Below are 112,034 nucleotides of genomic sequence, written 5' to 3'. Positions count from 1 at the left end.
CCGAGCAGAAGGATGAATCTCTCGACGTCGGGCACACTCACTGTTTTAGGGAGAGCCGCGAAAACAGCAGGCATCGCAAAGAGGACAGCATAGGCCGCCGCCGTCGCGAAGGAAATGATCGCCCCTCGCCTGAACGCGGCCAGGTCCGAACCTCCGGCAGGCCCTTTTCCGGCTGCTTTCCAGGCTGCTATCAGTCCGACGATGCCAACAGGGGCGATGAGGACCAAAGCGAAGAGTTGCATGAGCGTCTATCCATCCTTCCCTTTTGGGGTGCCGCGCGGGCTGCTCAACTGGTCGAGCAGGACCTCCATCACCCCGCCCGGATTTACGCCCACGTCCGCATTCCAGAACCGCAGCACGGCGAAGCCCTGAGCGCGAAGCCAATCGTCGCGGATTTGATCGCGCGGCCCACCATGACCGCTGCCGTCCACCTCGATCACGAGCTTTCGGCCGAAGTCTGCGAAATCGGCGATGTAGGGGCCGATGGGCGCCTGCCGGCGGAAATTCGTGCCAAGCCGACGGTTGAGATCACGGAGCTCTGCCCAGAGGCGGCGCTCCTGCGGCGTCATGGTTGCCCGCAACGCGCGGGCTCGGGCGCGCGTATGAGCGGCGACGCGCGTCATCTCTGCGCGCCGCCCCCCGCCCCCATCCCCTCCCCACGAGGGGGAGGGGAGGCGTCGGTTCGTCCACGACAGGCTGTCCGCCAACCGTTCAAGCGCTTCCCCTCCCCTTGTGGGAGGGGAGAGGGGAGGGGGCACGCGCCAAGGTGCTGGGGAAGCTATGCGTCAGCAAGGGCTTCGTTTTCTGTCCCGGCTCTCGTTTCACCCCTTCCCCTCCAGATACCGGCGCTTCGCCTCTTCCATCCGCCGCATGTCCCGCACCGCCCCCTCGATCGCCGCCTCGTCGGACTTGTCGGCATAGCGGAATTCGCTGTCGGCGTAGCGGTTGATCTCCTGCACCACCATCTCGACGGTGATGGGCGTGCGCAGATCGGCGATCATGGCTTTCTTCGTGTCGTAATCCTTGAAGAGGAAGAGGTCGGGCTTTTCCATCCATTCGTCGGGCAGTTCGAAATCCATCGCGCGGACCTTGACCGCGTCGGTGATGTTCTTGATGGCGCGGCCGGTGAAGCGCCCGTCGGCCTCCTGGATCGCTTTCAGATAGCTGCCGAGTTTCGCCAGCGTGTCCAGGGGCCCGATCTTCCCGGCCACCGCCGCCCAGACCGCCTTCAGCCCGTCCTCGTGCGGCTGGGAGTGGCCCTCGAAGCTCGCGGCCACTGCCTTGCGGATTTCCTGTCCGGCATAAAGATCATGTTCCCCCACCGGGATCGCATGGTTCTTGCCAAGGAGGAGGGCGAGGATGTCGATGTAATCCTCGCGGCTTTGCGGCCCGTCCACCAAGAACCGGGCGCCCGCGCGTTGGCGCAGCGCGTCATCGACCATCTCGGGATAGTTCGAGAACATGCCGAAGGTCGCATTGCCGCGCACCACGGTGTTGGCGCCCGCGAAAGCCTCCATCAGCACGGCGGTGATCTCCTGCTGGCCCGCCGACGAGCCGCGCTCGCCGCGCTTGCCCGCCACCTGGTCGATGTCGTCGATGGTGCCAAAGCCGATGACGGCGGGGTCCATCACGCTGGTGATGAAGGCTTTCGCATTCTGCCCCGACTTGCCCTGATAGCTGTCGACATTGTCGATGGACAGGTTCTGGTAGCGGAACGGGTAACCCGCGATCTTGCAGTAATCGTTGATCATCCCCGCCATCATCTGGATGAGGGTCGTCTTGCCGGTGCCGGGCTTGCCGTCGCCCATGAAGGTGAAGATGAAGCCGCCGAGTTCCGCGAACGGGTTGAGCTTGCGGGAGAAATCATAGGCCATCAGCATCTTCGCAAGCCGCATCGCCTGATATTTGGCGATATGGTTGCCGATCACCTCCTCAGGCTTCTTGAAGGCCATGGTCAGCGTGGTGCCGCGCGCCTTGCGGGCGGGGGTGAATCCGGCGAGCGTGAAATCGTCGGCCTCGACGCGGTATTTCGCCTCGGCGAAGGGCTGGACGCGGGGGTGGGTTTCGGCCCTGAGCGCCACCTTCGCCATCAGCTGTTCGGCATAGGCGAGGACGGCAGAAACGAGAAGGTCGTCACTCTTGGCATGCAGGCCGATGATCTGGTCCAGTTCCCACAGCGCGCCGTGAAGGGCGAGGGGTGCATTGTCGGTCAGAACCTCGTCGACGCTGCCGACCTCGACCGTCTGCTCGCTGGCCTGCGGCGCCAGGAGGAAGGCGAGCGCATTGCCGAAGGTGAAAAGCACGGCAAGCGCCTCGGCGCCCAGAAGCTCGCCGAACTCGCCCTGACGGGCGGCGGGCAGGCGCGTCTCAAGGTTGGCCTTCTTCAGTTCACCAAGGCCGGTGCGGTCGGCGAAGGCAGCGCCCGCCGCGAGCGCGATCGACAAGGCCCGGCGCAGCGCATGGGTGACAGCGGCCTGTTTGGCCGATGTCAGAGGATCGTCGTCGTCGCTTTCGGCGATCCGGTCGATCAGCCGCACTCCGTCGGGTCGCGCCATCTGCCGCGTGATCATCCCCGGCGTCGTCGAGCGGAAGCGGCGGTTCATTGCCGAGATTTCGGGCGAGCGTTCCGGCGCCGCCAGCGTCAGCCGCGCCTGCGCCAGACGGGGGGCATGGTCGATCCCCATCAGCATCTCCGCTGCCGCCGCATAATGGCTGCGGATATCTTCTTCGCGCAGTTCCATCTCGCTTGCTGACTGGCTCATCGTCTCATCCTTCTCGATAGGCTTGGGGCCCCGCGTCTCAGCCGCAGGTGCGCCGGTAATAGGTGAAGATCAGCGGATAGGGCTTGTCCGGGCCGAGGGCGAACCGGCGTCGGTCATAGGCGATTTCGGCCGTGTCGCGCCGGTAGCAGCGCTGAAATTCCGCCGCGCTTGCCAGTTCGACATCGCTGAGGAACCAGCCCTCCTCGACGGGCGACCCTTCGGCGAAACCGGCGATGATGAAGTCTGGCTGCCGCGACAGGACATAGGCGCCGTCGCCCTTCGCATGGCCGGGAAAGCCCTGAAAACCGCCGGTTTGCGGATAGTCCGACCGCAGCGCGATGGTCGGGTCATTGAGGCCGAGCATGTCGATATAGACCATGTCCGGCGCGAAATAGGGGGTGGAGCCCGCCGTGTGCAGCGCAACAAGGCTGCCTGGTGGCCAACTCTCGCGGATATGCTCGGCCACGATTTCGCCGACCACTGCCGCGGGGTCGGCGGAACTCTTCGGCTGCAGGATCGCCGCGGCGAGGCTTGCGGCTGCGGCGAAGGCGGCGAGGGACAGGCGCGGTCGTGTCGCGGCATGGCCGCCGGACACCAGAAGCAGCATCGCCGTCGGGAAAGCTGCCGCCAGCAGCAGCCGCCCGGCCAGCATGTGATCGCCACCGGCCCAGAGGACGAAGAGGATCTGCACCGCGAAGGCAGCCGATGTCAGAGCAAAGGCGAACCCCGCTCCGCGCCGGATGCCGAGCAGAGCGGCTGCAGTGCCGGCAAACAGAATGGGCAGCCACGCCAGCGAGATGAGGAAGTAGCTGATGCCGTTCTGCAGGCGCAGCGTGATCGGCACGCCGGTCTTGGCATAGAAGGGCAGCGGAAAGGCGAGGTCGTAATAGGCGAACCGCACCGCCATCTGGGCGAAGGCGACCGCCGCCGGGATGCCGGTGACGAGGACGGCGAGAAGAAGGCGGCGCGACAGGGCTCCCGGCCCGGCGATCAGGGCGACAAGGCCCGCCGCCGCGATGACCGGGGCATTGTCGAGCCGCGTGAGGATCGCGAGCGAGAAGCAAAGCCCCGCCAGCGCCGCACTGCGATAGGTGCGAGGGTCAGTTGCGGCGCGGAGCAGGCAGGAAAGCCCTGCAGCCATGAGCACTGCATTCAGGACCGTTTCCAGCCCGCCCGCCGTCCAGACGGCGACGGCGGGCGTGGCCAGCAGCGAGAAGACCGCAAGGCCGCGCGCCCGCGCGGTCTCGGGCCCGGGCGCGACAAGACGTGCGGCGCGGAAGGCGACGATTGCCAGCAGCAGCGCGGCGGTCAGCGCGATGGCGAAGGCGGCCGTCGCCGGCGGCAGACCTGCGCGGATGAGGCCGCCAAGGATAACGACATGCAGGAAACTGGTGTAACCTTCGCTCCGTTCCCCGAGATTCCAGGCAAGTTCAGTATGTTGCGCGAGGTTTCTCGCGTAGATCAGGGTGATGTAGGTGTCATCCGGCATATAGAGGAAATGGCGGCCGAGCGACCAGAGGAACAGGCCGAGACCCGCGAAGAGCCCGATCCAGTCGGCGCCCAGACCAGTGCTTCGGGAGCGCGCGGGGCTGGCGTCAGTCATGCTGGATGATCCGTCCCTGCCGATTGGCCACATATTTCCGCACCGCGCGGAAGCCCGACGGGTCCTTTTCGGCCAGCGACTGGAAGACCCGTTCGGGCAGCAGCATGTTGCGGACGATCCGGCTCGCGCCCTGATCGGGGCCGCCGGTCAGCGGGTCGAGGCGGAAGACCTCGCGCTCGGCCCTGGAGAACCAGCCGTTCTCGACCTCGGTCCGTTCGCTTTCCAGCTCCTCCACCGTCCAGGCGAGCGCCCAGTCGTCGCCTTCGCTGGCCTTCGCTTCCAGAAGCACGTCGCGGATCGGGCCGGTCTGCAATGTATAGGCAGAGGAATACATCGGCCCGAGGAAGAAGCGGCGCAGCCGCTTGGGGTGCAGGTCGGGAAAATCACTGTCGAAGCCCCTGGCGATGGTCAGAAGCTTCAGCCCGCCCACCGATTGCGCCAGAAGATGGGCCTGGGCGGCGGGCCAGCGGCCTTCGTCCTTCGGCAGGGCGCGCCGCCCGCTGTCGTCGCACTCCATCAGATAGACGACCGGAACGTTCATCTGGCTGTCATAGACCGCCCAATGGAGCAGGAAACGCCGCCGACCGTTCGGCTGATCGCCGGTCCAGCGCGCCTCGGGGTGCATCTGGGCGAAGAAGAGCCCGCCCTCTGCCAGCCGCTGGAAATAAAGCCGCTGCGACATGGCATATTGCAGTTCGACCGGCGGGCGGCGTTCGGAAATGATGATCTTCACCATCTCGTCCTTCAGCCGGTCGGGGTCGGGCAGGGATTTCAGATGGGTCGCGGCCTGCGCGGCGTCGTTCGCCAGCGTGACGATCTCCTGAAAGACCGGAAAACCGCTTTCATGAAAGTCGATGGTCAGATGGCGCGCGCCGGATTTCAGCCGCCCCGACACCAGATATTTCATCGACAAGGCCTTGAAGGTCGCGGCGATGGCCGAGGCGTAGCCTTCCAGCACCTCCTGATCGAGCGCAGAAAGCCCGCCATCGCCCCGCATCGCTCCGGCAGCGCCGATCATCATTTTGGTGATGCGGTCGAACTTGCGGAAATAGCGCCGCGCGGCGAGATCGTCGTCGAGCAGCTTGTGATCGTCGGTCAGGTCCGTTTCGGGCACGGATCACCCGCCATACAGATTCTTGTCGTGCTTCTCGACGATCGCCTGGAACCGCCGGGCGAACCGCTCGTCGGCCTTGGCCTTTTCCTCCAGCACCTTGCGGGCAAAGACCATGTCGCCCTCGTGGCGTTCCAGCATGTCGGCCATCCGGTCGTTGGTGGCCGCGCCGATCGCGGCCATCGCCGCCTGCGCTTCCTTGTCGGTCTCGACCCCGATCTCGTTGATCCGGTGGGCCACGTCCTGCTGCTGGGCGGTCTTCAGCGATTTCGTCAGCGCGTCATAAAGGACCACGCGCTGCTTTGTGTCGGTCTGCAGCTTGTTGATCAGCACCATCTGGGTCGCCGCCTGGTTCTGAAGCGAATCCACCCAGGTCTTGCCGGTCTCGATATAGCGCTCCAGCGTCTGGGATTTCGCGACCTTGACCTGTTCTTCCTGCACCAGCGCATTATGCTGCTTGTTCAGTTCGGCCAGATCGCTTTCCAGCCGCGTGCGGGCGGCGGCGTCGGTTTCCACGGAAATCTTGTTCTCCAGCTCGATGATCCTGGGGTCCATCCCCTGCAGCATCGCGCGCACCTGCTCCAGCTCGCCCACGGTCGTTTCCCGGTCGGTCAACGTCTCGGTCAGGTTCTTCTCGACGCGCGCCTTGTGGTCGTTCAACGTTGCAAGCTGGTTTTCCAGAAGCTTCACGATCGTGTCGGACTTGGCGATCAGATCCTGCAGTTTCTCATCCACGCTCGCCGTGCGCAGCCGTTCCTGGCGGAGCGATTCCGATTTGGCCGAGGAGAAGATGCCGATGAAGCTTTCCCACCCGGTTTTCGACCGCATCGCGTCGAAATCCTTGGAAAAGCCTGCCGTCACATCGTCAAGCCCCATGATCAGCTCGGCGATATTGGCGTTCATCACATCGACATGCTTGTGGACATCCTCAAGCGTCGCATTGGCGATGTCGATGGCCTGACCGTTCGCGACATTGCGGCGCGCCGCGTCGATCCGCGCGGTCAGGTCGGAGATTTTCGATTGGGCCTCGGCGACCTGCTTCTGGCTTTCGAGGATCTGGGCGTTGAAGTCGGCCATGGGGCTCCCTCATGTTAAACGTATTCACAATATCGTCGGGACACGGCGCAATTCCAGACCCGTCGGGCGAAATCTTATGCCAGATGCAATCGGCCCGTCACCCGCTTTTCGTGCGGCTCAGGCGAGTTTGAGAAGGATGGCGAGCAGAGCCTGTCGCTCCTCTTCGCTCAGGGGGGCGAGGGTGCGGGCGGTGATCGCATGGGCAGCGGGCAGGGAGCGTTCGAAAAGCGCGCGGCCCGCCTCGGTCAGGCTGACAGTCAGGCGGCGGCGGTCGTCGGGATCGGCGGTGGTTTCAATAAGGCCCTGCTTTCGCAGCCGGTCGACGACACCCTTGATGGTTGCGGCATCCATGGCCGTCAAACGGCCGAGAAGGTTTTGCGACAGGGGGCCCATTTCGGCCAGTTTCGCGAGGGTCGCGAACTGGGTGGTCGTGACCTCGGGGATCGCATCGGTGAAGATCGCCAGATGGCGCTGGGTCACGCGGCGCAGCACGAACCCGATCTGGTCGTCGAGGATGTAGCTCTTTTCCGTCGCCATGGCAGGGGCATAATCGCTCGCGGTCTTGCGCGCAAGCTTTCCGCGGGCGAGGGTAGGGGAAGCGTGCTCTTCGATCATTGACAGAAGGGCAGGGTCGGCGCAGGATAATTTGCATGCAAATGATCCGGGGCCCGGGGAGGGGCTGAACGGATGGCGGGCGAGGCGGCATATGAACGGCCAGAAAGCCTGACCGGCGCGCTGCAGCTTCTGGCGCGGGGCGGCTGGACGCCTCTGGCCGGAGGAACGGACCTTTATCCGGCCACGGGCGGCCGCTCGCTGGGCGGCAATATCCTCGACCTGTCTGCCATCGAAGACCTTTCCGGCATCATCTCGGGTCGCGACGGTCTGCGGATCGGCGCCGGAACCACCTGGGCCGAGATTGCAACCGCCCGCCTGCCGCCCGCGCTTGCGGCTTTGCAGGAGGCCGCGCGCGAGGTCGGGGGACGGCAGATACAGAACGCGGGCACGATCGGCGGGAACCTGTGCAATGCCTCGCCCGCCGCCGATGGCGTGCCGCCTCTCCTGGCACTGGAGGCGGAGGTGGAGCTTGCGTCGCAGGCGGGCGTGCGCCGCCTTGCGCTCGGCGATTTCATCACCGGCCCGCGCCGCACCGCGCGCGCGTCCGGGGAGCTTCTGGTGGCCGTCCAAATCCCGCGCCCCGCGCTGATGGGGCGGTCGCACTTCCTGAAACTCGGCGCGCGGAAGTACCTTGTGATCTCGATAGCGTCGGTTGCCGTCCGGCTTCTGGAACGAGAGGGCCGTATCGCGCTTGCGCGGATCGCGGTGGGTTCCTGCGCGCCGGTGGCGCGGCGCCTTCCCGCGGTCGAGGCGGCGCTGGAAGGTGCAGCGCTCGCCGGGGCGGCGGGACAGGTGCGGGCCAGCGATGTCGCGGCGGCGCTCTCGCCCATCGACGATGTGCGGGCAACGGCGGCCTATCGGCTGGAAGCCGCGACCGAACTGGTGCGCCGAACGGTGGGCGCGCTTGCGGGAGGGCCGCATGGCTGAGGTGCGCTTTACCCTCAATGGTGCCCCCGTCGCCGTCGCAACCGCACCGACGCGGCGCCTGTCTGAGGTCCTGCGCGAGGACTGCGGCCTGACCGGCACCAAGGTCGGCTGCGACGCGGGCGATTGCGGCGCCTGTACGGTGCTGATCGACGGCGCGGCGCACTGCGCCTGTCTCACGCCAGCCGCACGGGTCCGGGGCAGCGACGTGCAGACCGTCGAGGCGGAGGACCCGGTCCTCGACCGGCTGCGCGCCGCCTTCCTGCGCCACGGCGCGGCGCAATGCGGCATCTGCACGCCTGGCATGCTGATGGCAGCCCGCGCGCTTCTCGCCGAGCGAGCCGCGCCGGGAAGACCGGAGGTCGAGGAGGCGCTTGGTGGTGTGCTCTGCCGCTGCACCGGCTATCAGAAGATCATTGCCGCGGTCCTTGACGCCGGAGCAGGTGGAGGCCGGGAGGCCCCGGATCAGGTCCGGGGCGGGGTTGGCGAGCGGACCTTGCGGCTGGACGGCGGCCCGAAGGTCGCGGGAAGCGACCGGTTCGGCGCGGATATCTGGCAGAGGGGCGGGCTTCTTCTGAAAGCCGTGCGCTCTCCCTTTCCCCATGCGGCCTTCGCCTTTGGCGATCTTGCGGCCTGGCTGGCCGCACGGCCGGGCGCCGCCCATGTCTTCACCGCCGCCGACATACCGGGCCGCAATGCCTTCGGCGTGATCCCGGCCTTTGCCGACCAGCCGGCGCTCGCCGAGGGGACCGCGCGTTTCCGGGGCGAGGCGGTCGCGCTCGTGGCCTTCGAGGATGACGGTTCCGATCCCGATCTCTCGGAGTTTCCGATCCACTGGACCGAACGGACTGCGCTTACCGATCCGGTCGTGGCGATCAAGGGCGCGCTTATCCATGGCGCCCGCCCGGGCAACCAGCTGACGCAAGGCTATGTGCGGCGCGGCGATGCCGGGGCCGCGCTCGCCGCCTCCGCCCATGTGGTCGAGGGCCATGTCGAGACCGCCTTCGTCGAACATGCCTATATCGAGCCGGAGGCGGGTGCGGCCTGGATGGACGGCGACATACTCGTCATCCGCGCCTGCACCCAGGCGCCCTACATGGACCGCGACGATACGGCCGCAATCCTTGGCCTGCCGCCCGACCGGGTACGGATCATCCCGTCTGCCGTCGGCGGTGGCTTCGGCTCGAAACTCGATATCTCGGTGCAGCCGCTTCTTGGCCTCGTCACACTGAAGACCGGTCGACCCTCCCGGATGATCTACAGCCGGACCGAAAGCATGGTGTCGACCACCAAGCGTCATCCGGCCTCGATCTCCGCGCGCCTCGGCTGCGATGCGCAGGGGCGCATCACCGCGCTCGACTTCGATGGCATCTTCAACACCGGCGCCTATTCGAGCTGGGGGCCGACGGTCGCGAACCGGGTCCCGGTCCACGCGACCGGCCCCTACCGCACTCCGCATGTCCGTGCCCGGGCGCGGGCGATCCATACAAATGGCCCGGTATCCGGCGCTTTCCGGGGCTTTGGCGTGCCGCAGGCGGCGGTGATGCAGGAAACGCTCTATGACCGGCTTGCCGAGAAGGCGGGCATCGACCGGCTGGAGTTCCGGCTCAGGAACGCGCTCTGCGACGGTGACCTCTCGGCGACCGGCCAGGTGATGGAGGCGACGGGCATCCACGCGTGCCTCACGGCCCTTCGCCCGCACTGGACGCGCGCGCTGGCCGACGCCGCTGCGGCCCCGGATGGCCAGACACGTCGCGGCGTCGGACTTGCCTCCTGCTGGTATGGCTGCGGCAACACTTCGCTGCCGAACCCCTCGACCATCCGCATCGGCCTGACGCCCGAAGGGCGCCTCGTCCTGCATCAGGGCGCGACCGACATCGGGCAGGGCTCCAATACCGTCATCACCCAGATCGCGGCCGAGGCGCTCGGCCTGCCGGTCGGGAAATTCACCCTCGTCGGCCCCGACACGGCGCTGTCGCCCGACGCGGGCAAGACCTCGGCCTCGCGCCAGACCTATGTGACGGGTCGCGCCGCCGAGGCGGCCGCCCGCACGCTCCGCGCCCTGATCCTGCGGCTTGGAAACTGGGGGGACGATGCGCGCCTGAGCCTCGACGGCCCGCTGCTCGGGTCCGCCAGCGGCAGCATCGACCTCTCGCGCCTGCCCTCCGATGCGCGGGGCTATGTCCTGTCGGCGGAAGAGACCTACGATCCGCCCACCACGGCGCTCGACGACAATGGGCAGGGCAGGCCCTACGCCGTCTACGGCTATGGCGCGCAGATGGTGGAACTCACGGTCGACACGGGCCTCGGTAGGGTGAAGCTTCTCAAGATCACCGCCGCCCATGACGTCGGCCGCGCCATCAACCCCACCCTGGTCGAGGGCCAGATCGAGGGCGGCATCGCCCAGGGCATCGGCATGGCGCTGATGGAGGATTACATCCCCGGCCGGACCGAGAACCTGCACGACTATCTCATCCCCACGACCGGCGATGTGCCACCGATCGAGAGCCTGATCGTCGAGGTCGCGCACCCCGAAGGCCCGTTCGGCGCCAAGGGCCTCGGCGAACATGTGCTCATCCCGACCGCGCCCGCGATCCTGAACGCCATCCGCCATGCCACCGGCGCCCTGCCGTCCCGCCTGCCGGTCCTGCCGCACCGGCTTCTGGCCGCCATGAAGGGAGAAGACGCATGATCCTTCTTCTTTGCCCAAATACTCCCGGGGGTGCGGGGGCGGCGTCCCCGCCCGGCGGACAGCGCACGGGACACCTGGCATGAGCGACCCCGCCGAAAAGATCCGCTGCGATGCCTGCCCGGTGATGTGCTACATCGCGCCCGGTCAGACCGGCGCCTGCGACCGCTATGCCAACGACCGGGGCCGGATCGTGCGCTGCGATCCCGTCACGATCCTGTCGAGGACGCTGGAACAGGGCGGCCGGATCGTGCCCTTCGCGGGCCCCGCCTGGGACGGCGAGATCATCCGCCCGGCCGACGCCTTCGTGACCGGCATCGGTGCAGGGACCACTTACCCGGACTACAAGCCTGCGCCCTTCATCGTCTCGTCCCGCATCGAGGGGGCCGACATGGTCACGGTCGTGACCGAGGCGATATTTTCCTACTGCGGCGTCAAGGTGAAGATCGACACCGACCGCTTCCTCGGCCCCGAAGGCGCCACGGTCCGGGCCGACGGCGAACCCATAGGCCATGTCACCACCGCCGAATACGGCAGCCAGATGCTGTCGCTCGGCGGTGTCCACCACCTGACCGGCGGGTCGAAGCCCGAGGGCCGGGTGACCTGCGCCGCGCTGCTGGCGCTCTGCAACGGCGAGGCCGTGACGCTCGCCATCGACGGCGGCTCGACGGTCATCGTCCAGGCGGGCCGCGCGCCCGTCGTCGACGGCAGGGAAGAGCACCGGATGCGGGTCGGCTGCGGGTCCGCGACCATCGGCATGTTCGCCGCGCAATGGCAGGGGCTGGTCGACGAGGTCGTCGTGGTCGACGACCATATCACCGGGGTCGTGTCGGAACATCAGGCGGGCAAGGTTCTGGGCTGGCAGGCCACGGGCATCAGGGTCAAGGGCCACAGATCCACCCCCGGCCGCTATTTCCGCGTCTCCGAACCCGGCCTCGGCTGGGGCGGCACCTGCATCACCGACCCATTGGAAATCCTCGGTCCCTGGGAGGCCAAGCGCGGCGCGCGGCCGGGGCTCACGCTCCTCATGGTCTCCACCACCGGCGAGGAATATGCCTATTACGTCCTGGACGCGGCGCTGCAGCCGGTGCGCCAGCCTCTGCCCGAAACCCTGCAGGCGACGGTGCGGCTCATTGACGAGAATTGCGAACCCTCGCTTTGCACGGTTCTTTTCATGGGCGGGGCAGGCGGCTCGCTCAGGGCCGGCGTCACGCGGAACCCGGTGCGCCTGACCCGCTCGGTGCAGGGCCGCGAGACGCGGCTGACCTCGGGCGGCGCGCCCTGCTTTGTCTGGCCGGGCGGCGGCATCACCTTCATGGTCGATGTCACCCGCCTGCCACGCGGCGCCTTCGGCTATGTGCCGACCCCGGCCCTCGTCGCGCCGCTCGAATTCACCCTCGCGCGCGAGGCCTATGTGGCGCTTGGCGGGCACGAGGGCGCGATCCGCTCGCTCGAAGAGATTGCCGAGACCGGGGGCGAATATGCCACGGCCGGGCGCCTTGAAAGCTGGCCGGGGGGCGACGAATGACCGCCACCGCCCGCCTTCTGCCTGATGGTCGCCTGCACCTGCAGCACGGGCCGATGGATCTGATCGTCGAGGCCTGGGGCGCGCCGGATGCTGTCCGCGCCGCCTACACCCGGGCCTGGGCCGCGTTCGAGCCGCTCCTCGCCCTGCTCGTCGCGGAACTTCCGGCGCTTCGCGCCTCGGACGGGGCGCCTGTGAGCGGGCGGGTCGCCCGGGCGATGGCGGCGGCCGTCCGGCCCTACCGGCCCGCCTTCATCACGCCGATGGCCGCTGTCGCGGGCGCGGTCGCCGACGAGGTGCTCGCTTCGCTCGCCGGGCCGGGCATCACCAGGGCCTATGTGAACAACGGCGGCGACATCGCGCTTTACCTCACGCCGGGCGAGAGCCTGACTGCCGCCATCGCCGCCCGCGCGGGCCTGCCGGACCGCGTCACGATCAGCCATGACGATCCGGTGCGCGGCATCGCCACCTCGGGCTGGCGGGGCCGCTCCTTCTCGCTCGGCATCGCCGATGCGGCCACTATCCTTGCACCCACCGCAGCGATGGCCGATGCCGCCGCCACGATCATCGCCAATGCCGTCGACCTGCCCGGCCATCCGGCGATCACCCGCCAACCGGCCGCCCAGATCAAGGCCGACAGCGATCTCGGCACCCGCCTCGTCACGACCGGCGTCGGCAGGCTTGGCGCGACCGACTGCGACAGCGCCCTGGAAAACGGCCTGCGCTGCGCCCGCGCCCTGCAATCCCGAAGGCTGATCATAGCCGCCGCGCTCTGCCTTCAGGGCCGGATCCGGACGCTTTCCCCTTCCGTTTCCCTCTCTCTTTCGTTCACAAATATCCCGGGTGGGGTCCGGGGAGGGCAGCGCCCTCCCCGGCGGATCGCCGCCAAAGGCGGCGAAACCCTTGCCCGAAAGGAGCTGACCCTTGCCTGACTTCGCCCTGCGCAAACTCTCGATCCTGATCGAGGAAGTCCACCATGACGGCGGCCCGCCCGCCGACCCGCCGCGCGGCCGGGCGGCGATCCTCGCGCTCTGCGCCAACCCGTTCTCGGGCCGCTACGCGCCCGACCTGCAACCGGCGATGGAGACCCTCAAGCCCCTCGGCCTGATGATGACCGACCGGCTGATCGCCGCGCTCGGCGGGCCGCAGGGGATCGACGCCTATGGCAAGGGGGCGATCGTCGGCGCGGGCGGAGAGGCCGAACATGGCGCGCTCTGGCATGTGCCGGGCGGCTATGCGATGCGCGAGCGCCTCGGCGAAAGCCGCGCCATCGTGCCCTCGGCGATGAAAGTGGGCGCGATGGGCGCCACGCTCGACGTGCCTCTGGGCCATATCAACGCCGCCTATGTGCGCAGCCATTTCGATGCGATGACCGTCCAGATGCCGGACGGTCCGCGCGCCGACGAGATCCTCTTCGTCCTCGCCATGGCGAAGGGCGGACGGGTCCATTCCCGCATGGGCGGGCTCGAGGTCTGGCAGGTCAAGGGCGAGGACGGGTTGCGGTGAGGGGCAGGGCGACAGCGGCGGCGGCAGCGCTCGCCCTCGTGCCGGGGGCGGCGCTCGCGCATGCCTCGCAGCGCGCCGTCCTCCTGACCCTGCCGACCAAGGGGTTCGTCTGGGCGGCGGCGATCGTTGTCGCGTTGACCGCGCTCCTCTCGGGCGTGACGCGCCGTGGCCCCGCCTTCGAGGCGCGAAGCCTCTTCAGCCGCCCACGCCTCTGTCCCGATGGTCTGACAAGCTGGCTGTCGGCTGCCGTCCTTCTCCTCCTCGTCTATGCGGGCCTTTACGGCACACATGATCCTTATCGAAATCCCCTGCCGCTCTGGATCTGGACGGTACTCTGGGTCGGCCTCACCGCCCTTCAGGCGTTTTTCGGCAATCTCTGGCGCGACCTCGATCCCTGGCGCGGGCCGGTCCGCGCCTGTCGCGCGCTTCTGGGCCGGACCGGCGGCATGGGTCTTGCGCGCCTTGGCCAATGGCCCGCCGCCCTCGGCTTTCTGGCCTTCGCCTGGTTCGAGATCGTCTCTCTCTCGCCAGACGATCCGGCGGAACTGGCCCTCATCGTCGCGTTTTACTGGCTTGCAATCTTCCTTCTCGCCGTGGCCGAGGGTGAGGGTTGGCTGAGGCAGGGCGAGTTCCTGACGGTCTTCTTTGCCAATGTGGCGCGGATCGCACCCTTCTGGGCCGACTATGAGGGCAGGAGAGTGACGGTGAAGGCCGGACTGCCGGGCGCGCAGGTGGCGGGGCTGCCGCCGCTTTCCGGTTCTGCCATTGCCTTCCTCATGCTGATGATCGCCTCGGTCAGCTTCGACGGGCTGCATGAAACCTACCTCTGGGTGGCGGCCATTGGCCTCAACCCGCTCGACTATCCAGGGCGGTCGGCGGTCATGGTGGTGAACACGGCGGGCCTTCTTGCCGCCTGGGCGATCATGGCCGGGCTGATCTGCGGGGCGGTGGCGCTCGCGGTCCGGGCGGAACGCGTGACGCTTGCACAGATTCTGGGTCCGCTGGCGCTCTCATTCCTGCCTATCGCTGCGGGCTATCATGTTGCCCATTATCTGACCGCTCTCCTGACCCAGGGCCAATATGCGATCGCCGCGCTTTCCGACCCGCTGGCGCGCGGCGACGACCTCCTCGGGCTCGGGCCGCATTGGGTGGGTTTCGGCTTCCTGACCGACCACGATGCCGTCTGGCGAATCTGGATCCTGCAGTTCGCGATCATCCTCGGCGCGCATGTGGTGGCGGTTCTCTTGTCGCACCGGATCGCGGCGAATGCCGGGCTCCGGCTGACGCCATGGCGCGAAATGCCGCTGACGCTCTTGATGGTCCTTTACACCTGCTTCGGCCTGTGGCTATTGGCCACGCCCGCAATTGGTTGATTTATAACGGTTTTTATATGCACACACGCAAACCGGAAAACAGGCGCGGGCACAAGACCCGCGTCCCGACAGAGAGGAGACGGACATGACCAAAGGACTGACCCTCACGCCCACCCGCCGCACGGTGCTTGCGGGCATGGGCGCCGCCACGGCGGCAAGCTTCTTCCCGGGCTACACGAACGCCCAATCGTCCGAGCCGATCCGGCTTGGCTTCCAGCTGCACCGCACCGGCATCGGCGCGGCTTATGGCCGCTGGTACGAACGCACCGCGACCGCCGCGCTTGCCCGCATGAACGCGGCAGGCGGCATCGGCGGGCGGCCGGTCGAGATCCTGTTCGAGGATGACGGCACCGACCCGGCGCGGGGCGCCGAGGTCTTCGGCAAGCTTGCCACGCAGTCGAACTGTGACCTCGTCTTCGGTGCGCTCTTCAGCCATGTCGTGATCGGCACCGCGCCGCGCGCGGCGGAACTGAAAGTGCCCTATCTCGTCTGTTCGGAGGGCCACCATGTCGCCTCAGGCATGCTGAACCGCTGGACCCTGCAGCCCGGCATCACCGACGTGAAGAGCCAGGTGCAGGCGATGGCGCCCTTCGTGACCTCGAACCTCGGCAAGAAGGTCACGATGATCTTCCCGGACTTCGCCTTCGGTCATGACCACCGCGACTATTTCACCGCTGCCTGCACCGCCCAGGGCGGCGAGGTCATCGCCCAGATCGCGATCCCGCCGACGGAAACCTCGTTCACCCGTTACTTCCCGCAGATCCCGGCGGAGACCGAGGTGATCTATCACGTCATGGTCGGCCCGGCGGTCCTGACCTTCGTCAAGGAACTGGGCGAATTCTACGGCTCGGGCGCGCGGCCCCAGCTTTTCGGCTTCATCGATTCGCTCGAGGCGGTGGACATCAATTCGGCGGGCCTCGAATTCCTCGATGGTTCGCACTTCTGGGAAGCCCATCCGCGCTACAAGCAGGCCGATGCGTCCGAGGCCGAAACCGCCTATCGCGCGGCCGTGGGCGTCGATGACAATGGGGCTTCGGTCGGCGACGCGGCCGATGTGGCGACCTACAGCCACATGTTCTCGGTCTGGGAGACGCTTTCCGTCATCAAGGCGGGGATGGAGGCTGCAGGCTATACCGGTGCCGCCGACCGCCAGAAGCTGGTGGAAGCCATCGAGGCGATGACCGGGTTCGAGGAAGGCGAGGATCATCCGCAGGGCGCCAAGACCTTCAACGGCAAGACCCACCAGGCCTTCGGCATCCAGAACATCACCAAGGTCGAGGGCGGCAGGCTGGTGGTCGCGCACACGGCCTCGGTCGAGGACGGGATGTATCCCGACGAGGTCGACTACACCTCGCAGAACTTTTGAACTTTTGGGGCCGCCCCATGGGCGGCCCTGTCCGACCCGCTATTTGCCCTCAGATTTCAGCGTGGCCAAGGCCGACAATGAAGAACATGTCCATTTCATTTCACTTTGGGGCCAACGCCCCGCTCCGAGGGTGGAGGTGCTTCCCCGGCGAGGAAGACTCCAGCACAGCTGTGCTGGTTCACGAGGATGGAGAGCAGTGGGTCAGGAAGGGAAGTTCGCGCCGTATCGAGGAATTGTTTGATCCGCATATCAAAGCGGGTCGAAATGAATGGGCACAACTCTCCGTGCGGCTTGATGGCGTTGCACTCTATTTCTGGCTTCCAGAAGAGCTTGACCATGTTTGCTCCGTGTTTGCGATGCAGCCGTTTCCTACCGCCCTCGGCCTCACGCGAGGTGAAGAATTCGAAACCACATTGAACAAGCATTGGCTGAGTAGCCTACCTGCCTGCGCAAAAAAAGCTAAGTTTCGAGGTCGGTTCCTGAAGCTCGTTCGCTCCCAGCCGGTGGCGCTACAGTCGTTCAAAGCTTTCTACGAGCGGCACCAACCGGTTGATGGAACGGAGCGCTAGCAAATGGATTTCGGGCCGCTTCTTCTGCTGGCGATCCTGGAAGGGACAGTGACGGCCGCGGTGCTGGCGCTGACGGCGGTCGGCCTTTCGCTGACCTTCGGCATCATGCGGGTGGTGAATGTCGCGCATGGCGAGTTCTTCATGCTCGGCGCCGTTCTCGCCTGGTTCGTCAGCCAGTGGTTTCCCGACGCGCCGCTTCTGGCTTTCCTTCTGGCCATGGTCATCTGCCCGCTGGTCGTTGCGGGTGTCGCGGTGCTGGCGGATGTGCTGATCCTGAAGCGGCTGAACTATGAACCCGAGGCGACCATCGTCGCCACCATCGGGCTTCTCTACATCTTCCAGCAGGCGGCGCTCAGCTTCTTCGGCCCGAACGCGCGCCCCGTGGCGCCGCCCTTCAACTTCCGCGTCCAGCTGCCCTGGTTCGGCTATTCCGGCTACAAGCTTTTCGTGATCCTCGCCGCAGGGGTCCTGCTGCTCCTCGTCTGGCTCCTGATCGCGCGCACGAAGATCGGCCTCGTGATGCGCGCGACGCAGATCGACCGGACGACGGCGCGGGCATTTGGCATCAATGTCGACCGGGTCTATGCGATGACATTCGGCATCGGCGCGGGGCTGGCGGCGATTGCGGCGGTACTGGTCGTGCCGATCCAGCAGGCACATTACCTGATGGGCGGCGATCCACTGCTTTTGTCCTTCATCGTGGTCATTCTCGGCGGGCTTGGCACTCTCAGGGGGACGCTGATTGCCGCGCTGCTCATCGGCCTTCTCGACGGACTGCTCTCGACCGCCTTCTTCTTTCCGCCGACCTTCGCGAAGATCATGGCCACGCTTCTGGTGGCCCTTGTCCTCGTCTTCCGGCCCGAGGGCCTTTTTGGCAGGCGGACCGCATGACGGACCGTGCGCTTCTGTCCCATCTCGGGCTTCTGGCCGTTCTCTTCGCCGCGCACTGGCTTCTGCCCGCCTACCATCACGATGCGGTCGCGAAGGTGCTGGTCCTGTCGGTCTATGCGATGGGCTACAACATCGCTTTCGGCTACACCGGTATGCTGTCACTCGGGCATGCGCTTTTCTTCGCGGCCGGGCTTTATGGCGCGGCGATGCCACTGACGCTTTGGGGTTGGACGGGCGGAACGGCGCTGGCGGCGGGCTTGGTCGCGGGCACTGCGATGGCGGCGGCGGTGGGGCTCTTGGCGCTTCGGACGCGGGGCGTGTCCTTCATGATCGTGACCCTGATGTTCGCGCAGGCGTTCTATCTGACCATCCTTTATCTTGGCCGCTGGACGCGCGGCGACGAGGGGATCGTCATCGCCCAGCCGCTGCGTCAGGTCGCGGGGTTCGATCTGTCGAACGGTGCGACCCGCTATCTCGCGGCGCTTCTCCTCTTCGCGTTGGCTCTTCTTCTTTGCCTGCGCCTCGTCCGCGCGCCTTTCGGCCGGGTGATGGTGGCGATGCGCGAGAATGAGGAGCGTGCGCGGATGCTGGGTTACAACCCCTTCACCGTCAAACTCGCGGCGCTGACCCTCTCGGGCCTATATTCCGGGGCGGCGGGGGCGGCCTATGCGCTGATGTTCGGCTATGCGGGCGCCTCGCTTGCAGGCGTGCAATATTCGATCCTGCCGATGCTCTGGGTCCTGCTCGGCGGGGCGGGGACGGTGGCGGGGCCGTTCCTTGGATGCCTGCTGATGTTCTACCTGATCGACTATGCCTCGGCCCTCACCTCCGCCACGCTTCTGGTGGTGGGCGTGGCGCTTGTCGCACTGGTCCTCTTCGCACCGAAGGGCGCCCTTGGCGCGCTGCGCGAGCGGCTCGGGAAGGAGGGGCGCATATGGCTTCCCTGACCCTTCTCGAAGCGCGCGGCCTCGTCCGGCATTTCGGCGGGCTGAAGGCGGTCGATGGCGTGGATTTCGACCTGGCAGAGGGCGAGATCCATGCGCTGATCGGGCCGAACGGCGCGGGCAAGACGACCTTCGTGAGCCTTCTGTCCGGGCGCACCCCGGTGCAGTCCGGCACGATCCGCTTCGAGGGCCGGGACATCACGCGCCTGCCGGCCCATGTCCGCGTTCGGCAGGGCATCGCCTATACGTTCCAGATCACCCAAGTCTTCGCCAACCTTACAGTCTTCGATAATGTGGCCCTGGCCGTGCAGGGCAGGGGCGCATCGAAGCGGCTTGCCCGCGAGACCCGCGCGGCGCTCGACCGCGTCGGCCTTGGCGACCGTGCCGACGACGTGGCGGGCACACTTTCCTACGGCCATCAGCGCCTGCTTGAGATTGCCATGGGCCTTGCGCTCAACCCGCGCCTGCTCATCCTCGACGAGCCGACGCAGGGGCTGGCGATCGGCGAGATCGAGGCATTCAAGCGGCTGATCGAAGGGCTGGTGCCGGAACGGACGGTGCTGCTGATCGAGCACAATATGGATGTGGTGATGGACCTGGCCCACAGGATCACCGTCCTGAACTTCGGCCAGGTGCTGGCGACCGGCACGCCCGAGGCGATCCGCGCGAATGCCGCCGTTCAGGCCGCCTATCTCGGGGGGCAGGCATGAGCGGGCCTTGGTCGCGATGGGTGCGGTCATGCTGAGGGTCAGCGCCATTCATGCGGGCTACGGCCCGGTGCAGGTCCTGAACGGCCTGACGCTTGAGGTGAGCGAGGGCGAGGTTCTCTGCCTCATGGGCCGCAACGGCGCGGGCAAGACGACGCTTCTGAGGGCAATCATGGGGCTGATCCCGCTTACAGGCGGTGAAGTGATGCTGGATGGGGAAGTCATTTCGACGCTGCCCGCCCATGAGGTCCCCAAACGCGGCGTGGGCCTTGTCCCGCAAGGACGGCGGCTTTTCGGCGATCTGACGGTGGCCGAGAACCTAGAGGTCGGGCTGATGACAAGGGGCCGGGGCGCGCGGGTGCGCGACCATGTGCTGACACTCTTCCCGCGTCTGCGCGAGCGTCTCTCCCAGGTCTCGCGCACCCTGTCGGGCGGCGAACAGCAGATGCTGGCCATCGCCCGCGCGCTATGTCTTGAGCCGAAGGTGCTTCTTCTCGACGAACCGACCGAAGGGCTGCAGCCCTCGATGATCGCGCTCATCCGCGACACGGTGCGCGACCTGAAGGCGACGGGCGTAGCCACGATCCTGATCGAACAAAGGGTGGATGTGGCGCTGTCGGTCGCCGACCGGATCGGTTTCGTTTCGGCGGGCGCGGTCGCCGAGGTGGCGGAAGCAGCGGCGCTGACCGCAACCGCGCCGCAGTTCCAGACCTATGTGGGGGTGTGATGGCGGGGCTGGTCGCGGGTGTGGACGTCGGCGGAACCTTCACCGATCTGGTGATCTTCGATGCAGTAAGCGGCGGCGTAAAGCTCGCCAAGGTACCGACGACGCTCGACAATCAGGCGTTCGGCGTGCTTGGTGCCTTCGACGAGGCGGGGGCAGACCTCGGCGCACTCGACCTGATCGTCCATGGCACCACGACGACAACGAACGCCGTCCTTGAACGCAAACTCGCGCGCACCGGCCTGATTGCGACGGAAGGGTTCCGCGACGTGCTGGAGTTGGGGCGCCGCACCCGCCCGCAGCCCTATGGCATGACGGGCCGCTTCGTTCCGGTCATCCCGCGCGACCTGCGGCTGGAAGTGCCGGAACGGATGGACGCGCGGGGCAGGGTACTGACCCCCCTTGATGAAGAGGCACTCGCCACGGCGGTGCGGCAGCTTCTGGATCGGGGCTGCGAAAGCCTTGTCATCCACTTCCTGCATTCCTATGCCAATCCGGCGCATGAACTGCGCGCGGGCGAGATTGCCGCGCGGCTCTGGCCCAACCGCTATGTGACGCTCGGCCATGCGCTCCTCTCCGAAAGCCGCGAGTTCGAACGGGGCGTGACAGCCGCCGTCAATGCCTCGGTCCAGCCGCTTCTGGAACGCTACATGGCGCGGCTCTCGGACGAACTCACCGCACGCGGCTACGGGCGCGAGCTTCTGGTGATGAACGGCAATGGCGGCATGGTTTCGGCCCGCTCCGTCGCCCGCGAGGCGGTCAAGACGGTGATGTCCGGCCCAGCCTCGGGCGTGATGGCTGCCGTCTATACCGGGCGGCGGGCGGGGATGGACAATCTTGTCACCTACGACATGGGCGGCACCTCGACCGATGTCGCGATGATCCGGGCGGGCAGGGCGCCCGTGTCGAACGAGATCGAGGTCGAATATGCGATGCCGATCCATGTGCCGATGGTCGATGTCCGGACCGTGGGCGCGGGGGGCGGGTCAATCGCCCGGGTCGATCAGGGCGGCATGCTGCGCGTGGGCCCTGAAAGCGCGGGGTCCCAGCCAGGACCGATCTGCTACGGGCGCGGCGGGACGGAGCCGACGATTTCCGACGCGAATGTGCTTCTTGGTCGCCTGTCGCCCACGCGCTTCGGCCATGCGCTTGACCGGGTTCGTGAGGCCTTCGCCAGGCGGATCGGCGCGCCCCTGGGCCTGTCGGCCGAGCAGGCGGCAGAGGCGGTGCTGACGCTTGGCAATATCCATATGGCGGGCGCGATCCGCATGGTCTCGATCTCGGTCGGCGCCGACCCGCGCGATTTCGCGCTTTTCGCCTTCGGCGGCGCGGGACCTTTGCACGCCACGGCGCTCGCGCGCGAACTGGCGATCCCGAAGGTTCTGATCCCGGCGCGGCCCGGCATCACCAATGCTTTGGGTTGCGTGGTGGCAGACCTGAGGCACGATTTCGTGCGCACCCTGAACCGCCCGCTTGATGGCGCCGACATGGACGAGGTCCATGCGATCTGGGCCGCGCAGGAGGCCGAGGGTCGTCGGCTGATCGGTGACGAGCGGATCGAAGTCCGCGAACTGCGGACGGAATTCACCGCCGACATGCAATTCATCGGCCAGACCCATCTTCTGCGCGTCCGCCTGCCGGACGGCGCGCCCACGCGGGAGGCGCTGCAAGCGGCGTTCGAACGCGCCTATTTCGACCGGTTCCGCGTCGATCTGCCGACGATCCGCGCCAATCTCGTGAACCTCAATTGCTCGGTCATCGGCGAACGTCCCGCCATCGACCTTTCCACCCTCATCGACCCCGCCGGGCGCCGCCAGACCCTGACCGATGCCCGGACCGGCACCCGCCCCGTCTGGTTCGGCGGCTGGGTGGAGACGCCGGTCTACTGGCGCGACCATCTGCCAGCGGACGCACGCCTTACCGGCCCCGCGATCATCGAGCAGATGGACACGACCATCGTGATCGAGCCCGGCGACCGGGTCGAGACCGATGCCGAGGGCAACCTGATCGTGACGGTAGGAGGCACACATGCTTGACCCGGTCACCCTCGCCGTCATCCAGGCGGGCCTGCAACAGGTCTGCGACGAGATGGACCTGTCCTTTTCCCGCGCCGCCTTCTCGCCGGTGATCGCCGAAGCCGACGACCGGTCGGACGGGATCTACGACGCAGTCGACGGAAGCCTGATCGCGCAAGGCTCGCGCGGCCTGCCCGTCTTCGTCGGCACCATGCAGTTCTCGACCCGCCATATCATCGAACGGATTGCGTCGGGCCTTACCAAGCCGCCGGAAGAGGGCGATATCTACATCGTCAACGACCCCTATCTTGGCGGCACCCACCTGATGGATGTGCGCTTCGCCATGCCTTTCTACCGACAGGGCGAGATCTTCTGCTGGCTCTCCAACACCGGCCACTGGCCCGATACAGGCGGCGCGGTGCCGGGCGGCTTTTCGGCAAGCGCGATCAGCGCCGAACAGGAGGGGCTGCGCCTGCCCCCGGTCAAGCTTTTCAAGAAGGGCGTGCTGCAGGACGAACTCTGGCAGGTCATCTGCTCGAACATCCGCGTCAGCGAACAAAGGATCGGCGACGTGAAGGCGCAGGCCGCGGCGCTTCTCGTGGGCGCCGAACGGCTGACCACGATTCTCGACCGCTATGGTGACGGGACAGTGCGCGCGGCGATCGCCGAAATGCGCCGCCGCGCCGCGCGCCAGATGGAGGCGAACCTGCGCCTGATCCCCGAGGGCCTGTGGACCGCGCGCGCCCATATCGACAGCGACGGCGTGGTGAACGAACCCCTGACCATCGCGCTGGCCGTCACCCGGCAGGACGGCCGCCTGACCTTCGATTTCGCGGGCACCTCGGCGCCCTGCATGGGGCCGATGAACTCGGTCCGCGCCACCACCTTCTCGGCGGTCTATCTCGCCATGCGCCATATCTTCCCAGACGTGCCGATGTCGGCTGGCGCGTTTGAGCCGTTCGAGATCGTGAATATCGAGGGCACCTTCCTTGACGCCCAGTATCCGCGCCCCGTTTCGGGGTGTGCCGCAGAAGTCAGCCAGAGGATCGCCGAAGCCGTCTTCGCAGCCCTTGTCGCGGCGCTGCCCGACCGCGTCACCGCCGCGCCCGCCGGAACCTCGGGCAATTTCGGCCTGGGCGGCCACGATCCCGAACGCGGCCGCGACTATGTGATGTATCAGATTTCCGGCGGCGGCTATGGCGGCAATGCCGACCACGACGGGCTCTCGAACGGCTGCTCGACCATCGGCATTTCGAAGGCGCCGCCGGTCGAGATCATGGAACAGACCTATCCGGTCCTTTACCGCCGCTATGCGTTGCATGAGGGCTCGGGCGGGGCAGGCGAACATCGCGGGGGCTTCGGCCTCGATTACGAGATCGAGCTCCTGCGCGGCAGCGCGCGGGCGAGTTTTGTCATGGACCATGGCCTCACCGGCCCGCAAGGCGCGCTTGGCGGCGCGGACGGCGCGGTGAACCGGGTCGAGATCATCACGCCCGAAGGCACGATCGTACCCGAGCATCTCTCCAAGGCGCAGGACATCCCGCTCAACCCCGGCGATCGGGTCCGCGTCCGCACCCCTGGCGGCGGCGGCTATGGCGATCCGGCCCGGCGCGACCCGGCGTCGGTGGCCGAGGATGTGCGCCTTGGCCGCTACAGCGCCACCGACGCGCGCCGCCTCTTCCCCGGCCTGCACCGCTGAGCCGCAGGCGCGCGCCTTCCATGCCTCACTTTCTGTCCGGAAATACTCCGGGGGGTCGCGGGGGGCAGAGCCCCCCGCGCGGATCGGCCCGCGCGAAGCGCGGGGCGAAATACCTCACATCCCATGCTGACGCCGGGTAAAATAAAGTTGCGCGAATCTGTGAATAAATTTACCAATTGATAAAAATAATCACTGCCAACCAACGGGGACCAGAATGAACAGCAAGACACCCTTCGCCGGCCTGACCCGGCGCATGCTTCTCGCCTCCGCCGGGGCCGCGACCGGCCTCGCATTCCTCCCGCACCGGGCGCTCGCCGCGGACCCTGTGAAGGTAGCGGGCATCTATACCGTGCCGGTCGAACAGCAGTGGGTCAGCCGCATCCACAAGGCGGCCGAGGCGGCGAAGGCCGCGGGCCTGATCGACTACAGCTACACCGAGAACACTGCCAACACCGATTATCCGCGCGTGATGCGCGAATATGCCGAGGGCGGGGCCAAACTGATCGTGGGCGAGATCTTCGGCGCCGAACAGGAAGCGCGCGAGGTGGTGCTCGATTACCCCGAAGTGGCCTTCCTTCTGGGGTCGTCCTTCATGCCGGACGTAGCCTATCCCAATCTCGCCGTCTTCGACAACTACATTCAGGACGCCTCCTATCTCTCTGGTATCATTGCCGGTTCCATGACCCAGTCCGGCAATATCGGCATGGTCGGCGGCTTCCCCATCCCGGAAGTGAACCGGCTGATGAACGCCTTCATGGCAGGCGTCCGCGAAACCCGTCCCGACGCCAGGTTCCAGGTCTCCTTCATCGGCTCCTGGTTCGACCCGCCCAAGGCCAAGGAAACCGCCTTCGCCATGATCGACGCGGGCGCCGACCTTCTTTACGCCGAACGGTTCGGCGTGTCGGACGCCGCCAAGGAACGCGGCGTCCTCTCGATCGGCAATGTGATCGACACCCAGGCCGACTATCCCGACACTGTCGTCGCCTCGGCGCTTTGGCATTTCGAGCCGACCTTCAACAAGGCCTTGGAAAACGTCATGGCCGGGACCTTCAAGGCCGACAATTACGGGGTCTATTCCTTCATGAAGGAAGGCGGCTGCTCGCTTGCGCCGCTCGGCACGTTCGAGGGCAAGGTGCCGGAAGCGGCGGTGAAACTCGCGGCCGAACGGGAAGCGGCGATCAGGGACGGGTCCTTCACCGTCGCCATCGACGATGGCGAGCCGAAATCCTCGTGACTGACCGGGAAAGGGACGGGGCGGAGGTTGTCCTCCGCCTCTCCGGCATCACCAAGCGCTTCGGCGCGCTTCTGGCCAACGACGCGATCGGGTTCGATCTGAGAAAGGGCGAGGTCATCGCCCTTCTCGGCGAAAACGGCGCGGGCAAGACCACGCTGATGAACATCCTTTTTGGCCATTACACGGCCGATGAAGGTACAGTCGAGGTCTTCGGACAGCCCCTTCCGCCCGGCCATCCGCGCGCGGCGCTCGCCGCCGGTGTCGGCATGGTGCATCAGCATTTCACGCTCGCCGACAACCTGTCGGTCCTCGACAATGTCCTTCTCGGCACACGGCCGCTTTTTTCGGCCAGCCTCGGCAAGGCGGCGGCGCGGACGCGTGTGAACAGGCTTGCGCAGGACTTCGGCCTCGCCGTTCACCCCGATGCCCGGGTCGGTTCCCTCTCGGTCGGCGAACGCCAGAGGGTGGAGATCCTGAAGGCGCTTTATCGCGACGCGCGTATCCTGATCCTGGACGAGCCGACAGCGGTCCTGACCCCGCAGGAAACCACCGCGCTTTTCGCGACCCTGAAGAAGGCGGTGGCGCTTGGCCTCTCGATCATCTTCATCTCGCACAAGCTGGGCGAAGTGATGGAAATCTCCTCCCGCGTACTCGTCCTGCGCCATGGAAAACTTGTGGGCGAGGTCGAGACGGCGCGGACCGACCGGCACCGGCTGGCCGAGATGATGGTGGGGGCCGAGATTGCCGCGCCTAAGGTGGCCGACCGGGCGCCGGGGCCCGCGCTTCTGACGTTGAAGGCCGTGGATACCGCGCGACGAGGCAATGCGCCGGGGCTGAAGGGCGTCGACCTTGACCTCAGGGCTGGCCAGATCATCGGGCTGGCGGGCGTGTCGGGCAATGGCCAGTCCGCGCTCGCCGCGCTGATCGGCGGGTTGGAAAGCCCGGTCGCCGGGCGGATGGAACTGGACGGCGGCCAGAATGCCGACTGGTCGCCGCGTGCCGCCATTGCCGCCGGGATCGCCCGCATTCCCGAGGATCGCCACCGCAGCGGAACCGTCGCGGATTTCTCGCTTGCCGAAAATGCGATTCTTGAAAGCTACGCCCGCCAGCCGATGAGCCGGAGGGGCTGGATGGACTGGCGCGCCGCGGACATGTTCGCACGGCGGATCATCGACACCTATGACGTGCGCTGCCCGGGGCCTTCGGCCCGCATCCGGCTTCTGTCCGGCGGCAACATGCAGAAACTGATCCTCGGCCGGGTTCTGGAAGCGGGCCCGCGGATCATTCTGGCCAACCAGCCGGTCCGGGGCCTTGATATCGGCGCGGTGACTTTCGTCCATAACCGCCTGATCGCGGCACGCGACGCGGGTGCGGCGATCCTTCTGATTTCGGAAGACCTTGACGAGGTCACGGCGCTGTCGGATGTCATCCATGTGATCTACGAGGGGCAGCTCTCGCCGGGTTTCGCGCGGGGCACGAAGACGCCTGCCGAGCTTGGGCTGTGGATGGCGGGGCAGGGGTTCGGGGGGGCGCATCATGCGGCTTGAACCGATCGCCAATCCCACTCTGGCGCGGCGGATCGGCCTGCCCGCCGTCGCCTTGGTGCTCACGGTCATCGCCGCCTCGCTTCTGGCGCTTCTCGCTGGTGCCAATCCCTTCGCGACCCTCGGGCTGATCGTTCAGGGCGCGGCCGGGTCGAAATTCGCGCTGCTGGAGACGCTGAACCGGGCGACGCCCTTGATCTTCACCGGCCTTGCCGCCGCCGTCGCCTTCCGGGCGCGGTTGTGGAACATCGGGGCGGAGGCGCAGCTTTACGCGGGCGCGGTCGTCACCGTGCTTCTGGGGACCGGGGCGCTTGGCCTGCCCGCGCCGCTGCTTCTGCCGCTTCTGGCGCTTGCGGCGATGCTTGCCGGTGCCGCGATCCTTCTGGGCCCGGTGCTGCTGAAGACCCGCCTCGGCGTCGACGAGGTCGTGACCACGCTTCTCTTCAACTTCATCATGCTTCTCTTCGTGTCCTATCTTCTGGAAGGACCGATGAAGGATCCGATGGGAATGGGCTGGCCCAAGTCCGCCGCGCTGATCCCCGAGGCGCGGCTGCCGCGGATCGTGACCGGCCTCAGGCTGCATTGGGGCTTTGCGCTCGCCCTTCTGGCGGCGCTCGCGGTCTGGGTGATCCAGACCCGCACGACCTTGGGCTATGAAATCCGCGCCGTGGGGCTGAATGCCGAGGCGGCGCGTTTTGCGGGCATTCCGGTCAACCGGGTGATGGTGAAGACCGCGCTTCTGTCGGGCGGGCTTGCCGCGCTTGCTGGCTTTTCCGAGGTGGCGGGGCTGAAGGGCAACCTGACGCTCGATCTCAGCCCGGGCTTTGGCTACGCGGGGATCATCGTCGCGATGCTGGCGCTCCTCAACCCGCTCGGCGTGATCCTCTCCGCCCTCTTCGTCGCGGGCGTCTTCGTCGGCGCCGACAGCATGAGCCGCGCCGCCGCCGTGCCCACCTATATCGCCGACATCCTGACCGCGACCGCGCTTCTGACCATGGTGCTGGCGCTCAGGCTCACCCACGCCCGCGTCCGCTGGAGGTAAGATGGATCTCTTCGACATCCTCCTGAATGCGAGCTTCTGGGCCGCCGCGGTGCGCATCGCCTCGCCCCTGATCTTCGCCACGCTTGGCGAGTTGATCTGCGAACGCGCGGGCGTCCTGAACCTCGGCATCGAGGGGATCATGGTCGCGGGCGCCTTCGCGGGCTGGATGACGGTCTATCTCGGCTTCGGCCTCTGGACCGGGGTGCTGGTCGCCATGCTGGTGGGCATGGCCTTCGGTTTCCTGCATGCGGTGCTCACCGTGCCGTTTGGGCTGTCGCAGCATGTGGTGGGGCTCGGGGTCACGCTTCTGGCCACAGCTACGGCCTATTTCGCCTATCGGCTGTCGCTGCCCGAGGTGACCTCGCCGCCGAAGATCGAGCCCTTCCAGCCGCTCGAGATACCGCTTCTGGCGAAGCTTCCGCTGATCGGGCCTGCCTTCTTCGCCCAGACCGCGCTGACCTATCTGGCTTTCGCGCTGATCCTTGCGGTCTGGCTCCTCCTTTACCGCACGCCCCTCGGTCTCGCGATCCGGGCGGCGGGGGAAAACCCGGCTTCGGTCGAGGCGCAGGGCCTTTCCGTCACTGCGATCCGCATGGGGGCGGTCATCGCCGGATCGGGCCTGATGGCGGTGGGCGGGGCCTTCCTGACCATGTCGGCCTTTTCGTCGTTCTTCTTCGAGATGGTGAACGGGCGCGGCTGGATATGCATCGCGCTGGTAGTTTTTGGCGCCTGGCGGCCGGGAAAGGCCGCGCTCGGCGCGCTTTTGTTCGCAGCCTTCGATGCGCTTCAGGTGCGGCTGCAGCAGACGCCGATGGGCGCGGTTGTACCCTATCAGCTCTTCCTGATGGTACCCTATGTCCTCTCCATCCTCGCGCTGATCCTGATGTCGCGGCGGGCCGAGGTGCCGGCGGCGTTGATGATGCCGTTCAACAAGGGGGAACGCTGATGTTCGATCTTCTGATCAAGGGCGGGACCCTGCCAGACGGCACGGCCAGCGACATCGGGATCAGGGGCGACCGGATCGCCGCCCTGGGCCGGATCGAGGGCGCGGCGCGCGAGGTGATCGATGCCACCGGCGATCTCGTCTCGCCGCCCTTCGTCGACCCGCATTTCCACATGGATGCGACACTCTCCTACGGCACCCCCCGCGTGAACGCTTCGGGCACGCTGCTGGAAGGGATCGCGCTGTGGGGGGAGTTGCGGGAAATCGCCACCGTTGACGAGATGGTCGACCGGGCGGTGACTTATTGCGACTGGGCGGCCTCGATGGGCCTCTTGGCGATCCGCACGCATGTCGACACCACGCCCGACCATCTGCGCGGCGTCGAGGCGATGCTGGAAGTGAAGGCCCGCGTCGCGCCCTATATCGATCTGCAACTGGTGGCCTTTCCCCAGGACGGGCTGTACCGCACGAAGACGGGCCGCGAGAACGTGATCCGCGCGCTTGACATGGGTGTCGATGTGGTGGGCGGCATCCCGCATTTCGAACGGACGATGGAGGAGGGGACGGAGAGCTTGCGCGACCTTGGCCGGATCGCCGCCGAACGGGGCCTGATGTGGGACGTCCATTGCGACGAGACCGACGACCCGATGTCCCGCCATGTCGAGGTGATGGCGCGCGAGGTCACGCGCCACGGGCTTGGGGGCAGGGCGGCGGGAAGCCATTTGACCAGCATGCATTCGATGGACAATTACTATGTCTCGAAACTCCTGCCGCTGATTGCCGAAAGCGGGATGACCGCGATCCCCAACCCGTTGATAAATATCACTTTGCAAGGCCGCCACGACACCTATCCCAAGCGCCGGGGCCTGACCCGGGTGAAGGAGATGCAGGCCCAGGGCATCACTGTTGGCTGGGGCCAGGATTGCGTGATGGACCCCTGGTATTCCTTGGGCACCGCCGACATGCTCGACGTGGCTTTCATGGGGCTCCATGTCGCGCAGATGACCCATCCCGAAGAGATGGCCCGCTGTTTCCGCATGGTGACCGAGGACAATGCGCGGATCATGAACCTAGAGGGCTATGGGCTGAAGGTCGGCGACAAGGCCTCGCTTGTGGTTCTCGACGCTGGCAACCCGACCGAGGCGCTGCGGCTCCGGGCCGAACGTCTGGCGGTCGTGGCGAACGGCAAGGTCATCGCCCGGCGGCACCGAAACGACACACGGCTGACGATTGCAGGGCGGCCCGGCACGGTCCGGCGGCGTCATCCCGACCGCTGATCCGTCCGGCCTCAAACCGCTAAGCCCCGATTTTCCTTGCTTTGTGGACAAATAGGGTCCATATCGGCATGGCGACGTTACTTTATCGACCCTGTCTCCGACTTCGGCCTCAGCTTTCGATTCTGCCTGACTGCGCCGAGCCGCCGCATCCTGCGGGCGGGTTTTATAGGAGACACACGATGGCCACCGGCTCCGTGAAATGGTTCAATGCCACCAAAGGCTTCGGCTTCATCGCCCCCGATGGCGGCAAGAAGGACGTGTTCGTCCACATCACCGCGCTTGAGCGTGCGGGCATCCGCGAACTGAAGGACGGCCAGAAGGTCACCTTCGACATCGAAGCGGGCCGCGACGGCCGCGAATCGGCGACGAACCTCCAACTCGCCTGATCTCAGGCCTGACGGACTGAAAGACGGGGCCTCGTGCCCCGTCTTTTGCTTTTCGGGGCCGTGATTGGTCGCCATCCGGCAACCTGTGGAGAAATAAAGCTTTACAGCCCCGACCCCTGCGTTCACCATATCTGGTAAGGGGAGGCGACAGGCAACGCCGAACCTTGTAGGAACACCGAGCATTTGGGGGTAGCGTCCCATCTGCCAATAAAGCAAGGGCCGGGCATGTCGATTTCCGAAGAATTCCTCGGATCGGACGAGATCCATCCGATTGATATCGTCGAGACTTTTGCCGAATCGCATCAGTGGGACTTCGACCGCGTCACCGACGATCAGATCGCGATGACGGTCGAGGGACAGTGGCGCACCTATTCCATCACCCTCGCCTGGTCGGGCCATGACGAAACGCTGCGGCTGATCGCGACCTTCGAAATGGATCCGCCGTCCGAGAAGCTTCCGGCCCTCTACGAAGTCCTGAACCGGGCCAATGACATGGTCTGGTCGGGCGCCTTCACCTTCTGGGCCGAACAGCGCCTGATGGTCTGGCGCTATGGCCTGGTTCTGGCGGGCAGCCAGATCGCCACGCCCGAACAGATCGACCGGCTGATCACCCAGGCGGTTCTCGCTGCGGAGCGTTTCTATCCCGCCTTCCAGCTGGTCGCCTGGGGCGATGATGCGCCGGAACGCGCGCTCGACGTGGCGCTGAACGAGGCCTACGGCCGCGCCTGACCCCTTTCCTCTGCCGCGCGCGCCTGTAATGTCGCGGGCGATGGAGGATCATTCATGTCGATGACGGAACTGGACCGCCGCGGCCTCGTGCTGATCGGTTGCGGCAAAATGGGCTCGGCCATGCTTGCGGGCTGGCTCGAACGTGGGCTGGCGCCGGGCGCGGTCTGGGTCAGCGACCCGAACCCGAGCGACTGGCTGACAGGGCAGGGGGTGCGGATCAATCAGGGACTGCCGCCAGACCCGGCCATTGTTCTCATCGCCGTGAAGCCGCAGATGATGGCGGAGGCGCTTCCCGGTCTTGCAGCCCTTGGCGGCGGCGGGACGCTTTTCCTGACCGTCGCGGCAGGGACGACGATTGCGACCTATGAGCGGGTGTTGGGCAGGGCGACGCCGATCGTGCGGGCGATGCCCAACACGCCCGCCGCCATCGGCAAGGGCATCACGGCGATCTGCGGCAACACGGCGGTGACCGGCACGCATCTGGCGCAGGCGGAAGAGCTTCTGTCGGCGGTTGGTCAGGTGGTGCGGCTCGAGGGCGAGCATCAGATGGATGCGGTCACGGCCGTCTCCGGCTCCGGCCCGGCCTACGTGTTTCACTTGATCGAAACGCTCGCGGCGGCGGGTGCGGCCGAGGGCCTGCCGCCCGCGCTGGCCATGCAGCTTGCCAAGGCCACGGTCGCGGGCGCGGGCGCGCTGGCCGAGGCGGCGGCCGAGGCGCCGGATCAGCTCAGGGTGAATGTCACCTCGCCGGGTGGCACCACGGCGGCGGCGCTGAAGGTGCTGATGGATGAAGGGCGCGGTTTCCCGGCGCTCTTGAAAGAGGCCGTCCATGCCGCGGCCAAACGGGGCAGGGAGCTTGGGCGATGACCATTACCTTCGACGATTTCCTGAAGGTCGATATCCGTGTCGGCCGCATTACCCGCGCCGAACCGTTCCCTGAGGCGCGCAAGCCTGCTGTGAGGCTCTGGATCGATTTCGGACCGGAGTTGGGCGTGAAGAAATCCTCCGCCCAGATCACCCGGCACTACACGCCCGAGGCACTGATCGGGCGGCAGGTTCTGGCGGTGGTGAATTTCCCGCCCCGCCAGATCGGCCCGGTGATGTCCGAGGTGCTGACGCTTGGCGTGCCCGATGCCGATGGCGAGGTGGTGCTGATCGGCCCGGGCCATGACGTGCCCTTGGGCGGACGGCTATACTAGCGCCCGCCCTGTGGGATCGCTCAGGCGGAAAGCGCCGTGCCTTCGGGTTTCGAGAGGCCGATCACCGTCACCACGGCCGCGCCGTTCAGCCAGTAGTAGGCGGCATCAAGCCCGCTGAAGCCGAGGACGAAAGGCAGGGCGAGGAAGAGGAGCCCCACACACAGATCCACCGCCAGATGGACCTTGTAGGGCAGAACCCGGACCAGGCCGGTCTGATGATCGGTGAAGATGGTCAGCGCGAAGGCCGCAAGTCCGACGACCGGCGAAATGGTCAGGGCAAGCGGGTGCGATGTGCCGAGGCCCAGCAGGAAGGGCAGCGCGATGAGGGCGAGGGCGACGGGATAGTCGATCCAGGCATGGATGGTCTTGGTAACGAAGCGCATTTTGTGTCCTTTCGTGAGGTTGGCGTCTGGCGGCGGTGCCGCACTTCCGCCTTCCTAGACCCAATGTCCTGGACGATTAAGTTCAGATCGTTCGCATGACCTGCCTGATCGTCCGAAAGGGTGGACGATGATCAGGCCGCTTCCAGATCGGCCTGCGCATGGCGGAAGGCGGCGGGCGGCATGCCGATCTCTTTCTTGAAGACCCGGCTGAAGGCCGATTCCGAGCCATAGCCCGACAGTTCCGCCGCCTCGGCCACGCTCAGCCCGCGCGCTGACAGCGCGTCGCGCGCGATCTGCATCCGCCAGGACGTGACATAGGCCATCGGCGTGACACCCAGCCGGCCGGTGAAGCGCTCGGCGAAACTGGTGCGCGAGAGGCCCGCCTCGCGGGCGAGATCCGCGACGGTCCAGCTGCGCGCCGGGGCGCGGTGAAAGGCCGACAGGGCGCGCGACAGATGCGGATCGGCGAAGCCCGCGATGCCGCTGTCGCCAGCCGCCGCCTCCTCGACATGGGCGCGGATCGCCTGGGCAAAGATCGCCTCGGACATCTTCAGGGCGATAAGGTCGCTGCCCAGACGCGCCCGTCCGGCCTCGGCCCCGATCACCTTCAGCGTCGCTTCCAGCCAGGGACCCGTCTCGGCGCCGTAGCCGCGCAGATGAATAACCGGCGGCAGCCGTTCGAAGAGAAGATGGCGCGAGCCCTCGGCCAGCGAGAAATGCCCGCATATGAGCTGGATGTCGCGCTTGCCGCCATCGCCACCCCAGACAAGCACGCCCTCGCCGCGATAGCCGGACCGTTCCAGCACGGAATCGAGTTCCATCGCCTCGGGCGGCAGGGTCTTGGGGCAATGCAGCACATGGGCGGCGCCATGCGGTATGATCGCCAGATCGCCCTGCGCCAGCATCAGGGTCTGCCCGGTCTCGGGCACATGCACCAGGCAATCGCCGCGATGGGCGTAATGGAAACGCGCGACATTGCGATAGGGCGGCACCTTGACCCCCCATGGCTCGGAAAAGCTCGTGCGGAAGTACAGCGTGCCGCGCAGCGAGAGGCGGGTGAGGATGTCGCTCAGAAGGTCCAGCATGAGGCGACCCTACACACATGAATGCCAGTCGTCCAGACTTCCGGACGATCTGCAATGTATGCCGGACAAAGGGGCATTAATACAACGAAGGAAATGGGTTCAATTGGCACTGCGCTTCGATCGACGTCAGGTGCAGAGACGCCTTTCCAGATGACGCGGCGCGTCCGGTCCGCTTGGGCCGGACAGGATCAAAACCGACCGAAAGGACCAACCATGTTTCCCAAACTCACTCTGGCCGCCGCGCTGTTCGCGTCGCTTTGCGCCCTTGGCCCGGCGATGGCCGCCGACGAGGTCAACGTCGTTCCCGGCCTGACCGCCGTCGGCGCGCCCCTTGGCCTGCACGGGGCCGATCCCGTTGCTCTGCTCGATGACGGAAAGAATGTCGAAGGAGTCGCGACGCAGACAGCCGTTCACGAAGGGGTCGCCTACTACTTTTCCTCCGAGGCCAACCGCATGGTGTTCGAGGCCAATCCCGATCGCTACAAGGTCCAGAATGGCGGCTTCTGCACCTTCGGTGTCTCGGTGAACAAGAAATTCGACGGCGATCCGAATTTCGCGGCCGTTGTGGACGACAAGCTCTATGTCTTCCTCAGCGAGGAAATCTATCAGGCCTTCCTCAAGGACAAGGCCGGGACGATCGCCAAGGCCGCCGAAAACTGGAAGTCGATCGAGCATACGGCCGCGCGGGACCTCTGAGCGCGCCTGAAAGGTCCGGGCCGGTGCGCTGCGTGCGCCGGCCCGGAAAATGTCAGGCGCCGGGTGACTCCTTTGGCAATTGCGCTATCTGTGCGGCTCGCCGATCTCTTCCCGCCAGTGGCGGCGGCAGAGCGACACATAGGTCTCGTTCCCGCCGATCTGCACCTGCGCCCCGTCGCGCAGCGCCTTGCCGTCCGGCCCGCGCCGGACGACCATCGTGGCCTTCTTGCCGCAATGGCAGATGGTGCGGACCTCGCGCATCTCGTCGGCCAGCGCCAGAAGCGCGGCCGAGCCGGGAAAAAGCTCGCCCCGGAAATCGACGCGCAAGCCGTAGCACATCACCGGCAGGCCCAGATCATCGACGGCGCGCGCCAGTTGCCAGACCTGGTCGCGGCTGAGGAACTGCGCCTCGTCGAGGAAGATGCAGTCGATTGGCCCGGCGCCGAGGCGGCGGCGGATCAGATCGAACAGGTCGGTTGTCGCGTCGAACATGTCGGCCTCTTCGCCGATGCCGATCCGGCTGGCGATGCGGCCCGTACCCGCCCGGTCATCGAGGCGCGCGGTCAGAAGGTAGGTCGTCATGCCGCGCTCGCGGTAATTGTGGGACGCCTGCAGAAGCAGCGTCGACTTGCCCGCGTTCATGGTCGAATAATGGAAATAGAGCTTGGCCATGGGCTTCATTAGCCCGGCACCCCCATCTGCGGCAAGGTCGGCGGGGGCCGGCCTTCCAGGACGGTCCCTCCCGCCGCCAGCGGGCGACGGGAGAGGCCAATGTCCTAAATCAACTCGCACCACCAAACGCCAGAGCCGTACCCCGGCCAGCCCCCTATTGGCTAAGACGCCCTGCTAAAACCCGCCAGAGGCGGTCACATGAAAGGTTCCGTAACGTCCGGAACGGTTAATGAATGACAAAGGCCCGCCGCGGACTTAATGGGAAAGAGACTGGCCCTTTCCCCGCACAAAAATGTCGCGGACGGGCCTGACTTGCGGGGGGCGGGACGTGGCAAGGACGGCGACGAATTATCTCAAGCGTCATACCGAGGCGCTGGTGAAGGATGTGGGCATCGAGGCCGCCGCCGCCCTTTCCGGCAAGTCCAAGGCGACGCTTGGTCGCTATTATTCCGACGATCCGGAGCATGGTGACCGGTTCATGCCGATCGACGTGGTGGCGGCGCTCGAAGCCGCTTCGCGCTTTCCCCATGTCACGGCCGCGCTTGCCGACCTGCGCGGCATCACGCTTTCCTACGACCAGGACCGCAGGGGCGACGGCAAGGGGGGCGTGAATTCGGATGTCGTGGCCCTCAGCCAGCGGTTCGCGATGCTGATGGCGGAATATAACGCCTCGATCGAGGATGGCCGGATTTCGATCAACGAGGCCAAGCGGCTCTTGAACGAGACGCTGGCGATCCAGAAGGTGCTGATCGACATGAAGCTGCACCTTGAAGAAGAGGCGACCTGACCTTTCGCGCCGCTTTCGCCTCTTGCCCTCTCCCCCCTGCGCGCATAAGAAGCCCGCGGTTCGATCAGCGGAACCCGTTCCGGGACAAAAGGGGGGCAGATGCCGCTTCTTGTTATGAAATTCGGCGGCACGTCGGTGGCCGACCTGGAGCGGATCGAGAATGCTGCCAAGAAGGTCCGGAAAGAGGTCGAGCGTGGCTATTACGTGATCGTCATCGTCTCGGCCATGTCGGGCAAGACGAACGAGCTGGTGGGCTGGGTCGAGACCACTTCGAAGCTGTATGATGCCCGCGAATATGACGCGGTCGTCGCCTCGGGCGAGAATATCACCGCCGGGCTGATGGCGCTCAGGTTGCAGGAGATGGGCGTGCCGGCGCGGTCCTGGCAGGGCTGGCAGGTGCCGATCAACACGACGTCCGCCCATGGCTCCGCCCGCTTCGTCTCGATCCCGCGCGACAATCTCGACGCGAAATTCGCCGAAGGGTTCAAGGTCGCCGTGGTCGCGGGTTTCCAGGGCGTCAGCCCGGAGGGACGCATTACCACGCTCGGCCGGGGCGGGTCGGACACGACCGCAGTGGCCTTCGCCGCCGCCTTCGGGGCCGAGCGCTGCGACATCTACACCGACGTGGACGGCGTCTACACGACCGATCCGCGCATCTGCGCCAAGGCGCGCAAGATGGACAAGATCGCCTTCGAGGAGATGCTGGAACTGGCATCCCTCGGCGCCAAGGTCCTGCAGACCCGCTCGGTCGAGCTTGCCATGCGCTACAAGGTGCGCCTGCGGGTGCTATCGTCCTTTGAAGATACCGATGAAACGTCCGGCACCCTGGTGTGCGACGAGGAGGAAATCATGGAATCGAAAGTCGTCTCGGGCGTCGCCTACAGCCGCGACGAAGCCAAGATCACCCTCGTCACGGTCGAGGACCGGCCGGGCGTCGCCTCGGCGATCTTCGGGCCTTTGGCCGACGCGGGCGTGAACGTGGACATGATCGTCCAGAACATCTCCGAGAAGGGCCATGACGATGCCCATCCCGGCGCCGTCACCGACATGACCTTCTCCTGCCCGGTCAACCAGGTCGAACGCGCCAAGAGGGCGGTCGAGGATGCCCGCGCTGCCGGGTCGATCGTATACGAGGATCTGGTCGTCGATACAGATGTCGCCAAGGTCTCGGTCGTCGGAATCGGGATGCGCAGCCATGCGGGCGTCGCCGCCAAGATGTTCTCGGCACTCGCGGCGGAGAATGTGAACATCAAGGTCATCGGCACGTCCGAGATCAAGATCTCCGTCCTCATCGACCGCAAGTATATGGAACTGGCCGTGCAGGCGCTGCACGACGCGTTCGAACTGGAAAAGGCCTGAGGCGCGCACCGGTCAGCCGACGGGTTCACGCGCCGGTCCGGGACGACAAGACCATGAACCGCCGGTGGCCTCGGCCCCGGCGTTTCGCTTTTTCGTCAGGCGATTGCGCGTGCCCCCTGTCCGATTCGAACGGACGACCTACCGCTTACAAGGCGGTTGCTCTGGCCAGCTGAGCTAAGAGGGCAACGCCCCGCCTGTTTAAACGAGCGCTGCCGCCCCGGCAAGAAGGGAAGGGCGGTTTGTCGGGCGGGTGAGTCCCTTAGGTCACCAGATGCCTCAGGCCCTGCGTCACATCGGTCCGGACCGCGAGCCTCAGGCCGGGCTCGTCGCCCGCCTTGAGCGCTGCGATGATCATGCGGTGATGTTGCGGTGGTTCGCGGCGAACGAGGCGCGCGTAAAGCGCGCGCATGGTGGGGCCCAACTGCAGCCAGACGGTTTCGGCAACCGCAAGGATCGCGGGCGACTGGGCGCGCAGGTAGAGAAGCCGGTGGAACTCCAGATTGGTGCGCAGATAGCCCACCGCATCGCGCCGGAGCGCCGCCTCCTGATTGGCGGCATTGATCGCCTGCATCCGCTCGACCAGCGCCATATGGACGCGGGGCAGGGCGCGGCTGGCAAGCTCGGGCTCGAGGAGCGCGCGGAGCGCCGCCAGCTCCTCGATCCGGTCGTTGGTCAGTTCCGGCGTCGCGACCCGGCCCGACGCCGACAATGTCACCGCACCTTCGGCGGCAAGCCGCCTCAGCGCCTCGCGCACCGGCGTCATCGACAGGCCGAACTGCTCGGCCAGTCCCCGGATCGTCAGGGCCTGTCCGGGAGGCAGTTCGCCATGCATGATCTGCTGGCGCAGCGTCCGGTAGACGCGGTCATGCGAGGCGAGGCCGGGATCGAGCGTGCGCGGGGCGATCATGGCGCCATGTGATCACGGGCGCAGAAGCGGGTCAACGGGCGTCGAACCGGTAGCGGTGCAGCCCGGCGCCCTCGCGTTTCAGCCAGCGGCGGTGACGCTGATAGTCGGGCATCAGCCGCGCCACCACCGCCCAGAAGGCGGGCGAGTGGTTCATCTCGACGAGATGCGCCACCTCGTGCGCCGCGACATAGTCGAGCACCTCGGGCGGGGCGAGGATCAGCCGCCAGGAATACATGAGCGCCCCGTCCGCCGCGCAGGAGCCCCAGCGCGAACGGGTGTCGCGCAGCGTGATCGGGCCATGCGCGCGCCCGAGCTGTGCGGCGTAACGCGCTGACGCCTCGACCAGCCGCGCCCGCGCCCGGAACTTGAGCCAGGCCGCTGCCCGCGCCGCCGCCTTGCCCGGGTCGCGGGGCAGGAGGAGGTCGCCCCCCTCGATGCGCGGCGACCGGACATCGGCGGGCTCAAGGGTCAGGGGCTGGCCCTCCACCGGCAAGACCGTGCCGAAGCCCACATCGACCGCGCTGCCGATCCGGGCGCGGGCCTTGACGATCCAGTCGGCCTGTTCTGCGGCAAAGGCCAGGGCATCGCCCTCGCGCGCCCGGGCGGGCAGCGACAGGGTGACCTGACCGTCGAGCCCCGAGACACGCAGCGAAAACCGCCGCGCCCGCGCCGTGCGGCGCAGAACGAGTGTTACGCCCGGATGGCCGGGAAGATCGCGGTGGTTCATCTCTGCCCTTTCCTCGGCCACATTCTCGCCCGTCCGCCACGCCGGGGAAAGGGCCGATTTCCACCGGGGACGGCCGCGCGAGCAAAGCGTTTGACAGCCCCCGGCACTTGTGACATTTGGCTGCGACTCTGAGATAGACGCGCACGGAAGGAGAGTTCCATGCCAAAGGACGAATGGGGCACAAAACGCCTCTGCCCGCATTGTGCCAGCCGCTTCTACGACCTGAAGCGCGACCCGATGACCTGCCCGGAATGCGGCCACAGCTTCACCGCTGAAAGCCTCGTGATGACCCGCGGCCGGGCGATGATCGCCGAGAAGGCGGTGGTGAAGGAACGCGATCTCGACCTCGACGATCTGGCCGACGATACCGATCTGGACGAGGCGGGCAACGACAGCGACCTTGACGACGATCTCCTCGACGATGACGAGGACGACAATGTCTCGCTCGACGATATCGCCGATGTCGGCGGCGGCGAAGACGAAGTCTGATCGCCTCTGCAGAGGATGTTTCCACCGAACGCCGCGCCGGTCCGCCCGGGGCGGCGTTCGCCTTTTCGGGGCGCGCCGAAGGCGGTGCCGCGCCGCCGCAGAAACTCCGCCAGGACCCTCGTTTTCCTCTTGCGCCCGTCGGCCCGACTGCCTATAGCACAGCCCACGCGGGCCGGATGGCCCGGACCTCCGGTGGGGCCATAGCTCAGTTGGGAGAGCGCTTGAATGGCATTCAAGAGGTCAGGGGTTCGACTCCCCTTGGCTCCACCAAATAAATCAGTTGCTTGCAGATCGAACTGAAGACCGACAGGCGGCTTGGCTGCTTCATGATCGGTCGCTGCCGGGCAATTCGCTGAATCAACTGGGGCGGGCGCGTGACCTGCCCAAGCGGTTCCGATATTGTTTGGTCCCCAATCCTCAGGCGACCGCCCGCTACATGAACCCCAGTTCCAGCCGGGCCTCGTCGGACATCATGTCCATGCCCCATTGCGGCTCGAAGGTCATGCTGACATCGACGTCCCGCACGCCGTCGACCGCCTCGACCGCGTTCTGCACCCAGCCGGGCATCTCGCCCGCGACCGGGCAGCCGGGGGCGGTCAGCGTCATGATGATGCCGACGGCGTTCTCGGGCGAAATCTCGATCGTGTAGACAAGGCCCAGATCGTAGATGTTCACCGGGATTTCGGGGTCGTAGACCGTGCGGCAGGCATCCACGACATTGTCGTAGAGCGGATGGTCGGTCGAGGACGGCTTGATCAGCGGCGTGCCTTCGATCGGTTCGGTCGGTTCTGCGGTCATCTCATTCCCCGGATTTCCCGAGCGAATATATAGGAATTGTGGCGCCGAGGTCCAGAGCGCCATCGGAAAGGGCGCCCGGGTGCCGCATCAGCCTCGCCGCCGCTGGTAACGGGTGGCGGTCAGCCGGGCCGAGACGGCGCAGCTTTTGACATCGACGAAACCCGCCGCGCGAAAGACCTCGCGCACGCGCGCATCCGGCGGCTCTGCCCCCTTGCCCTTGGGAAAGAGGCACCAGATCGGCGGCGCTGCAGGAGCTTCAGCAGCGGCAAGCGCGGCCTCCAGCCCCGCGTCCGACTTCAGCTCCGCGATCAGGAAGGCCGCGCCCGCCGCTTGCGGCGCCAGGGCGCCCGAAAGCGCGGCGATCACCGCCTCGTCGGTCAGGGGCGTCAGGGCGAAGGCCCGCGCGCCGCACCCGACCCCGAGCTTTTCGGCGAGCGTCGGCGGCCCCTTGAGGATCGCCTTCCGCCAGCTTTCCGCCGCCTTCGCCCCAAGGTCGAGTTCCAGCCAGCTGCCCGCAGTCAGAAGCCGCAGCCCCTCGCCATCGACCTCGGCCCGCGTGATCGCGGCGCGCGGAATGCGGGCGCGGATATCGCCGCGCAGGACGATTTCTTCGCCCTCCAGCAGCGCCTTGCCCTCGGCGGCCTCGCCCTGCCAGCGGATCGTGCAGATCGCCTCGCGTCCCATCTCTCCTCCGGTCTGCGTCCTGGTGCAGGCTACCCCGGCTCGCGCCTCCGGGGGAAGCTCGATCCCGCGCCTTGCGGGGCAGGGGCATCTGGCCTATAGGGGCGGCAAGCCGGGTGCCGCCGAGGCAGGCGCCCTGTCCCGAGGGTTGAAGGGAGACGCCATGTCGCGCCGGAAGAAAGTCTACGAAGGCAAGGCCAAGATCCTGTACGAAGGCCCCGAACCCGGCACGTTCGTGCAATATTTCAAGGATGACGCGACCGCCTTCAACGCCCAGAAGAAGGCGACGATCGAGGGCAAGGGTGTCCTGAACAACCGCCTCAGCGAATTCTTCATGCAGGGGCTGACGAACATCGGCATCCCGAACCATTTCATCCGCCGCCTGAACATGCGCGAGCAGCTGATCCGCCAGGTGGAGATCATCCCGCTTGAGGTGATCGTGCGGAACTTCGCCGCAGGCTCCATCGCCAAGCGCCTTGGCATGGAGGAGGGCACTGCCCTGCCGCGCCCGATCGTCGAATACAGCTACAAGAATGACGCGCTCGGCGATCCGATGGTGAGCGAGGAATATATCGTCGCCTTCGGCTGGGCGACCCAGCAGGACCTCGACGACATCATCTCGCTGGCGCTCCGCGTCAACGATTTCCTCTCGGGCGTCTTCTACGGCGCGGGCATCAAGCTTGTCGACTTCAAGATCGAGATCGGCCGCATCTGGGACGGCGATTTCATGCGCCTGATCGTGGCGGACGAGATCAGCCCCGACTCGTGTCGGCTCTGGGACATCAAGACCGGCCAGAAGCTCGACAAGGATGTCTTCCGCCGCGATCTGGGCAGCCTGACGGATGCCTATTCCGAGGTGGCGCGGCGTCTGGGCGTGCTGCCCACGCAGTCGACGCCGATGACGAAACCCACGCTGATCAACTGAGATGACGCCGAAGTCAGGGCTTCTGACGCGCCTTGCGGCCTATCTGGTCGTTCAGGTTCTGCATTGGCAACTCGGCTCCGCCGCGCGGCGGATGCTGCGGTTCGGCTGGATCGTACTCGGCCTCGCGCTCGCCCTGGCGGCTGCTCGCATTTATTCGGCTGGCGCCGATGCGGCCGTCTCCTTCTGGGCGCACTGGCCGTCTGTGGTACTCGCTAGTCTTGGCGCTGTCGGCCTTTACACTGGTACCCGCTTCCGCAAGCTCGTCGACGGGCTCGCGACGGCGACTGAGGGCTATGCTGCGCGCGTGGCAGCGCCTGACGACGCGCGAGGCCCGCAGAGGTGAGCAGCGCCACCCACAGGGGTTGCGGCGTCTCAGGCAGGGCGCTATGGGACGCGCGAGCCCGACAGCGAAGGAGCCACCCATGAAAGCCCGTGTCCATGTCATGCTGAAGGACGGCGTCCTTGACCCTCAGGGCGAGGCGGTGCGCCATGCGCTCGGCACGCTCGGTTTTCAGGGCGTGAACGGCGTACGGCAGGGAAAGGTGATCGAGCTCGACCTCGTCGCGACCGACCGTGCCGCCGCCGAGGCCGAGGTGAAGGTCATGTGCGAGAAGCTCCTCGCCAACACCGTGATCGAGAAATACTCGGTCGAGATCGCCTGAAACGCCCCTCCCGGGCTCGACCCGGGAGCTCTCCGTCGCGGCAGGAGGTCCCGGGTCAAGCCCGGGACGGGGGTGTGGGGGTACATGCCATTCCCGACATGCCCCGTCGCGCTTGCGCTTGCCTTTCCCGCAAAACCCGCGCCCTGTCTGTCCAGCGACGAGGGAGACTTGGGATGCGCGCGGCGGTCTTGGCGGAATTCAACCGGGATCTTGATGTCACCGACGTTCCCATGCCGGACTGTCCGGCCGACGGGGTCGTCCTGAAGGTCCTGGCCTGCGGCGTCTGCCGGTCGGACTGGCACAGCTGGACGGGCACCGACCCGGACGTCCATCTGCCCCATATCCCTGGCCATGAATATTGCGGCATCGTCGAGGAGTGCGGGCCGCTCGTTCGCGGCTGGCGCCCCGGCGACCGGGTGATCGCGCCCTTCATCCTCGCCTGCGGCACCTGCCCGGCCTGTGCAGCCGGAAACCAGACGACCTGCCCGACGCAGGCCATTCCCGGGTTCAACCGGCCGGGCGCCTTCGCCGAATATCTGGCGGTGCCGCATGCCGACGCGAACCTGACCGGCCTGCCCGAAGGCATGGACCCCGCGCTTGCCGCCGCCCTTGGCTGCCGTGTCACGACCGCCTGGCATGCGCTGACCGGGCGCGCCGCCGTGAAGCCCGGCGAATGGGTGGCGATCTTCGGCGGCGGCGGGGTGGGCCTGTCGGCGATGCTCCTGGCCCGCGCCATCGGCGCGCGGACCATCGTCGTCGATGTCGTCGCGGAAAAGCTCGCCCAGGCGCAGGCGCTGGGGGCCGACGCGGTGATCAACGCAAGGACTGAAGATGCCCCCGCCGCGATCCGCGCCCTGACGGGCGGGGGCGCCCATGTGGCGCTCGAGGCGCTCGGGATCGAGGAGACGACGGCCAGCGCGCTGCGCGCGCTCGGCAAACTCGGCCGCATGGTCCAGATCGGCATGCCGGCCGGGCGCCATGTCAACATGACGCTGCCCTGGGACACGGTCTATTCCGGCCAGCTGGCGATCTTCGGCACGCGCGGCATGCCCGCCTGGCGTTACCCGAGCCTTCTGTCGCTGATCGAGGCGGGCCGGGTCGATCTCTCTCCCCTCATCGCCCGCCGCGTCCCTCTCTCCTCGGCCTCGGCGGAACTCGCTGCCTTCAACGGCCCGACCCCGCCGGGTGTCGCGGTGATCACGGACTTCACATCCTAACCCGCTGACCCTCTTTCGTTTCGAAATATCCCGGGGGTTTGGGGGCAGAGCCCCCATTCTCTCTGGCACTCCCACCGCCCTTGCGCTATGGGGCGGCCAACAGCCATCTACCCCGAGGAGACGCCGATGAAAGCCGCGATCATCACCTTCCCCGGATCGAACTGCGATCGCGACCTGGCGGTCGCCTTCGAACAGGCGGGGGCCAAGGTCGCACGTGTCTGGCACAAGGATCACGACCTGCCCGAGGGCACCGATATCGTGGGCGTCCCGGGCGGCTTTTCCTACGGCGACTATCTGCGCTGCGGCGCCATCGCCGCCCAGTCGCCGATCATGCAGGCGGTGCGCAAACATGTCGAAAAGGGCGGCTACGCGCTCGGCATCTGCAACGGTTTCCAGATACTGACCGAAACCGGCCTTCTGCCGGGCGCGTTGATGCGCAACGCGGGGCTGAAGTTCGTCTGCAAGACCGTGACGCTCAAGGTCGCAACCTCGGACAGCGACTTCACCCGCGGCTGGAATGCCGGGGACGTGGCAAATATTCCGGTCGCCCATCACGACGGCAATTACACGATCGACGCCGACGGCCTTGCGCGGCTGAAGGACGAAGACAGGATCGCCTTCACCTATCGGGAAGATGTGAACGGCGCGACCGAGGGCATTGCCGGTGTCCTGTCGGCGAACCGCCGGGTCCTGGGCATGATGCCCCATCCTGAGCGTGCGGCGGACGCCCGGCTTGGCGGCACCGACGGATCGGTGCTTTTCCGCTCGCTCGCGGGGGCGCTGGCCCTCGCCTGATCCCTCCGGCTTGCCGGGGCGCCGGGCGCGGCCTAGATTGTTCCCATGGCGAGTGACGACGAAACCAGCCCCGCCCTGGCCCGGCCGAACGAGGCGCCGCAGCCCCGTGGCCGTCGGTCGCTCTGGGCGATGCGGGGAATTCTGGTGGCATTCATCGCCACGGCCGTCGCCTCGATCTGGGCGACGAATGCCCTTCTGACCGACCGTCTGACCGAGACGACGCGCACGCGCGCCGAGGTCCGCCAGGCGCTTTACTCCGGCCAGCTCATGTCGGAACTGCAGCGCACCGCGATCGTGCCACGGCTTCTGGGCCGCGACGCGGAGCTCAGCCGCGCGCTGGCCGACAAGAGCTATTCGCTCACCTCGCAGCGCCTGATGTCGGTCCAGCGCGAGATCGACGCCTCGACCATCCTTCTGCTCGATCAGGGCGGGCGGGTCGTCGGCGCGACCGACCGCAACCGGCTGGGCCAGAATCTCGGCAAGAACCAGGCCTTCATCCTGGCACAGCGGCAGAGCGGGACGGTCTTCACCGTCCATGAGCTTGACAGCGGGCGCTTCGAATTCTCCTTCTCGCGTGCGGTCTATGCCGAGGCCAAGCGGGTCGGCGTCATCCTTGTCACCGCCGACCTGTCGCGCTTCGAACGGGCCTGGGCGGGCGAGGTCGAGGCGGTCGCGGTTCTCGACACGACGAACCGCATCATCCTCGCGACCGAACCGCGCTGGCGCGGCCTTGCCATCGACGATGCGCTCGCCGTCAGATCGGCGCCCTCGGCGGTCCAGCGCGCCCTGCGCGTCACGGCCGATTGGGCGAACGACCCGCCTGACGCCTATGTCCGCGGTGTGGGTGTGATGCGGTCCGAGCTGCGCATTCCCTTCCAGGGTTGGCGCATCGTCAGCTTCACCACATACGATTCGATCCGAGACCGGGTGAATGCGGTTCTGGCGCTGGAAATCATGGGGTTCGCGCTGGTTCTGGCGCTGGCCTTCTACCTGGTTTCCCGCCGCGCCCAGCTGCAGAGCGCGCTCTTCCGCCGGGAATCGGCGGAACTTCGCCAGTTGAACAGCCGCCTTCAGCAGGAGATCGCCGAGCGGGAAAAGGCGCAGAAAGAGCTGGCGGTGGCCGAACAGACGCTGGCGCAATCCTCCAAACTCGCGGCACTTGGCGAGATGTCGGCCTCGGTCAGCCACGAACTGAACCAGCCGCTCGCGGCGATGAAGACCTACCTGGCGGGCGCGCGCCTGCTTCTGCAGCGCAAGCGCCCGGACGAGGCGCTGTCTTCCTTCCAGCGCATTGACGATCTGATCGAGCGGATGGGGGCGATCACGCGGCAGCTGAAGAGTTATGCGAGGAAGGGCGGCGAGGCGTTTGAGCCAATAGATGTTCGCTCTTGTGTCTCGGGCGCGCTGTCGATGATGGAGCCGACGCTCAGGACCCGTTCGGTCAAGATCACCCGCGCCATGCCGCGCCTGCCGGTGATGGTGATGGCCGACCGGATCCGGCTGGAACAGGTGATCATCAACCTCCTGCGCAATGCACTGGACGCGACCAAGGATGTGGCGCTGCCGCAGATCGATCTTCTCCTGACGGCGGGCGAGATGGCGATCCTGACCGTGCGTGACAACGGCACGGGGGTCACCGATCTCGATAACCTGTTCGAGCCTTTCTACACGACGAAGAAGCCCGGCGAGGGTGTCGGCCTGGGGCTTGCCATTTCGTCCGGTATCGTGAACGACCTTGGCGGACGGCTGACGGCGCGCAATGCGCCGAAGGATGCGGCCGGTGGGGGCGGCGCCGTGTTCGAGGTGCAGCTTCCCATCCTGAACCAGAAGACCAGAGCGGCGGAGTGAATGATGGCCCGTGCGATGAAAGTGGCGATTGTCGATGACGAGCAGGACATGCGCCAGTCGATCAGCCAGTGGCTGGCCCTGTCGGGCTTCGATACCGAGACCTTCCCCAGTGCGGAGGACGCGCTGAAGACCATCGGCGCCGACTATCCCGGTGTCGTCGTCTCAGACATCAAGATGCCCGGCATGGACGGGATGGCCTTCCTGAAAAAGCTGATGAGCGTCGACAGCGCGCTGCCGGTGATCATGATCACCGGGCACGGCGACGTGCCGATGGCGGTCGAGGCGATGCGGGTGGGTGCTTTCGATTTCCTTGAGAAGCCCTTCAATCCCGACCGGATGACCGAACTTGCCAAGAAGGCCAGCCAGAACCGCCGCATGGCGCTCGACAATCGGGCGCTGCGTCGCGAGCTTTCGGATGGCGCGACGATCATCAAGAAGCTGATCGGCGCCTCGCCCGCGATGGAGCGGCTGCGCGAGGATATCCTCGACCTTGGCCAGGCCGACGGCCATGTGCTGATCGATGGCGAGACGGGCACCGGCAAGACGCTGGTCGCGCATGCGCTGCATGCGGTCGGGCCGCGGGCAGGCCGCAAGTTCGTGGTGGTCAGCTGCGCGGCCTATGCCGAGGAGATGCTGGCACAGCGCCTGTTCGGACCGATGAATGATGGCGGCGCCATGCCGCTTGTCGAGGAGGCGAGGGGCGGCACGCTAGTGCTTGAGGATATCGAGGCGCTGAGCCAGGCGCTGCAGGCCCGCCTTCTGACCTTCATCAACGAACAGGGCACGCCGGCCGAAACCCGCATCGTCGCCATCTGCAACGATCACGAACAGGGCCGCTCGGCCGAGGAGGCACTGCGCCCCGACCTCTATTTCCGCCTGTCGGCGCTGAAGATCGTGCTGCCGCCCCTTCGGTCGCGCGGCGAGGATATCCTCACGCTCTTCACCCGCATGACCGAGCAGTTCGCCGAGGAATATGGCTGCGACGCGCCGCAGGTCACGGCACAGGAGGCGGCCCAGCTTCTGCAGGCGCCCTGGCCCGGGAATGTCCGCCAGCTGATCAACGTGGCCGAGCGCGCCGTCCTGCAGAACCGCCGCGGCTCGGGCTCGATCGCCTCGCTCCTGATGAGCGACAATGAAGAGGCGGCGGCGACGGTGACGACCGAGGGCAAGCCCCTGAAGGAATATGTCGAGAGCTTCGAGAAGATGCTGATCGACAATACGATGCGCCGTCACAAGGGCTCGATCTCGGCGGTGATGGACGAGTTGTGCCTGCCGCGCCGGACGCTGAACGAGAAGATGGCAAAATACGGGCTGCAAAGGCAGGATTATCTCTGATCCCGTTATGGCCGGACCGGGCCGCTCGTCGTGCCCTTTTCGTGCACGCCTCGCCGGGAAACCCGAGGCGCGCGCGCAAGGGCTCGACAAGGGGCCCGGGCTGGCTAGGGGCGATCTGCCAAAAAGCCCATTGTCATTGCTGCCCCAAGACCGCTAATGTCGGTTTTGTGACGGGTCGCGCCGATCAGGCGCGCCGTCCGTGAGTTTCGCCGCCGCGCGATCCCAGGCCCCCACCGGTCGGGACGCGCGTTTGCGGATGAAGGGCCGGAAGGCCCAAGGCATTGTCCGGGCGCAGGTCCGGGCGGAAGAACAGGAGGGTCTAAACCCTCCGGGAAATGAGAACCGCGATGCAACGCGCGCTGATCGGGCAGGAACTTGGGGGACGGCGAGAGGCCGCCCCGAACCTGTCTGCGCGCGCCATCGCCTTAGCAAAAACCGTCGATCGCCGTCCGGCCCCGCCAGGGGTGGGGCGGCTGTTGGCGTCTGGAACCTACAATGGCAACGAAAATGCTTATCGATGCCACCCACGCGGAAGAGACCCGCGTCGTGGTGGTGGACGGCAACAAGGTCGAAGAATTTGATTTTGAGACCGTAAACAAGCGGCAACTGGCCGGAAACATCTATCTGGCGAAGGTCACGCGGGTCGAACCCTCGCTGCAGGCAGCCTTCGTGGATTACGGCGGAAACCGTCACGGCTTCCTCGCCTTCTCGGAAATCCATCCCGACTACTACCAGATCCCCGTCGCCGACCGGCAGGCGCTCCTGGCCGAGGAAAAGGCCTATGCCGAGGCGATGGAGGCGGAGGAGCACGGCCGCTCGCGCCGTCGCCAGCGGGGCGGGGCGAAGGCGCAGGCCGCCGATGCCGGCGACCTCAAGCGGTCCAGCGATGACATCCCCGGCATGACGGTCATCGACCTCGGCGAAGACGAAGGCGAGGCGCAGGTCCGCGCCGCCGACGAGGCCGACGAGGCCGTCGGGGCCGTCGGGGCGCAGGACGCCGTCGAACCCGCGAACGGCAACGGCGAAGAGCCCTATGTCGCGGCCGACCACGCGGCCGACAGCGACCCCGAGATCGAATCGGTCGCCGAAGAGGATGTGGCCGAGGAAATCCGTCAGCCGAGGAAGCCGCGCCCGCGCCGCTACAAGATCCAGGAAGTGATCAAGGTCCGCCAGATCATGCTGGTCCAGGTCGTGAAGGAAGAGCGCGGCAACAAGGGCGCAGCGCTGACCACCTACCTGTCGCTCGCCGGCCGCTATTGCGTGCTGATGCCCAACACCGCGCGCGGTGGCGGGATTTCCCGCAAGATCACCAATGCGGCCGATCGGAAGAAGCTGAAGGACATCGCGGGCGATCTGGAAGTGCCGGATGGCGCTGGTCTCATCATCCGCACCGCCGGATCGCAGCGCACCAAGGCCGAGATCAAGCGCGACTATGAATATCTGATGCGGCTGTGGGAACAGGTCCGCGACCTGACGCTGAAATCGATCGCGCCCGCGCCGATCTACGAGGAGGGCGACCTGATCAAGCGGACGATCCGCGACCTTTACAACAAGGATATCGAGGAGGTTCTGGTCGAGGGCGACAAGGGCTATCGCGCCGCCAAGGACTTCATGAAGATGATCATGCCGTCCCACGCCAAGAACGTGAAGCTCTACACCGAACAGATGCCGCTTTTCGCGCGCTATCAGGTGGAAAGCTACCTCGGCGGCATGTTCAACCCGGTCGTCCAGCTGAAATCGGGCGGCTATATCGTCATCGGCGTGACCGAGGCGCTTGTCGCGATCGACGTGAACTCCGGCCGCGCGACCAAGGAAGGCTCGATCGAGGAAACCGCGCTCAAGACCAATCTTGAGGCGGCCGAAGAGATCGCCCGCCAACTGCGTTTGCGCGACCTTGCGGGCCTTATTGTCATCGACTTCATCGACATGGAGGAGCGGAAGAACAACGCCTCCGTCGAGAAGCGGCTGAAGGAAAAGCTGAAGACCGACCGCGCCCGCATCCAGGTCGGCCGCATCTCGGGCTTCGGGCTTCTGGAAATGTCGCGCCAGCGCCTGCGGCCGGGCATGCTGGAATCGACCACGCAGCCTTGCGCCCATTGCCATGGGACGGGGATCATCCGCTCGGATGACTCGCTTGCCCTGTCGATCCTGCGCCAGATCGAGGAAGAGGGCACCCGCAAGCGGTCACGCGAGGTTCTGGTCAAGGCGCCGGTCGCGGTCGCCAACTATCTGATGAACCAGAAGCGCGAGCATATAGCCCAGATCGAAGCCCGCTATGGCCTGTCGGTCCGGATCGAGGCCGATCCCTCGCTGGTCAGCCCCGATTTCAGCCTCGAGAAGTTCAAGACCGCGACGCGGGTCGTGCCGGAAAACCTCTCGCCGGTCGTCTCGGTGAACACGACGGCGATGGACGAGCCGGAGGAAGAGCCGGAGGAGGATGTCGAAGACGAGGCCGCCGAGGCCGTGGCGACGACCGAGAGCCGGGGCGAAGCCCGGGCCGAGGCACGCGGCGGCGATGGCGATGGCGAACCCGGTCGCAAGAAGAAGCGCCGCCGCCGGCGCCGCCGGCGCGGGGGTCGCGACGGCGAGGCCGAGGCGCAGGGCGCCGAGGCGGGCGCTGGTGATGACGAGAGCGGTGAGGATGCCGATGATGGCGCTGGCGAGGAGGCCGAAGGCAACGACGAGCCCGCCGCCGAGGCAGAGGCCTCAGTTGCCAAACCCAAACGCAGCCGCAGCCGCGGCGGCCGTTCGCGCAAGTCCGACCATCCTGCCGAGGCGGAAGTGAAGGCGGCTGAGGCTGCTGAGACGGCTGCTGCCGAACCTGCGATGGCCAAGGCTGAACCTGCGGCTGAACCTGCGACCGAGGCTCCGGCGGAGGCGGCGGTCGAAAAGCCGAAAGCGCGCCGGACGCGGGCGAAGAAGGCCGAGGCTGCGGTTGAACTAGCCCCCGAGGGCTCGACCGAGGCTTCGCCCGCGGCAGCGGCTGAGGCACCTGCGGCCGAAGCTCCGGCGCCGAAGGCAAAGCCTGCGCGCTCGCGCGCCAAGAAGGCGGCGGTTGCGGAAACGGCACCTGCGGTAGAGACGACCATCGAGACCCCGCCCGCAGCGCCTGAGCCGACGCCGGTTCCTGAACCGCAGGTGGCGCTTGCCACCGAAGGGCTTCAGCCCGATCCGGTCGCGGCGGAAACGCCAGCCGACAGCGACGAGCCGAAGCAGAAGAAGCGCGGCTGGTGGTCGCTCGGCCGCTGACGTCACCGGCAAACGAAACGGCAAACGAAACGGCAAACCCCGGCGCCATGCGCCGGGGTTTTGCTTTTCGGTCTCAGTCTTCGGAAGACCCGGGACCGCGCTCGATCAGATAGGTCTTCACGCCCCCCTGGTCGGTCGCCTCGATCAACCGGTGACCGGCGGTCGCGCAGAAATGCGGCACATCCACCCAGGAGGCCGGGTCTGTCGCCTGAAGCCGCAGCACTTCGCCCGGCGCCATCGGCCTGAGGCGCTTCTGGGCCTTCAGGACGGGCAGGGGGCAAAGAAGCCCGGTCGCATCGATCTCGGCGTCTTTGGTCATGCCTGCCGGTTAGGCGGGATGCGGCGAAAAGTCCACGGGCTTGTGATAGCCAGTCAGCGAAAGGCGGCGTGACGGCGGGCACGGCCTCGGCTATGGCAGAGACATGTTTGACACGTCGATCATGGACGCAGGTTTCGGGCTTGGCGCGCTCATCGCGCTGGCGGCGGGGATACTGTCGTTCCTCAGCCCCTGCGTCCTGCCGGTGGTGCCGCCCTATCTGGCCTATATGGGCGGGATCAGCATGGGCGATCTGACCGGCGCCTCGGGGCGCAGGCGCTCGGTCGTCCTGCCCGCGCTTTTCTTCGTGCTCGGCCTTTCCACGGTTTTCCTTCTCATGGGCGCCGCCGCCTCCGCCTTCGGGCGCGCTTTCCTGCAGTATCAGCCCGTGCTCACCAAGGTTTCCGGTGTGGTGGTCATCCTCCTCGGCCTGCATTTCCTGCGTGTCTTCCGCATCCCCTTCCTCGACCGCGAAGCGAGGCTCGATGCCGGCGACAGGGGCGGGTCGGCCTTTGGCGCCTATGTGCTGGGCCTCGCCTTCGCCTTCGGCTGGACGCCCTGTATCGGCCCGCAACTGAGCGCGATCCTGTCGATCGCCGCCTCCGAAGCCTCGGTCGGGCGCGGCGCGACGCTGCTGGCGATCTATGCGATCGGCCTCGGCCTGCCGTTCCTTCTGGCCGCGCTTTTCATCGGACGGGCGATGGATGCGATGGCGCGGGTTAAGCGCCACATGGGTCTGATCGAAAAGGCAATGGGGCTTCTTCTCATCATCGTCGGGCTGGCGCTGATCACCAATTCCCTCTCGCGCTTCTCTTACTGGCTTTTGGAGACCTTCCCGGGCCTTGAACTGCTTGGCTGAGAAGAAGCCTTCGGCCCTTGACTTCGCGTCCCCGCTCGCCGATAAGCCCCCGGTCCGGGCAAGTCATCCGACTCGCCCGGCCATTTCTTTGCAATGACGCCTTCGAGAGAGGGCGCGCTGTCCGAGGCGGCGACAAGCCGACAAACGCCGGAAACGGGGCCGAAGGGCGCGGAAACCGATGAAGGAAAGACCCATGTTCGCGGTCCTCAAGACGGGCGGCAAGCAATACAAGGTTCAGGCGGGCGATGTGCTGCGCGTCGAACTGATTGCCGCAAATGCTGGCGACAAAGTCCAGTTCAACGAAATTCTGATGATCGGCGGCGACGCGCCCGTTCTCGGCTCGCCCCTGGTGGCCGGTGCCGCGGTTCAGGCCGAAGTCATCGACAATATCAAGGCCGACAAGGTCATCACCTACCACAAGCGCCGCCGGAAGCATTCCTCGCAGCGCACCCGTGGCCACCGTCAGAAGCTGACGCTGGTGCGTGTGACCGAGATCCTCGCCAAGGGCGCGGACAAGTCGGATGTCGCAGCTGCGACCGGCACCGCGATCGCCCGCCGCGCCGCGCACAACAACGCCCCCGCCGCTGCCGCCGAAGCCCCCAAGGCCAAGCGCGCGACGAAAAAAGCCGACGCGTAAGAGGAGACTGACCCATGGCACACAAGAAAGCAGGCGGTTCCTCCCGTAACGGCCGCGATTCCGCGGGCCGTCGCCTTGGCGTGAAGCTCTACGGCGGCGAAAAGGCCGTTCCGGGCAATATCATCGTGCGCCAGCGCGGCACCACCTGGTTCCCGGGCGAAGGCGTCGGCATGGGCCGTGACCACACGATCTTTGCCGTCACCGAAGGCCACGTGACCTTCAAGAAAGGCCTCAAAGGCCGCACCTTCATCTCGGTTCTCCCCAAGACGGAGGCGGCCGAGTAAGCCGACAAACCGAAAAGAACCGAAGGTTCAGAAGGGGGATCGGCAGACAAGCCGGTCCCCCTTCCAGTTTCGACGGACGGGGTCCCGGCGCAAAGCGCCAAGCGAAAGGGACCATCATGACCAAGCACATCTCACGTGAGACCCGCATCACCGGCATCGAGTCGATGCTTGCCGCCCGCGGCTGCGCTTGGGCTTTCGCTTTCCCGCTTGAACTTCGTCACCAATCCGACCTTGCGGAAGAGATTGTCCAGGAACGCCTGGCAATGCGCCCCATGGCAGACCTTCGCCAGCGCCTTGCGGGCCTTTGGCGCCGCGCCGCCGAAAGGCTGGCGCGACCGTCTGTAGGCCTTGCCGCCCAAGCGCAAGACTTTATTGAGCTTTCGGGCGCAGGCTTCCCGCCTGCCTCCAGAACGGTAGGGGCCGGACCGGCAGCGGACAGAGAGATTCTGTCATGCTCCTGACGAAATCCGCGACCAGACTGCACGACGCCCTTGCGCCCGCGCCCCGTGGCGCCCACCTTTATTCCACCGGGTCCATTCTGGCCCGGGAGGATCACGGTTTTCGGAGGAGTGAAGACGTGAGACCTGAGACGATTGCCCTGCAACCCGTTATCGAAGCAGAGCGTTTTGATCTTCGCCCGATCCGGGCCTCCGACGTGGGCCTCATCGCGCTTTACACGTCGGACAAAAGGCTGGCCGAGGGTACAAGGGCCATTCCCCATCCGCTGCCGCCCGGCGCGGCCGAGGCGTTCGTCGCGCGCGCCCTCTCGGAGAAGCGTGACGAGGATATCTGGGTGATGGACGGCGCGGCCCATGGCCAGGCCGAAGTCCTCGGCCTCGTCAGCCTGATGCGGATGGATCGCGACCAGTCCGAGATCGGTTTCTGGGTGGCGCCGGGCCTGTGGAACACCGGCCATGCGTCCGAGGCCGTGCAGGCCATGGTCGCGGCCAACCCGCATGCCTCGCGCACGCTCTTTGCCGAGGTCTTTCAGGACAATCCCGGTTCCGCCCGGGTGCTGGTGAATGCGGGCTTCGACTATCTCGGCGATGCCGAGGCCTGGTCGGTGGCGCGCAGTGCCAAGGTGCCCACCTGGACCTACATGAAGAAGATGGGATGAGGTGAGAGATGCGCCGCCCCCATCTTCAGACGGGGCGGCTCACCCTCCGCCCCCTTGAAGCCTCGGACGAGGCCGCCGTCGTGGCCGGTCTGAACGACTGGGACGTGACACGCTGGCTTGCGGTCGTGCCCTTTCCTTACGGGCCGGCCGATTTCCGGACCTTCCTGTCCATCGCCGAACCGGGTGAAACCTGGGCGATCGAGGATCGCACGGGTTTCGTGGGTGTCATCGGCAATGAAGGCGCGCTTGGCTACTGGTTTGCGCGCCATGCCTGGGGCCGGGGCTATGCGACCGAAGCCGCCCGCGCCGTTCTTGCCGCGCATTTCGAAGAACCTGAGGCCACGATGATCGAGTCCGGTTACTTCGACGGCAATTCCCGGTCGGCGAATGTCCTGACAAAGCTCGGTTTTCGCATCGCTGGCTACAAGATCAGACGCACCGTGGCGCGCCCGGATGAAGATACGCTGTCGTGCCGGATGGAACTGACGCGGGAAAGCTGGTCGGCCGCGCGACCTTCCTGAAACCGCCTCTTCATCTTGGCTCAAATACCTCGGGAGGGTCCGGGAGGGCAGAGCCCTCCCGGCGGATCGCCGCCGAAAGGCGGCGAAACTCCTCGCCACTTGATCCTGCGCTCCGAAATCTCTATCGCCTGACCGACCCAGCCCGAAAGCCGTGCCCCATGAAGTTCCTCGACCTTGCCAAAGTCTATATCCGTTCGGGTTCGGGTGGAAACGGCTGCGTCTCGTTCCGGCGCGAGAAGTTCGTCGAATTCGGCGGGCCGGACGGCGGCGACGGCGGTAAGGGCGGCTCGGTCTGGGCCGAGGCGGTCGATGGCCTGAACACGCTGATCGACTTCCGCTACCAGCAGCATTTCTTTGCCCAGAACGGCCGGGGCGGCATGGGCCGGCAGATGACCGGCGCGGATGGCGACGATATCGTCCTGAAGGTCCCGGTCGGCACCGAGATCATCGACGAGGACGAGGAAACGCTGATTGCCGACCTGACGAAAGTCGGTCAGCGCGTGTGCCTTGCGAAGGGCGGCAACGGCGGCTGGGGCAACCTGCGCTTCAAGTCGGCCACCAACCGCGCGCCCGCGAACGCCAATCCGGGGCAGGAGGGGATCGAACGCACGATCTGGCTCAGGCTCAAGCTCATCGCCGACGCGGGCCTTCTGGGGCTGCCGAATGCCGGCAAATCCACTTTCCTCGCCGCCGTCTCGAACGCGCGGCCGAAGATCGCGGACTATCCGTTCACAACGCTCCACCCCAATCTCGGCGTCGTCGGAATTGACGGCAAGGAGTTTGTCATGGCCGACATTCCGGGCCTGATCGAGGGGGCAAGCGATGGCAGGGGCCTCGGCGATCTCTTCCTCGGCCATGTCGAACGCTGCTCGGTGCTTCTGCACCTCGTCGATGGGACCTCCTCGACCATCGCCAAGGATTACAAGACGATCATTGCCGAGCTGGAAGCCTATTCCCCCGAGCTCGCGGCAAAACCCCGCATCACAGCCCTGAACAAGATCGACGCGCTCGACGCAAAGACACTCGCGTCGCGCAAGCGCTCGCTGGAAAAGGCCAGCGGCAGCGAGGTGATGCTCCTGTCCGGCGCGGCGAAGAAGGGTGTCACCGAGGTCCTGCGCGCGCTTTGGGCAGAGATCACACAGAACAAGCGCAGCGACGCGGCCGAGGATATCGCATCGTGGCAGCCCTGACGCCCGATATCACCAAGGCGCGCAGGCTGGTCGTCAAGATCGGCTCGGCCCTGCTTGTCGACCACGCCAAGGGCCTCAAGCGCGACTGGCTGTCGGCCCTCGCCCTCGACGTGGTCGAGGCGAAGTTGCGCGGCGCCGACGTGATCCTCGTCTCTTCGGGTTCCATCGCGCTCGGCCGGGGCGTGCTCGGCTGGCCCACGGGCGCGCTGGCGCTGGAACAGGCGCAGGCCGCCGCCGCCGTCGGGCAGATCAGGCTCGCCCGCGCCTACGAGGAGGTCTTGGCCCCCCATGGCATCACCACCGCCCAGGTCCTGGTGACGCTGGAAGACACCGCCGACCGCCGCCGCTATCTGAACAGCCGCGCGACGATGGAAACGCTTCTCTCCGCGGGCGTCGTGCCGATCGTGAACGAAAACGACACGGTCGCGACCGACGAGATCCGCTTCGGCGACAACGACCGGCTGGCCGCCCAGATCGCGGTGACAGTAGGGGCGGACCAGCTGGTGCTGCTGTCCGACGTCGACGGGTTCTATTCGGCCAACCCCAAGGAAGACCCGGCGGCCGAACGGTTCGACCTCGTCGAGAAGATCACCCCCCGGCTCGAGGCGATGGCGGGTGATCCGGTCTCGGGCCTGTCGAAGGGCGGCATGAAGACGAAACTGATGGCCGCCAAGACCGCCGTTCAGGGCGGCTGCGCGATGGCGATCATGGAAGGGTCGGTGATGCGGCCGCTGAAGGCGCTTGCTGGCGGCGCGAACCGCACCTGGTTCCTGCCCGACGGCGATCCTCAGGCGGCGCGCAAGCGCTGGATCGCGGCGATGAAACCCAAGGGCGAGATCACGGTCGATGCGGGCGCGGTCGCGGCGCTGGAACAGGGCAAGTCGCTCCTGCCCGCCGGCGTCCGCGCGGTTGCAGGCACGTTCGGGCGCGGCGAGCCGGTGGCGATCCTCGGCCCCGCAGGCGAGGCGCTGGGGAAGGGGCTCATCCGCTATACGGCGGCCGAGGCCAAGGCCATCGCCGGTCATAAATCGTCCGAGATCGCCACGATCCTCGGCTATCAGGGCCGGGCAGCCCTTGTGCATCGCGACGATCTGGTGATGGATTTCTAAAGACGCGCGGGCCGGGGGTTTCACACCCCCGGACCCCCGTGGGATATTTGGGAACGGAAGAGATGCAGGCGGATCAGGGCAGGATGGATATCGCGGCGCTGATGGCGGGCATTGGCGCCCGCGCGAAAGCGGCGGCCGGGGAGCTTGCCTGTGCCTCGTCCGAGCGCAAGCATGCCGCGCTTGTCTCGGCCGCCCAGGCGGTCTGGGACCGGCGGCAGGAGATTCTCGACGCCAATTACATGGACCTCGCCTATGGCGCGGAAAAGGGCCTCACCGCGGCGATGATGGATCGCCTCACGCTTGACGAGAACCGGATTCGGGCGATCGTCGACGGGCTGAAGGCGGTTGCGGCGCAGAAGGACCCGGTGGGCGCGGTGATCGCCGAATGGAACCGGCCGAACGGGCTGAATATCAAGAGGGTGCGCACGCCCCTCGGCGTCGTCGGCGTGATCTTCGAAAGCCGCCCCAATGTGACGGCGGATGCGGGCGCGCTTTGCCTGCAGGCCGGGAATGCGGTCATCCTGCGCGGCGGGTCGGAAAGCTTCCATTCCTCGGAAGCGATTCATGACTGCATGGTTCAGGGTCTGAAGGACGCAGGCCTTTCACCGGATGCGATCCAGCTTGTCCCCACCCGCGACCGGGCGGCGGTGGCCGAGATGCTGCGCATGGTAAACCATATCGACGTGATCGTGCCGCGTGGCGGCAAGGGGCTCGTGGGTCTTGTGCAGAAGGAGGCCCGGGTGCCGGTCTTTGCCCATCTCGAAGGCATCTGCCATGTCTATGCCGACCGTGACGCCGACCTTGAGAAGGCCCGCGCCGTTGTCCTGAACGCCAAGACCCGCCGGACCGGCATCTGCGGCGCGGCGGAATGCCTGCTGATCGACTGGCAGTTCTATACGAAGCATGGCGCGGTCCTCATCGAGGACCTGCTGAAGGCGGGCGTCGAAGTCCGGACCGAGGGCGAGCTTCTGAAAGTGCCTGGCACCGTCAAGGCCGCGCCGGACGATTTCGGCCGCGAGTTCCTTGACAGGATCATCGCGGCGAAACTCGTGGACGGCGTCGACGAGGCCATCGCCCATATCCGCCGTTATGGCTCGTCGCACACCGAGGCGATCCTGACCGAGAATGACGCGACCGCCGACCGTTTCTTCCAGCGGCTCGACAGCGCGATCCTGATGCGCAATGCCTCGACCCAGTTCGCCGACGGCGGCGAGTTCGGCATGGGCGGCGAGATCGGCATCGCCACCGGCAAGATGCATGCGCGCGGGCCCGTGGGCGCCGAACAGCTGACCAGCTTCAAATATCTGGTGACCGGCGACGGGACCGTCCGGCCCTGAGGTCAGAAGCTCACGCTGATCCGGTTTGCAGCCATCTCGACCCCGAGGACGCGGCCGAGGCGCTGCGCTTCGCTTGCGAGAAGCGCGAACTGGATGAGCGCGGGGGGCAGGTCCCTTATCTCTCCGGCGGCGCCGAGCCGGGCCCAGAGCGGATTGTCCTGGCGGATCATCTCGGCCTGGCCGGTCACGCGCCACTGGCCGCCAGCCTCGACCGCCACCTTCCCGCCGCGCGGCATCGCGCTTTCGAGGCAGAGAATGGCGAGAAGGGCAAGCTTCGCCGGTCCGCGTTCGGCGCCATCGGGCGCGACGGTCCAGTCGATTGCCAGGCGGCTGGTGCGGCCTTGCGCGTCGACCGCGGCCTGCAGATCGGCGCGCGCGATCCGCTGATCGGCGTGGGCCTGCCCGAAGGCGATGCGGAAGAAACGGATACGGTCGTTCGCCGCCGCGACGCTTTCGGAGATCAGCGCGAGCTCGGGTCCCGCGGCAATGCCGGACATGGCGAGCAGCTCCAGCCCGTTGGCGATGGCGCCGAGGGGGCTGACGAGGTCATGACAGATCCGGGAGGCAAGGAGTGACGCCATGTCCGGCTTGGCGTCGTCGGCGACTGCGGCTAAATGCATCGGGTACCCCCGGAACGGAGTGAAAGGTGAACGAATTTCTGGAGCCCGGAATGATCGTCGCCCATCCGCGGGAACCGGACTGGGGCCTTGGTCAGGTGCAAAGCCGCATCGGTCTGAAGATCACCGTGAATTTCGAACATCGCGGCAAGGTGGTGATCGACGGCAATCATGTGGTGCTCAGGCTGGTTTCGGGACGGTCCGTACCGCAGGAATGATGCCGAATGGTTAATGCAGCTTTAACGCGAGTCAACGGCGAGCATGTTGCCGAATCCCGCGCCTGCCCGTAAAACCGCCACCGCGAAGGTAAAGACCCGAGGCTGATGACAGGATGCCGATGACGGCCGAGACATCGCAATACCAGGTGCGGCTGGCCCAGGGTGAGGCCGACCTTCTGGCAGCGCAGCGGCTGCGCTACCGGGTTTTCGTCGAGGAACTGGGCGGTGACGGGCCGTATGTGGACCATCTCGGCCGGTTCGAGCGCGATGAGTTCGACGATATCAACGATCATCTGGTGCTTGTGGATCTGACACGCGGCACGGGCGCGCTCGATCATGTCGTGGGCGCCTACCGGCTTCTGCACGGCGGCCGGGCCGAGGCGTTCGGCCGGTTCTATTGCGACGGGGAATATGATCTGGCGCCGCTCAGGCGGTCGGGGCGGCGGCTCCTGGAACTGGGCCGGTCATGCGTCGATGCCGGGCATCGGGGCGGGGCAGGAATGTTCCTTCTGTGGAACGGGCTTGCGGACTATGTGCTGGAGAACGGGATCGAGATCATGTTTGGCGTCGCCTCGTTTCACGGCACCGACATACATGCACTGCGGCGGCCGCTGAGCTGGCTTCATCATCACCATCTGGCGCCACCGGACCTGCGGGTGCGGTCGCGCCGGTTCGAGAGCATGGACCTGATGCCCGCGGCAGAGATCGACCGGCGCCAGGCCATGGTCGAGATGCCCGCGCTGATGAAGGCCTATCTGCGGCTTGGCGGATTTGTCGGCGAGGGGGCCTTTGTCGACCATGTCTTCAACACGACCGACGTCTGCCTTCTGATGGACACCCAGGCGATGAGCACCCGCCATCGCGATTTCTACACGCGCAAGCATGAGGCCAAGGTGTGACCACCTGGCGCCCGGAAGAGGAGCCGACCTTTGCCGCGCCGACAGCGGCGGGGTGGGTCAGGGCACTGGTGCGCGCGATCTCGCTGGGATTTCTGACCTCGCTCGGGCTCGTGGTGATGCTCCTCTCCCGTCTGCTCGAGGCACCGCTTTGCGGGCAGGCGCGGCCGGTGACGCCCTTCATCACCCAAGCTGTCTGCCGTCTGGCCTTCCTGATCCTCGGCATGGGCTATGTCTGTCGCGGCCAACCCATGGCGCATCGCGGGGCGACCGTCGCCAATCACTCCTCCTGGCTCGACATATTCGCGCTGAACGCCTGCCAACGGGTCTATTTCGTCTCGAAGGCGGAAGTGTCGGGCTGGCCCTTCATCGGCTGGCTGGCGCGCGCGACCGGTACGGTTTTCATCGAGCGCGACCCGCGGCGGGCCCGTGCACAGCAGGCGGAGTTCGAGGCGCGGCTTCGCGCGGGCCATCGGCTCCTGTTCTTTCCCGAAGGCACGTCGACCGATGGCATGCGGGTCCTGCCGTTCAAGTCAACTCTCTTTCAGGCCTTCTATACCCACGGGCTGGAACATGTGATGCAGATCCAGCCGGTCACGGTCGCCTATCATGCGCCTGCGGGCGCCGACAAACGGTTCTACGGCTGGTGGGGCGAGATGGACCTCGCGCCGCACCTTATGCACACGCTGGCCGCAAAACGGCAGGGGCGGGTCGAGGTGATCTTTCACCCGCCGGTCAGCGTCGACGCTTTTGCCTCACGCAAGGCGCTGGCGCTGGATTGCGAACGGTCGGTGCGGGCGGGCCTGGTCGCGGCCCTCGGCGCGGCAATCGACCCGTCGGATCGCTGACTGGAGGCGTCAGCGCAGGAAGGCCATCCAGATCAGGAAACCCCACAGCGGCAGGGCCATGACCATCACCGGCAGAAGCCACCAGCCGGAAGGGAGCCGCTCGTCGCCCGCCTGCGCCCAGTCATCCTCGATGCCCTGCTGGCGCTCCTGTTCAAGCCAATAGTCCAGCGGGTCGTTGCCGCTGCCGCTTTCGCGCGCTGACCTTCCCGTCGCTGCAATACGTCCCATGGTCCTTCCCCTCTCAACCCGGGGAAAGGCTAGGCACCGACAGGTTGAGAAAGGATTACCCTGCCGTTACGCGGTGATCCGCCAAGGCGCGGGCGATGAGGGCCGGGACGGTGGGATGGGTGCCAAGCGGGGCGAGCAGTTCGCCCCCGAACCTGGCCTCGGCAAGCGCGGTCGGGATATCCGTCTGCACATGACCCCAGCGCGCGACGAAGAGCGGCAGGCAAAGCGCGCGGGGGCCGAGGTCGCGCGCCGCGTCAGCAACATAAGGCGCCTCCTCGACGAAGCCAACATGAACCGAGGCAAAGCCCGTCAGTCTGGCGGCGATGGCCCGCGTCGCTGCCGCCGAAGCGCGGCTTCGGCCAGAGCCGTGCGCGGCAAGGAGGACACTGGTACCCGCCACCACCCAGCCGTTGGCGGTCGCCGCCTCTCGTGCAACCTCGGCGGCGAGCGTGGCGATGCCGGGCAGAAGGCCGAAAGCGGGCAGGATCGCGAGGCTGGAATGACCCGCCGCCGCCAGCCGACGCGGCAGCTCGCTGCGGGTGAACCAGCCGTCGGCCATGAAGAAGGGGAAGACGAGCGGATCGCTAAGGTCTTGCAGGGCCTGCTCAAGTGTGCGCGGGGCGGCGAGGGTTGCTCCGGCGATCCGCCATCCTGGCAGCAACGCGCCGACGGCAGCCGCAAGCGCGGCGATTTCCGCCTCGGGTGGTTCGGGGTCGGAGGGCTGGCCGTGCGCGACGATGAGGGCGGAACCTGTCATGTGCCGAACATAGGGCGGTGCGCGCAAAAGAACAGCCGCCGGATTGATCCGGCGGCTGGCAGTGGCAAGATGGGTCGCGCTTACTTCTGAAGCTCGGTCCAGATCGCGGTGATATATTCCTGGGCCTGGGGCGAGCAGGTCGGCAGGAAGTGGCCTGATGCCTTGAACTGTTCGGGAATGACCACTTCCGGAGCGTCCTTCATGTCGTCGGGCATGAATTCCTCGGACCCGGCAATCCCGTTGGCATAGCGGGCGAAGGCCGAAATCAGCGCGGCGTTTTCCGGCAAGGCGATGAAGTCGAGAAACTTGTAGGCCTCGTCTACATTCTGGGCGTCCTTCAGAAGGGCGACCGAATCCATCCAGATCGGGTAGCCCTCGACCGGATAGCCATATTGCACGTCGCCATTGGTGGCGAGCCGCACCCGCATGGTCGAACCGTTCCAGTTGACCGAGGCCGCCCAGTCGCCGTTCGACAGATGTTCGGTCGCGCCATAATCCATCGACAGCCAGTCGGGCTTGGCCGCGACCAGCGCGTCGCGCACCTTCTTCAGCACTTCCTTGTCCTCGGTGCAGGGCTCGCCGCCCGCCCAGAAGATCGCGAGGTTGATGATGTCGTTCATCTCGGGCACGACGTTGATCTTGCCCTTCAGCTCGTCCGGCACGTTGAGGAAGACGTTCGACGTGTTGATGTCGCCGCCGTAGATCTTGGTGTTAACCGCGATGCCGGTCGTGCCCCACTGCCACGGAACCGTGAATTTTCGACCCGGATCCCAGGCGACATCCATCCATTCCGGCGCGATATTGCCGTGATTGGCGAGTTTCGACATGTCCAGTTCCTGGATCAGCCCTTTCTCGACCCAGATCGGCACATAATTGGCTGATGGCACCACCAGGTCGAACCCGTGACCGCCCGCCTCGACCTTGGCCAGCGCCGCGTCGTTGCTGTCATAATCGGTGACGGTGACCTTGATGCCCGTCTCCTTCTCGAACTTCGCCAGAAGGTCGGGGTTCGTGTAATTGCCCCAATTGTAAAGCTGCAATTCACCCTCCGCACTGGCAAGACCGGTGGTCGCGAGAAGAAGGGCGGTTGCCGTGAGTAGTCTCTTCATGTCGATACTCCCTGTTTCAGTTTGTTTTCTTGCGCGTCAGTAGGAAGAAGGCGGTCAGAAGCGCCACGGTCAGCGCCAGAAGCATCGAGGAGACCGCGTTGATCTCTGGCGTCAGCTGGCGGCGCATCTGGCCGAGCATGTAGGTGGGCAATGTATCCTGCCCGCCCGATTTCACGAATTCGGTGATCACCACATCATCAAGAGAGATGACGAAGGCGAGCATCGAACCGGCGATGATGCCGGGGCCGAGCAAAGGCAGCGTCACATGCCGGAACGTCTGCCAGGGGGAAGCGTAAAGGTCGGCGGCGGCGGTTTCCAGGCTGAAATCCATCCCCTCAAGGCGCGCGCGGATCGGCAGATAGGCGAAGGGCACGCAGAAGGCGGAATGGGCGAGGATCAGATAGCCGAGGCCCTGATAGCCGGTGGCGATCTTGATCGAGGCGAAGAAGATCAGCAGGGCGACGGCGGTTACGATCTCCGGCACCATCAGCGGCTGATTGATCATCACATAGATGAAGGTCTGGCCCTTGAATGGTTTCCGCCGCGTGGTGCCGAGGGCGGCGAGCGTGGCGACGGTTGTCGAAATCAGACTGGCCGAAACCGCAATGGTCAGCGACCGCAGGGTCGCGTCCTTCACATGATCGTTTGCCCAGGCCTTGCCATACCAGTCGAGTGTCAGCCCGCCCCAAACCGCGACCGACTGGCTCGCGTTGAAGGAATAGGCGACGAGTGTCAGGATCGGCAGATAGAGGATCGCGAAGACCGCGAGCGCGGTCACGGTAAAGCCCGGCAGGCGCGAGACCGAGAAGGCGCGGTTAGCCATGGCTCGTCTCCCGGTTCGCGTAGCGGACATAGATGAGAAGAGCGATGGTGACGACCACGAGAAGCAGCATCGAGAGCGCTGCGCCCAGCGGCCAGTTGCGGCCCTGTCCGAACTGCAGTTCGATGAAGTTCGAGATCATCATCTGCTTGCCGCCGCCCAGGACGCGCGGTGTCACATAGGCGCCGAGCGAGGGGACGAAGACGAGGATCGATCCGGCGATGATCCCGGGCTTCACCACCGGCAGGATGATGCGGCGCAGGATCTGCCAGCGCGTGGCGTAAAGGTCGTAGCCGGCTTCCAGAAGCCGCATGTCGAACCGGTCGATGGCGGCGAACATGGGCAGCACCATCAGGGGCAGGTAGACGTATGTCATGCCGATGAAGACCGCGAAATCGGTGTAGATGATCCGCAAGGGCTCGGTAATGAGCCCGAGCTTCAGAAGGATCGTATTCATCAGCCCCTCGATGCGGATGACCTCGTTGATCGCATAGGTGCGGATCAGAAGGTTGGTCCAGAAGGGGATCGTGATGAGGAAAAGCCAGAAGGGTCGGGCGCGCGGCGGGCGGGTGGCAATGAACCAGGCGGTGGGGAAGCCGACCGCGAAGGTGAAGATCGTCGTCAGGAGCGAGAGCTTGATCGAGCGCCAGAAGATCGTCAGATGCGCGTCCGCGAGTTTCACCGTGTCGTCGAATATGTCGCGGGAAAAGAGGATGCCGGTCCAGCCGTCGGTCGAGAAGCCCCATTCCACATTGCCGTACTTGCCCGGCACCAGGAAGGAATAAACCAGCATTATGAAAAGCGGCCCGACAGCCGCGAGCGCCAGAAGCACCAGCGCGGGTGTCGACAGGAGCCAGCCGTTCCGGGCCGAGCGCGCATCCTGCCGGTCTTCTAGATTTGCCATCTCAGTCCCCCAGGACCTGCGCCGCACCCGGCGCGAAGCTGAGGCCGACCTCTGCGCCCGGTTCAAGCCCGACATCGCCTGAGGCCGGGCTTTGCAGACGCACCACCACCTCGGACCCGTCGGCGAGCGTGAGGTAGCAATGGGTGTCGGTGCCGAAATAGACGAGATCGCGCAGGGTTGCGGGCAGGCTGCCCTCGCCCGGCGCGCCGATCCGCACCTGTTCGGGGCGGATCGCGACCGTCACCGCGCCGCTGCGCCCGCTCTCGACCGTCGCATCCGTCGGACCACCGCCCTTGAGCGTGACGCGGCCGTTTGCGGCTTCGGCCGCGAGGAAGTTGGTCTCGCCGATGAAGCCCGCCACGAAGCGGTTGACCGGGCGGGTGTAGATATCCCTCGGCGCGCCGATCTGCTGGATCTTGCCCGCGCTCATCACGGCGATCCGGTCCGACATTGTCAGCGCTTCTTCCTGGTCGTGTGTGACGAAGATGAAGGTGATGCCGGTTTCGTGCTGCAGGCGCTTCAGTTCGATCTGCATTTCCTTTCGGAGCTTCAGATCAAGCGCGGAAAGCGGCTCGTCCAGCAAAAGCACGCGCGGCGCAGGGGCCAGCGCGCGGGCCAGCGCCACCCGCTGCTGCTGGCCGCCCGAGAGTTGGCTGGTCTTGCGTCCGGCCATCTGGTCGAGCTTCACCAGCGCCAGCATCCGATCCGTCGTCTCGGCGACCTCCGCGCGCGGCTTGCCCAGCATCTGCAGCCCGAAGGCGACGTTCTGGGCGACGGTCAGATGGGGAAAGAGCGCGTAACTCTGGAACACCGTGTTCACCGGGCGCTTGTTCGGCGGCAGTTCGGTCACATCGGCGCCGTCGAGCAGGATCTGTCCGCTGGTCGGGCTTTCGAACCCGGCGATCATCCGCAGGAGCGTGGTCTTGCCGCAGCCGGAGGGGCCGAGGAGGGTGAAGAACTCGCCCTGCGAAATCGAAACGCTGACATTGTCGAGCGCCCGCACGGCCGCCTCGCCCTGCCCGAATATCTTCGAGATATTCCGGGCCTCTATCGCATCGTTTGGCACTCTGATCCCCCGGCTTTTGATCAGATTTCAGCAGAAGGGGATTCGGCGCAATCGAAAAGTGACCTGGGGTAATATGTTAGTATGCATTTGAAGGTGCGGGCGGACGTCGCGCCATCCAGGGTTGAGCGGCCTCCAGTTCCGCCGCGAGCGAAATCAGCATCTCGTCCGCGCCGAAAGGGGCGGCGAGATGCACGCCGATCGGCAGGCCGTCGCCATTCCAGTGGAGCGGCAGCGAGGCAGCGGGCTGGCCCGAGGCATTGAAGACCGCGCAGAAGGGCGAATAGTCGAAAACCATTCCGGGGCCGGTGCGGTAGTGGACATAATCCTCGGTCGCATGGCCGAAGCGGCCGACGCGGGCAGGGGGCTCGGCCAGGGTCGCAGACAGAAGAATGTCGTGGGGCTGGAAGAAGGCCGCCATCTCTCGCCCGAAGGCATGGATCTTGCCGACCGCCTCAAGATAATCCGCGCCTGACAGGGTGGCGGCATAGTCCATGGCGCCGCGCGTCACGCCCTCGACCTCGCCTTCCTCAAGCGGCCTTCCGCGCGCCGCGACGGTCTTCTGGACCGACAGCGCCGTGCCGCAGGCGACGATCCGCGTCCAGGCGCGCATCATGCCCTTCACATCCGCCGTGGGTCTTGCGGGTTCGACATGATGGCCGAGGCTTTCCAGAAGCCGCGCCGCCGACAGAACCGCCGCGCGGCAGTCGGGGTGGATCGGCTCGCCGGTGAAGGTCGTGTCGCACAGCGCGACGCGCAGCCGCCGGGGTGGGCGGGCGATGGCGGCGGCGTGGCTCTCGTGCAAGGGCGGCGCCCAGTAGGGCGCGCCGGGGTCGGCGCCCTGGCAGGCATCGAGGAAGGTCGCGGTATCGCGGACGGACCGGGTGAGGAAGCCGTCGATGGCCATGCCCGCCCAGCCTTCGCCGACATAGGGCCCGTCGGGCAGGCGGGCGCGGGTCGGCTTGAAGCCCACAAGCCCGCAGGACGAGGCCGGGATGCGCACCGACCCGCCGCCATCGGACCCGTGCGCGGCGGGCACGATCCCCGCCGCGACCGCCGCGCCCGCACCGCCCGAAGAGCCGCCGGATGTGCGCGATAGGTCCCAGGGGTTGCGCGTCGGCCCGCCATAGACGGCCGACTCGGTCGCCGGGCCGATACCGCCCTCGGGCGAGGTTGTGCGGCCGAAAGTGACGACGCCGGTCGCGCGGATACGCTCATAGATCGCGCTGTCGCGGGGATAGCGGGTATTGGCGTGCAACCGCGAGCCATTGTGCGAGGGGAAATCGACCGCCTCGCAGCCGAGGTCCTTAAGAAGGAAGGGCACGCCCTTGAAGGGGCCGTCAGGCAGGCCCCGGGCAATGGCGCGGCGGGCCACGTCCTCTTGCAACAGCACGACCGCGTTCAGCGCCGGGTTCAGCCGCTCCACCTGCGCAAGCGCCAGATCGAGCAGTTCTTCGGCGCTCGCCTCCCTGCGGGCGACCAGTGCGGCCATGCCGGTTGCATCGAGTCGCTCGTATTCCATCAGATTCCCCTGTCCGTGCTTCCGGCATGCTGCCTCGGGAGGCGCGCTTTGAGAAGGGCCTTGGCGGCGCCCCCTCGGCTGGCGGTCACATCAGGTCGGACGCGCCCTTGCAGCCCCCGTCGCGCGCCACTAAGACTTGTGTAAGCAAAGGCCCATAAGACTAGACACCGGAATGAGCGCGAGGCGGCAGACGATGAAAGACCCGTACGATCTCTATATGAACACTCTCGTGCCGATGGTGGTCGAACAGACCTCGCGCGGCGAACGGGCATATGACATCTATTCGCGGCTTCTGAAGGAGCGGATCATCTTCCTTGCCGGTCCGGTTCATGACGGCATGTCGACGCTCATTTGCGCGCAGCTCCTGTTCCTTGAGGCGGAAAACCCCTCGAAGGAAATCGCGATGTATATCAACAGCCCGGGCGGCGTTGTGACCTCGGGCCTGTCGATCTACGACACGATGCAGTATATCAAGCCCAAGGTCTCGACCCTGGTGATCGGGCAGGCGGCCTCGATGGGGTCTCTGCTTTTGACGGCGGGCGAGAAAGGCATGCGCTTCTCGCTGCCGAACAGCCGGGTCATGGTCCACCAGCCCTCGGGCGGCTATCAGGGCCAGGCGACGGATATCATGATCCACGCCCAGGAAACCCAGAAGCTGAAGGACCGGCTGAACCAGATTTACGTCAAGCACACCGGCAACCCGATCAAGAAGGTCGAGGCGGCGCTGGAGCGGGACAATTTCATGTCGGCCGAGGATGCCAAGGACTGGGGCCTCATCGACGAAATCCTCGAAAGCCGCCCGAAGGTCGAGGACTGAACGTAACGTTCGGCCACAAGAATGTGTGGCCGGGCAATTAGACGTTGTGATGACCCGGTTGCTGCCCTAATCTTGCCGAAAAGGGCGGCTCTAAATGAGCGCTAATGGCCGGGGGCAGGCCGCAGAGGTGACGGATGGCGAACAATTCAGGCAGCGACAGCAAGAACACGCTTTACTGCTCGTTCTGCGGCAAGAGCCAGCATGAGGTCAGAAAGCTGATTGCTGGCCCCACGGTCTTCATTTGCGACGAATGCGTCGAGCTTTGCATGGATATCATCCGTGAAGAGACGAAGACCACGGGTCTGAAATCGCATGACGGCGTGCCGACGCCGCGCGAGATTTGCAAGGTTCTGGACGATTATGTGATCGGCCAGCAACATGCCAAGCGCGTGCTGTCGGTCGCGGTCCATAACCATTACAAGCGCCTGAACCATGCGGCGAAATCCTCCGACATCGAGCTGGCGAAATCGAACATCCTGCTGATCGGCCCGACGGGCTGCGGCAAGACGCTGCTGGCTCAGACACTCGCCCGTATCCTCGACGTGCCCTTCACCATGGCCGACGCGACGACGCTGACCGAGGCGGGCTATGTCGGCGAGGATGTGGAAAACATCATCCTGAAGCTTCTGCAGGCCAGTGAGTACAACGTCGAACGCGCGCAGCGCGGCATCGTCTATATCGACGAGGTCGACAAGATCACGCGGAAGTCGGACAATCCGTCTATCACCCGCGATGTGTCGGGCGAGGGCGTGCAGCAGGCGCTTCTGAAGATCATGGAAGGCACGGTCGCCTCGGTGCCGCCGCAGGGCGGCAGGAAGCATCCGCAGCAGGAATTCCTGCAGGTCGATACGACCAATATCCTCTTCATCTGCGGCGGCGCCTTTGCCGGGCTTGAAAAGATCATCGCGCAGCGTGGCAAGGGATCGGGCATCGGTTTCGGTGCCGACGTGAAGGACCCCGATGCGCGCGGCGTGGGCGAGCTTTTCAAGGAGCTGGAGCCTGAGGATCTCTTGAAGTTCGGCCTGATCCCGGAATTCGTCGGCCGTCTGCCGGTACTGGCGACGCTTGAAGACCTGGACGAGGATGCGCTGGTCACCATCCTGACCGAGCCGAAGAATGCGCTGGTGAAACAGTACCAGCGGCTCTTCGACATCGAAGGGGTGAAGCTGACCTTCACGCCCGACGCGCTGACCGCGATCGCCAAGCGCGCGATCAAGCGCAAGACCGGTGCCCGCGGCCTTCGGTCGATCATGGAGGATATCCTGCTCGACACGATGTTCGAACTGCCGGGCATGGGCTCGGTGCAGGAAGTCGTGGTCAACCAGGAAGCGGTCGAGACCGAAGGTGCGCGGCCGCTCCTGATCCATGCCGACGCCAAGAAAGAGGCCACGAGCGGGCGCTGAGCCTGACGGGGACGAAGTTCAAGGGCCCGGACGGTACCGTCCGGGCCTATTCTCTGCGCGGCAGCTCGTCGAAGCACTTCGTGCACTCCTCGCGCGGAGAGCCCGACGAGACATGAAATGTCCGAGGAGGTCGCCCGCCTTGCGCGGCCTCAGCGCGTCTTGCCGATCTCTGAAAGATCGAAGGGCGTCGTCTGGTAAATCTCGTTCACCCAGTTGCCGTAGAGCAGATGCGCATGGCTGCGCCAGCGGTTCATGGGCTGCCGCGCCGGGTCGTCGTCGGGATAATAGTTCATCGGCACATTGATCGGCGTGCCGTTCGAGACATCGCGGTCATATTCTTCCTTCAGCGTGCCGCTGTCATATTCGAAATGGTTGAAGATATAGAGCGCGCGGTGGCCCGGGTCCTCGACCAGGCAGGGTCCGACCTCGTCCGAGCCGAGAAGCGTCCTGAGGCCCGGAGCAGCGTCGATCTCTGCCTGCTTCATCTCGGTCCAGCGGCTGACAGGAATGACGAAATCGTCCGAGAAGCCGCGCAGATAGGGCGAGGCGGGCAGGCGGTTCTGGTGGCGGAAGCAGCCGAAGGCCTTGTGGTCCAGCATATGCTTCTTCACACCGTGGAAATGATAGATCATCGCCATGCCGCCCCAGCAGACGCCGAAGGTCGAATGGACATGGCTCTGCGTCCAGTCCATGACGCGGCAGAGCTCGTCCCAGTAGGTCACCTCCTCGAACGGAAGATGTTCGATCGGCGCGCCGGTGATGATCAGCCCGTCGAACGTCTCGCCCGAGGCCGCGACGTCGGCGAAGGGACGGTAGAAGGCCGCCATATGTTCGGCTGCTGTATTCTTCGTCTCATGCTCGGTCATGCGGATCAGCTGGAAGTCGATCTGCAAGGGCGTGGCGCCGATCAGCCGGGCGAACTGGTTCTCGGTCTGGATCTTCTTCGGCATCAGGTTGAGAAGCCCGATCCTGAGCGGCCTGATGTCCTGATGGCTGGCGCGATCCGGCGACATGACCATCACGCCTTCCTTGGAAAGGACACCAAAGGCGGGGAGGCTTTCGGGCAGGGTGATCGGCATGAGACGCTCCTTCGCAGGTTGATCTATGCCGCCTGGCCGCGACGCTCAAGGGCGGTAGCGATCAGATCGGTGAAGGCCCGGGGCGAGGACACGCGCGCCACGTCTTCCGCCGTGACGGTGACACCCCGGCGCGCCATCGCGCGGTAGCGCGGCTGACGGTGGTCGAGAAGGCGCGCATAACCGAAACGCAGGAAGGCGTCGGGATCGACCTCGGCCTCGGACTTGCCTTCGGCTTTCAGGTAGTCCGCCCAGAGCGCTTTCAGGAAATCGGGCTGATAGTAGATCGGCTTCGGCGCCCGGTCGAACCGGCGGATCAGTTCGGCCCGGTGCGCCTCGCCGCCCTCGATCCAGACGAGCAGCAGGTTCTCCTCGAGCGCCGTCAGGACCGGATCGGCCGGATCGTCGGGGTCCACGACCTCGCAGATCGAGCCGCCGGAATCGCAGACGAAATTCGGATAGCCATACAGACCCTCGGCGCGTTCGATGAAGGCGGGCGTATCGAGAAGGGCGGCCACTTCCGCCACCCGATGCTGTTCCTGGCGGCGCAGATATTCGGCGAAGGGCACGCCGCCTCTGGCCGGATCGCCCGGCTTGCCGAGATAGGTCGAAAGCGGCGCCAGATTGTTGAAGGTGATGTTCGAGGTGATATGGACGGAATCCGTCATCAGAAGTTCCCGCAAAAGCGGCACCTTCATCGCCTCTCGCTTGAAATTGTCGGCGATGTGCTCGCCCATGTAGCGCGTGCCGATCCGGTAATCGACGGAATAATGGAACCAGTCGCCCGCATCGCGCAGGAGGTTCGAGATATGGGTCTTCCCAAGCCCCGACATGCCAAAGAGCAGCACGCGCTTGCGGCGCGCCGCCTGCCATTCTCTTGCGGACTGATAGATCATCGCCGTTCCGTCTGAATATCCCCCAATCCCCTTAGCCCGTCGGGCGGCAAGATTCACCCGGATTCTTGCGGCGTTGATCCGAAACGAAAAAGGCCCCGCGGATCGCGGGGCCCTTCCGAAAGGGTGAAGCCGGATCAGAAGCTGAAGCCGACCCGCATGCCGAAGCCGACCGCATGGTTGTCGGTGAAGTTAGCCGAAGGCGACACCGGGCCGAGCTGCACCTGCGCATCGCCGATATCGACATAGCGCACGCCGGCCGAGATCTTCATGTTGTCCTGGGTGTAGGTCGCTCCGAGACCGATGCTCTTGTAGCCGTCGGTCGGGCCGAGGTTGGAGGCAATGCCGCCATCCTGCTTTTCATAGCCGAGCGTCAGCGCCGCCGACCAGTGCTCGTTGAACTTGCGGCCCACGCCGATCGAGTAGCTGACCGTGTCATTGTCATAGGACACGAGCGACCCGCCGCTGGTCAGGACGCCGTATTGGGCGGGCGATATGTCGAAGTTCGACCAGTCGACCCAGCGGATCGAGCCGAAGACCAGCGTGTCCTTTGCGACGCCGGATTGGAATTCGAGGTTCACCGACTTCGGCGAGTTCACTTCGGTCACTGTGCTCAGGGCTCCCAACCCGGAAGCCTCGGCCGTATCGATCTCATGCTTGATCTTCGAATTGTAGGTCAGGGCGACGCGCAGCGCGATCTCGGGCTTTTCGTAAGCGATACCGACGAGATAGCCGAGCGCGCCATCCTTGGAACCGGTCGCGGTGTAACCCGCAACGAAGGGGATCGAGGCTTCGGCCGACATCGTCTCATAGCGCAGACCGCCATAGACGCTGACATTCGAGGGCATGGTGTATTGCAGGACGCCGGTGATCGCCGTGGTCTTCAGCGTAGCGGTCGAACCGGTCGCGTAATAAGCGGTTCCGGCCGGGTAGTCCACGTTGGCGCCATAGGGCTGATCGAAGATCAGCGCGCCGTCGAGAGTATCGGAGAACTTGTATTTGATCGCGCCGCTGAACTGGGTGTAGCTCGCGGCCATGTCGCCCGAAAGCGCACCGTTCAGACCCGGCGCCGGGATCGCGACTGCCTGGCCCGAGACCGACGGGCTGACGCTGCCCAGGCTGAATTCGGCATAGTTGCCGTTCTCGAAGATCACCGCGACCGACTGGCCCGAGCGGTCGATGCCACCGGCGAATGCGCCGCTCGCGCCCATGGCGATGACGCTTGCCGTCAACAGAATACGTTCCATTTCACTCATCCCCATGAGTTGTGTTCCTGTCATGCGCAAGGGTAGGCGCCGCTCTGCCCACCGGTCAACGAATGACGTTGCGTCGCGAAAACGTGATCGAAGAGATGCGACATTCCCGCACTATGCGGGGCGGGGATGGCTGTCTTCCGACGAGATGTTGAGCCAGTTCGCGGCAAAGATGATCGCGCCGCCGATAAACACCCACAGGTCAAGGGCTTCGCCGTACCAGAGCATGCCGACGACGCCAATGAGCGGCAGGCGCAGGAAGTCGAGAGGGGTGACAAGCGAGGCGGGCGCGAGCGACAGGGCCTTGGTCAGGCTCAGGTGCGCGCCGAGCCCGCCCAAGCCGATGGCGAGGATCCAGGGCCAGAGACCGGGCGCCGGCCAGGCGGGGCCGCCGCCGAAGGCGGCGCCGACAAGGCCGAACAGGGTCTGGGTGACGGTCAGCCAGAAAAGGATTGCCAGGACGCTCGTGACGCTCGTGAGCTTCTTGGTGATGACGGCTGCCCCCGCGAAGCCCACCGCACAGAGAAGCGCCGCGCCAAGTCCGATGGAAAGACCCGTGCCCCCGAACGGCCGCGCCACGATGAGGATGCCCGCAAAACCGATCGCCGCCGCGACAAGGCGCCGGGGCGGCAGGCGCTCGCCCAGGAAGAAGGGGGCGCTCAGCGCGACAAGGATCGGGTAGGAAAATTCCAGCGCGAAAAGCTGGGCGAGCGGGATCAGCGTGAGGGCGTAGAGCCACAGGTTCTGCCCCGCGAAATGGAAAAGGTTGCGCAGGACATGGGTCCTAAGGTGCCGGGGCCGCAGATCTGCCGTCTGGCTTGTCGCAAGCGCGAGCGTCACCACCAGAAAGACCCCGACGATCGAGCGGTAGAACATGATCTCGAACGTATCGAGCCCGGTGCTGAGCGCGCGACCGGCGATGGCCACCAGGCAGAAGCCGGTAATCGAACCGCCCATCCAGAGCGCGGCGGTGACGGGACGATGGACCTGTGTCAAGAAGGGCTCCGGCAGTGTCGCCGCGACAGTCCGACGCGACGGGGCAATTGTCCATCCTGAAACCGGTGCTGTGCGCGGTTATCGGTCGCAGGTCGTGGTTTGTGGTTCTGCGCGCGGGCGGAGTGGATATCATGTGCCGCCGCCAGGAGGTTCGCATGAGATTCGTCGCCCCGACGCCCACGCCAAAAGGCTTCGCCCGCCGCACGCCGCCCGCCGTCTTCCCCGCGATCCTGGGGCTTCTCGGCCTTGCCGTCGCCTGGCGCCGCGCAGCCAGACAGCTGGAGGCGGCCGCGCCGCTGGCCGATCTGCTTGCAGGGGCGGCGGTCCTTGTTCTTGGCGTGGCGCTCGTGGCTTATGCGGCGAAGCTCATGCGCCGGATGTCGGTCCTGTCCGACGATATTGCGGTTCTGCCGGGGCGGCTTGGACTGTCGGCCCTGTGCGGATCGCTCTATCTCACGGCCATGCTCACCGGCCCGGCGCACCCTGTCCTTGCCGCGGTCGTCTTCCATGTCGGCCTAGTGTTCCATCTGCTGGTCATCGGCCTGATCCTGCGCCAGATTGCGACCGCGCCGCCCGAGGCGCGCCGCTATTCCCCGGCGGGACAGCTTTACTTCACCTCCCCGATCGTGGGCGCGCTTGCGGCCGCGAGCCTCGGGTTCGGTCCGCTCGCGCAGTTTCTTTTCTACCTTTTCAGTGCGACCGGCCTCGCGATCGGCCTCTGGGGCGTGCTGGATCTGGTGAAACGGCCGATGCCCGCCCCGTTGAGACCGCTTCTGGCGCTGCATCTCGCGGCGATCTCGGTCTCGGGCAGCACCGCAAAGCTTCTGGGATACGACGAGATAGCGCTCGGTGCGGCGGCGCTTGCCGCGGTCGTTCTTCTCTTGCTGCTCCCGGCGCTGAGACCGACGCTGGGAAGCGGCTTTTCCGCGCTTTGGGCGGCAATCACCTTTCCGTCGGCCGCGACCGCCAGCCTGTGGCTTCTTGTCGGCACGGGCTGGACAGTGCCGGGACTCCTGCTGCTGGCGGCGGCGAGCGGGATCAATCTGGCGATCGCCTACCGGATCGGGCGGCTCTGGCTGGGCGGCCAGCTTGCGGTGAAGACCAACGCCGCGATTGCCTGAGATCAGATCAGCGCGACCCAGGCACGGGCGATGGCAAGACCCGCCGCGTCTGCCTCCGGCCCATGTTCGGCGGCGAGGCGCGGATAATCCGCGAGCCAGCCCGGTCTGATCCGTTCGACCGTGTCGGGGAAATCGGCATTCCAGTCCTCGACGACCTTGCGGCTCGCCTCGAAGTGAAACTGCATGCCATAGCTTGCCCGGCCGATCCTGAAACACTGGTTCGCCACCACGCGGTTGCGCGCCAGCCGCACGGCCCCGTCGGGCAGCGTGAACGTATCGCAGTGCCATTGGAAGATCGGGAAATGACCCTTGATCACCGAAAGGACCGGGTCTTTGAGCCCGTCTTTCGTCACGCGGACCTGGTGCCACCCGAACTCCGGCGCGATGCCCAGAAGGTTTCGCCCGCCCCAGGCACGGGCCAGAAGCTGGCAGCCGAGGCAGATGCCCAGCACTGCCTTGTCGGCCTGCCCCATGCGCCGCATCAGCCGCACCAGATCGGGCAGGTAGGGGTGGGTCTTGTCGGCGCGCGCATTCTGCTCGCCGCCCAGCACCACGAGCGCATCGTGATAGCTGCCGTCGGGCAGCGCCTGGCCTGCCCAGGCACGGTAGGTCTGTATCTCTGCATCCGCCTCGCGCAATGCAACACCGACCTGCCCGAGGTGAGATACTTCGGTATTCTCGATCACAGCAACGCGCATATCCGCCTCGTCCTTCCCCGACGGCAGAGAGAGCACGGACCGCTCGGAAGGGCAAGGGTGGCATCGGCGCATTTGCCCTTGCGCTCACCTGACGGGCGTGAAAGAGCGAAGCGCCAAACGAACGTGCCGATGGAGATATCCCATGCAGATTCGCGAGGCTCTCACCTTTGACGATGTGCTCCTGGTGCCCGCGGCATCGAGCGTCCTGCCGTCGGACGCCGATACGGCGACATTCGTCACCCGCGCGATCCGCATGAACATCCCGCTGCTGTCTTCGGCGATGGACACGGTGACAGAGGCCCGGATGGCGATTGCCATGGCGCAGGCGGGCGGCATCGGCGTCATTCACCGCAATCTGGACCCCGAGGCGCAGGCGCGTGAGGTCAGCCGGGTGAAGCGGTTCGAATCCGGCGTCGTCTATGCACCGATCACGCTGACGCCCGACCAGACGCTTGCCGACGCGAAGGTGCTGATGGATCGCTACAATATCACCGGTTTTCCGGTGGTGGATGAGGCGGGCCGCGTGGTGGGCATCGTCACCAACCGCGACATGCGCTTTGCCTCAGACGACAAGACGCCCGTGCGCGTGATGATGAGCGCCGACAATCTCGCCGTGCTGAAAGAGCCGGTGGACCGCGAACAGGCGATCAGCCTGATGAAGGCGCGGCGGATCGAGAAGCTTCTGGTCACCGACGGCGCGGGCAAGCTGACGGGTCTGCTGACGCTCAAGGACACGGAAAAGAGTGTGCTGAACCCCCATGCCTGCAAGGACGATCTCGGGCGCCTGCGGGTTGCCGCAGCCTCGACCGTGGGGGACGCGGGGTTCGAACGCAGCCAGGCGCTGATCGACGCCGGTTGCGACATGGTGGTGATCGACACGGCGCATGGACATTCCGAAGGGGTGGCTAGGGCCGTCGAGCGGATCAAGAAACTGTCGAACGCGGTGCAGGTGGTCGCGGGCAACGTCGCCACGGCCGAGGCGACGCGGGCGCTGATCGGCGCGGGCGCCGATGCGGTGAAAGTGGGGATCGGCCCGGGTTCGATCTGCACGACGCGGATCGTGGCGGGCGTGGGCGTGCCGCAATTGACCGCAATCATGGACGCGGCGGGGGCGGCCGGCGACATTCCGGTGATCGCCGACGGCGGCATCAAATATTCCGGCGACTTCGCCAAGGCCATCGCGGCGGGCGCCTCCTGCGCCATGGTGGGATCGGCCATCGCCGGGACGGACGAAAGCCCGGGTGAGGTGATCCTGTGGAATGGCCGATCGTTCAAATCCTATCGCGGCATGGGATCGCTCGGTGCCATGGCGCGCGGCTCGGCCGACCGCTATTTCCAGAAGGATGCGGCGTCGGACAAGCTGGTGCCCGAGGGGATCGAGGGGCAGGTGCCCTACAAGGGATCGGCAGGCGCGGTCGTCCATCAGCTGGTGGGCGGTCTGCGCGCCGCGATGGGCTATACCGGCAACCGGACGGTGGCAGAGATGCGGGCCAACTGCGAGTTCGTCCGGATCACCGGCGCGGGGCTGAAGGAAAGCCATGTCCATGATGTGCAGATCACCCGCGAAAGCCCGAACTACCGGGTGATGTAGGGAGGGGCGCATGACCCCCGCCGCGCGTGTCCAGACCGCGATAGAGCTTCTCGACCGTATCCTCGCGGGCGAACCGGCCGAACGCGCGCTGACGCTTTGGGCGCGCGCCTCTCGCCATGCGGGGTCGGGCGACCGGGCGGCGGTACGCGACCTCGTCTATGACGCGCTGCGCTGCCAGCGAAGCCTGGCCGCGCGTGCCGGGGCGGCAGAGCCTACGGGCCGGGCGCTGATGATCGCGCTCGCCGGCCCGGCGGATCTCGACGCACTTTTCGCCGGTCTGCCCTATGGTCCGTCAGCGCTTGAGGAAGCCGAAAGGGCAGCTCTGGAAGCGCCCGGCGGAGAGCCGCCCGATCCGGTGCGGCTCGATTATCCTGACTGGCTGGATGCCCCGCTCCGCAGCGCGCTCGGACAGGCGTTCGAACCGGTGCTGGCCGCGATGCGCGACCGCGCGCCGGTTTTCCTGCGCGTGAATCTGGCGCGCGGCACACGGGTCGAAGCGATGGCTCTGCTTGCCGCGGACGGGGTGGAATGCCGCGAGGCACCGAGCTGCGACACGGCCCTAGAGGTTATCGGAAAGTCGAACAAGATCAACGGCTCGCGCGCCTATCTTCAAGGATTGGTCGAACTGCAGGACCTGTCCTCTCAGGCGGCCGTCGCCGACCTGCCGCTGGAACGCGGCATGAAGGTTCTCGACTATTGCGCGGGCGGCGGCGGCAAGGCGCTCGCCATGGCGGCGCGGACGGGCGGGCGGGTCGACGCCCATGATGCGAACCCCGGCCGGACGCGTGACCTGCCCGCCCGGGCCAAGCGCGCTGGCGCGGAGCTACGGATTGTGGAGAGCGCCGCACTGAGACCCGGCGCCTATGACCTCGTCCTTGTCGACGCGCCCTGTTCGGGGTCGGGCACCTGGCGGCGTACCCCGCAGTCGAAATGGCTGCTTACGCCAGGGCGGGTTGCAGACCTGGTCAGCCTACAGCGAAGCATCCTGTCGACGGCCGCCGCTCATCTTCGCCCCGGCGGTACGCTCGCCTATATGACCTGCTCGTTGCTCGACGCGGAAAACGACGCGGTCGTCGCCGGCTTCCTCGGCGCACAGGATGGCTTTTCGTTGAGCCACGAACGCCGGTTCCTACCCACCGAGGGCGGGGACGGTTTCTATCTCGCCGTGCTCTCGCGGTCTTGACGCGAATCGGTCGCGAAAAGTACACAATCCCAGGTTGTCATTGCGCGGGTTAATTGCCGCTTAAGCATTTCGGGGTCGGAATGCCTTGAACGAATCTCATTCCCCGGGGGCGATGTGTCGGATCCTGCCCTGACTGAACATCCGGTGGTCAAGACCGCCGGGACGCTCGCACCGCATGGCCTTTATCTGGCGCTTGCGGCAGGGATGCTTGCGGCAGCGGGCTTTCTGTTGCCGGTCGGGCGGATCGAACCTGCGGTCTTCGCGCTCGCAGGCACGCTGGCGGCGCTTGCCGTCGTCGTGGCGCTGGTCGCGCTGAAGCGCAAGCGGGTCGATGGCCAGCTTTACCGTCATCTGGCCACGTTCGTGGCGCTTGATGCCGCGCCGAGTTTCACCACCGACGGCGAAGGCCAGCTGAAATATCTCAACCGTGCCGCGCTTGACCGGTTCGGCCCGCGCGAGGGCGAGACACTCGCCCGGGCGCTGTCGGAGATATTCGCAAATCCCGCCGCCGTCCTCTTCCGCCTGCAGAACCGTGCCGAGGGTCATGGCGCGGCGCGCGAGGATCTGGTGACGCGGCGTGGCCATGTGCGGCTGTCGGTGCACCGGATCGGCGCGCAGGGCTTTCTCTGGCGGCTTGAGGATATGGCAGAACGCGCGACCGGCGGGCGGGGGGCAGAATCGATCAGCCTGCCGATGCTGACCGTGTCGAAGACCGGCACGATCCTTTTCATGAACGAGGCGCTCCGGCGCATTACCGGCGAACGGGTTAAGACACTCGACCGCATCTTCACCGACCTGCCGATCCGCCCGGGCGAGGAGAACGAGATTTCGGGCGTCGACGGGCCGGTGAACGCGCTGGTGGCCGAGGTCGAGGGGCAGGGCGGGCGGCGCGAGATCTATTTCCTGCCGACCAGGGGCAATCCGACCGGCGCCCATGACCCGACCGCGTTCGACCGGCTGCCGGTCGCGCTTCTCAGGCTGAGCGCCCGGGGCGAGCTGCGCGAGGCCAACCGCGCCGCCCGCGGCCTGATCGGCGAGCAGCAGCCGGGCACCGCACTTTCGGACATTCTGGAAGGGCTCGGCCGGCCGGTCGCCGACTGGCTGCATGACGCGATGAGCGGCCGGGCCGAGAACCGTCCCGAAGTGCTGCGGCTTCGTGGCGTCGCCGAGGATACCTACCTGCAGGTGATGCTCTCGCGCGTCTACGAGGAGGGCCGCACCGGGCTGATGGCGATCCTGTCGGACGCGACGCAGCTGAAAACGCTCGAGGCGCAGTTCGTGCAGAGCCAGAAAATGCAGGCGATCGGCCAGCTTGCGGGCGGGGTCGCGCATGATTTCAACAATCTGCTGACCGCGATTTCCGGCCATTGCGACCTGCTGCTTCTGCGTCACGACAAGTCCGATCCCGACTATGCCGACCTCATCCAGATCAACCAGAACGCCAATCGCGCCGCCTCGCTCGTCGGCCAGCTTCTGGCCTTCTCGCGCAAGCAGACGCTGAAACCGGCGGTCATCGACCTGCGCGACACGATGTCCGACCTGACCCATCTTCTGAACCGGCTGGTCGGCGAGAAGGTGGAACTGATCCTGCAGCACGAGCCGGAGCTTTGCCCGATCCGCGCCGACCGGCGGCAGCTGGAACAGGTGATCATGAACCTCGTGGTCAATGCCCGCGATGCGATGCCGGACGGGGGCCGGATCCTGATCTCGACCGAGAATGTGCGGCTGGCCTCGGACCTCAAACGCGACCGTGCCAGCGTGCCTGCGGGCGACTATGTCATGGTCCGCGTCGCCGATCAGGGCACCGGCATCGCGCCCGACAAGATCGAGAAGATCTTCGAGCCCTTCTTCACCACCAAGCGGCCGGGCGAGGGCACGGGGCTCGGCCTTTCGACGGCCTACGGCATCGTCAAGCAGTCGGGCGGCTATATCTTCTGTGATTCGATCCTGGGCGAGGGCACGACCTTTGCCCTCTTCTTCCCCGCCTATCAGCGCGGCGCCGAGGAGGAAGCTGCGCCCGAGGCGCCGCCGCCCGCGCGGCGCGCAGCACCCGTCGGCCAGGGCGTCGTGCTTCTGGTCGAGGACGAGGCACCGGTGCGCGCCTTCGCCGCGCGGGCGCTGAAGATGCGCGGCTTCACGGTGATCGAGGCGGAGAATGCCGAGGAGGCGCTGAAGGTTCTCTCCGACCGCGCGCTCGCCGTCGATGTCTTCGTCACCGACGTGATCATGCCCGGTCTGGACGGGCCGACCTGGGTCCGGCAGGCGCTCAAGGACCGGCCGAACACCCGTGTCGTCTTCGTCTCGGGCTATTCGGAGGAGGCGCTGACCGAAGACCGCGAAAGGATCGAGAATGCGATCTTCCTGCCCAAGCCCTTCTCGCTGTCGGAACTGACCGCCACGGTGCAAAGCCAGATGCAGTGACCGAGCGCTCGGCCGGTCAGGCAAGGGTCGCGTAATAGTCGCAGTCTCGCGCCAGTTTCGCCTTGAGGCGCGCGACGGTTGCGTCTGACAGATCCATCTTTCCTTTCGGCGACACGTTCAGCCGCGGCAGGATCAGCTCGCACCCCAGACGATCTTCGAGGAAATGCACGAACCGGTCGATCTCTTCATAGCGGAAGACCTGATCGACCGGCGCGTGTCCGCCGCGCAGCCCCAGGAACTGACCCTGCGAGCCCACATTCATCGGCCCGCCCGCACGGTCGTCGAGATGCGACAGGACAGCCTCTTCGAAACTCATGCCCGCGGTCGAACGCGGCATGTCGCGGATATCATCGCGCTGGCGGTACCGCCACCAGCTGCCGAGCCAGTCGATCGGATCGCGCATCAAGGCCACGGTGGTGAAGCGTTCGCCCGCGGCATGTTCCAGCATCGGCCCCATGTGATCGTGATAGGCGGGGGCGGACAGGTGCTTCAGCTCCGGCGGGCGGCGGATCGCCACATGCGCCATCTGCTCGAGCGCGGTCTCTATCGAGGTAGAGCCCGTCTTGGGCGTGGCAAGCAGCACGAGCCGCTCTTTCCAGAATATCAGCATGAAACACCCCTTCCCGCGGTCTCTAGCCGCCCGCCCGGCGCCGAGGCAAGCCGTAAACCAGTTCTTAAGGAAGAGCGCGGAGACTATCGGAAGAATTTGATTGAAATGTTCTCTTTTTGATCTCATAAGGATGAGAACAAGAGGCGAACATCAGGCGACATTGCCGCCATGGGCGGGGTGTGAAATAAGGAACGGGACAATGGCAGCAGCGAACCTTTTCGACATGAACGACAAGCGCACGGCAGACAAGCAGAAGGCGCTCGACAGTGCGCTGGCCCAGATCGAACGGCAGTTCGGCAAGGGCTCGATCATGAAACTCGGCACGAACAATCCGGTGCTGGAGATCGAGGCGACCTCGACCGGCTCGCTCGGTCTCGACATCGCGCTCGGCATCGGCGGCCTGCCGAAGGGGCGCGTGGTCGAGATCTACGGGCCGGAATCGTCGGGCAAGACGACGCTGACGCTACATGTCGTTGCGGAAGAGCAGAAGAAGGGTGGCGTCTGCGCCTTTGTCGACGCCGAACATGCGCTCGATCCGCTCTATGCGAAGAAACTGGGCGTGAACCTGGACGAGCTCTTGATCTCGCAGCCCGACACCGGCGAGCAGGCGCTGGAAATCGTCGATACGCTGGTCAGGTCCGGCGCGGTCAGCCTGGTGGTGGTCGATTCGGTCGCGGCACTGACGCCCAAGGCCGAGATCGAGGGCGACATGGGCGATGCCACCGTCGGCGCCCAGGCGCGGCTCATGAGCCAGGCGATGCGCAAGCTCACCGCCTCGATCAGCCGGTCGAACTGCATGGTGATCTTCATCAACCAGATCCGCATGAAGATCGGCGTGATGTTCGGCAATCCCGAAACCACGACGGGCGGCAATGCGCTGAAGTTCTACGCCTCCGTCCGGCTCGACATCCGCCGCATCGGCGCGATCAAGGATCGCGACGAGGTTGTCGGCAACACGACCCGCGTGAAGGTGGTGAAGAACAAGGTCGCGCCGCCTTTCAAGCAGGTCGAGTTCGACATCATGTATGGCGAGGGCATTTCGAAGACCGGCGAACTGGTAGACCTCGGCGTGAAGGCCGGTGTCGTGGAGAAGTCGGGCGCCTGGTATTCCTATGGTGACGAGCGGATCGGCCAGGGCCGCGAGAATGCCAAGCAGTTCCTGAAGGACAATCCCGACGTGGCCTTCGCCATCGAGGACAAGATCCGCGCGAGCCACGGGCTGGATTTCGGCACCTCTGCTGAAGAGGGCGACGATGTGATGGAAGCCTGAGCGGACGGGCCAGGCAAAGGAAAACGGCCGGGGGCGCCCCCGGCCGTTCTGCTTTCCGAGCGGTCATGCGTCGAAAGACACAGCGCGCTTGGAACCGGCGCCCGACGAGTGCACGAAGTGCGTCGAGGAGGCGTCGTCAGCTCCGCGCGTCCTCGACGATCTGGCGCATCGCCTCGAGCGGCGCGAAACCACGCAGCACCTGATCGCCGATGACGAAGGTCGGCGTGCCGGAAATGTCCATCCGCTGCGCCAGAAGGTGATTGGCTTCGATGATCGCCGTCACTTCGGGCGCGTTCATTCGGGCAAGGATCGGCGCCGGGTCGAGGCCGAGCGCGGCGGCGAATGCGCTCAGCGTCTCGGTCGTCACATCGCCGCGGAAGCCTTCGTAGAAGCCGGAATTGACCTTCTCATAGGCTTCCGGCCCCGCCACCTGCAGCGCAGCAATGGCGAAGCGCGAGGCCAGAAGCGATTCCTCGCCGAGAATCGGGAACTCCTTGACCACATAACGGATGTCGCCGTCCGACCGCACCAGCTCCGCGACTTCGGCATGGGCCTTGCGGCAATAGCCGCAGCGATAATCGAGAAACTCGACGACCGTCAGCCCGCCTTCGGGATTGCCCCCGACAAAACTCGAAGGATCGGCGAAGATTTCGGCGGCATTGGCGGCCACGATTGCCTTGTCGCCCTCGGCCTGCGCGGTGGCCCGTTTCGCCTCCAGCGCCTGCACAACCTCGGACAGGACTTCGGGATGCTCCAGCAGGTAGGCGCGCACCGCCGCGCCAAACGCCTCTTTCTCGGCGTCACTCATGCTGGCCGGATCGAAGGCAAGCGCCGTAGAGGCAAGGAGCCCCGCTGCAAGCCCCGCTGCCAGGGAGAGGGGAAGGAGACTGCGCATCAAGATGCCTTTCGTTCACTGTCTTGCCGCGGCTCCCGGCCGCGATTGTTCTGTAGCGGGACCATTGACCGCAGCCGCGCCCGCTGAGAAGAGGGAAGGCGCGAGGTCGGGGCAGGATAGGAAGGTTGACGTGTCGGCTGCAAGGGGGGCAAGGGCCTGTGTCGCGATTGTGAACCGGGCGCTGACGCGGATCACGGTGCTGCTTGCATGTCTCTTCGCCATCGGCGCGACCTGCGTGGCCGCCCAGACGCTCAGCCCACTCGCCGAACTGGACCTCGACCGTTCGGTCCTGACCGACGAGGGGCAGGGGGTCCGGATCGAACTGTCGCTCAGCCAGCCCGTGCCCTACCGCGTTCTCTATCTCGACAACCCGCTCCGCCTTGTGGTCGAGTTCCAGGAGGTGAACTTCGACGGCCATGCGGCGGCAGGTCTCGGCCGCTCCGACCGGGTCGCGGACCTGCACTGGGGCCGGTTCCGGCCGGGCTGGTCGCGGCTGGTGGCACTTGTCGACATCCCTCTCGCGCTGGACAAATCGCAGGAAGTGAGCGGGCCCGACGGAACCGCCCGCATCCTTCTTATCTTCCGCCCGACGAATTCGGCGGATTATGAGCGCAGGGTCGCCGACAGCGCCGCCACTGTCCGCGACGAGACACCCGCCGCGCAACCCGCCCCCCATCCGCTCACCCGCCAGCGCGGCGACCGGCCCTTGCGCGTTACACTCGACCCCGGCCACGGCGGCATCGACCCCGGCGCCGAAGCGGGCAAGGAGCGTGAGGCGCATCTTGTCCTCGGTTTCGCGCTCGAACTGGCCGAGAGGCTCCGCCGCGCGGGCATGGACGTGGAACTGACCCGGACCGAAGACCAGTTCGTGCCGCTGGAAAAGCGTATCTCCATCGCGAGGGCCGCGCGCGCCGACGTCTTTCTCTCGCTCCACGCCGACGCGCTGGAGGAGGGGACGGCCACCGGTGCCACGATCTACAAGCTGGATGAGAAAGCCTCTGAAGAGGCTGCCGAGCGTCTTGCGGAGCGCCACGACCGGGCCGACATTCTGGCGGGCCTTGATCTCAGCGGTCAGGATGACGCGGTGGCGGGCGTGCTGATGGACCTTGCCCGGCAGGAGACGCGGCCGCGCGCCGACCGTCTGGCCGATGCGCTTGTTTCCGCCCTCAAGACCGCAGGACTGAAGACGCATCGCCATCCGATCCAAACTGCGGATTTCTCGGTGCTGAAATCGGCCGACATTCCCTCGCTTCTTCTGGAACTGGGCTTTCTCTCGTCCGCCAAGGACCGCGCGCGCATGGCCGATCCGGCCTGGCGCACGGCAATGCAGGAGGCGATCGTCACAGCGCTCGCCGACTGGGCGGTGGCCGACGCGGCCGAGGCCACGCTGATCCGGCAGTGACCGGCGGGCGCGCGCCCGCAACCGTGACCCGCCCGAACTTGTTTTGACCCTGCCATCCGTACGGTTTATAGCTCGCGCCGGTAAGGAGAGCGCTCGTGGTCCGTTTCATTCTGTCGTTTGTCGGCGCCCTGTTCAGCTGGGCTGTCACCGCGCTCGCCATCGCAGCGATCGGCCTTGGCGCGGTATTCTGGGTCTATAGCCACGATCTGCCCGATCACGAGACGCTTGCCAATTACACGCCCCGCACCATCAGCCGGATCTATTCCGGCGAAGGGCGGCTCATGGACGAATTCGCCACCGAACGGCGCATATTCGCCCCGATCGAGGAAATTCCCGATCTGGTGAAGCAGGCCTTCATCTCGGCCGAGGACAAGAATTTCTACAGTCATGGCGGGTTCGATGCGCGCGGCATGGCGGGCGCGCTTTACGAGGCGGTGAAATCAGGGGGCAAGAACCTGCGCGGCGCCTCGACCATTCCCCAGCAGGTCGCGAAAAACTTCCTTCTGTCGGGCGACCGGACGGTCGAGCGCAAGATCAAGGAACTGATCCTGGCCACGCGGCTCGTCGACGCCCTGCCCAAGGACAAGATACTGGAACTTTATCTCAACGAGATCGACCTCGGTTTCCAGTCCTTCGGCGTTGCCTCCGCCGCCCAGACCTATTTCAACAAGACCCTGTCGGAGCTGCGCCCCGAGGAAGCGGCCTATCTCGCCGCGCTGCCCAAGGCGCCTTACTCTTATCATCCGGTCAAGAACCGCGAAAAGGCGGTCGAGCGGCGGAATTTCGTGCTGCGAGAGATGTTCCAGAACGGCTATCTCGACAAGGCCGCCTATGAGGCGGCTGTCGCGGCGCCGCTGAAGACCGTGCAGGGCGGCGATTACCCCTCGTTCAAGGGCAGCCTGCCGCCGCGCGACTATTTCACCGACGAGATCAGGCGCCAGCTGTCGAAGAGCTTCGGCGAAGAGGAGTTCTTCGGCGGCGGTCTGACGATCCGCGCGACGGTCGAGCCGGTGATGCAGGCGGCGGCGGCCGCGGCCCTGCAGGAAGCGCTGGAGAAATACGACCGCGGCCAGGGCGTCTGGCGCGGCACGAAGCTGACACTGCCGACCGAAGCGCTGGCCGACGAACCGACCTGGCGTCAGGCGTTGGCCGAGATCGTCGATGTGCCCCGCGATGTGCCGGGCTGGTTCCCAGCGGTCGTTCTGGAGGTCGGCGACACCAGCGCGCGTGTCGGGATCGAAGGCGTCGAGGAAGATGGCGACGGCCATTGGATTCCGGCCGAGGATGTGACCTGGGCGCGCAAGCGGCTCGAGGACGGGACACTTGCCAGGAAGGCCAAGGTCGCGGGTGATCTGGTGGCGGCGGGCGATGTGGTTCTGGTCACCCAGCTTGCCAATGAAGACGGCACGCCCAAGCGCTGGTCGCTCCGCCAGGTGCCAGAGGTCGAGGGTGGCTTCATGGCGATGGACGTCAATACCGGCCGCGTGATCGCCATGCAGGGCGGGTTCTCCTACCAGTCGTCGGTCTTCAACCGCGCGACCCAGGCGCAGCGCCAGCCGGGGTCGAGTTTCAAGCCATTCGTCTATGCGGCCGCGCTCGACAGCGGCTTCTCGCCCGCCACGATCATCGTCGACGCCCCGATCGAGGTGAACACGCCGCAGGGCCTGTGGCGGCCTAAGAACGCCTCGAACAAATTCTACGGACCGACGCCGATGCGAACCGGGATCGAACAGTCCAGGAACCTTATGACCGTCAGGATCGCGCAGGAAATCACTATGGAACTGGTCGCGACCTATGCCGAGAAATTCGGGGTTTATGACCGGCTCGAGCCGTTTTTGGCCAATGCACTCGGCGCACAGGAGACGACGCTTTTCAAGATGGTCGCGGCCTATGCGATGTTTGCCAATGGCGGCGAGCGGGTGGAGCCGACGCTCGTTGACCGCGTGCAGGACCGCTGGGGCCGCACGATCTATCGCCACGACCAGCGCACCTGCGAGGATTGCACGGCCGCGACCCTGCCCGAAGGCGCCGGCCCGCGGATCAGCTCGCAGCGCGAACGGGTGATGGACGCGGTCACCGCCTATCAGCTGACCTCGATGATGCAGGGCGTGGTGCAGCGCGGTTCGGGGTCGGGCGTCCGGCTGCCGGTGCCGATCGCGGGCAAGACCGGCACGACGAACGACGCCAAGGATGTGTGGTTCATCGGCTTTTCCTCGAACATCGTGGCCGGGTGCTACATGGGCTACGACCAGCCGCGCACGCTCGGCGCCGGCGCCTTCGGCGGCACGCTCTGCGTCCCGGTCTTCCAGGCTTTCATGGAAGAGGCGATCAGGAAATACGGCGGCGGATCGTTCAAGGTGCCGCCGGGGGGGCATTTCATCAAGATCAACCGGTTCACCGGCGAAAGGCTGACCGACGATGCCTCGGGCGACTTTGTCCAGGCGGAATATTTCCGCGACGGGCAGGAGACGCTCTTCGGCCTCGATACGCTCATCGACGGCGGCTTTGCCATGGGTCAGAATCTGCCGCTCTACGCCATCGGGGAGGTTGGTGGCGACGAGGGCGGTGGCACCACGACCGTGACCACCGCGGATGGCGAACGCAAGATCATCCCAAAGAAGGCCGATTTCGGCACGGTTTCGTCGGGCGGTCTTTACTGACGGTGATGCGGAAAAGTCTTCGCGAAGACTTTTCCGCCCCGCGGGGCGGGTGTTCGAAGAATTTTCGCGAAAATTCTTCGAACCGGGCCGGGGCGCCCGGCACTGGACCTTTCCGCCTCAGCCTGTATAGAGAGCCTGACGCGCCTTCGGAGGACTTCGATGAAATTCCTGCTCCGTCTCATCACCTGGTGGAACAGCCAGACCCTCGGCACCCAGCTGTTCACCTGGGCCAAGGGCCGGAAGGTCGGCGAGGATGCGCAGGGGAATGCCTTCTACCAGACCAGGGACGGCAAGCGGCGCTGGGTCATCTACAATGGCGAGTGCGAGGCGAGCCGCGTCTCGCCCGACTGGCACGGCTGGCTGCATTTCACCTGGGACGAGCCGCCGACCGAAAAGGCCCTGAAGCACAAGCCCTGGGAAAAGCCCCATCAGGAAAACCTGACCGGCACGCCCCTTGCCTATGCGCCCGCCGGATCGCTGCGCCAGGCCCGACCGGCGGACCGCCGGGATTACGAAGCCTGGTCGCCCGAGGCTTGAGATGGCCGAGAATGTCAGCGAGGTCCTGACCGGCGCGGGCGTCGTCGCCGTGGCCATCGGTTTTGCGCTCTATGCGGGCCTTGGTGAAAGCGCGACGGGCAGCAGAGGGTCCTACGACCTGCATGCAAGCTTCCGCAGCGCCGATGGCGTTTCGGTCGGCACCGATGTGCGGCTTGCGGGCGTGAAGGTGGGTACGGTCACGCGGCTCGACCTGAACCCCGATACCTATTATGCCGACGCGACCTTCAGCATGAAGGACGGAATCGTCATTCCCGATGACAGCACCGCGCTTGTCTCTTCCGAAGGGTTGCTTGGTGGCAATTTCCTGGAAATCCAGCCCGGCGGCAGCCCCGTCGCGGTCGAGCCGGGGGGTGAGATCTTCGATACGCAGGGCGCGGTCGGGCTTATCCAGTTGTTGATGAAGTTCGTCGGACAAGCGTCCGACAGCGGGTCCGGCGGCGGCGAATGAGGGCGATCCTTCTTCCGGTGGCAGCTCTCTTTCCGGTGGCCGTCCTTGCTCAGGATCAGGGCGCGGGCCAGATCAGCACCGCGGAGACCACGGACGCGCCCGGCGCGATCCTGCGCGCGCTCGACAAGGTCTCCGGCCAGACCGTCGATCTGACCTTGAAGGACGGCGAGAGCGGCACGGTCGGCGCTGCCACCAGTGCGCCGCTCACCGTGACGATGAGCGAATGCCGCTATCCGAAGGACAACCCCGCCGCCGACGCTTTTGCCAATCTCGATGTGATCGACGCGGGCGGCACGGCGCTGTTCGGCGGCTGGATGGTGGCCTCCAGCCCCGCACTCTCTGCGCTCGACCATCCGCGCTATGATGTCTGGGTCCTGTCCTGTATCCTGCCCGACGCGCCCGCGCCCGCCGAAGAGAGTGCAGAGACCAGTTCGGGCGGCTGAGGCACATCCGCCGCGCCGAAGTCCGCCTCCATCTCGCGCGCCGCCGCCAAGCGCCTCAGATACTGCGCCTGCGTGATCTCGACCGCGCCGAGCGAGGCAAGGTGCGGTGTCAGGAACTGGGTGTCGAAAAGGATGAAACCCGCTCGCCGCAACCGGTCCACCAGATAGGCAAGCGCGATCTTCGAAGCGTCCGTCTCGCGGGAAAACATCGTCTCACCGCAGAAGACCCGGCCGAAGGTCACGCCGAAGACCCCGCCCACCAGCCGCCCCTCGCGCCAGACTTCAAGCGAATGGGCGTGGCCTGCGTTGAAGAGCGCGCCGTAAAGCAGAAGAAGCGTGTCGTTGATCCAGGTCTCGGGCCGGTCGGCGCAGGCGCTGACCGTACCCATGAAATCGCGGTCGATGGCGATCTCGTAGCCGCCCTTCAAGAGTCGCCGCCGGAGCGACCGCGACAGATGGAACCGGTCGAGCGGCAGGATGCCCCTCAGCCGCGGCTCGACCCACTGGAGTTCCGGACTGTCCCGGCTTTCGGCCATCGGAAAGATGCCGCGCCGGTAGCCCTGAAGCATGATGTCGGCCGTCAGCGCCAGGTTACCCTCACATTCTGTCCGGAAATACTCCGGAGGGGTGCGGGGAGGCGGAGCCTCCCCGCGACAAGGCCGGGCAGGGGCCGGTCAGCCGTAGGTCCGGGCGAGCCACTTTTCCAGCCAGTGGATCGAATAGTCGCCCCGGTGGATATCCTCGTCGGCAAGCAGCGCATGGAAGAGCGGCACCGTCGTTTCCACCCCCTGACCGTCGACGATCAGTTCGGACAGCGCGCGTTTCAGCCGCGCCAGCGCCTCCGGCCGGTCGCGGCCATGGACGATCAGCTTGCCGATCAGGCTGTCGTAATGGGAGGGGATCATGTAGCCGTCGTAAAGTGCGGAATCCATCCGCACGCCAAGGCCGCCCGGCGCGTGGAACTGGGTCACGCGGCCGGGGCGGGGGGCGAAATCCGGCACCTTCTCTGCATTGATCCGCACTTCGATCGCATGGCCATGGACCGTCAGATCCTCCTGCCGGAAGTCCATCGGCAGGCCGGCGGCGACACGGATCTGTTCGCGCACCAGATCGACGCCGAAGATCGCCTCGGTCACCGGATGTTCGACCTGCAGGCGGGTGTTCATCTCGATGAAATAAAACTCGCCGTCCTCGTAGAGGAATTCGATGGTGCCCGCGCCGATATAGTTGATCTCGGCCACCGCATCGGCGCAGATCTTGCCGATCTTGGCCCGCGTTGCAGCATCGATAACCGGACCGGGCGCTTCCTCGAAGACTTTCTGGTGGCGGCGCTGCAGCGAACAGTCGCGCTCGCCCAGATGCACCGCGCGGCCCTTGCCGTCACCGAAGACCTGGATCTCGATATGGCGGGGCCGCTGGAGGTATTTCTCGATATAGACCTCGTCATTGCCGAAGGCGGCCTTTGCCTCGCTCCGCGCGGTGCGGAAGGCGACTTCCAGCTCGCTCTCGTCGCGAGCGACCTTCATGCCGCGCCCGCCGCCACCAGCGGTCGCCTTGATGATGACGGGATAGCCGATATCGCCTGCGACTTTCTTCGCGTCAGTCAGGTCGGCGACGCCGCCGTCCGACCCCGGCACCACCGGAATGCCCAGACGCTTGGCCGTATCCTTCGCGGTGATCTTGTCACCCATGATGCGGATATGTTCCGCCGACGGGCCGATGAAGGTGATGCCGTGGTCCTCAAGCACCTGCACGAAGGCGGCATTTTCGCTGAGGAAGCCGTAGCCAGGATGGATCGCTTCCGCCCCGGTGATCTCGCAAGCCGAGACGATGGCGGGGATCGACAGGTAGGATTGCGACGAGGGCGCGGGGCCGATGCAGACGCTTTCGTCGGCCATGCGCACATGCATCGCGTCACTGTCGGCCGTGGAATGGACGGCGACGGAACGGATGCCCATTTCCTTGCAGGCGCGGATCACCCGGAGCGCGATCTCGCCCCGGTTCGCGATCAGGATTTTTTCAAACATCGCGCCCTCACTCGATGATGAGAAGCGGCGCACCGAATTCGACCGGCGTGCCATCCTCGACGAGGATGCGCTTGACCGTGCCCGCGCGGGGCGCGGGGATATGGTTCATCGTCTTCATCGCCTCGATGATGAGGACGGTCTGGCCCTCCTTCACCTGATCGCCAACCGCGATGAAAGGCGCGGCACCCGGTTCGGCGGCAAGATAGACGGTGCCGACCATGGGCGAGGTGACGGCGCCCGGGTGCGAGGCCGGATCGCCGCCGCCGACGGCGGCGGCCGGGGCGGGCGCGCCGGGGATATGCGGGGCAGGTGCGGCGGCCGCGGCCGCGTGCATCACCGGCATCGGCGCCACGGCCGCCGGGGCCGCATATTTCGATACGCGGACATTCAGGCTGTCATTCTCGCCATATTCGCGCTTCACGCTCAGTTCGGCGAGGTCGTTCTTGTTCAGAAGCGCGGCCAGCGCCTCGATGAAGGCAACGTCGCTCTCGTGGGGGGTCTTGGTCATGAAGTCCTCTAAGGATCCTGTCTGTCGCCCGTCATTCTTCGCGCGCGGGCCTTTCATGCTTGGGCCTGTATAGCCGCAAGGCAGCGGAGTGAAAAGCGCCGATCTGCTGGCCCGGGCCGGGCGGCTCGTCGAAGCCCTTCGGGCACTCCTCGCGGGCGCCCGCCTGGCGACGAGCGTCGAAGACGACGAGGAGCCGTTCTAAAAATTTACCATTTGATAAAAAAATCGACTCGTGTCATGATTCCCGAAAGAACAAGCCAGGGAGGCCTCCGTGTCCAATAGCCAGTTCACGCCCGGCGTGGCGTCGGGAAGGCTTGCAGCCGACGATTATGCAAGGAATTTCGGTGATATCGCTCCGCGGCTCGAGCCGCACGAGGCGCGGGTGGCGGCGGATCGCTGCTACTTCTGCCATGACGCGCCCTGCATGACGGCCTGCCCGACCTCGATCGACATCCCGCTCTTCATTCGGCAGATTTCGACGGGCACGCCGGAAGCGGCGGCGAGGACGATCTTCAGCCAGAACATCCTTGGCGGCATGTGCGCCCGCGTCTGCCCGACCGAACAGCTTTGCGAAGAGGCCTGCGTGCGCGAGACGGCCGAAGGCAAGCCGGTCGAGATCGGGCGGTTGCAGCGTTATGCGACCGACAGCCTGATGGAGGCGGGGGTGCATCCCTTCGCCCGCGCCGAACAGACCGGCAAGAAGGTGGCGGTTGTCGGGGCGGGTCCGGCGGGGCTGTCGGCCGCCCATCGTCTGGCGATGAAGGGTCACGATGTTGTCGTCTATGATGCGCGGGCCAAGGCCGGTGGCCTGAACGAATATGGCATTGCCAGCTACAAGGCGCCGGGATCCTTCGCCGCCAACGAGGTGCAGTGGCTGTTGAAGATCGGCGGCATCCGGATCGAGAACGGCAAGAGCCTCGGGGACGGTCTTGCGCTGGACAGTCTGAAGCAGGATTTCGATGCGGTCGTGCTGGCCGTGGGACTTGCCGGCGTCAATGCGTTGCGGGCCGAGGGCGAGGGGCTGGGCAATGTCCTGAATGCGGTCGATTTCATCGCGGAGCTGCGCCAGCAGCCCGACAAGGCAAAGCTGAATGTCGGGCGCGATGTGGTGGTGATCGGCGGCGGCATGACGGCGGTGGACGCGGCCGTCCAGTCGAAGCTGCTGGGGGCCGAGAATGTCACCATCGCCTACCGGCGCGGGCGCGAGAAGATGTCGGCCTCGACCGACGAGCAGGACCATGCGACCGGCGTCGGCGTGCGTATCCTGCACAATGTGGCGCCTGTCCGCGTTGTCGGAAACGGCGCGGCGCAGGAAGTGGAATTCGCCTATACCGAGGATGGTCCATCGGGGCTGAAACTGTCGTCCGAGACCTTCCGGCTGAAGGCCGATCAGGTGATGAAGGCGATCGGCCAGACCCTGTCGGGCCAGCCCGAGGGGCTGAAGCTCGAGGGCGGCAAGATCGCGGTGACCGGGACGGGGCGGACCTCCGTCCCCGGCGTCTGGGCGGCGGGCGACTGCGCGTCGGGTGGCGAGGATCTGACGGTGACGGCGGTCGCCGAGGGGCGCGACGCGGCCGAGGATATTCATGCAAGCCTGATGGGCTGAAGCGAAACCCCACGCCCCGGACTTGATCCGGGGCCTCCAGCAATCGCCATGAGGTCCCGGATCGAGTCCGGGACGCGGCGGACAGGGAGATTGAGACATGGCAAACCTGACCAGCACTTTCATCGGCATCAAAAGCCCCAATCCGTTCTGGCTGGCGTCGGCCCCGCCCACGGACAAGAAATACAACGTCGAGCGCGCTTTCGAGGCGGGCTGGGGCGGGGTCGTCTGGAAAACGCTCGGCTCCGAGGGCCCGCCGGTCGTCAATGTCAACGGCGCGCGCTATGGCGCGATCTGGGGGGCGGACCGGCGGCTTCTGGGCCTGAACAATATCGAGCTGATCACCGACCGGCCTTTGCAGGTCAACCTGCAGGAGATCAAGGAGGTCAAGCGCAAGTGGCGCGACCGCGCGCTGATCATCTCTCTGATGGTGCCTTGCGACGAGGACTCGTGGAAGGACATCCTGCACCGGATCGAGGATACCGAGGCCGACGGGGTGGAACTCAACTTCGGCTGCCCGCACGGCATGGCCGAACGCGGCATGGGATCGGCCGTCGGGCAGGTGCCGGAATATATCGAGATGGTCACGCGCTGGGTGAAGCAATACAGCCGCATGCCCTGCATCGTGAAGCTGACCCCGAACATCACCGACATCCGCCGTCCGGCGGAGGCGGCGAAGCGCGGCGGGGCCGATGCGGTTTCCCTCATCAACACGATCAACTCGATCACATCGGTCGACCTCGACCTGTTCGCGCCGGAGCCCACCATCGACGGCAAGGGCACGCACGGCGGCTATTGCGGCCCGGCGGTGAAGCCGATCGCGCTGAACATGGTGGCCGAGATTGCCCGGTCCGAGGCGACACGCGGCCTGCCGATTTCGGGCATCGGCGGCGTCACCACCTGGCGCGACGCGGCGGAGTTCATGGCGCTTGGCGCGGGCAACGTCCAGGTCTGCACGGCGGCCATGACCTATGGCTTCAAGGTCGTGCAGGAGATGATCTCGGGCCTGTCGCAATACATGGACGAAAAGGGCATGGCCTCGACCGCCGAACTGGTCGGGCGGGCGGTGCCGAATGTCACCGACTGGCAGTATCTGAACCTGAACTATGTGACGAAGGCGGTCATCGACCAGGATGCCTGCATCAAATGCGGGCGCTGCTATGCGGCCTGCGAGGATACGTCGCACCAGGCCATCGACATGTCGGCCGACCGGACCTTTACCGTCAAGGAAGAGGAATGCGTCGCCTGCAACCTCTGCATCGACGTTTGCCCGGTCGAGAGCTGCATCACGATGCGCACGCTCGATCAGGGCGAACTGGACAAGCGCACCGGCCGCAAGGTCGGCACCTATGCCAACTGGACGACGCACCCGAACAACCCGGCGGCGAAGGCCGCCGAGTAGGGCCTACACCTGGATATCGACCCTGGCGGGCGCGGGATCATCCGTCGCCCGCCAGTCGTTTGGCGGTCGCGCAGTCGCGTCGGATGCCCCGGCTTCGGCACGCGCCCGATCCGCGTCGGCCTGAGCCTCGTCTGACCGGTCCGCCGCATCGCGCTCCTGCGCGTCGGCGCTCTCGGCCGCCCTTTCGGCGGCCCGCGCAAGGTTCTTGCGCTCCCGCGCCTCCGCCTCCAGCACATTGGCCTCAAAAGCAGGCGGCGGGCCCGTCGGCGGCTCTGGGCCGATCACCCGTGGCAAGCCTTCCAGCCAGTCGCGTGTCCGTTCGCGCGGGCTGCGCTGGTCGGCATCGTTGCGCGCAGTCCCGGACCCGTCCGATGGCTTGATCGCCTCGGTCGTCTGCGGCCGCGCGGGCCGCACATGCATCGGCAGCCCCGCCAAGGGCTGCACGGAAGTGAGCATATCCACCATCTGAGCTTCCCCTTCGAGGAAACCCCCACCAACGCACAGCGTCGCACCGGGGCATTAAGAAAAGGTTAGAAAACGGCAGGCGTCAGACGCGAAGCAGCCGTTCGAAGAGCGTCTCCAGGAAATCCTGCGCCTCGGCATATGGATCGTGGCCGTCGCCCAGGACCGCGCGTACCTGCACGTCGAAATCGGCGTAATGCTGCGTGAGCGCCCAGATCGAGAAGATCAGGTGATGCGGCGGCACTGCGGCGATCCGCCCCTCGGCCTGCCAGCGAGCGATCACCGCGGCCTTCTCGTCGACGAGTGCCTTCAGATCGCCGCCCAGCGCCTGCGTGATCCGGGGCGCGCCTTGCAGGATCTCGTTGGCGAAAAGTCGGCTTTCGCGCGGGTAGTCGCGGCTCAGTTCCAGCTTGCGGCGGACATAGTCGAGAATTTCGCCCTGCGGGTCGCCCGCCGCGTCAAGCGCGCGCAAGGGATCGAGCCAGGTATCGAGTAGCTGGCCCAGCAGTTCGGCGTGAACCGCCTCTTTCGACGGAAAATAGTAAAGAAGATTCGGTTTCGACAGGCCGGCGACCTCTGCAATCTGGTCTACGGTGGCGCCACGGAACCCCTGCGCCGAAAAAACATCGAGCGCGGCATCGAGGATCGCCTGCCGGTTGCGCGCCTGAATGCGTGTCGGCGCTCGCTTCTTCTTCTGGGGTTCGCTCACGCGTCGGTCCTCCGACCGGCAGGATAGACGCGCGCACCCGCCGCCCGCAAGCGCAGACCGTCCAGCCTGCGCCCTGAAGGGGTGAAAAATTTATTTAGCGATTCTGCCGGATTTGTTTCGTTTCTATTTATTGCTTCGCGCTGCTCTGCTACATTATGGCCATCGTCCGGCCAGGCGCCTGCCGCGAGATTCGCGGCGCCGCACAGGGGGCGCTCACCGGGCCGGAAGCCCGTTCATGGGAGAGAGACATGGCGCTTGACCGCAAGCCCGCACCGAATGACCTCAACGCCTTCTGGATGCCGTTCACCTCGAACCGCCAGTTCAAGCAAAGCCCGCGCATGTTCGTGGCCGCCAAGGACATGCATTACACCACCTCCGACGGCCGCCAGGTTCTGGACGGTACGGCGGGCCTCTGGTGCTGCAACGCCGGCCATTGCCGTCCGAAGATCACCGAGGCGATCCAGAAACAGGCGGCGGAACTGGACTATGCGCCGGCGTTCCAGATGGGCCATCCGATCGCCTTCGAACTGGCCAACCGGATCATCGACATCGCGCCGAAGGGCATGGAGCATGTGTTCTACACGAACTCCGGCTCGGAATCCGTTGAAACCGCTCTGAAAATCGCCATCGCCTATCATCGGGCGCGGGGCGAGGGGACGCGGACGCGCCTGATCGGCCGCGAACGCGGCTATCACGGCGTGAACTTCGGCGGCATCTCGGTCGGCGGGATCGTGAACAACCGCAAGTTCTTCGGCACGCTTCTGGCGGGCGTCGACCACCTGCCGCACACCCATATTCCGCAGAATGCCTTTTCCAAGGGCCAGCCGGAGCATGGCGCGAACCTCGCCGACGATCTGGAGCGGATCGTGGCGCTGCATGGGGCCGAAACCATCGCCGCCGTGATCGTCGAGCCGATGGCGGGGTCCACGGGGGTTCTTCTGCCGCCGAAGGGCTATCTGGAGAAGCTGCGCGCGATCACCAAGAAGCACGGCATCCTGCTGATTTTCGACGAGGTCATCACCGGCTTCGGCCGTCTGGGGTCTGCCTTCGCCGCGCAGCATTTCGACGTGCTGCCTGACATGATGACGACGGCGAAGGGCCTGACGAACGGCGTCATCCCGATGGGCGCGGTGATCACCACGGGCGAGGTGCATGATGCCTTCATGACCGGGCCCGAGCATATGATCGAGCTCTTCCACGGCTATACCTATTCGGGCAACCCGATCGCGGCGGCTGCAGGCGTGGCGACGCTGGATACCTACAAGGAAGAGGGTCTGTTCGAGCGGGCGCGGGAGCTGGAAAGCTACTGGGGCGATGCGCTGCATGCGCTGAAGGGCACGCGCAATGTCATCGACATCCGCAACATGGGCCTCATTGGCGCGGTCGAGCTGGAGCCGATCGCGGGCCAGCCGACCAAGCGGGCGTTCAGTGCCTTCCTGAAGGCCTACGAGAAGGGCATCCTGATCCGCACGACCGGCGATATCATCGCCATGTCGCCGCCCCTCATCATCTCGAAGGCCGAGATCGACCGGCTGATCGGCACGCTGAAGGAAGTGCTGGATACGCTGGAATGACGGACGGGCCGGGGGGAACCCCGGCCTTCTTCTTTCGCGGGAGGGTGCCCTGGATATTCATCTCAGACCGGCACGGCCAGGGGACGGGGCGCGGATGCTCGGCATCGTGCTTGCCTCGGTCGAACGCCTGACCGGTGGCCACTACGACGCAGACCAGATCGCCGCCTGGACGCGCGACCGCACGCCCGCCTATTACGAGCCCGATATCGCCGCCGGGCGGACGATCATCGCAGAAAAGGCGGGAAGTGCGGTCGGGTTCGTTTCCTCTGCCCCCGGCGAGCTTACTCGGCTTTTCATCACACCAGAGGTGGCAGGGCAGGGGCTAGGCGCGCGCCTCGTCCGCTACGGGATCGAGCTCGCCTGCGCCGAAACCCTAAGACCGGTGATCCTCCAAGCGACCCTGAATGCCCGACGCTTCTACGAACGGAACGGTTTCATGTATGAAAGCGAGGGTGCCTATGCGAATGGTACCGGCGGCATTCCGGTCCGCATCGCCAACATGACCCTCGCGCCGTCCTTCTATCCGGCAGAACGCCGGTCCGTTTCCCAGATCATGGAGAGCCTTTCATGACCGACCGCCCCGCCTGCACCGCCACCCAGATGATCGACGACCCCCGCGTGCGCGTCACCCGTTTCGATTTTGTGCCGGGGGCCGAGACCGGCTGGCACCGGCACGGGTTCGACTATGTCATCACCGCGATCACCGATTGCCACATGCTTCTCGAGGAGCCGGGCGGCGGCACGCGCCGCGTCACGGTGCCCGCCGGAACGGCCTATCGCCGCAGCGAGGGGGTCGAGCATAATGTCGTCAATGACGGCGACGCGCCCATGAGCTTTGTCGAGGTCGAGCTGAAATAGCTCAGGTCAGCCCCTGTTCGGCGAGCGCACTTTCGGTGGCGTCGGCCGTCAGGAACCGCCCGTAAGGTCCGACCTCGATCCCGGTGCGGATCACTTTCGCCGGATTGCCCGCGACGATGCAGCCCGGCGGCACCGATTTCGTCACCACGGCGCCCGCGCCCACCACGCAGCCGTCGCCGATCTCGACCCCCGGCAGGATCAGGGCGCGCCCGCCGATGAAGCAGTTCTTGCCGATCCGCGTATGCAGATACAGCCCGCGCGTGCGGTCATGGGTCAGGATGCGGCTTTCGAAGGCAAGGTAGGAGTTTTCGCCGACATGCACGCCGGGCGGAAAAGTGCGGTCTAGCTTGGCGGACAAGGACATCTGCACCGTCGGATGCAGATCCATGCCCATCACCTTTGCATAGAAGGTCCGCCGGAGGCCGACAAGCAGGTTCCTGAGACCCGAGAGCCGGTTCAGCCCGCGCTTGCGGGCTTTCTTCATCGGCTGGGTGGGGGGCGTATTGGTCATGCGGCGTCTCTTCTGAACTCGCCGGACCCTTCCCGAGAACCGCGCTGCTGTCAATTCCACGACGCCCCCGCACAGGCAGGGTGCTGCTATAGCGCGCCAATCCCCCGCAGGATGATCGATTTCACACTCTCCTTCGCCGCTTTCCACTGTTTGTCGGAAAGTGGCTTGCCGCCGTTCAGCGTCTCGATCTGGTGGCCGAAGTCGGCATAATGCTGGGTGGTGGCCCAGAGCATGTAGAGAAGGTGGCGCGGATCGACCGGCGCCATCTTGCCCTCGTCGATCCAGCGCTGGATGAGCGCCGCGCGCCCCGCGGTCCAGTCGCGCAGCGTGGTTTCCAGATAATCCTGGATCACCGGTGCCCCGTGCATCACCTCGGACGCCCAAACCTTGGATCCGTCGGCGTGGCGGCGCGAGATTTCCATCTTGGCGTCGATATAGGCGCCGATCCCCTCGACCGGGCCCGGGGCATTGTCGAAACTGTCGGCGGCATGGAGCCAGATGTTGAATATCTTGCGGACGACCTCGCGGTAGAGGTCCTCCTTGGTCGGAAAGTAATAATGCAGGTTCGCTTTCGGCAGACCGGCCATGTCGGCGATCAGTTGCATCGTCGCGCCGCCAAAACCGGCCTCGGCAAAGACCTTTTCGGCCGCCGACAGAATCCGCTGTTCATTTTCCAGCCGGATCGCATTGCGTTTCGAGAGGCGCTCGGGCTCGCTCATCTTCGGGTCGGGGTCCCTTCCGGGTCGTCAAGAAATTCGTTGACCGCTTGGTCAGGTTGTGGTCGTCTCAAAGCTGACCATACGGTCAGGAAGCGAGTCGCCGCAAGGGGCATGAAGACCCCGGCCGGACGACGGGGAGAAAAGACATGACCGCACTCGGGGCCAATGCCCGCATCGATTCCGCCCGCCTGTGGGACAGCCTGATGGAAATGGCCAAGATCGGCCCGGGCGTCGCCGGTGGCAACAACCGCCAGACGCTGACCGACGCCGACAGCGAGGGGCGCCACCTCTTCCAGCGCTGGTGCGAGGCGGCGGGTTGCTCGATGGGCGTCGATTCGATGGGCAACATGTTCGCGACGCGCCCCGGCACCGACCCGGACGCGCTGCCGGTCTATATCGGCTCGCATCTGGATACCCAGCCGACGGGCGGGAAGTTCGACGGGGTGCTGGGCGTGCTCGCGGGGCTTGAGGTCGTGCGCACGATGAATGATCTGGGCATCAAGACGAAACATCCCGTCGTGGTGACCAACTGGACGAACGAGGAGGGCGCGCGGTTTGCACCGGCGATGCTGGCGTCCGGCGTCTTCGCGGGGGTTCATACCGAGGAGTACGCGAAGGGCCGGACCGACCTTGAGGGCAAGGTCTTTGGCGAAGAGCTAAAGCGCATCGGTTGGGTGGGCGACGAAAAGGTCGGCGCGCGCAAGATGCATGCGATGTTCGAATATCACATCGAACAAGGCCCGATCCTTGAGGCCGAGGGCAAAGAGATCGGCGTTGTCACCCATGGCCAGGGCCTGTGGTGGCTGGAGATCACCCTGACAGGCAAGGACGCGCATACGGGATCGACGCCCATGAACATGCGGGTGAACGCGGGGCTTGGCATGGCGCGGATCACCGAACGGGTCCATCAGATCGCCATGGCGCACCAGCCGAACGCGGTGGGCGCGGTGGGGCAGGTGACGGTCTTTCCGAATTCGCGCAATGTCATCCCGGGGAAAGTGGTCTTCACCGTCGACATCCGCTCGCCCGAACAGGCGAAGCTGGACGCGATGCGCGGCGAGGTCGAACGTGCGGCCCATGCGGTGGCGAAGGAATTGGGCCTTGGGTGCTCGATCGAACCGGTCGGGCATTTCGACCCGGTCACCTTCGACCCGACGCTGGTGAAGCGGGTGCGGGCGGCGGCGGAAAGGCTGGGGCTGAGCCATATGGATATTGTGAGCGGCGCCGGCCACGACGCCTGCTGGATCAACCGCGTGGCGCCGACGGTGATGATCATGTGCCCCTGCGTGGACGGGTTGAGCCACAACGAGGCCGAGGAGATTTCGCAAGACTGGGCGGCGCGAGGGGCTGATGTCCTGTTCCATGCGGTCGTCGAGACGGCGGGAGTGGTGGGGTGAACATGTCCGCAAACCCTGTCCCGGGCTTGACCCGGGACCTCGCCTTCAACCCGCGCATCGGCGGCGGGGGAGGCCCCGGGTCAAGCCCGGGGCGGGCGCGATTTTTGATGCGGCGCGAGGGGCGGATGTCCTGTTCCACGCGGTCGTCGAGACGGCGGGGGTAGTGGGGTGAGTGTCGTCCGCCTGCTGGCAGCCGTGACAGGCCTCATCTGCGCCTCTGACGCGAGGGCTTACTATTGTTCGGAGCCGTCCGAACCATACATCCCCGCCGGTTATTCGGCCGACTATGACACCATGACTCGCGCCGAGCGTGATGTCGAAGACTACTTTGACGACGTAGAAAGTTACATCGACTGTCTGCAAGACGAGATCGATTCCAGGCGAACCTCAATCTCGTCACTCACCTATGAGATTGAGGAATTCCAGCGCGATGGCGCGTCTGCCATTTCGGAAGCAGAGAACATTCGAGACGAGTGGGATACGGCAGTACGCCAGTTTAACGCTCGCTAAGAGGGGAGCAAGTCATGTCCACCATCATCAAGAACGGCACCATCGTCACCGCAGACCTGACCTACAAGGCGGATGTACGGGTTGAAAACGGGCGGATCAGCGAGATCGGGCCGAACCTGAAAGGCGATCGGGAACTGGATGCCTCGGGTTGCTATGTGATGCCGGGCGGGATCGATCCGCATACCCATCTCGAGATGCCGTTCATGGGCACCTATTCGACCGACGACTTTGAGTCCGGCACGCGGGCGGCGCTCTCGGGCGGGACGACGATGGTGGTCGATTTCGTGCTGCCCGCGCCGGGGCAGGGGCTGATGGACGGCCTTTCCATGTGGCACAACAAGTCGGGCCGGGCGAACTGCGATTACAGCTTCCACATGGCGGTGACCTGGTGGGGCGAGAAAGTGTTCGAGGACATGGCGCCGGTGGTGCGCGAGCACGGGATCAACACGTTCAAGCATTTCATGGCCTACAAGGGCGCGCTGATGGTGAACGACGACGAGCTTTTCGCCTCGTTCCGCCGCTGTGCGGAACTGGGGGCGACGGCGCTTGTCCATGCCGAGAATGGCGATGTGGTGGCCGAACTGACAGCAAAGCTCCTGGCCGAAGGCAATACCGGGCCCGAGGCCCATGCCTATTCGCGCCCCCCCCAGGTCGAGGGCGAGGCCACCAATCGCGCGATCATGATCGCCGACATGGCGGGCGTGCCGCTTTATGTCGTCCACACCTCCTGCGAGGAGGCGCATGAGGCGATAAGGCGGGCAAAGCAGGCGGGCAAAAGGGTCTGGGGCGAGCCGCTCATTCAGCATCTGACGCTGGATGAGAGCGAATATTTCCATCCCGACTGGGACCATGCGGCGCGGCGCGTGATGTCGCCGCCCTTCCGCAACAAGCACCATCAGGACAGTCTTTGGGCGGGGCTTGCTTCGGGGACGCTCTCATGCGTCGCAACCGACCATTGCAGCTTCACGACCGAGCAGAAGCGCTTTGGCCTGGGGAATTTCGCCAAGATCCCGAACGGGACCGGGGGGCTGGAGGATCGGATGCCGATGCTCTGGACCCACGGGGTGAATACGGGCCGGATCACGATGAACGAGTTCGTGGCGGTGACCTCGACGAACATCGCCAAGATCATGAACATGTACCCGAAGAAGGGCGCGGTTCTGGTGGGGGCGGATGCCGACCTCGTGGTCTGGGACCCGGTGAAGACGAAGGTGATCAGCGCCAAGAGCCAGCAGTCGGCGATCGATTACAACGTGTTCGAGGGCAAAAAGGTCAAGGGCCTGCCGCGCTATACGCTGACGCGCGGCCAGGTGGCGATCAACGACGGCAAGGTAGAGACCCGCGAGGGCCACGGGGCGTTCGTGAAGCGCGATCCGAACGGCACGGTCAACCGGGCGCTGAGCGCCTGGAAGGAACTGACCTCGCCCCGCCCGGTGGAACGGACGGGGATACCGGCGACGGGGGTGTGATGCGCGATCTGACGGGGCCGGAAGGGGACGGGCTGATGAAGGACACGATCAATGCGGCGGCTCCGGTGATCGAGGCGCGCAACCTCAACCTTACGTTCGACACGGCCGATGGCGCGGTGCATGCGCTGAAGGACGTGAACCTGACCATCGGCAAGGGCGAGTTCGTGAGCTTCATCGGCCCCTCGGGCTGCGGCAAGACCACCTTCCTGCGCTGTATCGCGGCCTTGGAGACGCCGACCGCGGGCACCCTGACCGTGAACGGCATGACGCCCGATGAGGCGCGCAAAAGCCGGGCCTATGGTTATGTCTTTCAGGCGGCGGGGCTTTACCCCTGGCGGACGATTGCGGGCAACATCAAACTGCCCTTGGAAATCATGGGCTTTGACCGCGCCGAGCAGGAGAGCCGTGTCGAGCGGGTGCTGGAGCTGGTGGAACTCAAGGGCTTCGGCAAGAAGTTTCCCTGGCAATTGTCGGGCGGCATGCAGCAGCGCGCGTCGATCGCGCGCGCGTTGGCGTTCGATGCCGATCTGCTTTTGATGGACGAGCCGTTCGGGGCCCTGGACGAGATCGTGCGTGACCGGCTGAACGAGGAATTGTTGAAGCTTTGGGCGCGGACGGAAAAGACCATCGGTTTCGTCACCCATTCAATCCCCGAGGCGGTGTATCTGTCCACGAAGATCGTGGTGATGTCGCCCCGCCCGGGTCGCATCACCGACGTGATCGACAGCCCCTTGCCGAAAGAACGGCCCTTGGACATCCGCGACAGCCGGGAGTTCATCGAGATTGCCCACCGGGTGCGCGAGGGGCTGAGGGCGGGGCATGGCGATGATATGTGAGGCGCGGGCATGAGCGGTGTTCTTCCCTGGCTTATCGGCTCGACCGCCGTTTTTATGGCGGCCAATTCCGCGCTGAAGATTCATGCCACGAATGGCGGCTGGGCCATGCTGATCGGCGCGCTGGCGCTCTTCTGCATCGGAAACACGATGATGGTGCAGGTCATGCGCGGCAGCGGGCTCGGCCTCGCAATTGCCATGTCGGTCGTCTTCCAGATGGTCGCGATCTCGCTTCTGGCGATGGTCGCCTTTGGTGAGCGGCTGACCGGGCTGCAATGGGCCGGGATCGGGCTTGGCGTGGTTGCCGTTCTGATGATTGCCTGGCCGAAGGGGGCGGGGGCATGAGGAACATCCTGCCGATCCTGACTGTCGTGGCGACCATTGTCGTCCTTTGGTATCTTGCGGCGGTGAAACTGAACTCCGCCTGGGTCTATGATCAGGCCACGCGCGCCGGGGCGGACATGCCTGCCTTTTCCCAGGTGGTCTCCGAAACGATGAACCAGGACCGCCCGGTTCTGCCGACGCCGCATCAGGTCGGGGCGGAATTGTGGAAATCGACGGTCGGCATGGCGGTGACCTCGAAGCGCAGCCTTGTCTATCATGGCTGGGTGACGATCTCGGCCACGCTGCTGGGCTTTGCGATCGGCACCGGGCTGGGCGTTCTGCTGGCGGTCGGGATCATTCACAACCGGGCGATGGACATGTCCGTGATGCCCTGGGCGATTGCCAGCCAGACCATTCCGATCCTTGCCATCGCGCCGATGATCATCGTCGTCCTGAATTCGCTGGGGCTGCAGGGGCTGGTGCCGAAGGCGATCATCTCGGCCTACCTCAGCTTCTTCCCGGTCGTGGTCGGCATGGTGAAGGGGCTGAGGAGCCCCGATCAGATGCAGCTTGACCTGTTGAAGACCTACAATGCCAGTGCCGCGGGCGCCTTCTGGAAGCTGCGCGTGCCGTCTTCGATGCCCTATCTCTTTGCCTCGCTGAAGGTCGGGATCGCGGCCTCGCTCGTTGGCGCCATCGTCGGCGAATTGCCGACCGGCGCGGTGGCGGGGCTAGGGGCGCGGCTTCTCAGCGGCTCCTACTACGGGCAGACGGTGCAGATCTGGGCCGCGCTTTTCGCGGCGGCCATCGTGGCGGCGGGCATGGTGATCGTGATCGGCCTGATCGAGAAGGGGACCTTGCGGCGCATGGGGATGGTCCGATGAGCTGGGTGACACTTGCACTCGCCGCCTGGGCGGGCGGCTGGTATGTGAACGTCCGGCTGTCGCATTCGCGGGCGGCGCGGACCCGGGTCGGACAGCTGGCCGTGCCGGTGATCTTCGGCATCACGGTCCTGGTCCTCTGGGAGGGTCTGGTGCGTGGCCTCGGTGTCAGCCCGGTGATCCTGCCGCCGCCCTCCGCCGTCGCTGCGCGGATCGGCTCCAGCCTGCCGACGCTGGGCGCCGATTTCTGGCAGACGGCAGTGAAGGGCGCGTTGACTGGCTATCTGCTGGGTTGTGGCGCGGCGGTCTTGACGGCGATTGCCATCGACCGGTCGCCGTTCCTTCAGAAAGGCCTGTTGCCGGTCGGCAATTTCGTGGCGGCGCTGCCCATCGTCGGGGTGGCGCCGATCATGGTCATGTGGTTCGGTTTCGACTGGCAGTCGAAGGCGGCGGTCGTCGTCATCATGGTCTTCTTCCCGATGCTGGTGAACACGGTCGCAGGGCTGAAGGCGACGGACGCGATGCAGCGCGACCTGATGGCCACCTATTCGGCGAGCTACTGGCAGACGCTGGCAAAGCTTAGGCTGCCCGCGGCCATGCCCTTCATCTTCAACGGGCTGAAGATTTCCTCGACGCTCGCCCTCATCGGCGCCATCGTCGCGGAATTTTTCGGCAGCCCCATCGTCGGCATGGGGTTCCGCATCAACGCCTCGATCGGGCAGCTTGCGCTCGACATGATCTGGGCAGAGATTGCGGTGGCGGCATTGGCGGGCTCGGCCTTCTACGGCCTTGTCGCGCTGATCGAACGACGGATGACTTTCTGGCATCCGTCGCAAAGAACGTGACTCAGGCGCCGGGCCAAACCGGCGACGCAACATGGAGGTCGAAGGAATGAGGAAGCTACTGACGGGCGCCATCCTTGCCGCGCTAGGCGCTGGCGGCGCGCAGGCAGCAGACGATGTGACGCTGCAGCTGAAATGGGTCACACAGGCCCAGTTCGCGGGCTATTACGTGGCCCAGGCACAAGGGTTCTACGAGGAAGAGGGGCTGAATGTCACCATCCTTCCCGGCGGCCCGGACGTGGCGCCCACGCAGGTGATCGCTGGCGGCGGCGCGGATGTGGTCATCGACTGGATGCCCTCGGCCCTGGCTGCGCGCGAAAAGGGTCTGCCGCTGGTGAACATCGCCCAACCCTTCAAATCGTCAGGCATGATGCTGACCTGCCGCAAGGACAGCGGCGTCGCCACCTCGGCCGATTTCGCGGGCAAGACGCTGGGTGTCTGGTTCGGCGGCAATGAATATCCGTTCCTGAACTGGATGAACAAGCTTGGCCTGAAGACCGACGGGTCGGACGGCGGCGTGACGGTCCTGAAGCAGGGCTTCAACGTCGATCCGCTTCTGCAGAGCCAAGCGGCCTGCGTCTCGACCATGACCTACAACGAGTATTGGCAGGTCATCGACGCCGGGCTGACGCCCGAAGACCTTGTCGTCTTCAAGTACGAGGACGAGGGCGTGGCGACGCTGGAGGACGGGCTATACGTCATGGAGGAAAAGCTCGCCGACCCGGCCTTCGAGGACAAGATGGTGCGTTTCGTCCGCGCCTCCATGAAGGGCTGGAAATGGGCCGAGGAAAATCCCGATGACGCGGCGATGATCGTTCTCGATAATGACGCCACCGGCGCGCAGACCGAAGCCCACCAGAAGCGGATGATGGGCGAGATCGCCAAGCTGACCGCCGGATCGAACGGCGCGCTGGACGAGGCGGACTACCAGCGCACGGTCGATGCGCTGATGTCGGGCGGGTCGGACCCGGTGATCACGAAGGCGCCGGAAGGGGCCTGGACGCACCAGATCACCGACAAGGCGCTCCAGTAAGGTCTGTACGAGGATCAAGGGGCGCGGAGGTCTTCCTCCGCGCCTTGCCTTTCACCCTTGGCGGCGGCGAAAAAGCCGTTAGAAGGGTGACAGAGACAGGAGGCGCCGGTGCGGAATATTGGTCGGATAAAGTCGGTTTTCGCCGCAGCGGTCATTCTGGCGGCCCTCTCGGCCTGCAACCGTGGCCAGCCGAAACTGACCGAATGCCTGGGCGACGTGCCCGCCGTGCCACGCATCCATGACGTGGCGCCGCCGAACTGCCCGTCGAATTGAGTTGCAGGACTCGCTTGCGGTTTTCCTTGCTTGAAAATCCTGTAAACTCCCTCCTGTAAAGGAGGGCACATGCGCCGCGCGCTAACAGGAACCCGCATCCGCGAACGGCGTTTGCTGCTTGGCCTGACGCAAGCCGATTGCGCCCGCCGCGCGGGCGTCTCGCCTGCCTATCTCAATCTCATCGAACATAATCGCCGCCCGGTCGGGCCCGAGCTGCTGGAAAGGCTTGCCGCGACGCTTGGTGTCGAAACCGGACTGCTGGCCGAAGGGGCGGAAGGGGCGCTTCTTCAGGCGCTGACAGAAGCGGCGGCGAGTGTCGAGCCGACGGCGGCGCCGCCGGAAACGGCGCGCATCGAGGAATTCGTCAGCCGCTTTCCCGGTTGGGCCGCCCTCCTGGCCGAACGTCAGGGACGTGTGCAAAGCCTGACGCGGCGGATCGAGACCCTGTCGGAACGGATGGCGCAGGACCCGTTCCTGTCGGCCTCGCTGCACGAAGTCCTCTCGGCGATCACCGCGATCCGCTCGAGCTCGGCCATCCTCGCCGAGGAAAGCGACCTCGACCCCGAATGGCGCGCCCGCTTTCACCGCAACATTTACGCCGACAGCATCCGCCTGACCGAGGTCTCGACCGCGCTTGCCGCCTGGCTCGATCAGGCGCATGCGCCCGAGGCGGGACTGGCCGCCCCTCAGGAAGAGGTCGAGGCCTGGCTCGCCTCGCGCGGCTGGGAACTGCCGGGACCGGGCGGGGGTGCCGACGATCCCGCGCCGGACCTTGCCTCGGGCGCTGCCCAAGAGCTTGCCGGGCGCCTGATCGCACGGCATCTGTCCGACCTGCGGCTGTTGCCCGACGCGGCGCTCGCGCCGGTTCACGCCGCTACCGGCGATCCGTTCGAGGTCGCGACACGACTGGGGTTGCCTCCCGCGCTGGTCCTTCGGCGCTTGGCGCTGCTGCCGTCGTCCCCTGCCGAAACCGGGACGCCCGCCTTTCCGGAAGGGGCTGCGGCGGTGGCCTGCGACGCGTCCGGCACGCTCACCTTCCGCCGCCCCTGCGCGGGCTTCGCCCTGCCGCGCTTCGGCGCGGCCTGTGCGCTCTGGCCGCTTTACGAGGCATTGTCGCAGCCTTTCACCCCGGTCTCGACGCTTCTGCGGACCGCCGCGCGCGGCAGCGGCGGGCTGTTCCGCGCCTATGCCTGGGCGGAGAGAGCCTATCCGGCGGGCCTTGCCGCGCCGCCGGTGACCGAAGCCTGGATGCTTCTGCTTCCCCTGCGGGCCGCGCCCGATACAGCGCGTGCCGTGGGCTCCTCCTGCCGTGTCTGCGCCGAGACCGCCTGCCCGGCGCGGCGCGAACCCTCTATCGTTGCCGCCTAGCTCTATGCGACCGCGCGGGGGCGATCCCCCGACGCCCCCTGCGCGCCCTCAGCGGGCCGCGATCGCGGCCTTTTCGGCCGGGTAGACGAGACCGGCAGAGATGATCAGCTTGGCGGCATCCTCGACCCCCATCTTGTCCAGCAAGATCACATCCGTGCGTGGCACATAGAGCAGGAAGCCCGAGGTCGGGTTCGGTGTGGTCGGCAGGAAGACCGTCAGCAATTCACCGGAAACCGGTATCTTCTCGGCGATCTCGCCCTTCGCGGCGGTCGAGACAAAGCCCACCGCCCAGATGCCGGGGCGCGGATATTCGATCAGGCAGGCCGTGTCGAACTTCGATTCGCTTTGGGAAAAGACGGTTTCCGCGATCTGCTTCAATCCGTTGTAGATCGAGCGGACGAAGGGCATCCGGTCAACTAGGCCTTCGCCCCAGCCGATCATCTGCCGCCCGATCAGCCCCTTGGCGATCCAGCCGACGAAGATGGTAAAGACGAGGAAGATGATCACGCCGAAGCCACGGATCGACACCGGCGGCTGATAGCCGAGATAGCGGTCGAGCATCACGTCCGGATGGAAGGCGTAGGGCACGAAGGGCAGAACCCAGCTGTCGATCCAGCCGACGATCTTCCAGATGAGCCAGATGGTCAGCCCGACGGGCAGGACGACCACCAGACCGGTCAGGAAATTCGCCCGGAACGCCCCGAGGAGGGTGCGTCGGGCATGGCTATGGGCAGGCGGATGCTGCGGTTCGGCGGTCATGGCGTTCCCTTCCCTTGCCTTCGAACTTAGGCAAGTGCTCTCGCCCTATCAATGGCCGGAAGCGAGCGAAATCGCGATGGCCGATGCAAGGCGGGCATTGTTGAGGACAAGGGCGATATTGGCCTCAAGCGAGCGCCCGTCCGTCAGCCGGAAGATCCGGTCGAGAAGGTAGGGCGTGACCGCTTTGGCGGCGATCCCGTCACGTTCCGCATCGGCAAGGGCAGCCTCGATCACCGGCACGATCACCTCGCGCGGAATCTCTGCCTCGGCGGGGATCGGATTGGCGACAAGCTGGCCGCCCGAAAGCCCGAGCGCGCCCCGCATCCTGTGGGCGCGGGCAATCTCGGGCGCGCTGTTCATGCGCAGCGGCGCGCGAAGGCCCGAGGCGCGCGACCAGAAGGCGGGAAAGTCATCCTGGCCGTAGGCGATGACCGGCACGCCCAGGGTTTCCAGCACCTCAAGCGTCTTCGGCAGGTCGAGGATCGCCTTTGCCCCGGCGGCGACCACGGTGACCGGCGTCTGCGCCAACTCGTGCAGGTCGGCGGAAATGTCGAAACTCGTCTCGGCGCCGCGATGGACGCCGCCGATACCGCCGGTCGCAAAGGTCTCGATCCCGGCCAGATGGGCGCAGATCATCGTCGCGGCAACCGTCGTGGCGCCGGTCCGCCCCGAGGCGAGGCAGGCGGCGATATCGGCGCGGCTGAGCTTCATCGCGTCCGGCGTGCGGGCAAGATCCTCCAGCCCCGCATCATCAAGGCCGACATGGATAGCGCCGGCCATGACCGCGATGGTGGCGGGAACCGCCCCCGCCGCCCGCACCTCGGCCTCGACCCGGCGCGCGGTTTCGAGGTTCTGCGGATAGGGCATGCCATGGGTGATGATCGTCGATTCCAGCGCGACGATGGCGCGGCCCGCGGCCGCCGCCTCGGCAACCTCGGGCGAACGGTGCAGCGGCAGGGCCGTCATGATGTGATATCTCCCGAAACGTAAAGGGCCGCAGCCTCCAGCGCGGCCGCAAGCGCATCGGCGCGGGTCGCGCCGCGTCGCTCGGCCACGAGGTGCGCCGCCATGAACGTATCGCCCGCGCCGGTCACACGTGTCACCAGAACCGGCCGGGGCGGGGCGCTGATGACGCCTTCACCGATGGCACCGTCAGCCGCCGCCTGACCGCCGTTCGTCACCAGCACCCGGCGCGCACCGCGTGCCAGAAGTCCCTCGGCCGCCTCGGGCGCCGAGTGGAAGCGGCGCTGGCACAACAGCCCGGCCTCTTCAAGGTTTACATAGATCGTGGCATTTTCCATCGGCAGGATCGGCAGCAGCCGCTCTGCCTTGCCCGGCGAGGCGGGCGCGATGCGAAGGTCAGCACTGGCAAAAAGCGGCGAGGCGGCAATCTCGGACAGAAGGCTCACGGTCAGATTGCCATCAAGCGCGATCGGCCCCGCCCAGGGCGCACCCGCGCGGCCAAGCCGGCCATCACCGAGCGGCGCGAGGATCTTGTCGCCCGCGCGTTCCAGCGAATGGGCATCCGCAATCGCGGCAATCAAACCGTTGCCGCCCTCGATCGCCATGTAACGGTCGGTCGGCAGGTCGTCGGACCGGTAGGCAAGGCTGCAATCGACGCCAAGCCCCGCCGACGCGGCGATCATCTCCTCGCCCTCGGCGTCACGGCCGATGGCCGTCAGGACGGCGGGCCGCAGGCCGAAGCGCGAGAGTGTCATCGCGATGTTCATCGCCACGCCGCCCGGCAGGCGGCTGATGCGGCCGGGCACATCGGCGCCCGCCTCCATATGTGCAGGCGTGCGGCCGATGATGTCCCACAGGACCGAACCGATGCAGAGAATGTCGGGGGATGCGCTGGTCATTCCCGCTAGATGCAACGCCAAAAGGCGCGGCGCAAGCCGGAGATTGTTTGACCAAGGCCGATCAGATCATGGCAGAATGGTCGGGGAGGTGACCCATGACCTACAGCGGACTGCCGCGCGCGACCTTCGATTTCCTCGCCGATCTCGAGCAGAACAACGACCGTGGTTGGTTTGAAGACCATCGGGCGGACTATGAGGCACACTGGCTTTCTGCCGGGTTCGACCTGATCGCGGCGCTGGCACCCCTTTGCGACCGGATGGAACCCCGGCTTCTCGCCGTGCCGAAGCTCAACCAGTCGCTCCGCCGCATCCACCGCGACACGCGCTTTTCCAGGGACAAGACGCCCTATCAGCCCTCGCTGCACCTGATCCTGTCAACCGGGTCTGCCTTCAACAAGGTGCCGGGCATGCATATCGTGCTGACGCCCGAGGGCCTCGGCTACGGCGCCGGGCATTATGGGCTGGACCCCGCAGCGCTCGACCGGATGCGCGCGCGCATGTGCGATGCTGAGGACCGCGCGGCGCTCCTGTCTGCGCTCGACCGGGCGGCGGAGGCGGGCAGCACGCTCGACGCGCCCGATCTTGCCCGCACGCCCAAAGGGTACGAGACCGAGCCGGGCTGGGATCATCTCCTGCGCCGCAAGAGTCTGATCGCCCGGACGCAAGAGAATCTCGCGCCGCCAGACTGGCTCTTCACGCCAGAGGCGCCCGAACGGCTCGCAGCCATCGCGCGCGCACACCTTCCGCTTCTTGCCTGGCTCTGCGCCTGACCCTTCATCTTGGCCCAAGTACCTCCGCCGGAGGCAATCCCGAGCACCCCGGACCCATGTCCGGGGTGCGAGAGATGGCTTGCGCGGCGCCACAGCGCCGCGCTCCGCCTGAAAACAGCAGGGGAATCGCATTTGAGAAATATCTCTGGCGGTGAGGGGTGATATGGATTCTTTGGAGGGC

The 112,034-nt window shown here is 65.9% G+C and carries 115 protein-coding genes and 2 tRNA genes (1 of these 117 running past the window's edge); 76 read left to right on the top strand and 41 right to left on the bottom strand.

The annotated features are described in order from the left end of the window. The 7 genes from P0645_RS15560 to P0645_RS15530 all read right to left on the bottom strand — a co-directional run. Positions 1-242 carry the 5' portion of a hypothetical protein gene (locus tag P0645_RS15560; RefSeq protein WP_284165504.1) on the bottom strand. The gene continues 100 nt to the left of window position 1, outside the view, so 242 of the gene's 342 nt are visible here — the first part of the coding sequence; it begins with the start codon at positions 240-242; its stop codon lies beyond the left edge, outside the window. 6 nt (positions 243-248) lie between these two features. Next, positions 249-623 carry an endonuclease domain-containing protein gene (locus P0645_RS15555; RefSeq protein WP_284165503.1) on the bottom strand — a complete coding sequence of 125 codons (375 nt, stop codon included), beginning with the start codon at positions 621-623 and terminating at the stop codon, positions 249-251. A gap of 198 nt (positions 624-821) precedes the next feature. After that, positions 822-2,762 carry an AAA family ATPase gene (locus P0645_RS15550; RefSeq protein ID WP_284165502.1) on the bottom strand — a complete coding sequence of 647 codons (1,941 nt, stop codon included), beginning with the start codon at positions 2,760-2,762 and terminating at the stop codon, positions 822-824. Between the two features lie 37 nt (positions 2,763-2,799). Continuing rightward, positions 2,800-4,365 carry a DUF8728 domain-containing protein gene (locus tag P0645_RS15545; protein WP_284165501.1) on the bottom strand — a complete coding sequence of 522 codons (1,566 nt, stop codon included), beginning with the start codon at positions 4,363-4,365 and terminating at the stop codon, positions 2,800-2,802. Further along, positions 4,358-5,479: a hypothetical protein gene (locus tag P0645_RS15540; protein ID WP_284165500.1), complete on the bottom strand. Its 1,122-nt coding sequence runs from the start codon at positions 5,477-5,479 to the stop codon at positions 4,358-4,360. The genes P0645_RS15545 and P0645_RS15540 overlap by 8 nt, the downstream gene beginning before the upstream one ends. Positions 5,480-5,482: 3 nt before the next feature. Beyond that, positions 5,483-6,553 (bottom strand): coiled-coil domain-containing protein, encoded by a 1,071-nt coding sequence (locus tag P0645_RS15535; RefSeq protein ID WP_284165499.1) that lies wholly within the window; start codon positions 6,551-6,553, stop codon positions 5,483-5,485. 117 nt (positions 6,554-6,670) lie between these two features. Then, positions 6,671-7,090, bottom strand: a complete 420-nt coding sequence (locus tag P0645_RS15530; RefSeq protein ID WP_284165498.1) for a MarR family winged helix-turn-helix transcriptional regulator — start codon at positions 7,088-7,090, stop codon at positions 6,671-6,673. A gap of 150 nt (positions 7,091-7,240) precedes the next feature. Between P0645_RS15530 and P0645_RS15525 the strand changes: the two genes are divergently transcribed. The 23 genes from P0645_RS15525 (at position 7,241) to P0645_RS15415 (ending at position 32,454) form a co-directional block, all read left to right on the top strand. Further along, positions 7,241-8,095 (top strand): FAD binding domain-containing protein, encoded by an 855-nt coding sequence (locus P0645_RS15525; RefSeq protein ID WP_284165497.1) that lies wholly within the window; start codon positions 7,241-7,243, stop codon positions 8,093-8,095. Then, on the top strand, positions 8,088-10,784 hold the full coding sequence (locus P0645_RS15520; protein ID WP_284165496.1) for a molybdopterin-dependent oxidoreductase: 2,697 nt from the start codon (positions 8,088-8,090) through the stop codon (positions 10,782-10,784). The genes P0645_RS15525 and P0645_RS15520 overlap by 8 nt, the downstream gene beginning before the upstream one ends. 79 nt (positions 10,785-10,863) lie before the next feature. Continuing rightward, positions 10,864-12,309: a 6-hydroxynicotinate reductase gene (locus P0645_RS15515; RefSeq protein WP_284165495.1), complete on the top strand. Its 1,446-nt coding sequence runs from the start codon at positions 10,864-10,866 to the stop codon at positions 12,307-12,309. Next, on the top strand, positions 12,306-13,238 hold the full coding sequence (locus P0645_RS15510) for a UPF0280 family protein (RefSeq protein WP_284165494.1): 933 nt from the start codon (positions 12,306-12,308) through the stop codon (positions 13,236-13,238). Before P0645_RS15515 ends, P0645_RS15510 begins: the two co-directional genes overlap by 4 nt. Next, positions 13,231-13,812, top strand: a complete 582-nt coding sequence (locus tag P0645_RS15505; protein ID WP_284165493.1) for an amino acid synthesis family protein — start codon at positions 13,231-13,233, stop codon at positions 13,810-13,812. The genes P0645_RS15510 and P0645_RS15505 overlap by 8 nt, the downstream gene beginning before the upstream one ends. After that, positions 13,809-15,185, top strand: coding sequence for a hypothetical protein (locus P0645_RS15500; protein WP_284165492.1), 1,377 nt, complete (start codon positions 13,809-13,811; stop codon positions 15,183-15,185). Before P0645_RS15505 ends, P0645_RS15500 begins: the two co-directional genes overlap by 4 nt. An 85-nt stretch (positions 15,186-15,270) precedes the next feature. Next, on the top strand, positions 15,271-16,551 hold the full coding sequence (locus P0645_RS15495; RefSeq protein WP_284165491.1) for an ABC transporter substrate-binding protein: 1,281 nt from the start codon (positions 15,271-15,273) through the stop codon (positions 16,549-16,551). Positions 16,552-16,628: 77 nt separating this feature from the next. Next, positions 16,629-17,120 carry a hypothetical protein gene (locus tag P0645_RS15490; RefSeq protein ID WP_284165490.1) on the top strand — a complete coding sequence of 164 codons (492 nt, stop codon included), beginning with the start codon at positions 16,629-16,631 and terminating at the stop codon, positions 17,118-17,120. A 3-nt stretch (positions 17,121-17,123) separates the two neighbouring features. Then, the gene (locus P0645_RS15485; protein ID WP_284165489.1) at positions 17,124-18,011 is read left to right on the top strand and encodes a branched-chain amino acid ABC transporter permease; all 888 of its coding nucleotides are present in this window, start codon (positions 17,124-17,126) and stop codon (positions 18,009-18,011) included. Next, the gene (locus tag P0645_RS15480; protein WP_284165488.1) at positions 18,008-18,958 is read left to right on the top strand and encodes a branched-chain amino acid ABC transporter permease; all 951 of its coding nucleotides are present in this window, start codon (positions 18,008-18,010) and stop codon (positions 18,956-18,958) included. The genes P0645_RS15485 and P0645_RS15480 overlap by 4 nt, the downstream gene beginning before the upstream one ends. Continuing rightward, a complete protein-coding gene (locus P0645_RS15475) occupies positions 18,955-19,665 on the top strand; it encodes an ABC transporter ATP-binding protein (RefSeq protein WP_284165541.1) in 711 nt (236 codons plus the stop codon). Before P0645_RS15480 ends, P0645_RS15475 begins: the two co-directional genes overlap by 4 nt. Before the next feature lie 28 nt (positions 19,666-19,693). Next, a complete protein-coding gene (locus tag P0645_RS15470; RefSeq protein WP_502855144.1) occupies positions 19,694-20,389 on the top strand; it encodes an ABC transporter ATP-binding protein in 696 nt (231 codons plus the stop codon). Beyond that, positions 20,389-22,422 carry a hydantoinase/oxoprolinase family protein gene (locus P0645_RS15465; RefSeq protein WP_284165487.1) on the top strand — a complete coding sequence of 678 codons (2,034 nt, stop codon included), beginning with the start codon at positions 20,389-20,391 and terminating at the stop codon, positions 22,420-22,422. The genes P0645_RS15470 and P0645_RS15465 overlap by 1 nt, the downstream gene beginning before the upstream one ends. Beyond that, positions 22,415-24,100, top strand: a complete 1,686-nt coding sequence (locus P0645_RS15460) for a hydantoinase B/oxoprolinase family protein (protein WP_284165486.1) — start codon at positions 22,415-22,417, stop codon at positions 24,098-24,100. Before P0645_RS15465 ends, P0645_RS15460 begins: the two co-directional genes overlap by 8 nt. A gap of 214 nt (positions 24,101-24,314) precedes the next feature. Beyond that, the gene (locus P0645_RS15455; RefSeq protein ID WP_284165485.1) at positions 24,315-25,334 is read left to right on the top strand and encodes a BMP family protein; all 1,020 of its coding nucleotides are present in this window, start codon (positions 24,315-24,317) and stop codon (positions 25,332-25,334) included. Further along, a complete protein-coding gene (locus P0645_RS15450) occupies positions 25,331-26,881 on the top strand; it encodes an ABC transporter ATP-binding protein (protein WP_284165484.1) in 1,551 nt (516 codons plus the stop codon). Before P0645_RS15455 ends, P0645_RS15450 begins: the two co-directional genes overlap by 4 nt. Beyond that, the gene (locus P0645_RS15445; protein ID WP_284165483.1) at positions 26,871-27,920 is read left to right on the top strand and encodes an ABC transporter permease; all 1,050 of its coding nucleotides are present in this window, start codon (positions 26,871-26,873) and stop codon (positions 27,918-27,920) included. The genes P0645_RS15450 and P0645_RS15445 overlap by 11 nt, the downstream gene beginning before the upstream one ends. 1 nt (position 27,921) lies before the next feature. Further along, positions 27,922-28,866, top strand: coding sequence for an ABC transporter permease (locus P0645_RS15440; RefSeq protein WP_284165482.1), 945 nt, complete (start codon positions 27,922-27,924; stop codon positions 28,864-28,866). Next, entirely contained in the window at positions 28,866-30,140 is a 1,275-nt protein-coding gene (locus P0645_RS15435; RefSeq protein WP_284165481.1) for an amidohydrolase family protein, read from the top strand. Before P0645_RS15440 ends, P0645_RS15435 begins: the two co-directional genes overlap by 1 nt. A 179-nt stretch (positions 30,141-30,319) precedes the next feature. Next, positions 30,320-30,526: a cold-shock protein gene (locus P0645_RS15430; protein ID WP_267632306.1), complete on the top strand. Its 207-nt coding sequence runs from the start codon at positions 30,320-30,322 to the stop codon at positions 30,524-30,526. A gap of 225 nt (positions 30,527-30,751) precedes the next feature. Beyond that, positions 30,752-31,255 (top strand): type III secretion system chaperone family protein, encoded by a 504-nt coding sequence (locus tag P0645_RS15425; protein WP_284165480.1) that lies wholly within the window; start codon positions 30,752-30,754, stop codon positions 31,253-31,255. Between the two features lie 54 nt (positions 31,256-31,309). Continuing rightward, positions 31,310-32,122, top strand: a complete 813-nt coding sequence (gene proC, locus P0645_RS15420) for a pyrroline-5-carboxylate reductase (protein WP_284165479.1) — start codon at positions 31,310-31,312, stop codon at positions 32,120-32,122. Continuing rightward, positions 32,119-32,454 carry a tRNA-binding protein gene (locus P0645_RS15415; protein ID WP_284165478.1) on the top strand — a complete coding sequence of 112 codons (336 nt, stop codon included), beginning with the start codon at positions 32,119-32,121 and terminating at the stop codon, positions 32,452-32,454. Before proC ends, P0645_RS15415 begins: the two co-directional genes overlap by 4 nt. Before the next feature lie 20 nt (positions 32,455-32,474). Here the strand turns inward: P0645_RS15415 and P0645_RS15410 are convergent, their stop codons facing one another. After that, entirely contained in the window at positions 32,475-32,837 is a 363-nt protein-coding gene (locus tag P0645_RS15410; RefSeq protein ID WP_284165477.1) for an SPW repeat domain-containing protein, read from the bottom strand. Between the two features lie 131 nt (positions 32,838-32,968). After that, positions 32,969-33,922: an AraC family transcriptional regulator gene (locus P0645_RS15405; protein WP_284165476.1), complete on the bottom strand. Its 954-nt coding sequence runs from the start codon at positions 33,920-33,922 to the stop codon at positions 32,969-32,971. Between the two features lie 213 nt (positions 33,923-34,135). On the opposite strand from P0645_RS15405, the gene P0645_RS15400 reads away from it, so the two are divergent. Further along, on the top strand, positions 34,136-34,618 hold the full coding sequence (locus P0645_RS15400) for a YHS domain-containing (seleno)protein (RefSeq protein ID WP_284165475.1): 483 nt from the start codon (positions 34,136-34,138) through the stop codon (positions 34,616-34,618). A gap of 84 nt (positions 34,619-34,702) precedes the next feature. Here the strand turns inward: P0645_RS15400 and P0645_RS15395 are convergent, their stop codons facing one another. Continuing rightward, entirely contained in the window at positions 34,703-35,290 is a 588-nt protein-coding gene (locus P0645_RS15395) for a thymidine kinase (RefSeq protein ID WP_284165474.1), read from the bottom strand. A 328-nt stretch (positions 35,291-35,618) separates the two neighbouring features. On the opposite strand from P0645_RS15395, the gene P0645_RS15390 reads away from it, so the two are divergent. Both P0645_RS15390 and P0645_RS15385 read left to right on the top strand, forming a co-directional pair. Continuing rightward, positions 35,619-36,077: a hypothetical protein gene (locus P0645_RS15390; protein ID WP_284165473.1), complete on the top strand. Its 459-nt coding sequence runs from the start codon at positions 35,619-35,621 to the stop codon at positions 36,075-36,077. A 99-nt stretch (positions 36,078-36,176) separates the two neighbouring features. Continuing rightward, entirely contained in the window at positions 36,177-37,436 is a 1,260-nt protein-coding gene (locus P0645_RS15385) for an aspartate kinase (RefSeq protein WP_284165472.1), read from the top strand. Between the two features lie 110 nt (positions 37,437-37,546). Here the strand turns inward: P0645_RS15385 and P0645_RS15380 are convergent. The 3 genes from P0645_RS15380 to P0645_RS15370 all read right to left on the bottom strand — a co-directional run bounded on the left by P0645_RS15380 (position 37,547) and on the right by P0645_RS15370 (position 39,070). Further along, positions 37,547-37,620: transfer RNA gene (locus P0645_RS15380), tRNA-Thr, on the bottom strand. 75 nt (positions 37,621-37,695) lie between these two features. Then, complete coding sequence (locus P0645_RS15375) at positions 37,696-38,343, bottom strand: GntR family transcriptional regulator (protein ID WP_284165471.1); 648 nt, start codon at positions 38,341-38,343, stop codon at positions 37,696-37,698. 31 nt (positions 38,344-38,374) lie between these two features. Further along, complete coding sequence (locus tag P0645_RS15370; RefSeq protein WP_284165470.1) at positions 38,375-39,070, bottom strand: M48 family metallopeptidase; 696 nt, start codon at positions 39,068-39,070, stop codon at positions 38,375-38,377. A 159-nt stretch (positions 39,071-39,229) separates the two neighbouring features. Here P0645_RS15370 and P0645_RS15365 point away from each other — a divergent pair, with 159 nt between their 5' ends. Both P0645_RS15365 and P0645_RS15360 read left to right on the top strand, forming a co-directional pair. Continuing rightward, complete coding sequence (locus P0645_RS15365) at positions 39,230-39,559, top strand: TIGR02300 family protein (RefSeq protein WP_284165469.1); 330 nt, start codon at positions 39,230-39,232, stop codon at positions 39,557-39,559. 194 nt (positions 39,560-39,753) lie between these two features. Further along, positions 39,754-39,829: transfer RNA gene (locus P0645_RS15360), tRNA-Ala, on the top strand. A 162-nt stretch (positions 39,830-39,991) separates the two neighbouring features. On the opposite strand, the gene P0645_RS15355 is transcribed toward P0645_RS15360, so the two are convergent. Both P0645_RS15355 and P0645_RS15350 read right to left on the bottom strand, forming a co-directional pair. Next, on the bottom strand, positions 39,992-40,357 hold the full coding sequence (locus tag P0645_RS15355) for an SUF system Fe-S cluster assembly protein (RefSeq protein ID WP_284165468.1): 366 nt from the start codon (positions 40,355-40,357) through the stop codon (positions 39,992-39,994). An 87-nt stretch (positions 40,358-40,444) separates the two neighbouring features. Next, positions 40,445-41,041 (bottom strand): hypothetical protein, encoded by a 597-nt coding sequence (locus tag P0645_RS15350; RefSeq protein WP_284165467.1) that lies wholly within the window; start codon positions 41,039-41,041, stop codon positions 40,445-40,447. 160 nt (positions 41,042-41,201) lie between these two features. Here P0645_RS15350 and purC point away from each other — a divergent pair, with 160 nt between their 5' ends. The 8 genes from purC to P0645_RS15310 all read left to right on the top strand — a co-directional run bounded on the left by purC (position 41,202) and on the right by P0645_RS15310 (position 51,069). Further along, positions 41,202-41,963, top strand: coding sequence for a phosphoribosylaminoimidazolesuccinocarboxamide synthase (purC, locus tag P0645_RS15345; RefSeq protein WP_284165466.1), 762 nt, complete (start codon positions 41,202-41,204; stop codon positions 41,961-41,963). A 1-nt stretch (position 41,964) separates the two neighbouring features. After that, on the top strand, positions 41,965-42,306 hold the full coding sequence (locus P0645_RS15340; protein ID WP_284165465.1) for a hypothetical protein: 342 nt from the start codon (positions 41,965-41,967) through the stop codon (positions 42,304-42,306). A 79-nt stretch (positions 42,307-42,385) separates the two neighbouring features. Then, on the top strand, positions 42,386-42,625 hold the full coding sequence (gene purS / locus P0645_RS15335; RefSeq protein ID WP_284165464.1) for a phosphoribosylformylglycinamidine synthase subunit PurS: 240 nt from the start codon (positions 42,386-42,388) through the stop codon (positions 42,623-42,625). 173 nt (positions 42,626-42,798) lie between these two features. After that, positions 42,799-43,842, top strand: coding sequence for a zinc-dependent alcohol dehydrogenase family protein (locus P0645_RS15330; RefSeq protein ID WP_284165463.1), 1,044 nt, complete (start codon positions 42,799-42,801; stop codon positions 43,840-43,842). A gap of 126 nt (positions 43,843-43,968) precedes the next feature. Then, positions 43,969-44,637: a phosphoribosylformylglycinamidine synthase subunit PurQ gene (gene purQ, locus P0645_RS15325; RefSeq protein WP_284165462.1), complete on the top strand. Its 669-nt coding sequence runs from the start codon at positions 43,969-43,971 to the stop codon at positions 44,635-44,637. A gap of 45 nt (positions 44,638-44,682) precedes the next feature. Then, positions 44,683-46,485 (top strand): sensor histidine kinase, encoded by a 1,803-nt coding sequence (locus P0645_RS15320; RefSeq protein ID WP_502855123.1) that lies wholly within the window; start codon positions 44,683-44,685, stop codon positions 46,483-46,485. A 3-nt stretch (positions 46,486-46,488) separates the two neighbouring features. Continuing rightward, complete coding sequence (locus P0645_RS15315; RefSeq protein WP_284165538.1) at positions 46,489-47,820, top strand: sigma-54-dependent transcriptional regulator; 1,332 nt, start codon at positions 46,489-46,491, stop codon at positions 47,818-47,820. Between the two features lie 495 nt (positions 47,821-48,315). Then, positions 48,316-51,069 carry an Rne/Rng family ribonuclease gene (locus tag P0645_RS15310; RefSeq protein WP_284165461.1) on the top strand — a complete coding sequence of 918 codons (2,754 nt, stop codon included), beginning with the start codon at positions 48,316-48,318 and terminating at the stop codon, positions 51,067-51,069. Between the two features lie 73 nt (positions 51,070-51,142). Here the strand turns inward: P0645_RS15310 and P0645_RS15305 are convergent, their stop codons facing one another. Continuing rightward, positions 51,143-51,388, bottom strand: coding sequence for a sulfurtransferase TusA family protein (locus tag P0645_RS15305; protein ID WP_284165460.1), 246 nt, complete (start codon positions 51,386-51,388; stop codon positions 51,143-51,145). A gap of 103 nt (positions 51,389-51,491) precedes the next feature. Between P0645_RS15305 and P0645_RS15300 the strand changes: the two genes are divergently transcribed. From P0645_RS15300 to P0645_RS15260, 9 genes are all read left to right on the top strand, one after another. Then, positions 51,492-52,244, top strand: a complete 753-nt coding sequence (locus P0645_RS15300) for a cytochrome c biogenesis CcdA family protein (protein ID WP_284165459.1) — start codon at positions 51,492-51,494, stop codon at positions 52,242-52,244. A 193-nt stretch (positions 52,245-52,437) separates the two neighbouring features. Continuing rightward, entirely contained in the window at positions 52,438-52,881 is a 444-nt protein-coding gene (rplU, locus tag P0645_RS15295) for a 50S ribosomal protein L21 (RefSeq protein ID WP_284165458.1), read from the top strand. Between the two features lie 14 nt (positions 52,882-52,895). Beyond that, a complete protein-coding gene (gene rpmA, locus P0645_RS15290) occupies positions 52,896-53,165 on the top strand; it encodes a 50S ribosomal protein L27 (RefSeq protein WP_284165457.1) in 270 nt (89 codons plus the stop codon). 116 nt (positions 53,166-53,281) lie between these two features. Then, positions 53,282-53,626: a glycosyltransferase family 29 protein gene (locus tag P0645_RS15285; protein ID WP_284165456.1), complete on the top strand. Its 345-nt coding sequence runs from the start codon at positions 53,282-53,284 to the stop codon at positions 53,624-53,626. 116 nt (positions 53,627-53,742) lie between these two features. Then, on the top strand, positions 53,743-54,282 hold the full coding sequence (locus tag P0645_RS15280; protein ID WP_284165455.1) for a GNAT family N-acetyltransferase: 540 nt from the start codon (positions 53,743-53,745) through the stop codon (positions 54,280-54,282). A gap of 8 nt (positions 54,283-54,290) precedes the next feature. Next, positions 54,291-54,803 (top strand): GNAT family N-acetyltransferase, encoded by a 513-nt coding sequence (locus P0645_RS15275; RefSeq protein WP_284165454.1) that lies wholly within the window; start codon positions 54,291-54,293, stop codon positions 54,801-54,803. Positions 54,804-54,961: 158 nt separating this feature from the next. Continuing rightward, a complete protein-coding gene (obgE, locus tag P0645_RS15270) occupies positions 54,962-55,993 on the top strand; it encodes a GTPase ObgE (protein ID WP_284165453.1) in 1,032 nt (343 codons plus the stop codon). Further along, on the top strand, positions 55,981-57,102 hold the full coding sequence (gene proB, locus P0645_RS15265) for a glutamate 5-kinase (RefSeq protein WP_284165452.1): 1,122 nt from the start codon (positions 55,981-55,983) through the stop codon (positions 57,100-57,102). The genes obgE and proB overlap by 13 nt, the downstream gene beginning before the upstream one ends. A gap of 62 nt (positions 57,103-57,164) precedes the next feature. After that, a complete protein-coding gene (locus P0645_RS15260; RefSeq protein ID WP_284165451.1) occupies positions 57,165-58,439 on the top strand; it encodes a glutamate-5-semialdehyde dehydrogenase in 1,275 nt (424 codons plus the stop codon). Positions 58,440-58,441: 2 nt separating this feature from the next. Here the strand turns inward: P0645_RS15260 and P0645_RS15255 are convergent, their stop codons facing one another. Further along, positions 58,442-59,059, bottom strand: coding sequence for a histidine phosphotransferase family protein (locus P0645_RS15255; RefSeq protein WP_284165450.1), 618 nt, complete (start codon positions 59,057-59,059; stop codon positions 58,442-58,444). 26 nt (positions 59,060-59,085) lie between these two features. Here P0645_RS15255 and P0645_RS15250 point away from each other — a divergent pair, with 26 nt between their 5' ends. The 3 genes from P0645_RS15250 to olsA all read left to right on the top strand — a co-directional run bounded on the left by P0645_RS15250 (position 59,086) and on the right by olsA (position 61,018). Then, complete coding sequence (locus P0645_RS15250) at positions 59,086-59,274, top strand: DUF3553 domain-containing protein (RefSeq protein WP_284165449.1); 189 nt, start codon at positions 59,086-59,088, stop codon at positions 59,272-59,274. A 119-nt stretch (positions 59,275-59,393) separates the two neighbouring features. Beyond that, positions 59,394-60,173, top strand: a complete 780-nt coding sequence (gene olsB, locus P0645_RS15245; protein ID WP_284165537.1) for an L-ornithine N(alpha)-acyltransferase — start codon at positions 59,394-59,396, stop codon at positions 60,171-60,173. Next, positions 60,170-61,018 carry a lyso-ornithine lipid O-acyltransferase gene (olsA, locus tag P0645_RS15240; RefSeq protein WP_284165448.1) on the top strand — a complete coding sequence of 283 codons (849 nt, stop codon included), beginning with the start codon at positions 60,170-60,172 and terminating at the stop codon, positions 61,016-61,018. The genes olsB and olsA overlap by 4 nt, the downstream gene beginning before the upstream one ends. Positions 61,019-61,027: 9 nt before the next feature. Here the strand turns inward: olsA and P0645_RS15235 are convergent, their stop codons facing one another. The 7 genes from P0645_RS15235 to P0645_RS15205 form a co-directional block, all read right to left on the bottom strand. Then, positions 61,028-61,246 carry a hypothetical protein gene (locus P0645_RS15235; protein ID WP_284165447.1) on the bottom strand — a complete coding sequence of 73 codons (219 nt, stop codon included), beginning with the start codon at positions 61,244-61,246 and terminating at the stop codon, positions 61,028-61,030. Positions 61,247-61,301: 55 nt separating this feature from the next. Beyond that, positions 61,302-62,003, bottom strand: coding sequence for a sirohydrochlorin chelatase (locus P0645_RS15230; protein ID WP_284165446.1), 702 nt, complete (start codon positions 62,001-62,003; stop codon positions 61,302-61,304). Between the two features lie 80 nt (positions 62,004-62,083). Beyond that, entirely contained in the window at positions 62,084-63,112 is a 1,029-nt protein-coding gene (locus P0645_RS15225) for an extracellular solute-binding protein (protein ID WP_284165445.1), read from the bottom strand. A gap of 16 nt (positions 63,113-63,128) precedes the next feature. Then, positions 63,129-63,935, bottom strand: a complete 807-nt coding sequence (locus P0645_RS15220; protein ID WP_284165444.1) for an ABC transporter permease — start codon at positions 63,933-63,935, stop codon at positions 63,129-63,131. Continuing rightward, complete coding sequence (locus P0645_RS15215; RefSeq protein ID WP_284165443.1) at positions 63,928-64,836, bottom strand: ABC transporter permease; 909 nt, start codon at positions 64,834-64,836, stop codon at positions 63,928-63,930. The genes P0645_RS15220 and P0645_RS15215 overlap by 8 nt, the downstream gene beginning before the upstream one ends. 1 nt (position 64,837) lies before the next feature. After that, entirely contained in the window at positions 64,838-65,902 is a 1,065-nt protein-coding gene (locus P0645_RS15210) for an ABC transporter ATP-binding protein (protein ID WP_284165442.1), read from the bottom strand. A gap of 76 nt (positions 65,903-65,978) precedes the next feature. Then, positions 65,979-67,421, bottom strand: coding sequence for an amidase (locus tag P0645_RS15205; protein WP_284165441.1), 1,443 nt, complete (start codon positions 67,419-67,421; stop codon positions 65,979-65,981). Between the two features lie 193 nt (positions 67,422-67,614). Between P0645_RS15205 and P0645_RS15200 the strand changes: the two genes are divergently transcribed. Continuing rightward, on the top strand, positions 67,615-68,238 hold the full coding sequence (locus tag P0645_RS15200) for an ATP-dependent Clp protease proteolytic subunit (protein ID WP_284165536.1): 624 nt from the start codon (positions 67,615-67,617) through the stop codon (positions 68,236-68,238). Between the two features lie 134 nt (positions 68,239-68,372). Then, positions 68,373-69,641, top strand: a complete 1,269-nt coding sequence (gene clpX / locus P0645_RS15195) for an ATP-dependent Clp protease ATP-binding subunit ClpX (RefSeq protein ID WP_284165440.1) — start codon at positions 68,373-68,375, stop codon at positions 69,639-69,641. A 149-nt stretch (positions 69,642-69,790) separates the two neighbouring features. Here clpX and metA read toward each other — a convergent pair whose 3' ends face one another. From metA to P0645_RS15175, 4 genes are all read right to left on the bottom strand, one after another. After that, positions 69,791-70,720: a homoserine O-acetyltransferase MetA gene (metA, locus tag P0645_RS15190; protein WP_284165439.1), complete on the bottom strand. Its 930-nt coding sequence runs from the start codon at positions 70,718-70,720 to the stop codon at positions 69,791-69,793. A 23-nt stretch (positions 70,721-70,743) separates the two neighbouring features. Next, complete coding sequence (locus P0645_RS15185; protein WP_284165438.1) at positions 70,744-71,613, bottom strand: ATPase; 870 nt, start codon at positions 71,611-71,613, stop codon at positions 70,744-70,746. Positions 71,614-71,747: 134 nt separating this feature from the next. Continuing rightward, positions 71,748-72,857 carry an OmpP1/FadL family transporter gene (locus tag P0645_RS15180; RefSeq protein ID WP_284165437.1) on the bottom strand — a complete coding sequence of 370 codons (1,110 nt, stop codon included), beginning with the start codon at positions 72,855-72,857 and terminating at the stop codon, positions 71,748-71,750. 120 nt (positions 72,858-72,977) lie between these two features. Then, on the bottom strand, positions 72,978-73,859 hold the full coding sequence (locus P0645_RS15175; RefSeq protein WP_284165436.1) for a DMT family transporter: 882 nt from the start codon (positions 73,857-73,859) through the stop codon (positions 72,978-72,980). A 155-nt stretch (positions 73,860-74,014) separates the two neighbouring features. Here P0645_RS15175 and P0645_RS15170 point away from each other — a divergent pair, with 155 nt between their 5' ends. Beyond that, positions 74,015-74,980 (top strand): TDT family transporter, encoded by a 966-nt coding sequence (locus tag P0645_RS15170; protein WP_284165435.1) that lies wholly within the window; start codon positions 74,015-74,017, stop codon positions 74,978-74,980. Between the two features lie 2 nt (positions 74,981-74,982). On the opposite strand, the gene P0645_RS15165 is transcribed toward P0645_RS15170, so the two are convergent. Continuing rightward, on the bottom strand, positions 74,983-75,678 hold the full coding sequence (locus P0645_RS15165; RefSeq protein ID WP_284165434.1) for a type 1 glutamine amidotransferase: 696 nt from the start codon (positions 75,676-75,678) through the stop codon (positions 74,983-74,985). A 142-nt stretch (positions 75,679-75,820) separates the two neighbouring features. Here P0645_RS15165 and guaB point away from each other — a divergent pair, with 142 nt between their 5' ends. The 3 genes from guaB (at position 75,821) to P0645_RS15150 (ending at position 80,873) form a co-directional block, all read left to right on the top strand. Next, positions 75,821-77,269 carry an IMP dehydrogenase gene (gene guaB / locus P0645_RS15160; protein ID WP_284165433.1) on the top strand — a complete coding sequence of 483 codons (1,449 nt, stop codon included), beginning with the start codon at positions 75,821-75,823 and terminating at the stop codon, positions 77,267-77,269. A gap of 10 nt (positions 77,270-77,279) precedes the next feature. Next, positions 77,280-78,452, top strand: a complete 1,173-nt coding sequence (locus P0645_RS15155) for an RsmB/NOP family class I SAM-dependent RNA methyltransferase (protein ID WP_284165432.1) — start codon at positions 77,280-77,282, stop codon at positions 78,450-78,452. Between the two features lie 204 nt (positions 78,453-78,656). Next, on the top strand, positions 78,657-80,873 hold the full coding sequence (locus P0645_RS15150) for an ATP-binding response regulator (protein WP_284165535.1): 2,217 nt from the start codon (positions 78,657-78,659) through the stop codon (positions 80,871-80,873). A 16-nt stretch (positions 80,874-80,889) separates the two neighbouring features. Here the strand turns inward: P0645_RS15150 and P0645_RS15145 are convergent, their stop codons facing one another. Then, the gene (locus P0645_RS15145) at positions 80,890-81,483 is read right to left on the bottom strand and encodes a hypothetical protein (protein ID WP_284165431.1); all 594 of its coding nucleotides are present in this window, start codon (positions 81,481-81,483) and stop codon (positions 80,890-80,892) included. A 199-nt stretch (positions 81,484-81,682) separates the two neighbouring features. Between P0645_RS15145 and recA the strand changes: the two genes are divergently transcribed. Next, a complete protein-coding gene (recA, locus tag P0645_RS15140) occupies positions 81,683-82,753 on the top strand; it encodes a recombinase RecA (RefSeq protein ID WP_284165430.1) in 1,071 nt (356 codons plus the stop codon). Positions 82,754-82,889: 136 nt separating this feature from the next. Here the strand turns inward: recA and P0645_RS15135 are convergent, their stop codons facing one another. Continuing rightward, entirely contained in the window at positions 82,890-83,648 is a 759-nt protein-coding gene (locus tag P0645_RS15135; RefSeq protein ID WP_284165429.1) for a DsbA family protein, read from the bottom strand. 130 nt (positions 83,649-83,778) lie between these two features. Between P0645_RS15135 and P0645_RS15130 the strand changes: the two genes are divergently transcribed. The 5 genes from P0645_RS15130 (at position 83,779) to P0645_RS15110 (ending at position 89,159) form a co-directional block, all read left to right on the top strand. Continuing rightward, positions 83,779-85,050, top strand: a complete 1,272-nt coding sequence (locus tag P0645_RS15130) for an N-acetylmuramoyl-L-alanine amidase (RefSeq protein ID WP_284165428.1) — start codon at positions 83,779-83,781, stop codon at positions 85,048-85,050. Between the two features lie 95 nt (positions 85,051-85,145). Further along, positions 85,146-87,710, top strand: coding sequence for a penicillin-binding protein 1A (locus P0645_RS15125; RefSeq protein WP_284165427.1), 2,565 nt, complete (start codon positions 85,146-85,148; stop codon positions 87,708-87,710). 159 nt (positions 87,711-87,869) lie between these two features. Next, positions 87,870-88,247, top strand: a complete 378-nt coding sequence (locus P0645_RS15120; RefSeq protein WP_284165426.1) for an NADH:ubiquinone oxidoreductase subunit NDUFA12 — start codon at positions 87,870-87,872, stop codon at positions 88,245-88,247. Between the two features lies 1 nt (position 88,248). Next, positions 88,249-88,716, top strand: coding sequence for an outer membrane lipid asymmetry maintenance protein MlaD (gene mlaD, locus P0645_RS15115; RefSeq protein ID WP_284165425.1), 468 nt, complete (start codon positions 88,249-88,251; stop codon positions 88,714-88,716). Then, positions 88,713-89,159, top strand: a complete 447-nt coding sequence (locus P0645_RS15110; protein WP_284165424.1) for a DUF2155 domain-containing protein — start codon at positions 88,713-88,715, stop codon at positions 89,157-89,159. The genes mlaD and P0645_RS15110 overlap by 4 nt, the downstream gene beginning before the upstream one ends. On the opposite strand, the gene aat is transcribed toward P0645_RS15110, so the two are convergent. From aat to accB, 3 genes are all read right to left on the bottom strand, one after another. Further along, the gene (gene aat, locus P0645_RS15105; protein WP_502855142.1) at positions 89,075-89,749 is read right to left on the bottom strand and encodes a leucyl/phenylalanyl-tRNA--protein transferase; all 675 of its coding nucleotides are present in this window, start codon (positions 89,747-89,749) and stop codon (positions 89,075-89,077) included. The genes P0645_RS15110 and aat overlap by 85 nt on opposite strands. 84 nt (positions 89,750-89,833) lie before the next feature. Continuing rightward, a complete protein-coding gene (accC, locus tag P0645_RS15100) occupies positions 89,834-91,186 on the bottom strand; it encodes an acetyl-CoA carboxylase biotin carboxylase subunit (protein ID WP_284165422.1) in 1,353 nt (450 codons plus the stop codon). A 7-nt stretch (positions 91,187-91,193) separates the two neighbouring features. Then, complete coding sequence (gene accB / locus P0645_RS15095; protein WP_284165421.1) at positions 91,194-91,694, bottom strand: acetyl-CoA carboxylase biotin carboxyl carrier protein; 501 nt, start codon at positions 91,692-91,694, stop codon at positions 91,194-91,196. Between the two features lie 271 nt (positions 91,695-91,965). On the opposite strand from accB, the gene P0645_RS15090 reads away from it, so the two are divergent. Together P0645_RS15090 and preA are read left to right on the top strand one after the other, a co-directional pair. Next, the gene (locus P0645_RS15090; RefSeq protein ID WP_284165420.1) at positions 91,966-93,300 is read left to right on the top strand and encodes an NAD(P)-dependent oxidoreductase; all 1,335 of its coding nucleotides are present in this window, start codon (positions 91,966-91,968) and stop codon (positions 93,298-93,300) included. Between the two features lie 97 nt (positions 93,301-93,397). Then, a complete protein-coding gene (gene preA / locus P0645_RS15085; protein ID WP_284165419.1) occupies positions 93,398-94,699 on the top strand; it encodes an NAD-dependent dihydropyrimidine dehydrogenase subunit PreA in 1,302 nt (433 codons plus the stop codon). Positions 94,700-94,702: 3 nt separating this feature from the next. On the opposite strand, the gene P0645_RS15080 is transcribed toward preA, so the two are convergent. Beyond that, positions 94,703-95,164: a hypothetical protein gene (locus P0645_RS15080; RefSeq protein WP_284165418.1), complete on the bottom strand. Its 462-nt coding sequence runs from the start codon at positions 95,162-95,164 to the stop codon at positions 94,703-94,705. 82 nt (positions 95,165-95,246) lie between these two features. After that, on the bottom strand, positions 95,247-95,870 hold the full coding sequence (locus P0645_RS15075) for a TetR family transcriptional regulator C-terminal domain-containing protein (protein ID WP_284165417.1): 624 nt from the start codon (positions 95,868-95,870) through the stop codon (positions 95,247-95,249). 248 nt (positions 95,871-96,118) lie between these two features. Here P0645_RS15075 and aptA point away from each other — a divergent pair, with 248 nt between their 5' ends. From aptA to P0645_RS15060, 3 genes are all read left to right on the top strand, one after another. Then, the gene (gene aptA, locus P0645_RS15070; RefSeq protein ID WP_284165416.1) at positions 96,119-97,444 is read left to right on the top strand and encodes an omega-aminotransferase AptA; all 1,326 of its coding nucleotides are present in this window, start codon (positions 96,119-96,121) and stop codon (positions 97,442-97,444) included. Positions 97,445-97,538: 94 nt separating this feature from the next. Next, complete coding sequence (locus P0645_RS15065) at positions 97,539-98,015, top strand: GNAT family N-acetyltransferase (protein ID WP_284165415.1); 477 nt, start codon at positions 97,539-97,541, stop codon at positions 98,013-98,015. Further along, complete coding sequence (locus P0645_RS15060; RefSeq protein WP_284165414.1) at positions 98,012-98,302, top strand: cupin domain-containing protein; 291 nt, start codon at positions 98,012-98,014, stop codon at positions 98,300-98,302. Before P0645_RS15065 ends, P0645_RS15060 begins: the two co-directional genes overlap by 4 nt. Position 98,303: 1 nt before the next feature. Here P0645_RS15060 and P0645_RS15055 read toward each other — a convergent pair whose 3' ends face one another. After that, positions 98,304-98,813, bottom strand: coding sequence for an acyltransferase (locus P0645_RS15055; protein ID WP_284165413.1), 510 nt, complete (start codon positions 98,811-98,813; stop codon positions 98,304-98,306). Positions 98,814-98,899: 86 nt separating this feature from the next. Further along, positions 98,900-99,532, bottom strand: a complete 633-nt coding sequence (locus P0645_RS15050) for a TetR/AcrR family transcriptional regulator (RefSeq protein WP_284165412.1) — start codon at positions 99,530-99,532, stop codon at positions 98,900-98,902. Between the two features lie 146 nt (positions 99,533-99,678). Here P0645_RS15050 and P0645_RS15045 point away from each other — a divergent pair, with 146 nt between their 5' ends. The 10 genes from P0645_RS15045 to P0645_RS15000 all read left to right on the top strand — a co-directional run bounded on the left by P0645_RS15045 (position 99,679) and on the right by P0645_RS15000 (position 108,462). After that, on the top strand, positions 99,679-100,929 hold the full coding sequence (locus P0645_RS15045) for a Zn-dependent hydrolase (RefSeq protein WP_284165411.1): 1,251 nt from the start codon (positions 99,679-99,681) through the stop codon (positions 100,927-100,929). Positions 100,930-101,097: 168 nt separating this feature from the next. Continuing rightward, complete coding sequence (locus tag P0645_RS15040) at positions 101,098-101,439, top strand: hypothetical protein (RefSeq protein ID WP_284165410.1); 342 nt, start codon at positions 101,098-101,100, stop codon at positions 101,437-101,439. A gap of 14 nt (positions 101,440-101,453) precedes the next feature. Continuing rightward, positions 101,454-102,908: a dihydropyrimidinase gene (gene hydA / locus P0645_RS15035; protein ID WP_284165409.1), complete on the top strand. Its 1,455-nt coding sequence runs from the start codon at positions 101,454-101,456 to the stop codon at positions 102,906-102,908. Between the two features lie 35 nt (positions 102,909-102,943). Next, positions 102,944-103,744, top strand: coding sequence for an ABC transporter ATP-binding protein (locus tag P0645_RS15030; protein WP_284165534.1), 801 nt, complete (start codon positions 102,944-102,946; stop codon positions 103,742-103,744). 9 nt (positions 103,745-103,753) lie between these two features. Then, a complete protein-coding gene (locus P0645_RS15025) occupies positions 103,754-104,086 on the top strand; it encodes a hypothetical protein (RefSeq protein WP_284165408.1) in 333 nt (110 codons plus the stop codon). Beyond that, positions 104,083-104,949: an ABC transporter permease gene (locus P0645_RS15020; RefSeq protein ID WP_284165407.1), complete on the top strand. Its 867-nt coding sequence runs from the start codon at positions 104,083-104,085 to the stop codon at positions 104,947-104,949. Before P0645_RS15025 ends, P0645_RS15020 begins: the two co-directional genes overlap by 4 nt. Continuing rightward, complete coding sequence (locus P0645_RS15015) at positions 104,946-105,791, top strand: ABC transporter permease (RefSeq protein ID WP_284165406.1); 846 nt, start codon at positions 104,946-104,948, stop codon at positions 105,789-105,791. The genes P0645_RS15020 and P0645_RS15015 overlap by 4 nt, the downstream gene beginning before the upstream one ends. Positions 105,792-105,837: 46 nt before the next feature. Then, positions 105,838-106,821, top strand: a complete 984-nt coding sequence (locus P0645_RS15010; protein ID WP_284165405.1) for an ABC transporter substrate-binding protein — start codon at positions 105,838-105,840, stop codon at positions 106,819-106,821. Between the two features lie 108 nt (positions 106,822-106,929). Then, positions 106,930-107,094, top strand: coding sequence for a hypothetical protein (locus P0645_RS15005; RefSeq protein WP_284165404.1), 165 nt, complete (start codon positions 106,930-106,932; stop codon positions 107,092-107,094). 69 nt (positions 107,095-107,163) lie between these two features. Further along, positions 107,164-108,462 (top strand): helix-turn-helix domain-containing protein, encoded by a 1,299-nt coding sequence (locus P0645_RS15000; protein WP_284165403.1) that lies wholly within the window; start codon positions 107,164-107,166, stop codon positions 108,460-108,462. Between the two features lie 48 nt (positions 108,463-108,510). On the opposite strand, the gene P0645_RS14995 is transcribed toward P0645_RS15000, so the two are convergent. From P0645_RS14995 to P0645_RS14985, 3 genes are read right to left on the bottom strand one after another with little or no spacing between them, the layout of a single operon-like run. Continuing rightward, a complete protein-coding gene (locus tag P0645_RS14995) occupies positions 108,511-109,221 on the bottom strand; it encodes a DUF502 domain-containing protein (protein WP_284165402.1) in 711 nt (236 codons plus the stop codon). 48 nt (positions 109,222-109,269) lie between these two features. Further along, positions 109,270-110,187, bottom strand: a complete 918-nt coding sequence (locus P0645_RS14990; protein ID WP_284165401.1) for a pseudouridine-5'-phosphate glycosidase — start codon at positions 110,185-110,187, stop codon at positions 109,270-109,272. Beyond that, on the bottom strand, positions 110,184-111,083 hold the full coding sequence (locus P0645_RS14985) for a PfkB family carbohydrate kinase (RefSeq protein WP_284165400.1): 900 nt from the start codon (positions 111,081-111,083) through the stop codon (positions 110,184-110,186). Before P0645_RS14985 ends, P0645_RS14990 begins: the two co-directional genes overlap by 4 nt. 95 nt (positions 111,084-111,178) lie before the next feature. Between P0645_RS14985 and P0645_RS14980 the strand changes: the two genes are divergently transcribed. Next, positions 111,179-111,853 (top strand): TIGR02453 family protein, encoded by a 675-nt coding sequence (locus P0645_RS14980; RefSeq protein WP_284165399.1) that lies wholly within the window; start codon positions 111,179-111,181, stop codon positions 111,851-111,853. Positions 111,854-112,034 lie beyond the last annotated feature (181 nt).

Origin of the sequence: Frigidibacter sp. SD6-1 (genome assembly GCF_030143255.1) — a bacterium.
In the GTDB taxonomy this organism is placed as follows: Bacteria; Pseudomonadota; Alphaproteobacteria; order Rhodobacterales; family Rhodobacteraceae; genus TMP-24.
This window is presented reverse-complemented; position numbering and strand designations above follow the sequence as displayed.

Bases quoted from the DNA above. Each gene is read 5' to 3' on its own strand.
- P0645_RS15555 (WP_284165503.1), bottom strand. From the start codon at position 623: ATGACGCGCGTCGCCGCTCATACGCGCGCCCGAGCCCGCGCGTTGCGG.
- P0645_RS15550 (WP_284165502.1), bottom strand. From the start codon at position 2,762: ATGAGCCAGTCAGCAAGCGAGATGGAACTGCGCGAAGAAGATATCCGC.
- P0645_RS15545 (WP_284165501.1), bottom strand. From the start codon at position 4,365: ATGACTGACGCCAGCCCCGCGCGCTCCCGAAGCACTGGTCTGGGCGCC.
- P0645_RS15535 (WP_284165499.1), bottom strand. From the start codon at position 6,553: ATGGCCGACTTCAACGCCCAGATCCTCGAAAGCCAGAAGCAGGTCGCC.
- P0645_RS15530 (WP_284165498.1), bottom strand. From the start codon at position 7,090: ATGGCGACGGAAAAGAGCTACATCCTCGACGACCAGATCGGGTTCGTG.
- P0645_RS15525 (WP_284165497.1), top strand. From the start codon at position 7,241: ATGGCGGGCGAGGCGGCATATGAACGGCCAGAAAGCCTGACCGGCGCG.
- P0645_RS15520 (WP_284165496.1), top strand. From the start codon at position 8,088: ATGGCTGAGGTGCGCTTTACCCTCAATGGTGCCCCCGTCGCCGTCGCA.
- P0645_RS15515 (WP_284165495.1), top strand. From the start codon at position 10,864: ATGAGCGACCCCGCCGAAAAGATCCGCTGCGATGCCTGCCCGGTGATG.
- P0645_RS15510 (WP_284165494.1), top strand. From the start codon at position 12,306: ATGACCGCCACCGCCCGCCTTCTGCCTGATGGTCGCCTGCACCTGCAG.
- P0645_RS15495 (WP_284165491.1), top strand. From the start codon at position 15,271: ATGACCAAAGGACTGACCCTCACGCCCACCCGCCGCACGGTGCTTGCG.
- P0645_RS15490 (WP_284165490.1), top strand. From the start codon at position 16,629: ATGAAGAACATGTCCATTTCATTTCACTTTGGGGCCAACGCCCCGCTC.
- P0645_RS15485 (WP_284165489.1), top strand. From the start codon at position 17,124: ATGGATTTCGGGCCGCTTCTTCTGCTGGCGATCCTGGAAGGGACAGTG.
- P0645_RS15480 (WP_284165488.1), top strand. From the start codon at position 18,008: ATGACGGACCGTGCGCTTCTGTCCCATCTCGGGCTTCTGGCCGTTCTC.
- P0645_RS15470 (WP_502855144.1), top strand. From the start codon at position 19,694: ATGCTGAGGGTCAGCGCCATTCATGCGGGCTACGGCCCGGTGCAGGTC.
- P0645_RS15465 (WP_284165487.1), top strand. From the start codon at position 20,389: ATGGCGGGGCTGGTCGCGGGTGTGGACGTCGGCGGAACCTTCACCGAT.
- P0645_RS15460 (WP_284165486.1), top strand. From the start codon at position 22,415: ATGCTTGACCCGGTCACCCTCGCCGTCATCCAGGCGGGCCTGCAACAG.
- P0645_RS15455 (WP_284165485.1), top strand. From the start codon at position 24,315: ATGAACAGCAAGACACCCTTCGCCGGCCTGACCCGGCGCATGCTTCTC.
- P0645_RS15445 (WP_284165483.1), top strand. From the start codon at position 26,871: ATGCGGCTTGAACCGATCGCCAATCCCACTCTGGCGCGGCGGATCGGC.
- P0645_RS15440 (WP_284165482.1), top strand. From the start codon at position 27,922: ATGGATCTCTTCGACATCCTCCTGAATGCGAGCTTCTGGGCCGCCGCG.
- P0645_RS15435 (WP_284165481.1), top strand. From the start codon at position 28,866: ATGTTCGATCTTCTGATCAAGGGCGGGACCCTGCCAGACGGCACGGCC.
- P0645_RS15430 (WP_267632306.1), top strand. From the start codon at position 30,320: ATGGCCACCGGCTCCGTGAAATGGTTCAATGCCACCAAAGGCTTCGGC.
- P0645_RS15425 (WP_284165480.1), top strand. From the start codon at position 30,752: ATGTCGATTTCCGAAGAATTCCTCGGATCGGACGAGATCCATCCGATT.
- proC (WP_284165479.1), top strand. From the start codon at position 31,310: ATGTCGATGACGGAACTGGACCGCCGCGGCCTCGTGCTGATCGGTTGC.
- P0645_RS15415 (WP_284165478.1), top strand. From the start codon at position 32,119: ATGACCATTACCTTCGACGATTTCCTGAAGGTCGATATCCGTGTCGGC.
- P0645_RS15410 (WP_284165477.1), bottom strand. From the start codon at position 32,837: ATGCGCTTCGTTACCAAGACCATCCATGCCTGGATCGACTATCCCGTC.
- P0645_RS15405 (WP_284165476.1), bottom strand. From the start codon at position 33,922: ATGCTGGACCTTCTGAGCGACATCCTCACCCGCCTCTCGCTGCGCGGC.
- P0645_RS15400 (WP_284165475.1), top strand. From the start codon at position 34,136: ATGTTTCCCAAACTCACTCTGGCCGCCGCGCTGTTCGCGTCGCTTTGC.
- P0645_RS15395 (WP_284165474.1), bottom strand. From the start codon at position 35,290: ATGGCCAAGCTCTATTTCCATTATTCGACCATGAACGCGGGCAAGTCG.
- P0645_RS15385 (WP_284165472.1), top strand. From the start codon at position 36,177: ATGCCGCTTCTTGTTATGAAATTCGGCGGCACGTCGGTGGCCGACCTG.
- P0645_RS15375 (WP_284165471.1), bottom strand. From the start codon at position 38,343: ATGATCGCCCCGCGCACGCTCGATCCCGGCCTCGCCTCGCATGACCGC.
- P0645_RS15370 (WP_284165470.1), bottom strand. From the start codon at position 39,070: ATGAACCACCGCGATCTTCCCGGCCATCCGGGCGTAACACTCGTTCTG.
- P0645_RS15365 (WP_284165469.1), top strand. From the start codon at position 39,230: ATGCCAAAGGACGAATGGGGCACAAAACGCCTCTGCCCGCATTGTGCC.
- P0645_RS15355 (WP_284165468.1), bottom strand. From the start codon at position 40,357: ATGACCGCAGAACCGACCGAACCGATCGAAGGCACGCCGCTGATCAAG.
- P0645_RS15350 (WP_284165467.1), bottom strand. From the start codon at position 41,041: ATGGGACGCGAGGCGATCTGCACGATCCGCTGGCAGGGCGAGGCCGCC.
- purC (WP_284165466.1), top strand. From the start codon at position 41,202: ATGTCGCGCCGGAAGAAAGTCTACGAAGGCAAGGCCAAGATCCTGTAC.
- P0645_RS15340 (WP_284165465.1), top strand. From the start codon at position 41,965: ATGACGCCGAAGTCAGGGCTTCTGACGCGCCTTGCGGCCTATCTGGTC.
- purS (WP_284165464.1), top strand. From the start codon at position 42,386: ATGAAAGCCCGTGTCCATGTCATGCTGAAGGACGGCGTCCTTGACCCT.
- P0645_RS15330 (WP_284165463.1), top strand. From the start codon at position 42,799: ATGCGCGCGGCGGTCTTGGCGGAATTCAACCGGGATCTTGATGTCACC.
- purQ (WP_284165462.1), top strand. From the start codon at position 43,969: ATGAAAGCCGCGATCATCACCTTCCCCGGATCGAACTGCGATCGCGAC.
- P0645_RS15320 (WP_502855123.1), top strand. From the start codon at position 44,683: ATGGCGAGTGACGACGAAACCAGCCCCGCCCTGGCCCGGCCGAACGAG.
- P0645_RS15315 (WP_284165538.1), top strand. From the start codon at position 46,489: ATGGCCCGTGCGATGAAAGTGGCGATTGTCGATGACGAGCAGGACATG.
- P0645_RS15310 (WP_284165461.1), top strand. From the start codon at position 48,316: ATGGCAACGAAAATGCTTATCGATGCCACCCACGCGGAAGAGACCCGC.
- P0645_RS15305 (WP_284165460.1), bottom strand. From the start codon at position 51,388: ATGACCAAAGACGCCGAGATCGATGCGACCGGGCTTCTTTGCCCCCTG.
- P0645_RS15300 (WP_284165459.1), top strand. From the start codon at position 51,492: ATGTTTGACACGTCGATCATGGACGCAGGTTTCGGGCTTGGCGCGCTC.
- rplU (WP_284165458.1), top strand. From the start codon at position 52,438: ATGTTCGCGGTCCTCAAGACGGGCGGCAAGCAATACAAGGTTCAGGCG.
- rpmA (WP_284165457.1), top strand. From the start codon at position 52,896: ATGGCACACAAGAAAGCAGGCGGTTCCTCCCGTAACGGCCGCGATTCC.
- P0645_RS15285 (WP_284165456.1), top strand. From the start codon at position 53,282: ATGACCAAGCACATCTCACGTGAGACCCGCATCACCGGCATCGAGTCG.
- P0645_RS15275 (WP_284165454.1), top strand. From the start codon at position 54,291: ATGCGCCGCCCCCATCTTCAGACGGGGCGGCTCACCCTCCGCCCCCTT.
- obgE (WP_284165453.1), top strand. From the start codon at position 54,962: ATGAAGTTCCTCGACCTTGCCAAAGTCTATATCCGTTCGGGTTCGGGT.
- P0645_RS15260 (WP_284165451.1), top strand. From the start codon at position 57,165: ATGCAGGCGGATCAGGGCAGGATGGATATCGCGGCGCTGATGGCGGGC.
- P0645_RS15255 (WP_284165450.1), bottom strand. From the start codon at position 59,059: ATGCATTTAGCCGCAGTCGCCGACGACGCCAAGCCGGACATGGCGTCA.
- olsB (WP_284165537.1), top strand. From the start codon at position 59,394: ATGACGGCCGAGACATCGCAATACCAGGTGCGGCTGGCCCAGGGTGAG.
- P0645_RS15235 (WP_284165447.1), bottom strand. From the start codon at position 61,246: ATGGGACGTATTGCAGCGACGGGAAGGTCAGCGCGCGAAAGCGGCAGC.
- P0645_RS15230 (WP_284165446.1), bottom strand. From the start codon at position 62,003: ATGACAGGTTCCGCCCTCATCGTCGCGCACGGCCAGCCCTCCGACCCC.
- P0645_RS15225 (WP_284165445.1), bottom strand. From the start codon at position 63,112: ATGAAGAGACTACTCACGGCAACCGCCCTTCTTCTCGCGACCACCGGT.
- P0645_RS15220 (WP_284165444.1), bottom strand. From the start codon at position 63,935: ATGGCTAACCGCGCCTTCTCGGTCTCGCGCCTGCCGGGCTTTACCGTG.
- P0645_RS15215 (WP_284165443.1), bottom strand. From the start codon at position 64,836: ATGGCAAATCTAGAAGACCGGCAGGATGCGCGCTCGGCCCGGAACGGC.
- P0645_RS15205 (WP_284165441.1), bottom strand. From the start codon at position 67,421: ATGGAATACGAGCGACTCGATGCAACCGGCATGGCCGCACTGGTCGCC.
- P0645_RS15200 (WP_284165536.1), top strand. From the start codon at position 67,615: ATGAAAGACCCGTACGATCTCTATATGAACACTCTCGTGCCGATGGTG.
- clpX (WP_284165440.1), top strand. From the start codon at position 68,373: ATGGCGAACAATTCAGGCAGCGACAGCAAGAACACGCTTTACTGCTCG.
- metA (WP_284165439.1), bottom strand. From the start codon at position 70,720: ATGCCGATCACCCTGCCCGAAAGCCTCCCCGCCTTTGGTGTCCTTTCC.
- P0645_RS15185 (WP_284165438.1), bottom strand. From the start codon at position 71,613: ATGATCTATCAGTCCGCAAGAGAATGGCAGGCGGCGCGCCGCAAGCGC.
- P0645_RS15180 (WP_284165437.1), bottom strand. From the start codon at position 72,857: ATGGAACGTATTCTGTTGACGGCAAGCGTCATCGCCATGGGCGCGAGC.
- P0645_RS15170 (WP_284165435.1), top strand. From the start codon at position 74,015: ATGAGATTCGTCGCCCCGACGCCCACGCCAAAAGGCTTCGCCCGCCGC.
- P0645_RS15165 (WP_284165434.1), bottom strand. From the start codon at position 75,678: ATGCGCGTTGCTGTGATCGAGAATACCGAAGTATCTCACCTCGGGCAG.
- guaB (WP_284165433.1), top strand. From the start codon at position 75,821: ATGCAGATTCGCGAGGCTCTCACCTTTGACGATGTGCTCCTGGTGCCC.
- P0645_RS15155 (WP_284165432.1), top strand. From the start codon at position 77,280: ATGACCCCCGCCGCGCGTGTCCAGACCGCGATAGAGCTTCTCGACCGT.
- P0645_RS15150 (WP_284165535.1), top strand. From the start codon at position 78,657: ATGCTTGCGGCAGCGGGCTTTCTGTTGCCGGTCGGGCGGATCGAACCT.
- P0645_RS15145 (WP_284165431.1), bottom strand. From the start codon at position 81,483: ATGCTGATATTCTGGAAAGAGCGGCTCGTGCTGCTTGCCACGCCCAAG.
- recA (WP_284165430.1), top strand. From the start codon at position 81,683: ATGGCAGCAGCGAACCTTTTCGACATGAACGACAAGCGCACGGCAGAC.
- P0645_RS15135 (WP_284165429.1), bottom strand. From the start codon at position 83,648: ATGCGCAGTCTCCTTCCCCTCTCCCTGGCAGCGGGGCTTGCAGCGGGG.
- P0645_RS15120 (WP_284165426.1), top strand. From the start codon at position 87,870: ATGAAATTCCTGCTCCGTCTCATCACCTGGTGGAACAGCCAGACCCTC.
- mlaD (WP_284165425.1), top strand. From the start codon at position 88,249: ATGGCCGAGAATGTCAGCGAGGTCCTGACCGGCGCGGGCGTCGTCGCC.
- P0645_RS15110 (WP_284165424.1), top strand. From the start codon at position 88,713: ATGAGGGCGATCCTTCTTCCGGTGGCAGCTCTCTTTCCGGTGGCCGTC.
- accC (WP_284165422.1), bottom strand. From the start codon at position 91,186: ATGTTTGAAAAAATCCTGATCGCGAACCGGGGCGAGATCGCGCTCCGG.
- accB (WP_284165421.1), bottom strand. From the start codon at position 91,694: ATGACCAAGACCCCCCACGAGAGCGACGTTGCCTTCATCGAGGCGCTG.
- preA (WP_284165419.1), top strand. From the start codon at position 93,398: ATGGCAAACCTGACCAGCACTTTCATCGGCATCAAAAGCCCCAATCCG.
- P0645_RS15080 (WP_284165418.1), bottom strand. From the start codon at position 95,164: ATGGTGGATATGCTCACTTCCGTGCAGCCCTTGGCGGGGCTGCCGATG.
- aptA (WP_284165416.1), top strand. From the start codon at position 96,119: ATGGCGCTTGACCGCAAGCCCGCACCGAATGACCTCAACGCCTTCTGG.
- P0645_RS15065 (WP_284165415.1), top strand. From the start codon at position 97,539: ATGCTCGGCATCGTGCTTGCCTCGGTCGAACGCCTGACCGGTGGCCAC.
- P0645_RS15060 (WP_284165414.1), top strand. From the start codon at position 98,012: ATGACCGACCGCCCCGCCTGCACCGCCACCCAGATGATCGACGACCCC.
- P0645_RS15055 (WP_284165413.1), bottom strand. From the start codon at position 98,813: ATGACCAATACGCCCCCCACCCAGCCGATGAAGAAAGCCCGCAAGCGC.
- P0645_RS15050 (WP_284165412.1), bottom strand. From the start codon at position 99,532: ATGAGCGAGCCCGAGCGCCTCTCGAAACGCAATGCGATCCGGCTGGAA.
- P0645_RS15045 (WP_284165411.1), top strand. From the start codon at position 99,679: ATGACCGCACTCGGGGCCAATGCCCGCATCGATTCCGCCCGCCTGTGG.
- hydA (WP_284165409.1), top strand. From the start codon at position 101,454: ATGTCCACCATCATCAAGAACGGCACCATCGTCACCGCAGACCTGACC.
- P0645_RS15030 (WP_284165534.1), top strand. From the start codon at position 102,944: ATGAAGGACACGATCAATGCGGCGGCTCCGGTGATCGAGGCGCGCAAC.
- P0645_RS15025 (WP_284165408.1), top strand. From the start codon at position 103,754: ATGAGCGGTGTTCTTCCCTGGCTTATCGGCTCGACCGCCGTTTTTATG.
- P0645_RS15020 (WP_284165407.1), top strand. From the start codon at position 104,083: ATGAGGAACATCCTGCCGATCCTGACTGTCGTGGCGACCATTGTCGTC.
- P0645_RS15015 (WP_284165406.1), top strand. From the start codon at position 104,946: ATGAGCTGGGTGACACTTGCACTCGCCGCCTGGGCGGGCGGCTGGTAT.
- P0645_RS15010 (WP_284165405.1), top strand. From the start codon at position 105,838: ATGAGGAAGCTACTGACGGGCGCCATCCTTGCCGCGCTAGGCGCTGGC.
- P0645_RS15000 (WP_284165403.1), top strand. From the start codon at position 107,164: ATGCGCCGCGCGCTAACAGGAACCCGCATCCGCGAACGGCGTTTGCTG.
- P0645_RS14995 (WP_284165402.1), bottom strand. From the start codon at position 109,221: ATGACCGCCGAACCGCAGCATCCGCCTGCCCATAGCCATGCCCGACGC.
- P0645_RS14990 (WP_284165401.1), bottom strand. From the start codon at position 110,187: ATGACGGCCCTGCCGCTGCACCGTTCGCCCGAGGTTGCCGAGGCGGCG.
- P0645_RS14985 (WP_284165400.1), bottom strand. From the start codon at position 111,083: ATGACCAGCGCATCCCCCGACATTCTCTGCATCGGTTCGGTCCTGTGG.
- P0645_RS14980 (WP_284165399.1), top strand. From the start codon at position 111,179: ATGACCTACAGCGGACTGCCGCGCGCGACCTTCGATTTCCTCGCCGAT.